Origin of the sequence: Mesorhizobium sp. B2-4-19 (assembly GCF_006441315.1) — a bacterium.
In the GTDB taxonomy this organism is placed as follows: Bacteria; Pseudomonadota; Alphaproteobacteria; order Rhizobiales; family Rhizobiaceae; genus Mesorhizobium.
Map to the genome: position 1 here is coordinate 1 of NZ_VFUV01000013.1, position 111,139 is coordinate 111,139.

The following is a 111,139-nucleotide window of genomic DNA, read 5'->3' on the forward strand; positions in this document are numbered from 1 at the left end:
ACGACGCCACGAGCACGGTCTACTCGGCCTTTCTGATCGAGGAAGAAGGCACAGCGTCGAGCTTTCAGGGACTTCTGGAGACCTTTGTCGCCAAGGGATTGCCGTCGAGCCTCTACACCGATCGCGGCAGCCACTATTTCGTGACGCTCAAGGCCGGCGAGGCGGTCGACAAGAGCCGGCTGACCCAGGTCGGGCGAGCGCTGCGGCAGTTGGGCATCGAGCATATCCCGGCCTATTCGCCTGAAGCCAGGGGGCGCTCCGAGCGGATGTTCTCCACCTTGCAGGACCGGCTGCCCAAGGAGCTGGCACTGGCCGGCATTGCCGATGTCCAGGCCGCCAACCGCTTCATCGCACAGACCTATCTGCCGGCTCACAATGCCCGATTCGCCAAGCCGGCCGCGGTGGAAGACAGCGCCTTTGTCGCCGCCGACCCACGGCAACTGGCCCAGATCCTGTGCATCGAGGAGGAGCGCGTCGTTGCCCGCGACAACACCGTCGCCTTCGCGCGGCTGCGATTGCAGCTGCCGCAAAGTCCGATCCGACATCACTTCGTCAAAGCCACGGTCAAGATCAGGCAATACCCTGATGGCACACTCGCAATCTTCCACGGGCCGCGCCGCATTGCGACATACTGCTCAGATGGCGCCCCCATCCAGGACTGCTGCCCAATCGGCAGAGCTGCGTGAACCGCTTCGACGCAAAACTGAAGCGGACAAATGATGTGCTACCAAACCGGACAACTTGATTAGCTACCGACAGCGGGGCAGCGTTTTACCGCTCAGCGTGCGGCAATCAGCGCTCCGGTGCCGATCATGGCGCTGCCGGCAAACCGGTTCATCAGCCGCATGCGCTTCGGTGTCCTGAACCAGCTAGATGCCCTGCCAGCAAGCGCCGCATAGACCCCCATGGTCAGGACATTGACGCTGATGACGGTGGCCACTACCAGCAGGCCATCGACAAATGTCAGCGTGTCGAGGTTGAGGATCAGCGGCATGATCGAGGCGTGGAACAGGATCGCCTTGGGGTTGCCCAGCGCAATAGACGCGCCAAGGATAAAGGACCGGGACAATCTCGCCTCGGCCGTGCGCGGCCCATTCGATTGCGCGGTCGAGGCGCGCCACATCCTGATGCCGAGAAAGATCAGGTAGGCGGCCCCGGCATATTTCAGCAGGAGAAAGATCCATTCGAAGGTTTGCGCCAGCGCCACCAGGCCGAGCAGCGCCAGGGTGACCAGCACGGCATCGCCGGCGGCGACCCCGACGCCGGCCATGAAGGCACGCAGGAAACCGCGCGACATACCATTGGTGATGACCGTGAACATCGCAGGCCCCGGCGTGGCGGCGGCGAGTGTGACGGCTGCGCAATAGGCGAGAAATGCCGTTGGTGTCATCGCTTGGCCTTTCCATTGGGCACCCGCACCCGCCGGAAGATCGCGACGATCTCCTCGCGGCTGCATTCGATGGCGCCGAGCCGCACCGCGCGGTCGCGCTCGAAGCCGGTTATGTCATAGTGCGGAGCCGATGTCTTGGGCGGCCCCTGGTAGGATGAACGCTTGACGCCAAGCGCGGCGGCGAAACGATGCAGCTCGTCAGTGTCGTCGGCCATCAGGTGGCACCAGCGATGGCCGGCCCATTTCCAGATCGCCGCATCGACGTAGACCGCCATCAAGCCCGCCGCGGCCAGTTCAATTGCGCAACCCTGCTATTTCGAAACCGGGCAAGGCTTTGTCTGGTCGAACAGCGACAGGTTGACCAGCCTACCGGTCATCGAGAAGTCGCCATAGTCCATGGTGAGATCGCGGGTGATGCCGTTCTCGTGCAGCTTGAAGCTGATCCGGTATTCCGGCACTTCTTCGCCGTTCTGGGCACTGTCGTCGAAATAGGCGATGTCGACCGGCCAGTATTTGTCGGTGGCGAGCTTGGCCAGCGCCGGAGCCTCCGGATCGGCCTTGTCGGCTTCGGTCTTCTTGCCGACGACGACGGTGGTCGCCATCACTTTGTTGGCGTCCTCCGACCCGTCGAACAGGTTCGTCTGGTAGAAATTCTCGCCTTTTTCGGCCTTGCCGATCAGTTCGACCAAATGCTGGGTCGGAAACTGGGTGGCGGCGAGTTCCAGACTGTTCTTCTCGGGCTTGTCGATATCGACCTTGAGCCCCTTCTGGTCTTTCGTGGCGATGCCCTTGACCTCCTTGTCGAGGTTCTGGTCGACAAAGGATTTGGTCACGAAGGAGAAGGTCTTGCCTTCGGCATCCTCGAAAGTCGTCGTCTGCTGGTCGGTCAATCGCGTATTGTCGTTGGTGACGATCTGGGTGACGAAACGGAATTTCACCGTATAGCCTTCGCAGGCCGAACCGTTGAATTCGTAGACCATGCGACCGGATATGCCTGTTATGCCGGAGCGGTCTGAGGCCTTTTTGAGGGTAAGGTCATACACGGCGCGATGCGCCTGCAGCGCCGGGACGGCGAAGGCGGGGACTATCGGGAACACCGCCGACAACAGAACGGCATGGAATGCAAGGCGCGCTGCGCGCATGGGGTACTCCGATCGTCGCGGCTGATGGCAGGCCGCAGGGAAAGATGGTCCAGCTTAAAAAAAGTCGTGGCGGAAGCGAGGCAAAAATAGCAATTTCGGCTCCGCCAGCGCGGCGCCTTCCAGCAATAGGGAAAAGCAATGAGTGAAACAATCGAAAAGCGGCTAAGCGATCTCGGCGTGACGCTTCCTGTCGCCGCCGCACCTGCCGCCAACTACGTTCCCTATTGCAGGTCGGGCAATCTGCTGTTCACCGCCGGGCAATTGCCGCTCAAGGACGGCAAGCTGCAGGCGAGCGGCCTGCTCGGCCGCGACGTCGACACGGCAAGCGGCAAGGACGCGGCGAAATACTGCGCGATCAACATTCTGGCGCAGGCCAAGGCCGCGCTCGGCGACCTGGAGAAGATCAGCCGGCTGGTGAAGATCACCGTCTTCGTTGCCTCTGCCCCCGACTTTGTCGAGCAGCATCTGGTTGCCAACGGCGCGTCCGATTTCCTGGTCGCCGCCCTTGGAGAGCGCGGCAAACACGCCCGCTCCGCGGTCGGCACTGCCTCCCTGCCGCTTAATGCCGCAGTGGAAATCGAAGCCATCTTCGAAGTCGAATGAACGAAGGCCGACATGACCGACCTATCCTGGCTGACTGCCCGGCCCGTTGCCCATCGCGGCTTCCACGATATGAACAAGACGCGCTGGGAAAACACGCTGTCCGCCTTCACTGCCGCGGCCGAACGGGGCTACGCCATCGAATGCGACGTGCATCTGTCTTCAGATGGCGTTCCTATCATCATCCATGATGACGACCTGAAAAGGCTGACCGGAGAGGACGGTTTCGTCTGGCAGCGCAGCGCGGCCGAACTGACCGCGCTCAAGGTTGGCGGCACATCCGACCGCGTGCCGACGCTGCAGGAAGCGCTCGACCTCGTCGACGGCCGTGTGCCCATGGTCGTCGAGCTGAAAGGCGTTCCCGGCCGCGATGAAGGCCTGGTGGCGCACGTCGGCAAGATGCTCAAGCGCTACAAGGGCAAGGCGGCGATCATGTCGTTCGATCACTGGCTGATCCGTGATTTCCCGAAACATGCAGCCGGCATTCCCGCTGGCTTGACCGCCTACGGCAAGGACCTCCAGCTGATCGAGGCGCATTTTTCGATGCTGGCGTACGAGCTATCCTTCACGTCCTACGCCGCCGGCGACCTGCCGAACCCGTTCGTCAGCTTCGTGCGTGAAAAGCTCAAAATGCCTGTCATCACCTGGACGGTGCATGATCAGCCCGCGATCGACTTGACCTTCAAATATGCCGATCAGATGACATTCGAAGGATTCGAACCCGAGCTGGTCAAAGTCGCTTGAGCGGGGTGTCTGAAACGTGACTTGCAGCGGCCCGGATGGAGCTTAAATAAGCCTCATGGATCAGGGCGACGATGGCGACGGGCAAACTGCAAATGCGGACTATTCGATCCGCATCGCCGCAGGCATCGGCGCGTTCACCTGCGATGAGTGGAACGGCTTTGCCGGCACCACGCGCGGCGATGCGGAAAATGGTTATAACCCGCTCGTTTCATTCGCTTTTTTAAGCGCGCTGGAAGATTCCGGCTGCGCCGTGCGGCGCACCGGCTGGCAGGGACATCATGTGCGGCTGGAGACTGCGCAAGGCAGGCTGCTGGGCGCCGTCCCCTGCTATCTCAAATCGCACAGCCAGGGCGAATATGTGTTCGACCACGGCTGGTCTGACGCCTTCGAGCGCGCCGGCGGCCGCTATTATCCAAAACTGCAATGCGCCGTGCCGTTCACCCCGGTCACCGGCCCTCGCCTGCTGGTCGGCAAGGGCGAGGATCCAGATGCGGTGAAGGCCGGGCTTGCCGCCGGCCTCAAAATGGTGACCGACAAGCTCGGCGTGTCCTCGGCGCATGTCACCTTCGCGCAGGAGAGCGATGTCGCAACGCTCGAGGCCGCCGGTTTCCTGCACCGCACCGACCAGCAATTCCACTTCTTCAACGAAGGCTTTTCCACTTATGACGACTTTCTCGCCACGCTTGCCTCGCGCAAGCGCAAAGCGATGAAGAAGGAACGGCGCGAGGCGCTCGCCGATGGCATCACCATCGACTGGCTGACCGGCAAGGACCTGACGGAAAAGGCCTGGGACGACTTCTTCGCCTTCTACATGGACACTGGCAGCCGCAAATGGGGCCGTCCCTATCTGAACCGCCAGTTCTTCTCATTGATCGGCGAACGCATGGCCGACGACATCCTGCTGGTGATGGCCAGGCGAAACGGGCGCTACATTGCCGGCGCCATCAATTTCATCGGGTCGGACGCGCTCTACGGCCGTAACTGGGGCTGCATCGAGGATCACCCCTTCCTGCATTTCGAGGTCTGTTATCACCAGGCCATCGATTTCGCCATCGAACGCAAGCTGAAGGTGGTCGAGGCGGGCGCGCAAGGAGAGCACAAGCTGGCGCGCGGCTATCGGCCGGTGACGATGCATTCCGCCCACTACATTTCGCATCCCGGCTTGCGCAATGCGGTTGCCGACTATCTCCAGCGCGAGCGGCGCGAAGTGGAGCGGATGAGCGGCTATCTCGAAGAACACACGCCGTTTCGCAAGGATCTCGAGGAGTAGCAGGCCCTCTGGCATGGTCGATCTCGCCCGATCGCCCGTCCCATCGTCTTGCCGGTCCGGGACGGCTTCGCTACACGGGACGCGAGGCACAATCCGGAGTGTTCGACATGGCTGAAACCGCCTATGAGACCGACAACATCTTCGCCAAGATCCTGCGCGGAGAAATTCCCTCGCACCGCGTCTACGAAGACGACGCCGTCGTCGCCTTCATGGATGTGATGCCGCAAGGACCCGGCCATACGCTGGTGGTGCCAAAAGCCCCGTCGCGCAATCTGCTCGACGCCAACCCGTCGACCTTCGGCCCGCTTTTCAACGTCGTCCAGAAAGTGGCGCGGGCAGTCAAGAAGGCGCACAATGCCGACGGCGTTACCATCCTGCAGTTCAACGAGCCGGCCTCCGGCCAGACCGTCTATCACTTGCACGTCCATGTCATTCCGCGTTTCGACGGCATCCCGTTGAAGCCGCATAGCGGCGTGATGGAGAAACCCGAAGTGCTTGCCGGGAATGCCGAGAAAATACGGGCGGCGCTGGGAAGCTGAGCCGCAACTCGTTTCGCGGGCAGGAGAAAGTCTAGCTGGCGGCTCGAGCCAACCGCTCGATCGCACCCGGCTGGGCGCCATCACGCAGGCGCTGGCGGATCGCTTGGGCGCACTGTTCAGGGCTGAGGACCGAGGTATCGACCTCAAGATCATACACGCCCGGCCGGTGCACCGCTTCCTGCCACAGACGCACGGGCAAAGGGGTGGGATCGTCCGAAGAGCCGGTGACATACCCCCTGCCCGTCCCACCGGCGGCTCGCCTTTCCATGATGATTTCAATCGGACAGCGCACGCCGACAAACAGCACCGGCAGGCCAGCAAGACGGCGCGCGCAATCGGCCAGGCAATCGAGCGGCCCCGAATAGGCATCGTGATGGCCGACATCCGTCACGACGTTCAGCCCCAGCCGGCTATGCGCCGCGATCGATTCGTAGAGGGCGGCATAAAGGCGTGGCACGAAAACTTCGAGGTCGGGACGTTCGCCGCCGGGCCGCAGCCCTATTCCCGGGCGAAGTCGCGGCGGTATGATCTGGGCATAGCTGTCGACGCCCAGATTCATCCATGCGCCATCGAAGCTTTCCTGAATGGCGCGAGCGATGCTTGATTTTCCCGACCGCGGCGCCACGTTGAGGATGACGATCTGGCCTGGCATAGCCACCCCATTGCTCAAAATGAAAAAGCCCCGTTGCCGGGGCTTTTTCGAGTGCGTGCCGATCAGCCCTTGCGGGGCAGTTGCGGGACCAGGCTGCGCTTGCCGCCGTCCTTGCCCTTGGGCTCCGGCTTCTGCGCCACGACCTTCTTGGCGGCTGGCTTCTTGGCCGCGGCCTTGGGCGGCTTCGGCGCGTCTTCCGGCTCTTCCTTCTTCGGCTTCACAGGCGCCTCGTCGGCCAGCGATTCGAGCTTCAGACCGGTCTCGCCGGTTTCCTTCTTCTCGACGGTGACGCGCACCGTGCCGCCCTTCTTGAGCTTGCCGAACAGCACCTCGTCAGCCAGCGGCTTCTTGATGTGCTCCTGGATCACACGGCCGAGCGGCCGCGCGCCCATGCGCTCGTCATAGCCCTTGTCGGCCAGCCAGGCGATCGCATCCGGCGACAGGTCGAAGGTGACGCCACGCTCGGAGAGCTGCGCCTCGAGCTGCATGACGAACTTCTGCACCACCTGATGGATGACCGGCACCGGCAGCGAACCGAACGGAATGATCGCATCGAGACGGTTGCGGAATTCCGGCGTGAACAGCCGGTTGATCGCCTCGACATCGTCGCCTTCGCGCTTGGTCGATCCGAAACCGATCGCCGCGCGCTGCGCATCGGATGCGCCCGCATTGGTGGTCATGATCAGGATGACATTGCGGAAGTCGATCTGCTTGCCGTTATGGTCGGTCAGCTTGCCGTGGTCCATCACCTGCAACAGGATGTTGAACAGGTCCGGATGCGCCTTCTCGACCTCGTCGAGCAGCAGCACGCAGTGCGGATGCTGGTCGACGCCGTCGGTGAGCAGGCCGCCCTGGTCGAAACCGACATAGCCGGGAGGCGCGCCGATCAACCGCGAAACGGTGTGGCGTTCCATGTATTCCGACATGTCGAAGCGGATCAGCTCGACGCCGAGCGAGGCAGCGAGTTGCTTGGCCACTTCCGTCTTGCCGACGCCGGTCGGACCCGAGAACAGATACGAGCCGATCGGCTTTTCCGGTTCGCGGAGGCCGGCGCGGGCCAGCTTGATCGCCGAGGTCAGCGCCGTGATGGCGGTGTCCTGACCATAGACGACGCGCTTCAGCTCGATGTCGAGGCCCTGCAGCACCTTCTCGTCATCGGCCGAAACCGTCTTCGGCGGGATGCGCGCCATGGTGGCGATCGTTGCTTCGATCTCCTTGATGCCGATGGTCTTCTTGCGCTTGGCTTCGGGCACCAGCATCTGCGAAGCACCGGTCTCGTCGATCACGTCGATCGCCTTGTCCGGCAGCTTGCGGTCGTTGATGTAGCGCGCCGACAGCTCGACCGAAGCCTTGATCGCTTCGCTCGTGTAGCGGACCTTGTGGAACTCCTCGAAATAGGGCTTCAGGCCCTTCATGATCTCGATGGCATCCTCGATGGTCGGTTCGTTGACGTCGATCTTCTGGAAGCGCCGCACCAGAGCGCGGTCCTTTTCGAAGAACTGGCGAAATTCCTTGTAGGTGGTCGAGCCGATGCAGCGGATCGCACCCGACGACAGAGCCGGCTTCAACAGGTTCGACGCGTCCATGGCGCCGCCCGAGGTGGCCCCTGCCCCGATCACGGTATGGATCTCGTCGATGAACAGTACGGCGCCCGGATAATCCTCGAGTTCCTTGACGACCTGCTTCAGCCGTTCCTCGAAATCGCCACGGTAGCGCGTGCCGGCCAGCAGCGTGCCCATGTCGAGCGCGAAGATGGTGGCGTTGTGCAGCACTTCGGGAACGTCGCCCTCGACGATGCGCTTGGCCAGGCCTTCGGCGATCGCCGTCTTGCCGACGCCTGGGTCGCCGACATAGAGCGGGTTGTTCTTGGAGCGGCGGCACAGCACCTGGATGGTGCGGTTGATCTCCGACTCGCGGCCGATCAGCGGATCGATCTTGCCGGCCTTGGCCTTGTTGTTGAGGTTGACGCAATAAGCGGTCAGCGCATCCTGCTGCTGCTTTTTCTTGCCGCCTTCCTCCTGCGGCTCGGCGCCGTTCTGGCCGCCCTGCTCGTCATCGGCGCCACGCGGCGAGCGCGTCTCCGATGCGCCCGGACGCTTGGCGATGCCGTGCGAGATGTAGTTGACAGCGTCGTAGCGCGTCATCTGCTGTTCCTGCAGGAAATAGGCGGCGTGGCTTTCGCGCTCGGCGAAGATGGCGACGAGCACGTTGGCGCCCGACACTTCCTCGCGGCCCGACGACTGCACATGGATCACCGCGCGCTGGATGACGCGCTGGAAGCCGGCGGTCGGCTTGGAATCCTCGTCGTAGCCGGTGACCAGATTGTCGAGCTCGGTGTCGATATAGGTCAGAACAGTGTGCTTCAGCTCGTCGAGATCGACGTTGCAGGCGCGCATGACGGCGGCCGCCTCGGTGTCGTCGATCAACGCGAGCAGCAGATGTTCAAGGGTTGCGTATTCATGGTGCCGCTCGTTGGCGAGCGTCAGCGCCTGGTGAAGCGCCTTTTCCAGGCCTTGGGAGAAAGCCGGCATGTTACCTCACTTCTTCTCCATCACGCATTGCAGCGGATGCTGATTCTGTCGGGCGAAATCCATGACCTGAGACACTTTGGTCTCGGCCACCTCGAATGTATAGACCCCGCACTCGCCCACTCCATGATTGTGAACATGAAGCATGATGCGTGTGGCGGCTTCGCGGTCCTTCTGGAAAAAACGCTCCAGCACGTGAACCACGAACTCCATGGGAGTGTAGTCGTCGTTGAGGATGAGGACCCGGTAAAGGCTGGGCTTCTTGGTCTTGGTTTTGGTGCGCGTGATGACGGCCGTCCCGCGGCCGGCCTCATTGCCGTCGCCGCCGCCGTTTTGCATCCGCGCCACTTGTCTCATGGCAGTCAAACCGATCGTCACGTAATCCTGCCTCTTCGAATCCCCATGCGAGTTCAACATGTAGGTGTTCGATGGACGATTTTAAGCCCTTCTGGTTAGCTGACAATATGGCTAGGTGACCAAACTTGGCGGATTTTCGCAATCGTGAAGCGCCACGCCGCCGCAAACCGGAAATTAGCACGAAAAAACCCGGCCGCGTTTCCGCGACCGGGTTTTGCCTCGGGCCCAAAGGGGGCCGGATCTGAAACTATCGGGCGAAATTACTTCGCCTTGGCAACGATCGATTCGAACGGCTTGTAGGCTTCCTTGGCGAGTTCGGCGTAGAGATCGCCGATCTTGGTGGCCTCGGCAACGAACGCCTCGTAGGACTGCTTGGCGTATTCGGACTGGATCTCGATCGCCTTGTCCAGCGACTTGGCCGAAAACAGCTTCTCGAAAGCCGCGCTGCCGGCTTCGAAGCTCTTCTTGGTGTATTCACCGGCCTCGGTGGCGATCGCCTGAGCGCCCTTGGAGAGCGACGCGAAGCTCTTCAAACCGGTGTCGGCGAATTCCTTGCCGTATTTGCTGAAGTCCTCATAGGTCTGGGTCATTTCACGATTCCCTTGACGGTTGAGGCGTCCTTCTTCGGGGCGCCCTTGTGCAATGCACTAGAGTATATTGTGCGCCGCACAAAAGTCAACATTTCGCCGCCGAGCGGCGCCCGCCTGCGCAGGCAATGGCTAAAAATCAAATAAAGTGCGTTTCAAGCCCGAAGAAAATGGTGAACGCGGCGGTTACCATAAACGGATTGGTAACGCTGCCCCGTTAGCTTGGCTGAAAGTGAGGCAGGACCCTTTGCCGCCTCCAACGCAACGAAGAATTCAAGGGAAATATCAGTGCGTAAGGCGTTGTTGGGCATCGTTTCCAAATCCACCTTCCCCCTCAAAGCGATGATGGTCTTCGCCCTGGCGATGACGTTCGTGTGCGCCGACGTTGCCTCCTCGCTGGCAGCGCGGCCGGCGGCCATCGTCGTGGACGCCAAGACGGGCAAGGTGCTCTACTCCGCGGATGCCAACGGCAGGCGCTATCCGGCGTCGCTGACCAAGATGATGACGCTCTATCTGACCTTCGAAGCGATGGCGAAGGGCAAGATCAGCCGGAACACGCCTGTCGTGTTTTCCGCCAAGGCCTCCGCCGAGGCGCCGACGAAACTCGGCGTGAAGCCGGGCGGTTCGGTCTCCGTCGAAACCGCGATCCTGTCGATCGTCACCAAGTCCGCGAACGACTCGGCCACCGCACTTGGTGAAATGATTGGCGGCGATGAAACCACTTTTGCCCGCATGATGACCGCCAAGGCGCGGCAGCTCGGCATGAACGGCACTGTCTTCCGCAACGCCAACGGCCTGCCCGACCCCGGCCAGTTCACCACCGCGCGCGACATGGCGACGCTCGGCATCGCGCTGCGGGAGCATTTTCCCCAGTATTACGGCTACTTCTCGCAGCGTTCCTTTCTCTATGGCCGCCAGCGCATCAACGGCCACAACCGTCTGCTCGGACGCATCAAGGGTGTCGACGGCATCAAGACCGGCTACACCCGTGCCTCCGGCTTCAACCTCGTCTCATCCGTGGCCGACGGCAACCGCCGCCTCGTCGCCGTTGTCATGGGCGGCACGTCGGGCGGCAGCCGCGACAACCAGATGGCATCGTTGATCAACACCTACCTGCCGAGGGCCTCGACCCGCGGTGGCGGCGACCTGGTCGCCAAGGCCGACAGCAGCAACCCGGTCAAGGCCCTTGCCAAGGTTCTCCTGCCCAAGCATGACGCGCCGACCCCGGACGACAAGCCGGTCGCGGTGGCCAGCGCCGATGACGCCGTCGCCGACGACGCAACGGTTGCCGAGGACGACGATGCCGACAGCAATGCCCAGGCCGAAGCACCCACGCTGGTCGCCCCGGCCAAGAAGGTGAAGACGGTCATCGTCTCCGCCCCCAAGGTCGCCACCGCGCAGGTCGTGGCCGCCTATGCCGAGCCGACGCAGGCTGCCGTGCCGACGCCAACCGTCGATCCGGTCAACACCGCTTCGGTGCCGTCGGGCTGGGCCATCCAGGTCGCCTCTTCGCCGAAGCAGTCGGAAGCCCAGGCCGTCCTCGACAAGACCAGCAAGCAGGCGCCGAAGGCGCTCGCGGACGCTTCCGGCTTCACCGTCGCGTTCGACAAGGATGGCGTCACCTACTACCGCGCCCGTTTCGGCGGCTTTGGCTCGAAAGACGCAGCCTGGAAGGCCTGTACCGCTTTGAAGAAGAAGAAAATCGAGTGCTACGCCGTCCAGCAGTAGGGCGGCGTGGAAGCATCTCCCGGAAAATTTCTGCGTCGAAGGAGACTAGTTGTGATTGGAGAGCAAGACGTCCTTGGCTTCGTTGATTCGCGCCGCCAGGAAAGACGTGCCGCCGATATCGGGGTGCAGGCGCTGCATCAGGCGGCGGTGCGCCTTGCGGACATCCGCCGCGGCGGCCCCCGCTTCAAGACCAAGGACCTTGTAGGCCTCCTCCTTAGTCATGGCGCCCGGACCTGGCGCAACACCCAGCCCTTCGCCACCGTTCGTCTCAGTGTTTTTGCGCCAGACGGGAAATCTGCCGTCAAGATACGTCTCTAGCAACTGGCGGCTCTCCGCATCGGCGGAGAGTTCGCTGTAGAGATGCTGCAACTCCGCAAGGCCCATAGCGCCGAGCATCTTGCCGTCGTGGCGGCCGGCCAGAACCAGCCCTTCCAGGCCACCGGTATCGTGATCCAGCTCCATTTCGAGCGCTGCCGTCCGCACCGTTGAGCGTTTTCCCGGCGCCAGCCTGGCATCAGGCCGGTTCGTACGCGTGGCGGCATACCAGCCGATCGCCGCGAACAGCATGACGCCGCCGATTCCGCTTCGGCCGACCAGAAGCACGGCGGCGCCCACCAGCGCCAGCAGGATGGGTCCCAGTGTTCTCATGCCGGTCGCCAGCCGGGCCGGATCGGCCCGCAGGAAGGCCGAGGCTACGCCCAGGAGCACCAGCAGCAATGCGACCAGACCGATAATTGCGCCTAACATTTCCCACCGCCCCGCAGATGCCCTGTCCACCTGGACAGCCGCGTGATGTCATCCAACACTTTTTCTGCGCCGGAATGATGGCTTTCACCGGGACAAGACGAGAACCGCCACGCCGGATGGCTTTCCAGCCCTTTGACCCTTGTCGGCTTCGCCAGCTTTTCATTGCGCATGAATTTCAAGATGTGGCGCTGTCGCGCCGCTTGCAAGTCCAGTGCGAAGCAAGATGGAGGGCCAGAAAAGCCCGCGCCAAAACAGCCGGCGCCTGCGCGCGACGGGCTACAGCAAGCCGAGATCGGCAAGCTCGCGCCTGAGTTTCGGCGGCATCTCGACCAGTCCCGCCTTGCCTTTGCCGAGATCAGGTGGTGCATCCGATGGTTTCAAATAGCGCCAACCCTGGAAGGCCCGGCGCGGCTGCCAGTCGGTGCGCACGACATGCGGATCGAGCATCAGGTGGCAGCGGCCGATGCCCTCGTCGTCAATGAACGGCCGGATCTCGGTGATCAACTGCCGGCATTGCACATTGCCCTTGATCACCCAGTAGAGCGAACCGCCATCGGTGACCTCGGCGCCGCGCGTCGGCACCATGCGGGTGGTGTGCCAGTGTTCGGCCGGCTCGCCGGCCCGGCGCCGTTCGTCGAGACGGAACTCGATCCATTCCTCGAGATCCTCGACGCTGTCGCAGCCGACGCACAGTTTTAGGAGATTGAGAGCCATTCGCCAAGGTTAGTCCGGAGCGCCGGGACGTCAACGGCCTGAGGGGAACTTCTCCACAGTGCCAAGCGTTGCTCAGCACTCAACGACATTGACGGCGAGACCGCCGAGGCTGGTTTCCTTGTACTTCTCGTTCATGTCGAGACCGGTCTGGCGCATGGTCTCGATCGCCGCGTCGAGCGGCACGAAATGGACGCCGTCGCCCTTGATCGCCAGCGACGCTGCCGTCACCGCCTTGACGGCGCCGAGCGCATTGCGCTCGATGCACGGCACCTGGACCAGCCCGCCGACCGGATCGCAAGTCATGCCGAGATGGTGTTCGAGCGCGATTTCGGCGGCATTTTCGACTTGCTCGGGTGTGCCGCCCATGACGGCGCACAGGCCGGCCGCGGCCATCGCCGAAGCGGATCCGACCTCGCCCTGACAGCCGACCTCGGCACCCGAGATCGACGCATTGCTCTTGATGATGCCGCCGACGGCGGCAGCCGTCAGCAGGAAGTCGCGAATGCCGGGCTGGTCGGCCTCGGGGTGGAAATGCAACCAGTAGCGCAGTACTGCCGGCAGCGTGCCGGCCGCACCGTTGGTCGGCGCGGTGACGACGCGGCCGCCGGCGGCATTCTCCTCGTTGACCGCCATGGCGTAGATCGAAAGCCAGTCGTTGGCGAGCAGCGGATTTGGCCGGTTCTGCTGCCACTGTTCCTGCAGTTTGTCGTGCAACTGCCGGGCCCGGCGCCGTACCTTCAACCCGCCCGGCATGATGCCGTCCTGCGACAGGCCACGGTCGATACAGCTCTTCATCGCCCCCCAGATGGCGTCGAGGCCGGCGTCGAGTTCCTCGCGCGACATCTGCGTTTCCTCGTTGACGCGCTTCATCTCGGCGATGGAAAGCCCGCTCTTGGCCGCCATCTTCAGCATCTCGACGGCGTTCTTGAAGGGATAAGGCACTTTCTTGCCTTCGGATGTCACCGACCCTTTGGCCTTCATGCGCTGCAGCTCTTCTTCCGACACCACGAAGCCGCCGCCGATCGAATAGTAGATGCGCTTGAGCAGCAGGCGGCCGCCGGCGTCATAGGCATGGAACGCCATGCCGTTGGCGTGGCCGGTAAGCGGTGTCTTGCGGTCGAGCACCAGATCCGTGGCCGGGTCGAAATGGTAGGACGGGTGACCTGGCGGTGAAATCATCTTGTCGGCGGTGATGCGGCTGATGATGCCGTCGGCCTGGTCCGGATCGACGGTTTGCGGGGTCTGGCCGGCAAGGCCGAGGATGACGGCGCGGTCGCTGCCATGGCCGATGCCCGTATAGGCGAGCGAGCCATGCAGGCTGGCGCCGATTCGGGCGACCTTGGCGCCGGCGGGCCGCGGCCAGTCGTCGCCCGCGACCTCGTCGAGAAACCGACGCGCGGCCGTCATCGGCCCCATCGTGTGCGAGCTCGAGGGGCCGATGCCGATCTTGAACAGGTCGAAAACCGAAAGGAACACGCTGTCTCCTGGAGTGGCGTCTAGGACTCTACATATAGGAAATCCAAGGAATGTTTCCGCTCTTTTGACGGTCGCGGCGCAGCGCCTGCCGACCTTGTTTGCTCCGGCAGCGACATTGCTGCCGATCGCGGGAGCCGGCATCGAAGCAACCACGCTGGATGTGATAAATTCAGCCCATGGGCGATTCCTTCTATCTTTCGATGGCTGACTTCGGGGCGCTGGCCTTCTTCCTGATCGCGTGGCTGCTGCACACGCTCGCCTCGGACGGCAAGCTGGTCAGCCGCATGTCACTGACGACGGCGATGAATGCGCAGCGCGAGGCCTGGATGCGCACCATGGCCGAGCGCGAAATCCGCATCGTCGACACCGCCATCATGAGCGGTCTGCAGCAGGGAACCGCCTTCTTTGCCTCCAGTTCATTGATCGCGCTCGGCGGCTGCTTTGCCTTGCTCGGCGCGTCCGACCGGGTGCTGGAAGTGCTGAGCAACCTGCCGCTCGGCGGCGCGCCATCGCGCCCGGCCTTTCAGATCAAGGTGCTGGGACTGGTGCTGATCCTCGCCTTCTCCTTCTTCAAATTCGGCTGGGCCTACCGGCTGTTCAACTATTGCTCGATCCTGATCGGCGCGGTGCCGATCCCGCATGGCGAAGCCTCGCGCAATCCGGTCACGGAAACCGCGGTTTGGCGCGCGGCGCAGATGAACATGCTGGCCGGCAAGCATTTCAACTCGGGCCTGCGCGGCGTGTTCTTCTCGATCGGCTATCTCGGCTGGTTCGTCGATCCGGTGGTGTTCGTGCTGTCGACGCTTCTGCTGCTGGCCGTGCTGGTGCGGCGCCAGTTCTTCTCGGCGGCGCGGCGCGCCGTCATCGGTCAGCCGCCCGGTCCTGGGAAAGGCTGATCGATGCGGCCGGAAAGCCAATAGGCGAAAAGCCCGATCCATTCGCGGAGCGCTAAGGTGGTGTTCTGCACGGAATCGATCGCATTGTCGCGAAACAAGCCGACACCTTCCTTGCCGGAGGTGTGATAGTCGACCGGCCATGGGACGGTTGGAAAACCAGCCTTGTCGAACAGCGCCTTGGCCCGCGGCATATGGAAGGCGGAGGTCACCAGCAGCCAGGTCTCGCCCGGCTTCGGGTCGACAAGTTTGCGGCTGAAGACCGCATTTTCATAGGTGTTGCGGGACTTGTCCTCCAGGACAAGACGATCGGCCGATACACCGAGCGGAACGAGCAGGCGGGACGCGGTGTCGGCGTCCCCCTCGGCGTCGATGAAAAACGCGCCGTGACCGCCTGATACAACCACCTTGGCCTGTGGGAAACGCCGGGCGAGGATTGCGGTCTCGACCATGCGATCGCCGCTGCTGCTCAGTTCATAGCCGCCGCGCGCGAAGTTGATGGCGCCCTCGAAGCCGCCGCCGAGCACGACGATGCCATCAACCTTTTGAGGCAGCGGCGGGCGCGCAAAGCGCTCCTCGAGCGGGTTGAGCATCATCGCGCCAAGCGACGTCCAGGTTGAGAGCGCCAGGATCAGAAACGCCAGGACACTGCCGGTGACGGCCAGCCGCCGCCGGCCGATCAGCCCGGCAATCAACCCGGCCAGAAGCAGGAAAATCGTCAGGTTGAGCGGCTGGATGAAGAACCAGAAGACCTTGGAAAGATAGAAGAACATCGCTCACCCCTTCAGATGATCGATACCCTTACCACCACTTCTCAGGCTGAAATGTGCCGGCGGCTTGCTCGATGACGGCGGCAGTCTGGAACAGCGTTTCTTCCTCAAACGGCCGGCCGATGAGCTGCAGCCCGAGCGGCAGGCCCTTGGGGTCGAGGCCGGCAGGCACGGCGATGCCCGGCAGGCCGGCCATGTTCACGGTGACCGTGAAAATGTCGTTGAGGTACATTTTCACCGGATCGGCGGCCATGTCCTCATCGGCGATGCCGAAGGCGGCGGACGGCGTCGCCGGGGTCAGGATGACATCGACGCCGGCGGCGAACACATTTTCGAAGTCGCGCTTGATCAAATTGCGCACCTTCTGCGCCTGCAGGTAGTAGGCGTCGTAATAGCCTGCCGACAGCACATAGGTGCCGATCATGATGCGGCGCTTGACCTCGCGGCCGAAACCGGCGGCGCGGGTCTTTTCATACATCTCGACAATGTCCTTGCCCGGCACGCGCAGGCCGTAGCGAACGCCGTCATAGCGCGCCAGGTTGGACGAAGCCTCGGCGGGCGCCACGATGTAGTAGGCCGGCAGCGCGTATTTCGTATGCGGCAGGGAAATGTCGACGATCTCGGCGCCGGCATCCCTGAGCCAGGCAATGCCCTTCTGCCACAGCGCCTCGATCTCTTCCGGCATGCCGTCGACGCGGTATTCCTTGGGAATGCCGACCTTCATGCCCTTGATCGGCTTGCCGATCGCAGCCTCATAGTCCGGCACCGGCCGGTCGACGGAAGTGGTGTCCTTCGGATCGACCGAGGCCATCGATTTGAGCAGGATCGCGGCGTCGCGCACGTCGCGCGCGATCGGGCCGGCCTGGTCGAGCGACGAGGCGAAGGCGACGATGCCCCAGCGCGAGCAGCGGCCATAGGTCGGCTTGATGCCGACCGTGCCGGTGAAGGCGGCCGGCTGGCGGATCGAGCCGCCCGTATCGGTCGCCGTCGCGCCGGCGCACAGGAACGCCGAGACGGCGGTTGCCGAGCCGCCGGAAGAGCCGCCCGGCACCAGCTGCGCATTGTCCAGGGTGCGCTGGGTTTTCGTGCCGCCGGCCGAGACGAAGCCGCCATCGCCCTGATGCGTCGTCGGCATCACCACCGTGTCGAGCCGCGAACGCCGCCACGGGTTGATGACCGGGCCATAATAAGATGTCTCGTTGGACGAGCCCATGGCGAACTCATCCATGTTGAGCTTGCCGAGCATGACCGCGCCATCCGCCCACAGATTGGCGGTGACGGTCGATTCGTAGCGAGGCTTGAAGCCGTCGAGCACATGGCTGCAGGCCTGGGTGTGGACGCCTTCGGTGCCGAACAAATCCTTGATGCCCAGCGGAATGCCTTCCAGCGCACCGCCCTCGCCCTTGACCAGCCTGGCGTCGGACGCCTTGGCCATGTCGCGCGCTCTGTCGCCGGTCACCGCGACATAGGCATTGAGCGCCTGATTGGCGCGATCGATCGCCGAAAGATAAGCCTCGGTGATCTCGGTCGCGGTGATTTCCTTGCCGCGCAGCTTGGCGCGGGCCTGCGAAATCGTCAGTCTGGTCAGGTCGCTCATCAAAGGCTCTTTTCGTAAAACACCGACCACTTGGAATCGGGATAATCCAGCACCGGGCCGCAGCGCGAAAACCCGGCACGTTCGTAGACGGTCCAGGCGGCGGGATGGCGGTCTCCCGTCTCCAGCACCAGCCGCTTCAGTCCTTCCTGCCTCGCCAGTGCCTCGACGCGCTCAACGATGCTGGCGCCGATTTTCTGCCCGCGATGCGAAGGCCGTGTATACATGCGCTTGACCTCGCCAATGGCACCGCCATGGCGCTTCAGCGCGCCACAACCGATGGCGATGCCATTGTCGCGGGCGATGAAAACGGTCGTGTCCTGGCCGGCCATCTGCTCGACGGTCAGATGATAGCAGTGCTCCGGCGGCGTCAATTCGAGCAAGGTTTCGTTGAGTTCCTTGACCAGGCCGCGCACATCGTCCTGCAACGGTGTCTCGATGGCGATCTCGATTGCCATCGGCGCCCTACTCCACGACCTTCGGCACGAGGAAGAAATTCTCTTCGGTCGCCGGGGCGTTGGCGACGATGTCGGCCGCCTTGCTGCCGTCGGTGACGACGTCCCGGCGCTTCTTCATCTCCATCGGCGTCACCGAGGTCATCGGCTCGACGCCGGAAACATCGACCTCGTTCAGCTGCTCGACGAAGCCCAGTATGGCGTTCAGTTCGCCGGTCATGCGCTCGGCATCTTCTTCGCTCACCGCAATGCGGGCGAGACGCGCGACGCGCTTCACAGTCTGAAGATCAACGGACATAGATTTTGCCTCGGGAAAACCAGTCCGGGCTATAGCGGCGCCGCGCGCGCGGCGCAACATGCATCATGCGAGAGGCCAGGCGTGATGGTGGCCTGGCTTCTTGGCCATCGGTCCAACGACAAGTCTATGGCAGGCCGTGCACGGAAAGCACGACGTTGCCGGCATCGATCAGCGTCTGCAGCGTATCATTCCTGGCCTGCGCGCAGAGTTCCTCGGACTGCAGGTAGACGCCTTCGATGAAGTCATCCGCGGCGAGCGCGGGCGATGACAAACATCGAAGTTCCTCGGACTGCAGGTAGACGCCTTCGATGAAGTCATCCGCGGCGAGCGCGGGCGATGACAAACATCGACACACAAAGAGATCGCCCCAACGCCATGGATTTGTTCCGCTTTGACTGTTTCTAGATCGTAATCGTTTCACCGATTTTCGGCAACGCGACCTTCACACCGGACCCTTCGAGGCCGGCCTCGAATTTCTCGGGCGTCGGATCGATCATCGGAAACGTGCCGAAATGGCAAGGGACGACCGTGTCGAACTTGAAGAAGCGCCGGCAGGCAAGTGCCGCCACCGCGCCGCCCATGGTGAAACGATCGCCGATCGGCACGATGCCGATCTTCGGCTCATGCAATTCGTTGATCAGCGCCATGTCGGAAAAGATGTCGGTATCGCCCATATGGTAGAGCGTCGGGTCTTCCGGGAAATGCAGGACCAGCCCGCCCGGATTGCCGAGATAGACGTTCTTGCCGCCGTCTTCGCCAAACGAGGAAGAGTGCAGCGCCTGGACGAAAGTGGTGGTGAAGCCGCCGCAGTCGACCGTGCCGCCGATATTGCCGGGATTGATCTTGCTGCCGTCGGCGCCCTTGCCGACCAGATACATGCAGATCTCGAAATTGGCGACCAGCTGCGCGCCGCTCTTGCCGAGCACTTCCAGCGCGCCGCTGATGTGATCGCTGTGTCCATGCGTCAGCAGGACATGCGTGATCCCTTCCGCCGGCCCTTCCCAGCCGCCCGTCCATGACGGGTTGCCGATCAGATAGGGATCGATAAGGATCTTGGCGTCGCCTGTGTCGATACGGAAGGCCGAATGGCCGTACCAGGTCAGTTTCATGAAATCCATTCCTCGATTATTGCCGGGCCAGAGGATAAAACGCCGATGGCCCCGATATCAAAGGGTATAGTGCCCGTCGCGCATCCGGAAGGATGCACGCTGCTGAAAAAGACAAGGGAAAACCGTTGGCTATCATCACGATTGAGCAATTGCCGGCATGGCTCGCCGATGGCAGGACGCTGGCGGGGCTCGATCTCGGCGACAAGACGATCGGCGTCGCGGTTTCCGACCGGGGATTCGCCTTCGCTCACCCGCGCCCGGTCATCATGCGGAAGAAATTCTCGCTCGATGCCGCCGTGCTTCTGGCCTTGCTGAAGAAGGAGAATGTCGGCGCGGTGGCGATCGGACTGCCGATCAACATGGATGGGTCGGAAGGTCCGCGCGCGCAGAAATCGCGCGCCTTCGTGCGCAACATGGCGCAGCTGAGTGACATGCCCTTCGTGTTCTGGGACGAAAGGCTGTCGACCGTGGCGGCCGAGAGGACGCTGATCGAGATGGATTTCTCGCGCGCCAAACGTGCCGGCAAGATCGATTCGGCGGCCGCGGCCTTTATTCTGCAGGGAGTCTTGGACCGGCTTCAGTCGCTCGGGTCAGGCGATCGAACGGAATTGGGCGGTCAAGCGGAACCGGGCCCGACCGACGCCGATTGACCCAGTCCAGAATTTCGCTGCGACGGCGAAAAGCCCATATCGCCATAAGCAGAAATCCGTCGAAGATGCAGGCCTTCGCCACCATCCCCGGGATGATGGCCGGATCGATGCCGAGCATCTGGCCATAGAGCTGGAACACGAAATCGTGCAGCTGCCGGGTCAGCATCACATAGCCGAAATTCATGTCGTTGAGCGACAAATAGAACCAGCCCCAGAACAGCGCCATCGGGGCCGCCCACAATGCGAAGATATAGCGCATCAGCGGCCTCCCTTCCCGTTCGGTCCGGTCCGGCCCGATATAAGCGAAAGCAGCGAATTATGGGCCGCTGCCTTCGCCATACTGTGCGCCGTGGCGCGAAAATCAGCGTCATCCGAGGCGGCCGCGGAGCGCCGCTCGGCGAGCATCGCGACATAGGAGGCCAGGAGCGCCGCCAATTGCACCGCAACGACCATGAACAGCCCGTTGATGCCTTGCGCGGCGCCACCAATCAGGATCATCGACAGGACGCCGGACGCGGAAATGAAGGCGATGCGAACGACGCTGTCGGCGCCCAGACTGGCCCTATCGTTGATCAGCGTATCGACAAAGGCCCAAAAGAACAGCACTGCCACGACCAGCAAGGCGATCGCCAGCGGCGCGACCACGACGACGTTCTGCAGATCGACGAACCGGGCGCTCTCGACGGTCACTCCAAGCACGCCGAGGGCTGCCGTCACGCCGCGGTCTCCATCGATGCAGATCAGCGCCAGCAGGGCGAAGACAATCGCCCAGTGCACAGACAGAAAGGAGGTCAGTACGTGTCGCATCGTGGTTCCTGCTTCGGCAGGAATGACAGTGGGCTTTGCCGCCCGCCGCCGCAATGGAAACCATTTGTTAAGGTTAACGGCGATACACAGGAGGCACCCACTGTTCTCGGATGCGCTCAACTGATCGAAGAATCGGGCGATGCGGCCGCTCTCGGCTCAGTTCACCGGCGGATAGAGCGTGTCGATGATCATGCGCGCGTCATGGCGCGAATCGATCATGCCGTAGGTGTTGCGCCACTGGCCGGCCAGGCGGGTCTCGACGAAGGCATCGGCAATCCGCCCTGCCCCCAGCCGACGCAGCTCCGCCGCGGCGGCCGACAATGCCAGTTGTTCGGTCAGCAGCCGTGCCGAGCCCTCGTCGGTCGAAGCCACCTGCATCGCCGCCTTCAACACGCCGATCGTGCCGCGCCCACCGGCTCCGAGGTCGCGGTCGATGCCGGCCAGCACCTCTTCGAACAGGCCGGGCGCGCGCCCGAGCACGCGCAGCACGTCGAGCGCCATGACATTGCCCGATCCTTCCCAGATCGCATTGACAGGCGCTTCGCGATAATAGCGGGCGAGCGGCGCCTCCTCGACATAGCCATTGCCGCCGAGACACTCCATCGCCTCGTAGAGCAGCGGCGGCGCGATCTTGCACACCCAGTATTTGACGACCGGCGTCATGGCGCGGGCAAACGCCGCTTCGCCGCGATCGCTCGCCGCCTCGTCGAAGGAGCGCGCCAGCCGGAACGACAGAGCGGTCGCGGCGGCAACATCCAGCGCCATGTCGGCCAGCACGCGCTGCATCAGCGGCTGTTCGATCAAGGTAGAGCCGAACACCTGGCGATGGCGGGCATGATGAACCGCTTCCGCCAGCCCTGCCCGCATGATCGCCGAGGACGCCACGGCGCAATCGAGCCGGGTCAAGGTCACCATGTCCATGATCGTCTTCACGCCGGCGCCGGGCTCGCCGACCATCTCGCCGATGGCGTTGACGAACTCGACCTCGGAAGAGGCGTTGGAGCGGTTGCCGAGCTTGTCCTTCAGCCGCTGGAAGCGGAAACCGTTGCCCGACCCGTCGCCGAGGACCCGCGGCACGAGGAAGCACGACAACCCTTCCGGCGCCTGCGCCAGCACCAGGAAAGCGTCCGACATCGGTGCCGACATGAACCATTTGTGGCCGGTCAGGCGATAGAAGCCGCTGCCGGCGCGCTCGGCCCTCGTCACATTGGCGCGCACATCCGTGCCGCCCTGTTTTTCGGTCATGCCCATGCCGAGCGTCAGCCCGGTCTTCTCGACCGGCGGCTTCTGGCTCTGGTCGTATTTGCGCGTCGTCACGCGCGGCGCCCATTCGCGAAACAGCTTTGGGCTGGCCATCAACGCCGCCAGCGAGGCGCTGGTCATGGTGATGGGGCAGAGATGCCCGGTCTCGAGTTCGGCGGTCAGGTAGAAACGGGCGGCGCGCACCTGGTGGCGGCGGCCGATCTCCGCGTCACCATTTTCCCAAACCGAGGAATGCAACCCGATCGCCACCGAGCGGCGCATCAAGGCGTGGTAGGCGGGGTGGAACTCGACGAGGTCGATGCGCCGTCCCTGGCGGTCATGGGTCCTGAGCTTCGGCGTCTCGACATTGGCCAGGCGCGCCAGCTCCTGCGCCTCCTGCGTCAGGACGAAACGGCCGAGACCGTCGAGGTCCTTGCGCACCGGGTCGGAAAAGCGCTCGGCAAGCTGGATCAGCAACGGATCGCCTCGCCAGGCGTTGCCGCCCGTCAGCGGCGGCGGCTGGTTCGTCACGTCGTCGGTCACAATTCGTCCCTATCGTCGGAAAGCCACGAATCCGGGGCCATCGGCTAGATATAGCCAAGCGTTGCCGCGTGCGCGACGAAAATACCGGGGAGAAAGGCGCCAATCCAAAGCTGGTGCTTGCGGGCGCAAAATCCGCACCCTATAGCAGCGCCTTGAGATGACCGACGCTTCGTCCCTGCCACTCTACCCTCACCGCCATCTTCTGGGCATCAGCGACCTTTCGCCCGCCGACATCGAGCTGTTGCTCGACCGGGCGGACCGGGCCGTCGCGATTTCGCGGCAGTCCGAGAAAAAGACCTCGACGCTGCGCGGCCGCACCCAGATCAATCTTTTCTACGAGGCCTCGACCCGCACGCAGTCCTCGTTCGAGCTGGCTGGAAAGCGGCTCGGCGCCGATGTCATGAACATGTCGGTGGCAAGTTCTTCGGTGAAGAAGGGCGAAACGCTCATCGACACGGCGATGACCCTGAACGCCATGCGGCCCGATATCTTGATCATCCGCCATCAGTCGGCGGGTGCCGCCGCCCTGCTGGCGCAGAAAGTCGGCTGCTCGGTGGTCAATGCCGGCGACGGCGCGCATGAACACCCGACCCAGGCGCTGCTCGATGCGCTGACCATCCGCCGCGCCAAGGGGCCGTTGTCGAAATTGATCGTGGCGATCTGCGGTGACATCCTGCATTCGCGCGTGGCGCGCTCCAACATCATGCTGCTCAACGCGCTTGGCGCGCAGGTGCGCGTGGTGGCGCCTTCGACGCTGCTGCCGTCCGGCATCGAAAAGATGGGCGTCATCGTCACGCGCTCGATGGCCGAAGGCCTCAAGGACGCCGACGTGGTGATGATGCTGCGCCTGCAGCGCGAGCGCATGGAAGGCGCCTTCGTGCCTTCGGTGCGCGAATATTTCCGCTATTTCGGCCTCGACGCCGAAAAGCTGAAGGCCGCCAAGGACGACGCGCTGGTGATGCATCCCGGCCCGATGAACCGCGGCGTCGAAATCGCCTCGGAAATAGCCGACGGCCCGCAAAGCGTGATCCAGGAGCAGGTGGAGATGGGCGTTGCCGTGCGCATGGCGGTGATGGAAGCGCTGCTCGATCCCCGTCGTAATCAAGAGGGCCGCAATCAAGAGGGCCGCGGCGCATGAGCACGACAGTCTTTGAACGCGCCCGCATCGTCGACCCCTCGCGCGGCCTCGACGAAGTCGGCTCCGTCATCGTCGAGGGCCGCAAGATCGTTGCCGCCGGCAAAGCGGCGTTGAACCAGGGCGCGCCCGATGGCGCCACGACAATCGATTGCGCCGGCAAGGCGATCATTCCCGGATTGATCGATGGCCGCGTCTTTATCGGCGAGCCGGGCGGCGAACATCGCGAAACCATCGCTTCGGCAAGCGTCGCCGCGGCCGCCGGCGGCGTCACCTCCGTCGTCATGATGCCTGATACCGATCCGGTGATCGACAATGTAGCGCTGGTCGAGTTCGTACTGCGCACCGCCAAGGACACGGCGATCGTCAACATCTTCCCGGCGGCGGCGATCACCAAGGGGCTCGACGGCCGCGAGATGACCGAGTTCGGCCTGCTGCGCGAGGCCGGCGCCGTCGCCTTCACCGATGGCCGACACACCATCTCCAGTTCACTGGTGATGCGCCGCGCGCTCACCTATGCCCGCGATTTCGGCGCCACCATCGTGCACGAGACGCAGGATGCAGATCTCGGTTCGTCAGGTGTGATGAATGAAGGCCTGTACGCCAGCTGGCTCGGCCTTTCCGGCATTCCGCGTGAGGCCGAATCGATCCCGCTCGAGCGCGATCTGGCTTTGGCGCGACTGACGCGCGGCTCCTATCACGCGGCCAAGATTTCGACGGCGATGGCCGCAAACGCCGTGACGCGCGCCAAAGCCGATGGCGCTGATGTGACATCGGGCGTGTCGATCCACAACCTGTCGCTCAATGAAAACGATGTCGGTGAGTACCGCACCTTCTTCCGCCTGACGCCGCCGTTGCGCGCCGAGGAAGACCGGCTGGCGATGATCGAGGCGGTCAGGGACGGCACGGTCGACATCATCGTCTCCTCGCACGATCCGCAGGATGTCGACACCAAGCGCCTGCCCTTCGCCGATGCCGCGGCCGGCGCCATCGGGGTGGAGACGCTGCTGGGTGCCGCCTTGCGGCTCTACCACAATGGCGACGTGCCCTTGCTGCGGCTGGTCGGAGCGCTGTCCACCGCGCCGGCAAGGCTGTTCGGACTGCCCGGTGGCACGCTGAAGCCGGGCTCAGTCGCCGACCTCGCGCTCGTCGATCTCGACGAACCCTGGATCGTCAGCGAAAGCGGCATCCGCTCGCGCTCGAAAAACACCTGCTTCGAAGGCGCGCGCCTGCAAGGCAAGGTCTTGCAAACGCTGGTCGCGGGCCGCACAGTGTTCTCGGCATAGACCGGCAACGGGCGTCGCGCCTGACCGGGCTGAGCTGGGGGAAATGCGGGGAAACAATGACTTACGGCCTGATCCTGGCGCTGGTATTCGGCTACCTCTTAGGCTCGATTCCGTTCGGGCTGCTGCTGACCCGCGCCGCCGGCCTTGGTGATGTGCGCAAGATCGGCTCCGGCAATATCGGCGCCACCAACGTCCTGCGCACCGGCAACAAGGGCCTGGCCGCCGCGACCTTGCTGCTGGATGCGCTGAAGGGCACAGCCGCTGTTCTGATTGTTGGCCATTTCGCGCCGGAAACGGCTGTCTGGGCCGGCCTCGGCGCCTTTCTCGGTCATCTCTTCCCGGTCTGGCTTGGCTTCAAGGGCGGCAAGGGCGTCGCGACCTATCTCGGGGTGCTGATCGGCCTTGCCTGGCAGGTGGCGCTGATCTTCGCCATCATCTGGCTGGCGATGGCATTCCTGTTCCGCTACTCGTCGCTTGCGGCACTTGCAGCGGCCGTCATCGTGCCGATAGCCCTCTACTTTATGAGCGCACCGCAGATTGCCGTTCTGTTCGTGGTGATGAGCATCATCGTCTTGATCAAGCACAGGGCGAACATTTCGCGGCTGCTTGCCGGCACCGAGGGCAAGATCGGAGCCAAGGGATGAGCGAGCCGGCCGCCGGGCCGCGCCTCAGCGACCGGCAGCGGCTGAGCCGGCTGCGGCTGATCCGCACCCAGAATGTCGGCCCCGCCTCCTTTCGCGACCTGATCAACCGCTTCGGGTCGGCCGAGGTGGCGCTGGAAATCCTGCCGGAACTGATGATTTCGGGCGGCGCCAGCCGGATCGTCCGCATTCCGTCAATCGCCGAGGCCGAGGCCGAACTCGAGGCAGCCCGCCAGGCTGGCGCGCGTTTTGTCGGTATCGGCGAGCCCGACTATCCGCCGCTGCTGAGAAGCATGGACAATCCTCCGCCCCTTCTGGCGGTCAAGGGCAATGCCGCGGTCTTCCGGCTGCCTGGGGTCGCCATCGTCGGCGCCCGCAACGCATCGCTTGCCGGCGTCAAGATGGCGCGCATGTTGGCGGCCGCGCTTGGCGGCGACGGCTATGGCATTATCTCGGGGTTGGCGCGCGGCATCGACACGGCGGCGCATCAGGGCAGCCTGCAAACCGGCACGGTCGGTGTGCTGGCCGGAGGCCTCGATCTGCCCTACCCGCCCGAAAATGCCGGCCTGTGCGCGGAAATCGCCGAGCGTGGCGCCATCATCTCCGAAATGCCATTCGGCTGGCAGCCGCGCGCCCAGGATTTTCCACGCCGCAACCGTCTTGTCGCGGGCGCGGCCCTCGGGCTGGTTGTGGTCGAGGCCGCCCAGCGTTCGGGCTCGCTGATCAGCGCCAGGCTTGCCGGCGAAATGGGCCGGCTGGTTTTTGCCGTGCCGGGCTCCCCGCTCGATCCGCGCGCCGCCGGCACCAACGGCTTGCTCAAGGAAGGCGCCACTCTGGTCACCGAGGCATCGGACATTTCCAGGGCGATCGCGCCGCTGACCGGCATGCGGGCGCCTGCTGTGCCACCATTCGAGGACCCGCCCGACTTTTCGGCCACACCGCCACCCGGCGAGAGCGACCGCGCCAAGGTCAATGAGGCGCTGGGCCCGACACCGGTGCCGGTCGACGAGATCATCCGCCACACCGGCCTTCACCCGGCCCAGGTCTTCATGGTGCTTTTGGAACTCGACCTCGCCGGCCGGCTCGAACGCCATGCCGGGGGCAACGTTTCGCTGATTTTCGGGGATGGCTGAGCGCGGCCGTCAATGACGGTTGGGTTCCTTCGCCCCGGTCTCGGCGTAATCCGGCGTGTTGGCTCCAAACAAATCGTTTTCGACAGCCTGGCGCCAGACTGCGTCCGCATCTTCGGGACGCAACGGCTCAGCTGTCGCCTGGCGATCTCGGCTGTTCGTCTTGGATTGCCGCCGGAGCCATGCGGGCATGATTTCCTGGATGAGGCTGGTCAGTTGGGTCATTGCAACTCCCCTCCATACGCGTTGGGGGCAATCCGGTTCATTTGGACGTTGCGGCAAGCATCGCCGCTTTCGCGGTCTCGCGTCTGCTCATCTCGTCCAGCCAGGCCAGGGCCGCGTCCACCCCTGCCAGCCCAAAAAGCGCCGCTGTCGATCCCTGCGGCTTTATGCGAACCGAAATGCCGTCCCATTCGTTGATGATGTCGAACCCGTTCTCGTCGGATGTATCGTCCCCGAGGAACACCGGGCGCCGTCCCTTGAAGGCCGGAATTTGCAGGAAGCGCCGGATGGCCGCTCCCTTCGCCGCCTCCAGCGGCATCAGCTCCACACCGGCATTTCCGGCCAGGACCCGATAACCCGGAGGCAATCTGTCCAGTGCCTGTTCGACCAACTCGGTCGCCCGCTGCAGCAGATGCGGTGCCGCGCGCGTATGAATGGCCAGGATTGGTCCCTTGCGCTCGATATAGACATCCGCATTGTCCAGTTCCGCAGCGATTTCGTTGGCAAGCGCGGCAATATCAGCCGGTTCGTCGGCCGCCTCGACCGGACCATCGCGCGCCAGCCTGTGCTCGAGGCCATAAAGCCCCGCGGCGCGCAATCTGAGAGGCTGGAAGAGATGGTCGACGGCAGCGATCGACCGTCCCGTGATGAACGCCAGCGCTCCATCCAATTGCGCTTCGAGCCGCACCAGCAGTGTGCGCAATTCGTCACCGACGACCACCGCATCGGGATGCGCGGCATGTTCGAGAAGCGTGCCATCGATATCGAGGAACAGGCTCCATGGCCCTTGCGGAACGACAGGCACGGCGAGGTTTGGCGAGATCGACATCATAGCGCCGCCACGCGTCTGCGATCGAGCAGCGATATCACATTGCCTGGCGCCGTTGGAGAGGCGGCAACGGCGCGATCGACGGCGTCGCGCTTGCGCAAGCGGGCCGCATCGAGAAGCATGCTGCCCGCCCACCGATAGACATTGTTGTCGCGCACGATTTCGCGCATGCGCCGCATGCGCTGGCTTTGCTCTTCCGGCGACATGGTCAAGGCCTGCAGCAAGGCATCGCCCATCATCGCCGCGTCATAGGGATTGACGATCAGTGCGTCCAGCAGCTCCTTGGAGGCGCCGGCGAACATGCTGAGCAGCAGCACCCCCTGTTCGTCCTCGCGCGCCGCGACAAACTCCTTGGCGACCAGATTCATGCCGTCATGCAGGCTGGTGACCATGCAAACGTCGGCGGCACGGTAGATTTCGTAGACCTTCTGCTGCGAGTGATGTTCCGTTATCATCAGGACGGGTGTGTAGCCATCGCGACCATAGCGCCGGTTCAAATCCTCGGCATGGCGCAGGCATTCCTCGTGCAATTGTTGATAGGCAGGCAAGGTGCCACGGCTGGGCGCGGCGATCTGCAGGAACGCCACCTTGCCGATCCATTCGGGATGAAGCGTCAGCAGTTCATCAAGTGCATTGAAGCGATCGAGGATGCCTTTGGTGTAGTCGAGACGTTCAACGCCCACGCACAGTTTGACATCTTCGGCCAGGCCGAATTTCTCCTGAACCTGCCGGCGGCATTGCGCCATGTCAGGCAGTTTGCCCAGTTGCGCCGGCGGCCATTCGATCGAGATCGGATAGGCATGGACCAGGCTGATCTGGCCGCCATAGGAAATGGCCGAATCCTCGCGCTCGATCCGGCTTTCCAGGAAACGGTCGACGCTGTCGATGAAGTTGTTGCAATGGAACTGGGTGTGGAAACCGACGATCGAACTGCCGAGCAGGCCCTCGAGAATCCTCTCGCGCCATGGGCAGATGCTGAACACCTCGGAATTCGGCCACGGAATATGCCAGAAGGTGATGATGATCGCCTCCGGCAGCCGCTCACGGATCATTCGCGGCAGCAGCGCGAAATGATAATCCTGGACCAGCACGATGGGCCGTTCGTTGCGGGCTTCCGCGACGACGGTGTCGGCGAATTTGCGGTTGACCGCCTCGTAGGCCTCCCAATCCGAGGCGCGGAATATCGGCCGGGTGAAGGCGATATGGCACAGCGGCCAGAGTCCTTCATTGGCAAAGCCGAGATAATAGCCTTGCTGTTCTTCCTCGCTCAGCCAGACACGGCGCAACGTGTAGGATGGATTGTCCGGCGGCACCTCGACCCGATCGTTCTTGTCGACCACCAGCTTGTCGGCCGAACCGCCGCCATAGGCGATCCACGTGCCCGCACAGGCGCGCGTGATCGGCTCCAGGGCTGAGACGAGCCCGCTCGCGGGTACGACCAGCTGGATGTCGTCGCCCTCGCGGTTGTGGATATACGGCTCACGGTTTGAGACGACGATCACCTGGGCATCGGGAAGTTCGGTCGCCAGGATGTGACGCAGCGTTTCGGGCGACCACTGCACCAGTGCCGCGGCCGCCGAGTGCCCGTTCTTCTCGAATTCCGGCAATGGGCCGCGAGCGGGGTCAACCTCCGCAGCGGCCAGCCTGCCGCGCTTGCGCGCCCGCAACACCATCGTCACCAGCACAATAACCAGGACGCCGAGGGCTGCAACAACGAAGAGCCACAATGCAAATACGGGAACGACTAGATACGAACTGTTGTCGAGCATTGAAATCGATTACCTTTCAATGGGATACCACAGCGGCTTTATGGGCTGGAGTTTCGGCACCCCATGGCGTGGTGGTCCAACGCTCACGATGCAGGATGGTTCCGATTTTTTCAGCTCCTGACCACGAGCGGCACCAGCCCCTCATGCGGTTCGGCAAGGAAGGCGCCGACGCGATCTCCCACGCGCTGGAACGTCAGATCCACTGCCACCTGCCCCACCGAAAGATGGCGGATGACGAGGTTGTCGATGCCAATCGGTAGTTGCGGCCGAGTCACATGGATTTCGCCTGTCCAGCCGTCGATCTGCAGGCCGAGGCACGATTGCATGAGCATGAAGGCCGAGCCGGCGGACCAGGCTTGCGGCAGGCAAGCCACCGGATAGGCGATCGGCGCTTCGCCGGCCGCGCGCGTGAAACCGCAAAACAGTTCCGGCAACCGCATGTTGAAATGGACGGCGGATTCGAAGGTGCCGCTCATCAGCCGCACGACGCTGTCGCGGCTGCCGTACCGCGCCAGTCCGGCAGCGCAGATCGCTGTATCGTGCGGCCAGATGGAGCCGTTGTGATAGGACATCGGATTGAAGAAGATCGCATCGTCCGCCAGCGTCCGCAGCCCCCAGCCGGAATGAAACGAGGCCGACAGCAGCTGGTCGGCGACCATGCGCGCGCGATCCGGACCGGGAAGGCCGACATAGAGAAGGTGACCGGCATTGGACGTGCGCACCTTGCAAGGTTGATCATCGCCGTCCAGCGCCAGCGCATAGTAGCCGAGGTCTTCCATCCAGAAATGGCGCTCGACTGCTTGGCGAATGGCGTCGGCGCGTATTTCCCAGCTCTCGGCGCGTTCCGCCTCGCCACGCAGCCGTGCCAGCTTCGCCAAACCCTGGAACGCCGCGAAGACGTAGCCCTGCACCTCGACCAGCGCGATCGGCCCCTTCGGGATGCGGCCATCGGCGTGAAAGACGGAATCGAAACTGTCCTTCCATCCCTGGTTGGCAAGGCCCGATTCCGCGGCGCGCTGGTAGGTGAGGAACCCCGTCGAACGGCTCGCCGTTTCGATCCACTCGGCCGCCGCGCACAGTGAGGGCCACAGCGTATCGATGAAGGCTGTGTCGCCCGTGCGGTCAGCATAGACACAGGCAAGATGGATATAGAGCGGCGTCGTGTCGACGCCACCATAATAGCGGCCGAACGGCAGTTCGCTCAGCGCCACCATCTCCCCCTTGCGGGTCTCGTGCATGATCTTGCCAGGCTCGGAATCGCTGAAGGGAGAGGTCTCGGTCGCCTGGTGCTGGGCGAGAAACGCCAGGACGCCGCGCGCCAGGCCGGGATTGAGCCAGAGCATCTGCAAGGCAGAGATCACGCCATCCCGGCCGAAGGCGGTGGAGAACCAGGGAATGCCGGCATAGGGATAGGGCCCGGTCGCCAGTTCCGTGGTGAGCAGCGCGACATCGGCGCGCGCCCGCTCCATCCAGTCGTTGAAGACGCGACCGGAACTGTGCAGCGTCGCGCCATGCCGGCGCTTGGCGCGCATGCCAAAGCGAGCGCGAGCGGCAGCCGCGCGAAACCGGCGGCTTTCGGGGCGATCGTCCGTCGCGTTGCCCACTTCCACATAAAGCGTCTGGCTGCTGCGCTTGGTGACGGCGATGACGAAATCGGCGCGCTCGGAAGTCAGTTGATCGGGCGTCTGTGAAAAGGAAATCGCCGATGTCCGCACGACCTTGTCCAGGCCTTCGTAGCGAAGCACGACCGCGTTCCCCGTGATCTCGGCTGTATGGGCGGTTCCACGCTTCGAGCGGGTCGAGCCGCGGACCTCGAACATGTCGCGGAAATCGGCGGCAAAACGCAGCGACAGCAGGATCGTCGAATGCTCGCGGCTGTAGTTGGACAGCGTTATGCGCTCATACAGCCTTTCCTCCCACAACAGCCGCACGCGCTCGATATGCATGGCGCCTTGCGGAATCTGGCGGCCAGCGGCGCTCTCGATCGGCAGATTGGTAAGGTTGGTGGTGAAGAGCACGTTGTCCTGGCTGAGGGACGCGCCCAGCAACGACGTCGACCGCCCGCCGACGGTGAGACGAAATTCGGAGAGCACGCGCGTATCGTCGCGGAAGAACCCATCGCCGACACCGCGGACGTCGCCATAAGCATCGGCAACGGCAAAGCAATCGCCATGCTTGAGGGCGAACAGCCGATGCGGCTCCCTCGGCGCGGTTTCGTCCAGGGAAGCCAGAGCTATGGCAGGATCAAGCTTGCGCTCGTCGAGTTGGGTGATGGTCAACAGGATTGTCCAGTGCTGGTTTTTCGGAGGGTGAAGGCCTACGAAGCTCTGCTTTGCTCATGGCCGTTGCGGAGCTGGGAATAAGCCTCGACGTAGTCCCTGGCCATTCTGTCGGCTGAAAACCGCCTTTCGAACACCGCCCTTATGCGCCGCCTGTCGAGCTGCAGGAGAGCCGGCATCGTGGCGACCGCATCCTCGATGGTTTCGACGACGAATCCGGTAACCCCATAGTCGACGATTTCGGGCATGGCGCCGCAACTCCAGGCCATGACCGGGGTTCCACAGGCCATGGCTTCGATCACGGCAAGACCAAAGGGTTCGGGCCAATCGATCGGAAACAGCAGGGCGGCAGCATTGCCAAGAAACCTGCTCTTCTGGTCCTCGCCGATCTCGCCGACATAGTCGACCCGGTCGCCATCGATCATCGGTTGCACGACTTCCTCGAAATAGGCGCGGTCGCCATCGCCGATCTTGGCCGCGAGCTTGAGTTTCAGCCCGGTGCGGCGGGCGATCTCGATCGCCCGGTCCGGCCGCTTGTCGCGCGACATCCTGCCGAGAAAGGCAAGGTAGCCGCCATCCGAACCCGCCTCGAAATCGGGTTCGTAGAGATCGACGGGCAGGCCGTGATGGATCGTGGCAAGCCAGTTGGCGGACGCAAACCGCGCCCGCTGGCTGCGCGATATGGAAACCATCGGGAAGCGCGGGAACCGGTCATAGGCCTGCGCGAGATCCGCATAATCCAGCCTGCCATGCGGCGTCGTCACCGTGCGCTGCGGCATGTCGCGGAAAAACGGGAAATGCAGGAAATGGCTGAGGTGGAAATGAATCACGTCAAAATCGTCGGCGCGTTTCCTCACCTCGTCGAGCATCGACAGATGCGCCGCGATCTCGGACTTCAGCGGGCGCGGATCGAGACGAAGCGCCCGCTCGCGGCATGGCACGAGTTTGGCGGAGGTCTTCGTGTCGCCGCTGGCGAACAGCGTCACGTCGTGGCCGAGGTCGACGAGGGCTTCGGTCAGGTAGGAAATGATGCGCTCGGTGCCGCCATAGAGCCTTGGCGGAACAGATTCGTACAGCGGCGCGACATGAGCGATCTTCATGGCCCGGCCTTCCCTCAATGCGCTGGTCATGGAACGAAATGCTTCAGCCGCAGGATCGTTCCGGCCCATTGGCGGCTGCGACGAAATGATCGAAGGACGTTTGATGTCCGATCAAGCCGCCCTATCTCCTTTTGGCCGTGGAATTTGCGCGCACGGCAGGCCAGGGAGGCTCCGGTGGAACCCAAGGATGTGCAGGAACCCAGGGACATTGCAGCCCGCCGCCTGAGCATGATCATCGAACAATATGTCGAGGCCAGAAAACGGAGTTATGACTTCGTATCGACGGATCTGGCCGCCAGGGTGATCCGCAAGATCCTGAAACCCGCGGACCCAGCCCTCTCCGACCGTAAGCTCGACGATATGGTCGCCGCCGTCGCCATCAAGAACGGCCTTGCGGTCGTCTTCGATCGTGGCGTCAGAGCACCGACCGATGGCACCGTGGCCGACCTGAGCAGAAAGGAACCGACCATGCGAGCACCAAGGGAGACCCCCGATGTTGCCGGCGCGGTGGACGCCATTCTGGCCACCCAGACCGCCCCGCTTTCCCAAAACACCCCGCTTTCCCAAATTACGCCGCTTTCGATGAGCGCGGTGATCTCGCTGCTGCGCGAACGGACCGGCACCAAGCGATCGGACGCGGATCTGGAAGGCCTGATCGCCAAGAAGGCCGCCGTCCTGGACGTGCATTTGTCGCGGAACGGCTGAACGGCCGATCGCGACGCGCTGTGGAGGCCTGCGAGCGAGGCTTGCGCTTTGGACGCGGAACCGTGACACGCGGGTTGTCGCCATTCCTCTGATCGAAATTTGCGGTGCATTTCTGGCCACTGCGACGGCCTATAATGGTGGACTGCTTGTCTACGAACTTTGGACCATTTGCCTCCACCGACAGATGATTCAGATCAAGGCGCTTCCTGCATGTGAAATCTAAAGAAGCCGGACGTTGGAAAAACTCCGGAGAGCGAACATGCAAGCCGAAGCCATAATGAGCAAGCCAGTCGTCGGCATAGACCCGTCCGCATCGATCGCCGAGGCTGCCGGGTTGATGCTCTCCAAAAAGCTCAGCGGCCTCCCCGTCATTCGCAACGACGGCAGGCTGGTGGGCATCGTCAGCGAGGGCGATTTCCTGCGACGCGGGGAACTGGGCACGGAGCCCAAGCGCTCGCGCTGGCTGGAATTTCTCGTCAGCCCCGGAAAGGCCGCCGACGAATATGTCCGCGCCAATGGTCGACGGGTTGAAGAGGTGATGTCGCAAGATGTCGTGACGGCATCCCCTGCGGCATCACTCGCGAAAGTCGTCGAGCTCATGACGCGTCACCATGTCAAACGCATTCCCGTCGTCGAAGCTGGAAAAGTCGTTGGCATCATCACCCGCTCTGATCTTCTGCGGGCGTTGCTCGGCGTCCTTCCGGATGGAGCCGCTACGGTCATCGATGACGAACAGATTCGGCGGAACATCGCTACCGAGCTTGCGAGGCAGAAATGGGCTGGCAACGATTTGATCGACGTGATGGTGGACAAGGGTGTGGTGACACTGAGCGGCGCCATCTTCGACGAACGCGAGCGCCAGGCAGCGATAGTCGCCGCCGAAAACGTCGCCGGCGTCAATGCTGTCAAGGACCATCTCTTCTGCGCCGATCCCGTGTCGGTCGTCCTTGTTTCGTAGCGGAGCTGACATTGATCCGCTGCAAGGCACCATTGCCTCTCTGTGTTGCCAGTCCTCGCCCAAGGCTTCGCCGCGCCTAGGGCGCGACCAGGGGTATCAATGGTCGAAGGCGTAACAGGGCAAAGGCAATAAGCGCCGCGCCCGCAACTTTTTCTGCCAGTGTTTTGCCTCCGCAGAAGCGCCGCCCCAGCAAAAACCACACCCGTTGAATGCAACCTATCAACTGCAACACTTGGCTTGCATTGACACTCGTCAAAACACGGACAGCAAGACACCCTCCAGGCTGAGTACTCGGCCGATCACCGTTGGCCGGCCGCATGCCGCAGTCGAGCGATCAGGTCGCTGTTGCGGCAATAGTCTGGCGGGTTATCGGCTTGCTGATGTTCGTCGAGCCAAACCGAGCATTCGTCCTGGTGCCCGCAGGAACGGCAGCGGTCCGCCGCCCGGTTGGTGACGGCGGTATGCTCTGCCACGACCTTCAATTGTCTGTCGACGCCCAGCTTCCGCATCATGCGGTCCATCAAGGTGGTTCTGCCATCAACTGAAATCAGGTAATCGAGAAAGGTCATGGTGATCACTCCTGCCGACTGGCCATCATTGGCATGTTGGCGGCAGGCGGCGTTGATCTCGATCAACAGGCGGCATCGTTGCCGATCCCTGAGCCCCCGACAGGGAGCATGGCGCTAAACCTTGGCCACAAGGCGATCGAGAAAGGACCGCTGACCGGCAAGCAACTTCTTGCGGGCCCGGCTCTCTTGTCCGAAAAACCAGCGCTTGGTCGCCTCCGAGGCGAGCAGATAGAGCGCGGTAATTGCGACAAGTCCGGCAAGTACGGGCAGAGGCAAGGGCACGAAGCCGAACCAGGCCGCAAACGGCAGATAGGGGATCATGATCGCGATAATCCCGACAGCCAATGTAAGCCAGGCAAGCAACGGGCTTGGACGGCTCGCCCAGAAAGCCCTGTGCGTGCGCACAATGAGCACGATGGCAAGCTCCGTCAGTAACGACTCGACAAACCAGGCGGTCTGGAATGCGGCCTCCGTGGCATGCGCGAAGAACAGAAGGAATGCGAAGGTCGCGAAGTCGAACAGCGAACTGACCAGGCCAAAGCTGATCATGAACCGCCGCACAAAACGGATATCCCAGTGGCGAGGCCGGTGCAGTTGGTCGGGATCGACGTTGTCACCTGCAATGGCGAGTGAAGGAACGTCGGAAAGGAAATTGTTGAGCAGGATCTGCTTGGCCAGAAGCGGCAGGAAAGGCAGGAACAGCGAGGCGACAGCCATGCTGATCATGTTGCCGAAATTGGCGCTGGTGGTGATGGAAATGTACTTCATCGTGTTTGCGAAGGTCTTGCGGCCATCGTCGACGCCGCGCACCAGCACGCCGAGATCCTGCTTGAGAAGGATGATATCGGCCGCCTCGCGCGCGACATCGACAGCGCTGTCGACCGAGATGCCTATGTCTGCCTCATGAAGGGCAGGCGCATCGTTGATGCCGTCGCCCAGGTAACCAACGACACGGCCCCTGCTCCGTAAAGCCTGAACGATGCGCTCCTTCTGGTTGGGGTCGATCTCGACGAAGAGGTCGGTGTGCTGCACGGCTGCGAAGAGCGCGCTCTTCGTCAATTTCGAAAGCTCCTCGCCGGTCATGATCCTGTCGGCGCGCAAGCCGATCGCTTGGGCGAGATGCGCGGCAACGTAACGGTTGTCGCCAGAAATGACTTTTACCGCGACGCCACGCCGGGCGAGTTCGGCAAGCGTCTCCTTGACGCCTTTCTTTGGCGGGTCGAGGAAAAGCAGGAAGCCCGCGAAGGCGAGATCGATCTCGTCTTTCCTGCTGAACGTTTTCTGGCTCTCAAACCGACGGATTGCCAGGCCCAGAACGCGGTAGCCGTCCGCGCTCCAGCGTCGGAATTTTTCGTCGATTGCCGCCCGGTCCATTTCATTGAGAGGTTCCAGCCCCTTGGCCGTTCGGACGAAGCTGCAGGTTTCGAGGACATTTTGCACGGCACCTTTGGTAATCAGAAGATCCTGGGCGTCCTTGTTCCGCACCACAACCGATAGTCGCTTGCGAATGAAATCATAGGGGATTTCGTCGACTTTCGTGAAGGCCGCCAATGATGGACCCTCGCCTGGCGCACCGGCGATTGCTTCGTCCAGTGGATTCTTCAGTCCGGTCTGCAGGGTCGCGTTGAGACGTCCCCAGAGCAGGATATCGGTTGACGGATTGCCGTCGACATCGAGCCATCCATCCAGGTGGATAACGCCTTCCGTCAGCGTCCCCGTTTTGTCGGTGCACAACAAATCCATGCTGCCCAGGTTCTCGATGGCATCGAGACGGCGCACGATGACGCCATTGGCTGCCATCGCGCGAGCCCCTCGAGCCAGCGTCACGCTGATGATGGCCGGGAGAAGTTCGGGCGTAAGACCAACCGCCAGCGCCAGCGAAAACAGCAGCGATTCGATGAGCGGCCGATGCAGCATCAGGTTGGCGAAGAACACCAGGATGACAATCGCCAGCATGATCTCAGTCATCAGATAGCCGAACAGCCTGATGCCCCGGGCAAACCCTGTTTCGGGGATTTGTCGCTCCAGGGCCGCGGCGATCGACGCAAATTCCGTGCGGGTGCCGGTTGCTGCTGCAAGCACGGTTGCGGTGCCGCTACGCACGGATGTTCCCATAAAGACCGCGTTGGTGCGCCGTGTGAGCGCGGCATCCGGCGCCGATCGTCCCGTTGTCTTCACGGCGGGAAAGGTTTCGCCGGTCAGCACGGCCTCGCTGACATTGAAATCGCGGGCATCCAGAATGATACCGTCGGCAGGGATGAGGTTTCCGGCCGAAAGCCGGATCACGTCGCCCGGCACAATGTCTTCGGCGGCGACCGAGCACTCGGCGCCGTCGCGCAACACAATAGCCTTGCGCGAAATACGCTGTTTCAGTGCTTCGGTCGCCCGCGACGCGCCGTACTCTTGGGTGAAGCTCAGGACGCAGCTTGCCAGTACGATCGCGCCGATGATCGCAGCCTCCTGTCCATCCCCGACGAAGGCGGATACGCAGGCCGCGAAAATGAGTATCAGGACCAGTGGGCTGCGGAACTGGCGGGCAAACACTGCCAAGGCCGACGCGCTTGACGTCGACGCGGGTGTGTTTCGACCGAATTTTGCGAGCCTCGAAGCCGCCTCGGACGAAGCAAGCCCCGAGACTGAGGTCTCAAGGCGTAGCAGGAGGTCATTGGTCTCGATCGACCAATAGGCACCGTCGTCTGGTGAGACGGATTGCTGGTCAGCCTCGCCTATCATCAATACGACATGAAGCGGTTGATGCCGCTCTCTTCGATCAGCGTGCGCGTAACGCCGCCGAATGCCCATTCCCGCAAGCGGCTATGGCCATAGGCGCCCGAGACGATGAGGTCCGCATGGATCGAGCGTGCGAATGTCAGCAACCGGTCGCCATCAGCCTCACCGGTGATCAACTCGGTTCGCGCCTTGATGCCATGGTGCTCGAGAAAGACCGCGACATCGGCGAGGCTGTCACGAATGCTTTCATCGCGGTCGGTGTCAATCGTGGCAATCACGACTTCGCTGGCTTCGGCCAGGAAAGGCAACGCATCAGCCATCGCCCGCCGCGCCTCCCTGGTGTCCTTCCACGCGACAAGAACGGTTTTTGCAAGGACGTGCTCTACGTTGGTTGCGGCGACCAGGACCGGACGCCCGGTGCCCAGTGTCAGGCTGCCGACATCCACGGCGCGAAACACATTGTCTCCTGCCTGGCCGGTAACGATAAGGTCGGCTGCTCTGGCCGAAACGCTGAGGAACCGGGTCGGGCTGCAAACAGCTTGGCCCCATTCGCTAAAGATCGAAGCAGGAACCAGCCTTTCGAACTCGGCTCGCAGTTCTGCAAGCCGTTTTTCGATTTCCGTTCGCTGGATCTGCATGATCTCGCCTTCGTAGACCATGCCCTGACCCGTCGCGACTAAGGGCGGAACATCCGCTGCCGCCAAGCCGATAAGACGGGCTCCAAACTGTTCCGCCAGTTCGACCCCCACCTTTACAATAGGTGCAGGAGGCGCATCGATGGCGAGGTTGACGATGATTGACTTGTAAGACATCGCGGGGCGCCTTTCGCTGAACGATGGAATGCGTGATGAATTGCATTCGCCAACGTCCAATGCCTTGATGCGCGTCAAAGATCGCCAACTGCGCCTGCGCACGAAAACGTCGGCTCGATCCGTTTTGCGTGTGCGGCGAGAAGTGATAGGTAGCCCGGTAGCGTCTCGAACCCAGGAACTTCAGGTGATCAAAGACGAAGCGCTCAGTTTGTCGCCCGGCGGGACGACACTCAAATCACTGCTGTCGCGAATGTTCGATCAGGCTCCGGGATTTATGGCGCTCTTGCGCGAGCCAGATCACGTTTTCGAGCTGACCAATGCCGCCTACCAGCAATTGATCGGCAACAGGCAAGTGGTTGGAAAGTCCGTGCGGGACGCCTTTCCCGAGCTCGAAGGACATGAGTTTTTCGACCATCTGGACCAAGCGTACACGACCGGCGAGCCCTATAGGGGCCAAGGGGTGAAGGTTGGCCTTCGCAACACAATCGACGGCCCGGTCGAAGAGCGCATCCTTGATTTTGTCTATCAGCCAATCAAGGCTGACGACGGCCGTATCACCGCGATCTTCATTGAAGGCACGGATGTCAGCGAACTCTCCTTTGCAAATGCCGCACTTCGGCTGCGCGAGGACCATTTGCGATCCATCCTGGCAACAGTGCCGGACGCAATGGTCGTCATAGACGAACAGGGCCGGATCCAGTCCTTCAGCACCGCTGCCGAAACGCTGTTCGGCTACAAGTCAAGCGAGGTCATCGGGCAAAACGTCAATAGGCTGATGCCCCCGCCCTACCGCGACGAGCATGATGCCTATCTGCTTCGCTATTTGACGACGGGAGAGCGCCGGATCATCGGGCTCGGCCGCACCGTTACCGGGGCACGCAAGGACGGCACGACTTTCCCGATGGAGCTTTCCGTCGGCGAGATGCACCCGGGAACCGGACGCTTCTTCACAGGCTTCTGCCGCGACCTGACCGAACGCCACCGGGCGGAAGCGAGAATCCAGGAGCAGCAGCAGGAGCTTCTCCATATGGCGCGGTTTACAGCTCTCGGCGAAATGGCTTCGACCTTGGCCCATGAGATCAACCAGCCGCTTACGGCGATCACGAACTATTTGAAAGGCAGCCGGCGACTTCTCGAGAACAGCAAGGAAGAAAATGCGCCAATGCTGCGGGATGCCGTGGATAAAGCCGCCGAGCAGGCCCTGAGGGCGGGAAACGTCATCAGGCATCTGAGGGATTTCGTTGCAAGAGGCGAAAGCGAGCGCCAGGTCGAACGACTGCCGACGCTGATCGAGGAAGCTTCGTCCCTGGCACTGGTCGGAGCACGGGAGATAAATGTCCTCGTCAGCTACAAGCTCGACCCTGCCGCCGAACTGGTGTTGACCGATCGCATCCAGATCCAGCAGGTTCTGCTCAATCTGATGCGCAATGCCGTAGAGGCAATGCAAGGCTCGCCGCGCCGCGAATTGAAGGTCACAACTGTCGCCCGTGATGATGGAATAGCCGAGGTGAGCGTGATCGATACCGGCCCAGGCCTTGCCCCGGAGGTCTCGGCGCAACTCTTCCAGCCATTCGTGACCACCAAGAAGCACGGCATGGGTGTCGGGCTTTCGATTTGCCGCACCATCGTTGAATCGCATGGTGGTCACATATGGGCCGAGGCAATGCCGGCCGGCGGGACGGCTTTCCGGTTCACCTTGCGCATCGTGGAGAAGGAAGAGGTCTCAAATGGCCGATAGTGATCTGGTGCACGTGGTCGACGACGATGTGGACGTTCGCAAGTCGCTCGGTTTTCTCCTGGCGACAGCGGATTTTGCGGTGCGCTTGTACGAATCGGCGACGGCTTTTCTATCGACGGCGACGGGCAAGCTCGAGGGCTGCATCGTCACCGACGTACGCATGCCGGGCATAGACGGTATCGAGTTCCTGCGGCAGATCAGAGCCGGCGGCCATACGCTTCCGGTTATTGTCATGACGGGCCATGCCGATGTGGCGCTCGCCGTCCAGGCGATGAAAGAGGGAGCCGCCGATTTCATCGAGAAGCCGTTCGATGACGAGATGCTGATCGAAGCGATCCGTTCCGCATTGGCCAACCGCAACCAGGCGCATGCGGCGCATCCCCAGTCCGCGGATATCCGCGATCGCCTGTCCACCTTGTCGGAACGCGAGCGGCAGGTGCTGGATGGGCTGGTGTCCGGCCTGCCGAACAAGACGATCGCCTATGATCTGGGCATCAGCCCGCGCACCGTCGAAATCCACCGGGCCAATGTCATGAGCAAGATGGCGGCAGGCAGCCTGTCACACCTCGTGCGCATGGCGCTTATCGTGGAATCCAGATTCTAGGCTTATTGGCCGGGTTGAAGGCTGTCGTCCTCGTCGAGCGTTTTCTCCATCGCCCAGTCGCGCCAATGGGTCGGCCGGATATCGACACGCGCGCCAGTGGCCACGTTCTTCCAACCCTCCTCCACCCTTCGGCAGGGAAATACAAGCGCGTGCACGCCGTCCTCGTCAAGGACGGCAAGTTCGAGATCGCTATCAAACGGAGCGTTTTGGATTGGCTTCCACATCGCATCAAGATGTCCGCAAACGATGGGCCGCGCTTTGATTTGCATCATTTTCTGGAATCGCCCCGATCGCCGCCGGCATGAGGTCGTGCTTGCCGCTCCTGATCGGATCCGCCCCAGTTCTGCCTACTCTGCCGGTGCCTCGATCACGGTTGCTGCAGGCTGCTGATATAGGCGATGATCGCGTCGATCTGGTCAGGGCTCGCAACCCACTCAGGCATGTCCGGATGTCCCGTCGAGATGCCTTCCGCGAGAGCTTCCTCGAGATCCGCGATCGGATAGCGCTTCGACAAGGTGCGAAAGGCGGGCGCATCCGGATGGCTGCTCGTGTCGGTTCTGCCGACCGCGTGGCAACGGGAGCAATTCAACTCAACCAATGCCTTGCCGCGTTCGACCGAGCTATTTGCCAAGGCTGGCGGTGCGCAGCCAAGCCAAACCGCCACCAACACGGAAACCCACGCGCCATATCTGCGGCTGCCATTGTCCATACGGGTGTTCATGGCTGCAAGCCTCCGCATTTCCGATCAAGCGACTGTCTTCACCGCTATGTCTTCAATCGCGGTTCTGGCTTCGTTGCGCACCAGCCCGGCCGCCTCCGATGCAAGCTTGGACGTCAGTGTCGCAACCTTGCCGGCTTCGGTGACATAGTCCGAGGCCGCATTGTGCAGGAAGGTGGCGACGACCTCGAAGGCGTCATTGAATTCAGGACCGCCGATGAGATCGTCCGCCAGCTTGATATCCTGCTCGCAACGATGCCTCAGAAAGGCAAGCGTTTCGATCTGATAGCGCATCATCGCCTTGAAGGCGTGCGCCTGGAGCGACACGGCGGCAAGAACCACCTTCTGGCCATTATCCGCCATTGGCAGCGGCTGCGTGCCCGATCGCTGCGGTCCTGGATAGCTGTGCATGATCGACGGCTCCGTTGCGAGATGCCGCAACGCTAATGCCATTCGCCTCGGGGTCGTTGATCAGGATCAAGCCCTATGACCTTTGCCGGGCAGGCAGCCCTCCCGATTGGTCGAGAGATTTACGGCTGATCTGATCATTGCGGGCGGTTACGGCCACAGCCGTGTCCGTGAAATGGCCTTTGGCGGCGTGACGCATTCTGTGCTGCGCAGTGGATCGGTGCATCGATTCATATCGAACTGAGCAAGAATACCTTCGCCCCTGAAGTTGACCTGAATCAAGGTCGCCCCTTCCCGCAAGGGGTTACGTCTAGCCCCGCCAAATGAGCGAGGAACCGGTGCGGCGACACCTACGATCGTTCCACAGAAAAGGAGTTCGGACATGAACTACCAGCGGTTCTTCGAAGAAGCGATCGACCAGCTCCACGCGGAGCGTCGCTATCGTGTCTTCGCCGACCTCGAGCGCATCGCGGGCAAGTTTCCGCGCGCCATCTGGCGTTCCAATGGCCGCGCCGAGGAAATCACCGTCTGGTGCTCCAACGATTATCTCGGCATGGGCCAGCATCCCGATGTCATCGCCGCGTTCCAGGACGCGGCCGGCAAGATGGGCTCGGGCGCCGGCGGCACCCGCAACATTTCCGGCACCTCCAACCCGCTGGTCGAGCTCGAGCATGAGCTCGCCGACCTGCACGGCAAGGACGCGGCACTGGTCTTCACCTCCGGCTTCGTCTCCAACGAAGCCTCGATCTCGACCATCGCCCGGCTTCTGCCCAACTGCCTGATCATCTCGGACGAGCTGAACCACGCCTCGATGATCGAAGGGGTGCGGCGCTCGGGCGCCGAGAAGAAGATCTTCCGGCACAACGATGTCGCGCATCTGGAAAGCCTGCTGCAGGCGGCGGGGCGCGAACGCGCCAAGCTGATCGTCTTCGAAAGCGTCTATTCGATGGATGGCGACATCGCGCCGATCCGGGAGATCGTCGAGCTCGCCGAGCGCTACAACGCCATGACCTATATCGACGAGGTGCATGCGGTCGGCATGTACGGACCGCGCGGCGGCGGCATCACCGAGCGCGAAGGCCTGGCCGACCGCATCGACATCATCGAAGGCACGCTGGCCAAGGCATTCGGCACGCTGGGCGGCTACATCACCGGCACCAGTGCTGTCATCGACGCGGTGCGCTCCTATGCGCCGGGCTTCATCTTCACCACGGCGCTGCCGCCGGCGATCGCGGCCGCGGCCACCACCTCGATCCGCCATCTCAAGCACTCGCAGGCCGAGCGCGACGCCCAGCAGCGGCAGGCAGCGCGGACCAAGCAGATCCTCTCGGCCGCCGGCCTGCCGGTGATGGGCTCTCCAACCCATATCGTGCCGGTGCTGGTCGGCGATCCCGAACTCTGCAAGATGGCCAGCGACCGCCTGCTCGGCGTGCACGGCATCTACATCCAGCCGATCAACTACCCGACCGTGCCGCGCGGCACCGAACGTCTGCGCATCACGCCGACACCGTTCCATTCGGATGCGCTGATCGCCGAGCTGCAGGACGCGCTGGTCGAGACCTGGGACGCGCTCGGCATTCCCTACGGCTCGACAGGACGGCCCGCTGTCGCCAAGAGCGACCGGATCGTTCCGCTGATCATCGCGAAGGCCGGAGGCTGAAGCCGCCATGTGCTCAATCGTCTTCATCCATTTCGGCTTCCTCTGAATTTTAGGGAGTAGAACCATGAACCACATGTCCCGCACCTCATTTTCCGGCTTCACCCACGCTGCGCAGCAGGCACAGCAGTGGGTAAAAGAACTCGCCGCTGATCTCCGCTGGAGCGAGCCAAGTGCGTGCCGGCTTCTGAGGTCTGTTCTGCACGTGATGCGAGATTGGTTGCCGCCGGCGGAAACGGCCGATTTCTCGGCGCAACTGCCCGTTTTGATTCGCGGCATATACTTCGAGGGCTGGGACCCATCGGCGCCTGAGCATGAGCGCAAGAAGCGTGATTTTGTCCTCAGCGTCAGGAACAGCTTCGGCTACGACGACGACGTCGATTTCGACGTCGCCATCAGCGGGGTGTTCAAGCTGCTCGATCGCCATATATCGCATGGTGAGATCACCCAGATGAGAAATTCGATGAAGAAGTCCCTTCGCGAACTCTGGCCGGCGGATTGAACAATGTTTCGCGACCGTAAGCAGGCAGGAGAAAGACTCGGCACCGAATTGGCCGGGCTCGATCTTTGCCAGCCGGTCGTTCTGGCGCTGCCGCGCGGTGGGGTTCCTGTCGCCGCCGAAGTCGCCAAAGCCCTGGGCGCGCCTCTCGACGTACTCGTCGTCCGCAAAGTCGGTGCTCCGGGCAACGCGGAACTGGCGGTAGCCGCCGTCGTGGACGGCAATCCACCAGACGTCGTCCTCAACCGGGAGATCATTGAGGCTTATGCGCTCGACGATGCCGAACTTGCCTCGCTGGTCGCTCTCGAACGCCCGGAACTCGAACGCCGACGCCTCGCCTACAAGGGCAATCGCAGGTCGTTGTCAGTCGCAGGTAAAACGGCGATCCTCGTCGACGACGGGGCAGCAACCGGAACGACCATGAAGGTCGCCATACGCGCGCTCAGGCACCGGGCGCCCAGGGAGATCATCGTGGCGGTTCCGGTGTCTCCTCAGGATACATTGGCCGATTTGGCGACGGAGGCCGATCGCGTGGTATGTCTTAGCCAGCCAGGGCGGTTCCGTGCATTGGGCTATCACTACCTGCGGTTCCCGCAGCTTTCCGACAGTGAAGTGACCGCCGCGCTGGATGAGGCTGGCCGGCTGCACAAAACCCGCAAGCGCCATATGGTGGGCGACGGGTCGGCGGCAGAGAAGAACAGGAGATCACATTGATGCTGGTCCGCACGCTCCCTGCCTTGGAATGCACGAAAATCCTGACAGCCAATCGTGTTGGCCGCCTGGCATGCGCGAAGGACGGGCAGCCCTACGTCGTGCCCCTCTACTATGCCCATTCGGATGCTCATCTTTATGCTTTTTCCATGCCAGGCAAAAAAATCGAATGGATGCGGGCCAATCCGCTGGTGTCCGTCCAGGTCGACGAGCACGGCCAGGGCCGAGGATGGAGAAGCGTCATTGTCGATGGCCGATATGAAGAGCTGCCGGATCGTATCGGGTACAAGCTTCAGCGGGATCATGCCTGGTCAGTGTTGAGCAAGCACACCGACTGGTGGGAACCCGGCTCACTCAAGCCGGTCGCGTCCCCCACGGCAGACAATGCACCGCATGTTTTCTTTCGGATTCTGATCGAGCAGCTGTCCGGGCGAGAGGCAAGCGAGTAAAGTCGCGACCCTTCAAGAATAAGAGCGGCCGGCACAAACCGCGCCGGCCGGCTTTTTCCTCGTGGGAACCTCCATGGCGCCATCAAGACCGGCAGCGATTGACCCTCAAGCATTGGTCGCGGCATCGGCCCCAGGTTCGGCCCGGTAACCGTAAGCAGTGTCCTGAAAGTCACGCCGGCGACTCCTGATTTCGAGTGAAGGTTCAGTCGTGATGTCAGTCATTAGCGGCGGCGCCCGGTGATTTCATTGCGCTGAGTCAAACACCGTGAGTGGCGGCATTTGATCCGTATCAACGTGCGGAGAAGCCAAGGCTGTAGTTTCGGTCGATCAATCGGGGCAACGCAGATGAAATTCCTGATCGCGGCGATTCTGGCGGGATCGGCCCTCAACGCGGCTGGCGCCCAGGTACTCGGCAACGGCAAGGCGGAATACATGAACTCATGCGCCGTCTGCCATGGCCCAGACGGCAAGGGCGACGGCCCGTTGGGCGACGAGTTGTTGAAGCGGCCGAGCGACCTGACGCGCCTCTCCAGGCGCAACGGCGGCGAATTCCCTTATTGGCGCGTCTTTGCCGTCATCGACGGTCGCGGCATGGTGCCGGCGCATGGCGATCGCGACATGCCGGTCTGGGGCCGGCAATTCCTTCCCGGTGACGTGAAGAAATATGGCCCGAATGCCGGGGAAATCGTCACCAGGGAACGGATCCATGATCTGGCCGGTTATGTCGAGACGTTGCAGCAATGAAAGCAGAAGGCGCAAACAGTCTCCGCACGACGCCAGCATCGAAGAGGCCGGACATGATCGTTGACGAGCAGCAATCCGCTATCGCGTTCCTGCTTGATCCCGCCTCCTATGACATGACCGGACCTGTCGAAGCGATCGAGACCCATATCTCGCGAATTTTCTTGATTGGTGGACGTGCCTTTAAGATGAAACGGGCGGTCAAGCTGCCCTATGTCGATTTCTCGACGCCATCACTAAGGCTGGCCGCTTGCGAGAAAGAGGTGGAACTCAACGCCAAGACCGCACCCGGCCTTTATCTGGGCGTGCGGCGCGTTACCCGCGAAGCCGGCGGCAAACTCGTTTTCGATGGTATCGGCCAAATGGTCGATGCGGTGATCGAGATGGTCCGGTTTGATCAGTCGAGGCTCCTTGATCGGATGGCGACCGCAGGAGAACTGATGCCAGCGCTGATGACCGCCGTCGCACGTATGATCGCGGGATATCACCGTGCCGCGCCGAAGATCCACAAGGGAACCGGCTCGTTCAATTTGATGGGCGTGCTCGACATCAACGAGGCGGGCTTTGGCACCAGTCACGTTTTTACAAAACGGGAGATCGAGACGTTTGCCGCGGCTTTCCGCACCGCACTCACGCGCCATTCCGGATTGCTGGATCGCCGGGAGGCCGCGGGCAAAATCCGCCAGTGTCATGGCGATCTGCACCTGCGCAACATCTGCCTTTTCGATGGCGAGCCTCGCCTCTTCGATTGCATCGAATTCAATGACCAGATCGCCAGCATCGACGTTCTGTACGACCTTGCCTTCTTGCTGATGGACCTTTGGCATCGCGGTTTCCCAGAGCTCGCCAATCTCGTGATGAACCGCTACCTCGACGAGGCCGATGACGAGGATGGCTTTGTGCTGCTGCCTTTTTTCATGGCGGTGCGGGCAGCTGTGCGCGCGCATGTCACCGCCACCCAGGTCGAGGAAGGCAGCGCCGATTCCGGCAAATTGACGGCCGAGGCCCGATCCTATTTCGAACTGGCCCGAACATTTCTGCAGCAAACGCCGCCGAGGCTCGTTGCCATCGGCGGCCTCAGTGGTTCAGGCAAGACGACTATTGCCGAGGCGCTCGCCGCCCACGTCGGTGCGCCGCCCGGAGCGCGCATAGTCGAAAGCGACCGCATCCGCAAAGCGATGCACGGCGTGCCTGCCGAGACCAGGCTGCCGGACAAGGCCTATCGGCCCGATGTGTCCGACCGCGTCTACAACGAAATGGCATGGCGCGCCGGCCTGATTCTCTCCGAGGGCGGCTCGGTTGTAGCTGATGCGGTTTTCGACAGACCGGCCGATCGTGAGCGAATCGAGAAGGCGGCGCGAGACCGGGGTATTCCATTCTTCGGTTTCTGGCTGGAGGCGGATCCACTCGTCCTTTGGCGACGGGTCAGCGAACGCAAGGGCGGCCCCTCGGATGCAACGGTGGATATCCTCTCGCGTCAATTGCAGCGAAAAGCCGGCAAGGCCAGCTGGCGCAGGACCGATTCCGATCGAAAGCCCGTCGACATCGCCGCGGAACTGAGGAAATGTTGGCAGCGCGATGCTTCCGAGACCCTGCGCACGGCCTCCTGACTGTTGCGGATGATCGGCCTCAACCGAGTTCGAGCTTGGCCTCGACAAGCCCCGGCTCGTTCGCAAGATGCATGAGGGAGAAGCCGAATTCACGGCACATTGCCAGCATCTTGCTGTTTTCACTGAGCACGATACCTTCGATGCGGCGGATCCCATCGGCCTTTGCATAATCGACGATCTGGCTGAGCAACTCCCACCCCAGACCATGACCCTGCAAGTCCGTCCGCACCAGCAATGCGTATTCGGCGCTGACGTGGTCGGGATCGCAGGACAAGCGGCTGATGCCTGCCAGCGCGCCAGTGCTCGTGTCCAATGCTACGAAAGCCATGTTGCGGTCGTAGTCGAGCTGGGTGAGCCGCTTCAACATCTGGTCGGAGAAGCTTTTGCGCGGCGACAGAAACCGCATGCGCAGATCGTCGGGCGAAATCCTGCCGAGGAATTCGGGATAGAGCGCAATGTCCGCCGGCCTGATCGGCCGGATATGATAGCGAGCGTCTCCTGCCGAGATTTCCTTCTCCCAGCCTGACGGGTAGGGCCGGATGCACAGCGCGGGATTCGGCCCGGCTTCTTCCACCCGCTCCGGTTCGATCTCGATGCGTGCGTCCAGTGCGATCACGCCGTCGGCGTCGGCGAGCAACGGATTGATGTCCATTGACACGAGGCACGGAAAGTCGACGACCATCTGCGACAGGCCGTTTAGCGCCGCGACGATCGCCTGCCGATCCGCGGGTTTGCGATCGCGGAATCCGGCGAGCAGCCGGCCGATCCGCGTTTGCCCGATCAGGTCACCGGCAAGAACGTCGTCGAGCGGCGGCAACGCGATCGCGGTATCGTCGGTCACTTCAACGGCGACGCCACCCGCTCCGAACAGCAGAACCGGGCCGAAAATCGGATCGCGGCTGACACCAAGGATCAGTTCCTGAGCCTGTTTTCGCACCACCATCGGCTGCACGGCATAACCCTCGATATCGGCCTGGGGGTCGTGCTTACGCAACCGGGCCTTGACCGAGCGGGCGGCCTCCTCGGCTGCCGCCGCGGCCGCAATGCCGAGCACCACCCCGCCAATGTCCGACTTGTGCGAAATCGCCTTTGACAGCAGCTTGACGACGACCTGCTCGGATGTCTTGAGAAGCCGGCTCGCCGCTTTCCCCGCTTCGGCAGGGGATCTGGCGATGATCGTTTCGGGCACCGGGATGCCGTAGGCGGAAATCGCCGCCTTGGCCTCGGGTTCGGTCAGCATGCGCCGGCCTTCCCTGGCGACCCGCCTGAATACGGAAAGCACCGCTTCTCGACCGCTCGTGGCGGCCTCGCAGTGGCCCGACGGCGTACGCAGCAGGGCCCGCTGGGCTCGCGACCAGTCGGCGAGGTAGGATACGGCCGTCGCGGCATCAGCGGGTGTCTCGAGGCTGGCGATCCCCGCGTCCTGAAGAACACGCCGCCCTTCGCGCGCCGTGTGTTCGCCAAGCCAGCAGGTCAGGACCGGTTTGCCGCCGATCTTGCCGTCCTGCGCGAGCGTTGCCACCGCGTTTGCCGCGGCGAGCGGCGAGCCGAGCCCGGTCGGGCAGTTCATGACCAGGACAACGTCGGTCCCGGCATCGGCCGCGATGGCCTCGACCGCGGCCCGGTAGCGCTCAGGCGGAGCGTCGCCGATGATGTCGACCGGATTGGCATGCGACCATGTGGCCGGCAGGACGGCATCCAGGCGGGCAATCGTTCCCGGCGCGAGTTCGGCCAGTTCCCCGTTGCAGTCGATAAGTTGGTCGACGGCGAGCACGCCAGCGCCACCGCCATTGGTGACGATGCCGACGCGGGCTCGCTCCAGCGGAGCGAAGCGGGCGGTCGTTTCAACCGCATCGAACAACTCGGCCAGGCCTTTGACGCGCAGGATGCCTGCGCGCAGCAATGCGGCATCGACGACACGATCGGCTCCGGACAGCGCGCCGGTATGGGTGGCGGCCGCCTTGGCCGCCTGCTCGTGCCGGCCCGATTTGATGACGACCACCGGCTTGAGGCGCGCGGCGGCGCGCGCCGCCGACATGAACTTGCGCGGATTGGGAATGGTTTCGAGATACATCACGATGGCGTGGGTGTGCATGTCGCCCGCCAGCATGTCGAGGCAGTCCCCCACATCGACATCGGCCATGTCGCCGAGCGAGACGATCTGGGAGAAGCCGACATTGTTATCGCCTGCCCAGTCGATCAGCGACGTGGCAATGGCGCCCGATTGCGACAGCAGTGCGATATTGCCGGGCTTGGCGGCCATATGCGCAAATCCCGCGTTAAGTTTGACGGGCGGGATCATCAGTCCGACCGTATTCGGCCCGATGATGCGGAACAGTGTGGGCTTGGCAGCGTCGAGCATGGCCTGACGCAGGCCGTTCTCGCGGGTAAGCCCGGCGGTGATCACGACCGCGGCCCGCGTCCCCTTGTCACCGAGCTCGCGCACGATGCCGGGAACCGTGTCCGGCGGCGTGACGATGACACCGAGGTCTGGAATATCAGGCAGAACGGCAGTATTGGCGTAGCAGGGCCGATTTCCAATTTCGGAATATTTCGGGTTGACCGGCCAAATCTCGCCTTCAAAGCCGCCGTTGACGATGTTGTCGAACACGACACGGCCGACCGAGCCGACGCGCCCTGATGCACCGAAGATGGCGACCGACCTCGGGGCGAACGCATGTTCGAGATTTCGGATCGTCACCCTTATGCCTCCTGTTCGTGGCGATAATCGCCTGTCGATCTTGCCCGTTCGTTGCGTTGGATCAAAGTCTTCACCAGCCTATCGGGACTAGCTGTTTGCTTGAGTTCGACACGCCCGTCAGCGCCAGCGAAAATTGGCGAGCATCGATCAAATCGGAAGGCATCGCATGAACGAGTCCACTCTGCGGCGCGCATTGCTGGTCATCGCGGCCCTGGGTCTCGTTGGCGGCATCGGAGCCTGGCGAACCGGGCTCGGGCCTTTTGATGCCGGCACGATCTGGACGGTGGCCACCTTGCCCGTGGTGGCGGCTCTCGCCATCTCTATTCTGCGTGATTTCTGGATCGGCCGCTTTGGTGTCGATGCAATTGCGTTGGTGTCCATGTCCGCCGCGCTGCTGCTTGGCCAACCGCTGGCCGCGATAGTGGTCGCCATCATGTATGCCGGCGGCACCGTGCTCGAGGATTTTGCCCGCGGCCGTGCCGAGCGGAACCTCAAGGCACTCACCGACCGGTCACCGCGTGTCGCACATCGCGAATCGACACACGGAACGGAAAGGATTTCCGTCGAAAAGGTCGTTGTCGGCGACACCCTTCTGGTACGCGCCGGCGAACTGCTTCCGGTCGACGGTATCCTGCTCGATGCTTCAGCTTCGATCGATGAGTCCGCGGTGACCGGAGAGCCGCTGCCGGAACGACGGACCGCGGGCGACATGCTGCGTAGCGGCACCGTCAATGCGGGCGAGACCTTCAGCATGCGGGCTTCGGCCCTCGCCGAAGAAAGCACTTATGCCGCGATCGTACGCATGGTCGCCGCAGCACAGACCGCGAAATCTCCGTTCATTCGCATGGCGGACCGCTTTGCCCTGTTCCTGTTGCCTGCCACTCTGCTGGTTTCCTGCGCCGCCTGGTATGTTTCCGGCGACCCGATCAGAGCGCTTGCGGTGCTGGTCGTCGCAACGCCCTGCCCGCTCATTCTCGCTGCCCCCGTTGCCTTCATCGGCGGCGTCTCCCGAGCCGCGCGGGCCGGCATCCTGATGAAAGGCGGCACGGCTCTGGAGGCCCTCGCGCAAGTCCGAACCGCGATCTTCGACAAGACGGGAACCTTGACCATTGGCGGCGCCGAGCTCATCGAAATCGAAGCCGCGCCCGGCCGTGACGCGAACCAATTGCTGCAGTTGTTGGCGTCCCTGGAACAAGCCTCGCACCATGTGCTCGCCGACTCGATCGTCCGGACAGCGCGCGGCAGGCAGCTGATGCTTTCGCATCCGCGTGATGTCAGCGAGCATCGCGGTGCGGGCCTGAAGGGTCGAGTTGACAACATATCGATCGCCGCCGGATCGCGGGCTCTCGTGCTCGCCGACAAGCCGCCGCCCGGCTGGGCGAAAGGCGGCGAAGAAAAATACCGGGAGGAGCCGGTGCTCAGGGTTTTTGTCGCACTTGGCGGACGACTTGCCGGCGTGTTTACTTTCGGCGATGCGATGCGTGCCGATGCACACGACACGCTCGTCAACCTGCGCTCGGCCGGCATCACGCGCATGGTCCTGCTGACGGGTGATGACGGTGCCGCCGCAAAGCGTATCTCTTCCATGCTGGATCTGGATGCCGTCGTTGTCGATGCCATTCCCGCGGATAAGGTCGCGATCGTGGAGGCCGAGAAAGCAAGAGCGCCGACAATGATGGTTGGCGATGGCATCAACGATGCCCCCGCCCTTGCCGCGGCGACGGTCGGCGTCGCCATGGGCGCGCGCGGGGCGACAGCCTCTTCCGAAGCGGCCGATGTCATCGTTCTCACAGACCGGTTGGAGCCCGTCGCCGAGGCAGTGCGGATCGCCCGACGGACGCGCGCGATCGCCCTGCAGAGCATCGTTGTCGGGCTGGCGCTCTCGGGTGTCGCAATGGCCGCGGCGGCCATGGGGCAGATCGCGCCGGTGGCAGGTGCATTGCTTCAGGAAGGGATCGACGTCGCGGTCATCCTGAACGCACTGCGCGCCCTTGGCGACGGGCGTCTCCGGCGCGCATAGTGGACAACAACGGATCGGTGAACGGCCATGGCACAGCAGAATCTGGTGGTTTGCGGCAAATGCGGCGGGGTCAATCGCCTGCCGCCGGCGCGCAATGCCCACGAGGCCAAATGCGGAAAGTGCGGGAACAGGCTGTTTTCAGGTCACCCACTGGACGTCGACGCCAAGGCGTTCGACCACGAGATAGCGCGCAGCGGTATTCCCGTTGTCGTCGACATCTGGGCACCATGGTGTGGCCCGTGCAAGATGATGGCTCCGGCCTACGAAGCGGCGGCGCGCGAACTGGAGCCACATGTTCGCCTGCTCAAGCTCAACTCGGACAATGAGCAGGCTGTTGCTGCAAGGCTTGGCATTCGCGGCATCCCGACGATGATCCTCTTCCATGGCGGGCGTGAAATCGCGCGCACATCAGGTGCAATGACGGCAGGCCAGATCGTCAGGTGGGTTCGCGACCGCCTGCCGACGGTCGCCGCCTGAAAGCTGCAGCGGCAATGGATCCGCTCATCGCCCGGCTCGGACTGGCCCTGGCAATTGGCTTGCTCGTTGGACTGGAACGTGGCTGGCGCGAGCGGGAGGCGCCCGATCGCAGCCGCACGGCGGGCATTCGCACCTTTGGCATATCCGGCTTGCTCGGCGGCGTTCTGGCCGCACTCGCCAACGCGCTCGGTGCAGTATCGGTGCTGGTCGGCGGGTTCATCACCTTTGCCGCAATCTTTGCCTGGTACAAGGCGCGCGAAGCTGCCCATGACGAGGATTTCAGTGTCACGAGCGTGATCGCGGGCCTTGGCGTTTTTGCGCTGGGCGCGCTTTCGGTCACCGACGACTATCGGGCGGCTGCCGCCGGTGGTGCGGCATTGGCGGCAATCCTGGCCAGCCGAGAGGTGCTGCACGGCCTGCTGAAGCGACTGACCTGGATCGAACTGCGATCGGCTCTCATCCTGGCGGTGATGACGGCGATCGTCCTGCCCTTGCTGCCGAACCGGACGATGGACCCGTGGGGAGGTTTCAATCCGTGGGAGGTCTGGTTCCTGACGGTGCTGATGGCCTCGATTTCGTTCGCCGGCTATGTGGCTGTTCGTATTCTGGGAAATACGCGCGGCCTGCTCGTCAGTTCGCTCGCCGGCGCGATCGTCTCTTCCACCGCCGTGACCTTGGCGCTTGCCCGCAACGCCGCCTCGGCAAGCAACCCACTACCGCTCGCAGGAGCGGCATCATTGGCTGCAATGGTTTCCGTGCTCCGCGTCTGCGCCGTGGTTCTGATCATCGAGCCGAGCGTCTTCGCTTGGGTTGGCATTCCGGCCACCGCTGCTGCCCTCGTCTTCGCTGCCTGCGGCGCATTGCTGCTGATCCGCGATAGAGGGAATGGCGAAGGGAGCGCCATGGCACGCAATCCCTTCGAACTGGGCCCATTGTTGCTCTTCGCCTTGCTCTTCGCGATCGTCGCGACCGCGAGCGCCGGATTGGCCGCCCAATTCGGCGGGCGCGGATTGCTGGTGAGTTCGGCGCTTGCAGGTACGTTCGATGTCGATGTTGCGGTGCTCGGCGGGTTGCGCCTGGTCAAGCATTCCGTGTCCATCGAGACGGTGGGCCAGGCCGTGCTCGCGGCGCTGGCAGCAAACGCGGTCGGCCGGCTGTCGCTCGCGGTATTTGCCGGTCCGGTCAGATTCTGGTTGCCATTGGCGATCGCAACGTTGATCTCCGCGACCATGGGCATCTGCGCCATCCTGTTGCTTGGCACCTGAGGGAAGCGCGGCGACCGAGCTTTGTTTGATGCGGATCAAGGGCCAGGTCCAGCCACCGCTCTATGAAACTCCGTAAAGGAGTTCGCCATGACCAGCCTGAAGGATCTCACCCCCAAATTCCGCCACGTCCGTCTGCTGCTGGCCCGTGAAAAGGGCCACCCGGAAGGCGACCGCGAAGAGGGTTACGACGTGTTGGCTCCGCTGACCGGCGAAGGCCGGATCGATGCGGAAGAGTGGAGATCGCACAGGGCTTCCTGTCGCGTTCGCCGCTTCCGCACCGGCGAGGAGGACCTGATCGGCAGACTGAGGCGCAAGCCGGGCGGACAATGGTATTTCGACTACGCCGAAGGCGATCGCGACGACGAAATCGGCTTTCATCTCGGCGACGAACGGTTCGTGACCGGCGAATATGTGTCGATCGAGCGCAACGGCGCCATGCACACCTACCAGGTAGCGCGGGTCGAGCGGCCTTGACGCCGCGACGACAGATTCGCTGCGAGTAGATCATTTCGCGACGCATCCTCATCGTGGTCGGCCATCCCGACCCGTCCCCGGACCGGCTCTGCCGCGGCCTTGCCAAGGCCTATGGCGAAGGCGCGGAGAAGGCGGGACACGCCGTGCGCCGGGTCGATCTGGCGGCACTTGATTGTCCAATGCTGCGGACAATGCAGGAGTTCGAGCATGGTGCGGTGCCCGTCGGCCTCAGGGAGGCCGCCGACGCGATCGTCTGGGCCGAGCACATCGTCTTTGTCTTTCCACTGTGGCTCGGAACCATGCCGGCCATGCTCAAGGCATTCCTGGAACAGGTCATGCGGCCGGGAACCGCCTTTGCCCACCCGGACAAGGACGGCGGCTTCACCAAGACACTGCTTCGCGGCCGCTCCGCACGCGTCGTGGTGACGATGGGCATGCCTGCCGTTCTCTACCGCCTATGGTTCCTTGGACATGGCCTGGCCGGCATGCGGCGGAGCATCCTGCATTTCGTCGGCATCAGTCCGGTGCGTGAGACATTGTTCGGCATGGTCGCCGGCGCCGGCGATGCGACCCGTGCGAAGTGGATCCGGCAAATGCGCGGTCTGGGAGAACGGGCCGGATAATTCTCGACTGTCAATCACGGCCGAGCCAGGGCACGCCAACTCGGCGCCCCACCCTGGACCGCGCGACGCCCTTGCCCACAGAATCGACGATGCCGACGATTTCGTGACCCGGAATGAGCGGCAGGTTTGGATGACGCAAATCCCCATCAATGACGTGCAGATCGGTGCGACAGACAGCGCATGCCTCGACCTTCAGCCTTATCTCGCCCGTCCCAGGCATGGGATCGGGCCTGTCGACCAGCTTCAAGGGGGCGCCGACCTTTTCGAGCACCATCGCTTTCATGACGCGCTCCATACGCCGCAGGAAAAAATGCCCAGACCGCCCAATCCGTCTGTTTGGTCGAGCCAACGTTCGGCCCAACCGTTGACCTTGCCTTCGGACGTAACCTTGCCGTCATGCGTCAGCCAAGCCGACAGGACCGGCGATCCCGGCGAGCTTTCAAAAACTGCGACAATCGCAGGGTCGCCAGGTTCAAGGCCTATGGATCGACAGTGAATTCGGCCCACATGCCGGCTCCATAGTGACCCGGTACGTTGCAGACAAGCAGGTATTTTCCAGCCTTCAGTTCGACGGTCAACGTGCCTGATTTGCCGGGATCGAGCTCTGAAACCTCGCCCTTGTCGCCTGCCTTGTCTTCGTCGACCCGGTTCTCGGCATCAAGATAGGGAAGCGGCTTGCCGGGATCGGCAAGATACATGACGATCATTTCGTGAACGGTGTCCTTGGAGTCATTTTTCACGTTGAATGTAACCTCCCCTGCCTTCACCGCTCCGGGGGACGCCTTCATACCCATGGTGGCCTTGGAGAGATCGATCCCGGGCGTCGCATAAGCGAGCCCCATGGGCATTTGCACGCTTGCCCCCTTGTCCCATAAAGAGACCTGGACAATCGAAGCAGCCCGCGTCGCGCCGGCGCTGCCGATCATAAGCATTGCGGCGGCAAGCCCAAGCGTAGCTCTCCTCAATATGGCTTTCATGACTTTTCTCCTCGGGATAGCAGCAGAAGCGCTCTGTATCCGAGCCATCATCCTGCTCGCGGCGCCACCCGCGATCCTTGCGCCAGATCAAACCTACCGGCGGTGAACCCTATCGGCGGGCCTATGTCGCTGTCAGCCAGTTGTCAGGTTGAATTGGCTATCCCGCACCAATGACGGTCATACCGCCGTCTGACCGAACCGGTCGAAATCCCCCCTCAAGGCGCAACATCCGCGCCCAACCTCTCGAATGGAGCCATTATGTATCGCACACTCGTCCTCGCCGCGCTCGCCGGCATGCTTGCAGGACCGGCGCTCGCTGCTGGCGGCAGCTGCAGCCCCGCGCCGAAATCACAGTTCAAGCCCAAGGCAACGCTCGAGGCGCAATTGACCGGCGAAGGTCTCACCGTCCGCCAGATCAAGGTCGAGAAGGGTTGCTATGAAGTCTACGCAGTCGACAAGTCCGGCAAGAAAGTGAATCTCGCCTACAATGCCGAGACCCTTGAAAAGCTCGATAATGCCGAAGCCGGCGAAAACTGATCGGAACGCTTCAATAGCGGCGGACGCGCAACCATCGCTGGAGATGGTGCGCGTCTGGGACCGAGTCGTGCGAGGCTTTCACTGGGCGCTGGTGCTCAGCTTCGTTACGGCCTGGCTCACCTCCCATTCTTCGGAGGACGTCCACTATTGGGCTGGCTACACTGCTGCCGGGCTGGTCGTGACGCGGCTCGTGTGGGGTGTCCTTGGCACACCCTATGCGCGCTTCTCGCAATTCGTGCGTGACCGGGAAACGGTGCTGCGCTACCTCTGGGCGTTGCTGCACGGTCGCGAAGCCCGCTACATCGGCCACAACCCTGCCGGCGGCGCAATGATACTCATGCTGATCACGGCGATGGGTTCAACCGCACTGACCGGTTGGCTGATGACGACGGACGCCTATTTCGGCGTGTCGTGGGTCGAAACGATGCACAGCCTCAGCGCACACGGCCTACTTCTGCTGGTCCTTTTCCATATGGGCGGCGTCGTTATGGCAAGCTTTCGCCATCGCGAAAATCTGGTACGGGCCATGATCACGGGGCGAAAACGCAAGGCCGAGCCGGCGGACATTGCCTGAACCCATCTAACCGACCAGATCCGATTTGCGCCCTGGACGCTTTCGGGGCGCAAGTCGGTCGCTCCCTGTTCGATCGGCTGGGCGATCGCAGCCGTGGGCATGCTGGCACTGGTCTTCGTCTATCAATCGCTAGCCACCCCCAAGCCCGAGCTGGACGCAGGGTCCTACGCCTACGCCAAGGCCGGCTTCGGCCCCTTTATCGGCTTCAAAGCGGCCGCGCTTGCTCCTCGACGACCTTCAATCGGACCACCGAGACCGAGCAAAGAGCCTGTGCGACGACTTTGGTCGAAACGCTGCCCAGGTGGCGGCGGATTGCCGAAGATGCCCGGGCTCCAACGACGATGTGGCCGACGTCATTGTGCTCGGCATAGTCGAGGATCGCATCTGCGGGGCTGACCGCTTCGAGCACATGATAACTGATGCGGTCTTCCGGCAGATGAAGCGGGTGAGCCCAATCCTTCAGCGCCACCAGCCGTTTCAAGTAGACCGGGCGTCCGGATTCGTCGACCGCCCGCGTCTCTCCTATGATCTCGGTCCTCAGGACCGTCACGCAGGCCAGCCGGGAATCCTCGCGCGAAGCAAGTACACGAGCGGTTTCATTGAGGACCTCGCCCGCCAGCGCATCGCTGCCATTGGCCAGATCGACCGCGGCGAGGACAATGGACGGTCCGGCCTGCGTCCTCGACAAGGTCGGCTTGCCGACAAGCGATCTGTCAGCCGTCTTGCGAAACAGCCTGGCGGTCGCGGCCCATATCCCCTTGTCCTGCGGTTTGCGCCTGGCGACCACCACCTGGTCGGGGTTCCTCAAGTCGGACAGAAGGTGCGCCGCCTCGACATATCGTCGAGACCTGTCCACTTCCATGCATCTCAGGATGATGGCTTCCAGCCAGCGCGGAATGGCATCGTTGATATCTCTCGGCGACCTTGGAGCGTGATAGAGTCTGCGCTTCATCCCCGCGAAAGTCGCAGGCCGCCCGAACGGCTCCTCGCCCGTTGCCAGCTGATAGAGGATGCAACCCAGAGCAAACAAGTCACTTGCAGGATCGGACCGCTCTCCGAGCACCTGTTCTGGTGAAATATAGGCGGCCGTGCCCATCGGCACCGAGCTTTCCGCGCCGAGAAGATCGGGAAGCTCCGCGTGCCGAGCGAGCCCGAAGTCGAGGAGCACTGCCCCGCGCTCGGCGAGAATGACATTCTCGGGTTTGAGATCGAGATGGACGACCTTCTGCCGGTGCAGGGCAGCGAGTGCGGTCGCGATCTCGGCGCCGATCCTTGCCACCTCGTCCACGGGGAGCGGCGCGTTGCCGACGAGATCCGCCAGGCCGGTGCCGGCCACGAACTCCATGGCAAGATAGGGCACGCGCGACAAGCTGCCGGCTGCCGCAAAACGCGGCACATGCGGGCCTGACAGGCGTTTGAGGATCAGCTCCTCCGCCTCGAAACCGAGGATGACGGAAACAGCCCCGCCCGGGTCGAGAAACGGTATCTTCAGCACAAGCGGGAATTCATATCGCGGGTTGGTCGCCCGCCAGAGCGAGGCCATGCCGCCGGCAGGCAGCTTTTCCACCAGCTCGAAGCCATCGATGACTGCCCCTGCCTCAAACCGTTGCATGGGAATACGTCTCCTCAGCGGCCGATCTTCAAACGCATGCCAAGCCAACCGGGCAGGCCGGCGGCCTTGATCTTGCGTGCCGTTTCTTCATGATCATAGGGGACACGAACCATCGTGGCCTCGTGGCGTTGTGTGTCGACAAGAACAAAGCATGCGGCCGGGTTGCCATCGCGAGGTTGACCAACTGCGCCGGCAATTATCAGATGCCTCCTCAGCGCGGACAGTGGTGCCGCCACGTTGTCCAGCGGCTGAAAATGCATCGGTCGACGCCCGGATAGCGCATAATAGATGGCCGGCACGTGGGTATGGCCGCAGAAAATGAACTGGGCATCCATTGAAGACAGGCAGCGTTCTGCCGCATCGACGTCGCGTATATACGACCATTTTTCTGGCCTCTCGGCGCTGGCGTGCACATACAGCCGGTTCTCGGATTGCAGTGAAAGCGGCAATCGCGCCAGGAAATCGAGGTGCGTGGAAGTGAGGCGTTCACGGGTCCACTGGGCCGAGAACCGCGCATTCTCAGTCATGTTGCTCAGGTTCCGCGCCACTGCCTCGTCGTGGTTGCCCATGATGCAAAGCGCGCCGCACGCCACCAGATCGACGGCCTTCTCGATCACATAGACGGGATCCGGCCCATAGCCGACCAGATCGCCGAGCAACACCACCTCGTCCGGATCGTGCCTTCGGACGGCCTCCAGGACTGCGTCGAACGCCTCGCGATTGGCATGGATATCAGACAGGATCGCGATGCGCATTCAACCTATCCCGAGCGTAGGCAAACCATAGGCAACCGGCGGCGCGAATGATTTGATCCGGCTCAACACCCATGCGCGAGATAATCGGGAGGAGCAATAACCAAGCTGCCAACCACGACAGTCGCATCCGCGGAGCCGGTATATCGCGGATATCACGGTACCATCTGCAAAGTCGAAGACGCCGGGTCGGATGGCAGCGAGATCGCAGCCGACGCCAAGAGCGGCCGTCTGACGTCCAGGCCTCGCCTAGGTAGTTTCCCGTAGGGACATAACCGAATTTCGGCACCCGCCGATTTGCGCGATTGCTGTGTCACGGATCAACCGGGAAGACAGCCATGCAAGCCTACACCTCCTCCAGGATTTCATTGTCGTCGCGTCTTGCTCAGCCAGGCCTGCCAGCGCCACTCGATTCCGGGCCGGTGCAGCCGGTCAGCTTCTTTCCAGCCGGTTCAGAGATCTATGCCCAGGGCGAGAAGGCGGGAGCGTTCTACCAGGTTGAGTTCGGCGCCGTTCGCATCTACCGACTGCTTGCCGATGGCCGCCGGCAGATAAGTGCCTTCCACCTGGCTGGAGAGACGTTCGGCTTCGAAGCTGGCACGACGCACCATTTCTTCGCCGAAGCGATCAATGCCGCCTGCGTTCGCGTCTTCCACTTCAATGCTGGGGCGGACATGTCGCGTCAGTTGCTGCCCCTGGCGCTCAAGGGGTTGACCAGAGCCCAGGAACACCTCCTCGTCCTGGGTCGCCAAAACGCCATCGAACGCGTGGCCGCCTTCCTGGTGGATATGGTGGAGCGCCAAGGCGGCCTGCGGCAGGTGGAACTTCCGATGTCGCGCATGGACATCGGCGACTATCTGGGACTCACCATCGAAACCGTGTCACGGGTTTTCACCCGGCTGAAGGACAAGGGCGTGATCCGCCTGCTCAACCTGCGCAGCGTCGAAATCCTCAGGCAGGACCTGCTGCGGGCCATGGGCGAATGAGCCCCCCAAGCAGAGAGCATAACGTCAGCCTCAGATCAAGGATCTTATTGTCATGAACGATATACTTACCACCCACACCGGATTTCGCTTCGAAGTGCGTCGCGCGCGCCCTGAAGACGAGGCCAAGCTGGCCGAGTTCTTCACGCATGTGACCGCGGAAGATCTGCGCTTCCGCTTTCTCGGCGCTGTGAAGGAGGTTTCGCATGAACGACTGGTGGCTATGACGCGTTCAGACGACGCCCATACCCATAATTTCGTGGCCTTCTCGACCGACGGGATGTTGATCGCCGTTGCGACGCTGGCAAGCGATCGCGCCGACCGAACCGGCGAGGTCGCGATCTGCATTCGCGCGGATCGCAAGCATCTGGGCGTTGGCTGGGAACTGCTCGCCCATATCTCGAAATATGCCGAAAAACTTGGACTCGAAGCGATCGAAGCGATCGAGAGCCGTGAAAACCGTGCCGCCATCGAGGTCGAGCGCGACATGGGTTTCACCTTGACCACCGATCCCGACGATGCGACACTTGTCCAGGTTCGAAGGGAACTGGGCGCGCGATCAGCCGGTTAGGGACCCGGCCCCTCCTGGTTTGCCGAAGACGCAAAGATCGACATCTCTACCGCGACAGCACGTTCTTCATCTGCTGGAATGACAAGGACATCGACGCGGGAATTGCGATTGCTGACAACTTCCTCGCCTCTTCGGTTTCGCTGTTCATCGATGCCAACTCCAAGCCAGGCCGCGGCGGCGCCGATCCTTTCCCGGACCAACGGCGCGTTTTCGCCAATGCCGGCAGTGAACACCAGCGTGTCCAGTCCTCCCATGGCAGCGGCCAGCGATCCCATCTCGCGTCCGATCCGATAAACGAAGAGATCGACAGCCTGAGCGGCAGCAGGATCCTTCGAGCCGATCAGGGTCCGCATATCGCCAGATATACCAGACACGCCGAGTAGGCCTGATTGCTCGTAGAGAAGCATGACCAGTTCTTCGGCGGACAGCCGCCGTTCCTGCAGCAAGTGGAGGATGACCCCCGGATCGAGCGCACCGCAACGCGTGCTCATGACAAGGCCGTCCAGGGTCGAAAACCCCATCGTCGTGGCGACGCTTCGTCCGGCGTCCATGGCGCACAGGCTGGCGCCGCTGCCGAGATGAGCGACGATCGTGCGGCCGCCGGCGACGGCGCCGTATCGGTCATGCAGCTTCGCGGCGATGTGGCTGTAGGACAGGCCATGAAAGCCGTAGGAAACGATGCCCGCCTCGGTCATCGCGCGCGGCAGACCGTAGGTTTTGGCAAGCTCCGGCCGGGTCGAATGAAACGCCGTGTCGAAGCATCCTATCTGGACGGCCTGCGGCAGGAGTGCAGTGGCCAGCGCCACAATCTCGAGATTGATCCGTTGGTGGATGGGCGCCATTGGCTCGAGCAGGCGCAGTGCCTTGAGCGTGCGTTCGTCGAGCTGCGTTGCTTCGGTGAAGTCGCGCCCGCCGTGAACGATCCTGTGCCCTACCCTGTCGATGCGACGCAAGAGATCGTTTTCGACGAGCACGGCGGCAACCGCCGCGAACGCCTTGTCCATATCGATCGGTTCTTTGCTCAGGCTCCTGTCGACTTTGGACCTGCCGGCCGCGGCCTCGACACGCAGCCGTGGTTGTTGACCCAGAGACGAGACGTTGCCGCGCAGCCGCAGCGGCAGATCACCGCGTCGCCCGAAGACGGCGAACTTCAGGCTCGAAGAACCGCCGTTCAGAACAAGCATCGCATCGGTCATGAAGCCATCCGAAATCTTGCCATTCCCATGCGTTTGCGAACGGGTGTCCGTTCAATCCGGCCGCTTCGGCGCCGCATCAGGATCCCGTCCCCACTTCCAGTCAAGGATTTCCGGCATATCCCGCCCATGGGCGCGAATATAGGCTCGATGTTCAAGCAGCTTGCTTTCCATCTTCTGCTTCAGGCCGACGCGCACGCGCCCCAATTGCGGGACCCAGTCCAGCACGCTCTGGACAATGTGGAAGCGGTCGAGGCCGTTCATCACGGTCATGTCGAAAGGGGTCGTCGTCGTCCCTTCCTCGTTGTAGCCGCGCACATGGATGTTGTCGTGGTTGGTGCGCCGATAAGTCAGGCGGTGAATGGTCCAGGGATAGCCGTGATAGGCAAAGATGACCGGTTTATCCGGGGTGAACAGCGCGTCGAAATCACGATCCGACAGACCGTGCGGATGATATTCCTTCGGCTGAAGCGTCATCAGGTCGACGATATTGACCACCCTGATCCTGAGGTCGGGAGCCTGTTGCCTGAGGATCTGCACGGCGGCCAGCGTTTCGAGGGTCGGGACGTCGCCGGCGCAAGCCATCACCACGTCGGGCTCAGCCCCATCGTCCGTCGACGCCCAGTCCCAGATGCCGATCCCTGCTCGGCAGTGAACGATCGCCTTGTCCATCGGCAGCCACTGCCATGACGGCGGCTTGCCTGCGACGATGACGTTGATGCGGTTCCAGGTCTGCAGCACATGGTCGGTCACGCACAGCAAGGTGTTGGCATCCGGTGGCAGGTAGACCCGTACGATGTCGGCCTTCTTGTTGAGGGCGACGTCGATGAAACCGGGGTCCTGATGGCTGAAGCCGTTATGTTCCTGATGCCAGACATGGCTGGACAACAGATAGTTCAGCGATGCGATCGGCCGGCGCCACGGGATCTCGCGGCAGGCATCCAGCCATTTCGCATGCTGGTTGAACATGGAATCGACGATGTGGATAAACGCCTCGTAACAGGAAAACAGGCCGTGGCGCCCCGTGAGCAGGTAGCCTTCCAGCCAGCCCTGGCAGGTGTGCTCGGAGAGGATTTCGAGAACCCGGCCGTCGCGCCCGAGATGAACGTCTTCGGGCAGGATCTTTTCCATCCAGCCGCGCTCCGTGACTTCAAACACGTCCTGAAGGCGGTTCGAGGCAGTTTCGTCCGGGCCGACGATGCGGAAGTTCTTCGCGGCCTCATTCAACCGCATGACGTCACGCAGGAAGCCGCCCATCACCCGCGTCGACTCGGCCTTGATGGCGCCGGGGCGCTCGACCGCAACGGCGTGGTCATGCAACCCCGGCAGTTCGAGGGACCTGCGCAGCAGGCCGCCATTGGCGTGCGGGTTTGCACTCATTCGTTTCGTTGCCTGGGGTGCCGTGGCGCGGATCGAAGCGACAGGAGCGCCAGCGGCGTCGAACAGTTCCTCGGGCCGGTAGCTTCTCAGCCACTCCTCAAGCAGCTTGAGATGCGCGGGGTTTTCCGCAAGGCCCGACAATGGAACCTGGTGCGAGCGCCAGAAGCCCTCGGTCTTCAGGCCGTCGACCTCTTTCGGCCCGGTCCACCCCTTAGGGCTGCGCAGCACGATCATCGGCCATTTTGGTCTTGGCGCGGTCAGGGCTAGTCCGTTGCGCGCGGCATGCTGGATAACCTTGATGCGATCAAACGCATCGTCGAGCACCCTCGCCATCCGCTCATGCATCAGGACCGGCTCGTGGCCTTCCACGAACAGCGGCTCATAGCCGTAGCCGGTAAACAGCGCGCGCAATTCCTCTTCGGGAATGCGGGCCAGAACAGTTGGATTGGCGATCTTATAGCCGTTGAGATGCAGGATCGGCAGCACGGCCCCGTCGCGCGTCGGGTTGAGGAATTTGTTGGAGTGCCACGCGGCTGCCGACGGTCCGGTTTCTGCTTCACCGTCGCCGACCACGCAGGCAACGATGAGATCAGGATTGTCAAAGGTCGCGCCATAGGCGTGCGAAAGCGAATAGCCCAACTCGCCGCCCTCATGGATCGAGCCAGGCACGTCCGGTGCCGCGTGGCTCGGTATGCCGCCGGGAAACGAGAACTGCCGGAACAGCTTGCGCATGCCCTGCTCGTCCATCGCAATGTCCGGATTGAGCTCGCTGTAGGTGCCTTCCAGATAGGTATTCGCCACCATTGCCGGGCCGCCGTGACCGGGCCCGCAGATATAGATCACATTCGCGCCCCTGAGCCGGATGACGCGATTGAGGTGGGCATAGATGAAGCTCAATCCGGGCGACGTTCCCCAGTGGCCGAGGAGACGCGGCTTGACGTGCTCAAGCCGCAACGGTTCGCGCAGCAGCGGGTTGTCGAGCAGGTAGATCTGGCCGATCGTCAGATAGTTGGCGGCGCGCCAATAGGCATCGATATCATGCAGCTCGCGATCCGACAGAAGGCCGCCGGAAGCTGGTATCGTCCTATGCTCGGTCATGTCTGGCTCCCATCCTGTTGGCGCCCTGTCGCCGGAGCGCGACATGGGCTTGTGTTCGTCGATCCGCGCGAATGGACACCAACGCGTATGCACGCTTTCCGTTCATCGCTTCGCAACCTTACGTACCTCGAGCGTGCTCGCCTCCGGGCATGTCGCCATGCGGAGACATGCTATTGGCTTCATGAGATTTCGCCTCATTCGCAACAGCGCCGAACCACTGGATGCCTGCGCTCGCGACATCTATGGCAGCCGCGGACAGCGCTGCATTGATTCACCGCAAATGCTGCCATCGGTGCGGCCCTTGCGGATGCTCTTTTTCCGGTTGACCGGCCGAGGCACTCTCCCTATGTTCCGCGCAATTTCGAGGGCCGCCCTTTCGCGCCCGCGGGAGCGCGTAGCTCAGCCGGTAGAGCAACTGACTTTTAATCAGTAGGTCATGGGTTCGAATCCCATCGCGCTCACCAATATTTCAATGAAATCAATAGATTACCTCGCAAGCATTTCCACTGTGGCACTCTGCCTGCTTCGATCGACGGCGCAACGCCCCCGGCGAAGCGCTGGCGTCACCTCGCGTCGGCGCTGGTGGGAGGCCGGAGAAACATTACAATTCAGCAACTTGGGATTTAGCGAGGAACCTTACCCAAAACCACCCGTTGTCTCGCCTCAAGGGACGTCAATCACCCTTTCGAAGGAGGAAGACCATGAACAAGATCGTATCGGGTATACTGGCGACCACCCTGTCGGCATCGTTTGCCGCGACTGCTCTGCCTGCCAATGCCGCGCAGATGTTGGTGCCGCAGGCGGCATCGGCTTCGAGCGATGTGCAGACGGTCGACTACAAGCCGTGGATGAAGAACCGCCACTTCAACCGCAATTTCAACGGCAATCGTAACTTCGCGCGTAACGGCGACGCCTATTGGAATGGCCATCGCGGCTATCGCGAATATCATCGCGGCTATCGCCGCCATGGCGACTACTGGTTCCCGCTGGCAGCTTTCGCGACTGGCGCGCTGATTACGGGCGCCATCGTCAACAGCGAGAATAACCGCGTCTCCGAAGGCAATGCGCATGTGCGGTGGTGCTACGACCGCTATCGCAGCTATCGTGCTTCGGACAACACATTCCAGCCGAACTACGGACCGCGCCAGGAGTGCCGTTCGCCTTACTGACCCAGGGATGAGTGACAGTAGCTGGCAAGTCTGAGTACAAGGCCCGCGTTGGAAATGGCGCGGGCCTTTTCGTTGAAACTTTCAGCATCCCGATCAACGGAATTCCTGTCAGCTGGCCCAGCTTGCGCTTTTGAGCATCAGATAAAGGCCTCCACCTTCCCGCGCGGAGAACGATAGGCTCCGAGCGCGTCGCAGACTCGCACCATTGCCGCGGTCAGTTCCCAGCCGAGTGCTTCCAGATCATCTGTCGTGTCGGTCACATAAGCCTGCTGAAGTTCGGCAATATCATTCTCCTCGCCGAAGGAACGAACGCGATTGGCGTCGGCGAGAAGTTCATTGGGCAAGTTGGAATTCGACCATGCCCAAAGCCAGTTACCGGCCTTGGCGCTTGTCGAGCCGGCAATCTGAATCTCGGCAACGACCTTGACGGTACCATTGTCCGAAAACAAAAAGCCTGCCGGTCGTCAGGTCATAGTCATAGCGCGGCCAGTGGCCGAGGCGGAATTCCTTCTCCAAATGGGCATTCTTGGCCGTGAGCTGTTCAAAAGCCTCGTCTCGCCAAGCAGGATACCAGTCTGGCTGCATGTCCCCCACCTCAGGTCCGTTCCTGTGGTGACCGTTATGACACGCTCAGCGTCCTGCGCACAGCATCGCGCCAGCCTGCCAGCTTGGCGGATCGCGTGGCGCTATCCATCTCCGGCTTGAACCGCCGCTCGAGCGCCCAGCTCTTGGCGAATTCCTTCGCCTTGGGCCAGACGCCAGCCTTCGAGCCGGCAAGCCAGGCCGCACCCAGCGCGGTCGTCTCGAGGATGGTCGGGCGATCGACGGGAGCATCGAGAATGTCGGCCAGCCGCTGCATGGTCCAGTCCGACGCGACCATGCCGCCATCGACCCTCAGCACCGTTTTCGCCGAAGTGCCTTTCCAGTCCTTGCGCATGGCATCGAGCAGGTCGCGGGTCTGATAGGCGACGGCCTCCAGTGCCGCGCGCGCAAACTCCGCAGGACCGGAGTTGCGTGTCAGTCCGAAGATCGCGCCGCGCGCCTCGGCGTCCCAATGCGGCGCGCCGAGACCGACAAAGGCCGGCACCAGGTAGACGTTTTGCGTCGGATCGGCTTGATCAGCGAGTTTGCCGCTCTGCTCGGCCTTGCCGATCACCTTGATGCCGTCCCGCAGCCATTGCACGGCAGCGCCGGCGATGAAGATCGAGCCTTCCAGGGCATAGGTGGTCTTGCCGTTCAGCCGATAGGCGATAGTGGTCAAGAGCCGGTTCTTCGAACGCACCAGATCGCCGCCGGTGTTGAGCAGAGCGAAGCAGCCGGTGCCATAGGTGGATTTCAGCATGCCCGGCTCGAAGCAGGCCTGGCCGATGGTCGCCGCATGCTGGTCGCCGGCGACGCCGAGGATCCTTATCTCGGCGCCGAACAGATTTTTCTCGGTCACTCCATAATCATCGGCACAGTCTTTGACCTCCGGCAGTATTTTTGCCGGAATGTTGAGAATGGCCAAAAGCTCGTGGTCCCAGGTGTTTTCCGCGATGTTGTAGACCAGCGTGCGCGAGGCGTTGGTGGCGTCGGTGGCGTGGACCTTGCCGCCGGTCAGCCGCCAGATCAGAAAACTGTCGATGGTGCCGGCCAGCAATTCGCCTTTCTCAGCGCGTTTTCTCGCGCCCTTCACCTTGTCGAGCATCCAAGCGATCTTGGTGCCCGAGAAATAGGGATCGAGCAGCAGGCCGGTCTTGCGCGTGAATTTCTTCTCGAGCCCCTGCTTCCTGAGCTTCTGGCATAGCGGTGCAGTGCGCCGGTCCTGCCAGACGATGGCGTTGTGGATGGGCTTGCCGGTCGCCCTGTCCCAGATGACGACGGTCTCGCGCTGGTTGGTGATGCCTATGGCCGCAACGTCGGACGCTTCGCGGCCACCATTCTTCAGCGCGGCCTTCACGGTCGTCACGACGCTTGCCCAAATCTCTTCCGGGTCATGCTCGACCCAGCCCGACGCCGGATAGTGCTGGGTAAATTCCTTCTGGCCGCTGCCGGCGACTTTCATCTCACCGTCAAACAGGATCGCCCGGGTCGATGTCGTTCCCTGGTCGATGGCCAGTATGAAGCCGGACATGATTTATATCTCCCGGCGCAGCGTGCTCAGCGCTGCTGCGATACGGCCATAGGCAGCGTCGGCAAGTGTTAGCATTGGTGTGGCATCAACGTCTAAGGTTAGGTCGCCGCTGCGAATGAAGGCCCGTATGACCGAGTGATCGGGGCGAAACCAACGACCATCGTCGGTCGAGACACCGTCAGGATCAATTCCATCACCGAAGATCATGGCATAGGCAGCGAGAAAAGCTACGGATCGAGGTTTATCGGCATAGGTATCCTGGGGGCCATTTTGCCATTTTTCCAGCACCTCCGATCGTTCGAAAGGATGATCGGCTATTGTACATGCCGACGCGCCGTCGCGAGCACGACTTTGAGGATTCAACAAGTATCCAAAGGACCGGACAATCCCTTCGATGTGCTGCGAGTGCATTGTTCCTCCCTAAACGCAAATGAGCCGGAGTTGCTACTCCGGCCCACAAAATGCTAGCGCATTTACTTCTGCCAGCTCTTCACCAGTTCGTCGTAGTTGATGGTGATCGGCTTGTCCTTCTCCTTCTCGAGCTTCAGCTGAGGCGCCAGATTGCCGCCCTTGACCGCGTCGGCGTTCCAGTAAGCAAGGTCATGCTCTTCGGCCATCTTCGGTCCGATGTCGCCCTGGACACCGGATTTCTCGATACGTGCCATGACTTTTTCCTGATCGGCACAGAGTGAATCCATGGCCTCCTGCGGTGTCTTGGCACCAGACGATGCGTCACCGATGTTCTGCCACCAGAGCTGCGCCAGCTTCGGATAGTCCGGCACGTTGGTACCGGTCGGCGTCCACTGCACGCGGGCCGGCGAGCGATAGAACTCGATCAGACCGCCGAGCTTCGGCGCACGTTCGGTGAAGCTCTTGTCATGGATGGTGGAGTCGCGAATGAAGGTCAGGCCAACCTGGCTCTTCTTCACATCGACGGTCTTCGAGGTGACGAACTGGGCATAAAGCCAGGCGGCCTTGGCGCGGTCGGTCGGCGTCGACTTCATCAGCGTCCAGGAACCGACGTCCTGATAGCCGAGCTTCATTCCGTCCTTCCAGTAGGAGCCGTGCGGAGACGGCGCCATGCGCCACTTCGGCGTGCCGTCCTCGTTCATGACCGGCAGGCCGGGCTTGACCATGTCGGCGGTGAAGGCGGTGTACCAGAATATCTGCTGGGCAACATTGCCTTGCGACGGCACGGGGCCGGATTCGGAGAAGGTCATGCCCTGGGCTTCCGGCGGCGCATAGGCTTTCAGCCAATCAAGATACTTTTGGATGGCATAGACCGACGCTGGTCCATTGGTGTCGCCGCCGCGCGCGGTGCACGAGCCGACAGGCCGCGACTTCGCATCGACCTTGATGCCCCATTCGTCGACCGGCACACCGTTCGGCAGGCCCTTGTCGCCATTGCCGGCCATCGAAAGCCAGGCGTCCGTGAACCGCCAGCCGAGCGACGGGTCCTTCTTGCCGTAGTCCATGTGGCCATAGACCTTCTTGCCGTTGACGTCGCGGCCAGTGAAGAATTCGGCGATATCCTCATAAGCCGACCAGTTGACCGGCACGCCGAGATCGTAGCCGTACTTGGCCTTGAAGTCGGCCTTGTTCTTCTCATCGTTGAACCAGTCGTAACGGAACCAATAGAGGTTCGCGAACTGCTGGTCGGGCAGTTGGTAGAGTTTCTTGTCCGGCGCGGTGGTGAACTTCGTGCCGATGAAGTCGTCGACGTCGAGCATCGGATCGGTGACGTCCTTGCCTTCGCCCGCCATCCAGTCGGTCAGGTTGCGCACCTGCTGGTAACGCCAGTGGGTGCCGATCAGATCGGAATCGTTGACCCAGCCGTCATAGATGTTCTGGCCGGTCTGCATCTGGGTCTGGATCTTTTCGACGACATCGCCTTCCTGGATGACGTCATGCGTGACCTTGATGCCGGTGATGGCGGTAAAGGCCGGCGCCAGCACCTGAGACTCGTACTGGTGGGTGGTCAAGGTTTCAGACACGACTTTGATTTCCATGCCGGCGAAGGGCTTGGCCGCGTCGATGAACCACTGCATTTGCTTTTCCTGGTCGGCGCGGGAAAGCGTCGACACGCCGCCTATCTCTTTGTCCAAAAAGGCTTTTGCCTCATCCATCCCGGCATAGGCATTGCCTACGCCGAGCAACAGGACAAGGGCCGTTGTTGATGTTAAAAATTGCCGTCGCATGTGTTTCCTCCACTGTTTCAGGTTTCAAGTGCGATCTGGAGCGGTCGCCGGCACGCGGCCGCTCCAACAGTATCCCCCTCTATACGTAGCGGAACACGCCGATGGCGTAGACCACGGAGAGAGCGAGAGCCCACCACAGGTTGGATCCAACGAGACCCAGCCAAGCGAGATGAATAAAGGCGCTGCCAAGCAGCGACAGGAAAAGACGATCGCCGCGCGTCGTCTCGAAGCGCAGGATGCCGACGCGCGGTTTGCCGCCCGGCGAGGCGTATTCCCAGGCCGCCATGCCGCACAGCAACAGCAGAACGGTCGCGAAGAAGGCCGCCGTCGGCCACGTCCACGCCATCCAGGAGAGATCTAGGTTCATGATCACACCCTCCCCAGGGCAAAACCCTTGGCGATATAATTTCGCACGAACCAGATGACGAGCGCGCCGGGGATCAGCGTCAGCACGCCGGCGGCGGCGAGCAGGCCCCAATCCATGCCTGCGGCCGAAACGGTGCGCGTCATGGTGGCGGCGATCGGCTTGGCGTCGGTGGTCGTCAGCGTGCGCGCGATCAGCAATTCGACCCACGAGAACATGAAGCAGAAGAAGCAGGCGACACCAATGCCGCTCGCGATCAGCGGCATGAAGATTTTGACGAAGAAGCGCGGGAAGGAATAGCCGTCAATATAGGCGGTCTCGTCGATTTCCTTCGGCACGCCCGACATGAAGCCCTCGAGAATCCACACCGCCAGCGGAACGTTGAACAGGCAATGCGCCAGCGCCACCGCGATATGCGTGTCGATAAGCCCGAAGGCCGAGTAGAGTTGGAAGAACGGCAGTGCGAACACCGCTGGCGGCGCCATGCGGTTGGTCAGCAGCCAGAAGAACAGATGCTTGTCGCCAAGGAAGCGGTAGCGCGAGAAGGCATAGGCCGCCGGCAGCGCCACCGATACCGAAATCACCATGTTCATGACCACATAGGTGATCGAGTTGATGTAGCCGGAGTACCAGGCCTTCTCGGTGAAGATGGTGACGTAGTTGGCGATTGTCGGCGCGTGCGGGTAGAGCGTCATCGAGTTGACGATCTCGGCATTGGTCTTGAAGCTCATATTGACGAGCCAGTAGATCGGCAGCAAAAGTACGATGATGTAGAGCGTCGGCACGATCCACCACCAGCGCGATTCCTCGCCGCGCCGGCGCATGCGCCTGTCGAGATCGCTCTGCGACAGCGTACCGGCGAGACCTTCCGAAGCAGTCCCGTTCATCGCATTGCGCTCGGTTCGTTCATTGGCGCCAGCCATTTCAGCGCTCCGCGTCGTAATTGGTCATCACGGTGTAGAACACCCACGACAACAACAGGATGATGAGGAAGTAGACCAGCGACATGGCGGCCGCCGGGCCAAGGTCGAACTGGCCGAGCGCCGTCTTGACGAGGTCGATCGACAGGAAGGTCGTCGAGTTGCCCGGCCCGCCGCCGGTGACGACGAAGGGTTCGGTGTAGATCATGAAACTGTCCATGAAGCGCAGCAGCACGGCGATCAAAAGCACGCGCTGCATCTTCGGCAGCTGGATGTAGCGGAACACCGCCCAGCGCGAGGCCCCGTCGATCTTGGCCGCCTGGTAGAAGGCATCGGGGATCGAGACCAGTCCGGCGTAGCAGAGCAGCACGACGAGGCTGGTCCAGTGCCAGACATCCATGACGATGATCGTCACCCAGGCATCGAACGGATCCTGCACGTAATTGTAGTCGATGCCGATCGCGTTGAGGTAATAGCCCAACAGTCCGATGTCGTTGCGTCCGAACACCTGCCAGATGGTGCCGACGACGTTCCACGGGATCAGCAGTGGCAGCGACATCAGCACCAGGCAGACCGGCACGCCCCAGCCCTTCTTCGGCATGTTGAGCGCGATGAAGATGCCGAGCGGCACCTCGATCGCCAGGATGATGAAGGAAAAGATCAGGTTGCGGACCATCGCTTCCCAGAAGCGGCTGGACGACAGCAGTTCCTCGAACCATTCGGTGCCGGCCCAGGTGAAGACATTGTTGCCGAACGTGTCCTGCACCGAATAGTTGACGACCGTCATCAGCGGGATGACGGCGGTGAAGGCGACCAGCACCAGCACCGGCAGCACGAGGAACCAGGCCTTGTTGTTCCAGGTCTTGTCCATCTACGCCCCCATCTCGACACGCCAGGAATCGGCATAGATGTTGATGCCGGCCGGATCGAACCGCACCTTCGGCTCGGCTGGCACGGTCTCGTCCTCACCGATGACGGCGGCGATGTCCCTGCCTTCCAGCTTGGCGCGTACCACCTTGTGGCGGCCGAGATCCTCGACCTTGCTGATCGAGACGGCCATGCCGTCGCGGCCGAGCCGCACATATTCGGGGCGGATGCCGAGTTCGACGGCGCCGCCGGCGGCTTTAGGGGCGCCCGGCAGTTCGATCCGCTGCGAGCCGAGCGTCGCCGTCCTGCCGTCGATCGCCACCGGCATGACGTTCATGCCCGGCGAGCCGATGAAATAACCGACAAAAGTATGGCGCGGCCGCTCGAACAGTTCGGCCGGCGTGCCGATCTGCACGATGCCGCCATCATACATGACGACGACCTGGTCGGCGAAAGTCAGCGCCTCGGTCTGGTCGTGGGTGACGTAGACCATGGTGTAGCCGAAGCGGCGATGCAGCTGCTTCAATTGCGAGCGCAGCACCCACTTCATATGCGGGTCGATGACGGTCAACGGCTCGTCGAACAGGATGGCGTTGACGTCGGAGCGCACCAGGCCGCGGCCGAGCGAGATTTTCTGCTTCTGGTCGGCGGTCAGGCCCCTCGCCTTCTTCTTGGCCCAGGACGCCAGGTCGATCATCTCCAGCGTCTCGCGCACCTTGCGGTCGACATCGGCCTCCGGCACGCCGCGATTGCGCAGCGGGAAGGCCAGATTGTCATAGACGGTCATGGTGTCGTAGATGACCGGAAACTGGAACACCTGCGCGATGTTGCGTTCCTGCGTCGACAGATTGGTCACGTCCCTGCCGTTGAACAGCAACTGGCCGTGCGAGGGATGCAGCAGGCCCGAAATGATGTTGAGCAGCGTGGTCTTGCCGCAGCCGGATGGGCCGAGCAGCGCATAGGCGCCGCCATCCTCGAATGTGTGGTGCACTTCCCTGAGCGCGAAATCGGCATCCTTCTGCGGGTTCGGCAGGTAGGAATGCCTGACATGGTTGACGTCGATGCGCGCCATATCGCCCTCCTCAAGCCGCCAGCTTCGGCGCGGTCACGGCGCGGCCGTGCTCGTCGAAGACCATGATGTGACGAGGATCGATGAACACCTCGACCACTTCGTCGGTCTCGAAATCCCTGATGCCGTGGGTCAGCATGACCCAGCGCACGTCGGCAAAATCGAGATGGATGAAGCTCTCCGACCCGGTGATTTCCGTGATGGTCACCTTTGCCCGCACTGGCACTGCGCTGGCATTGGGCCGTTCGAGCGACAGATGGTGCGGCTGAAAACCGATCGTGTAATTGCCGTCGGCAATGCCGACGAGTTCGGGCGGCACCGGCAGCTTCACCCCGCCTTCGAGCAGGAAGTCGGCGCCCTTCTTGGCCAGCACGATGGTGTTGAGCGGCGGATCGGCGAAGGTCCTCGCCGTCACTAGGTCGACCGGCTTGCGGAAGACGTCGATGGTCGGTCCGAATTGCGTGATGCGGCCTTCCGACAGCGCTGCCGTGTTGCCGCCGAGCAGCAGCGCCTCGTGCGGCTCCGTCGTGGCATAGACGAAGATGGTGCCGGCGGCGGCGAAAATCCTCGGCAGTTCGGCCCGCAACTCCTCGCGCAATTTATAGTCGAGATTGGCGAGCGGCTCGTCGAGCAGCACCAGGCTGGCATTCTTGACGATGGCGCGCGCCAGCGCGGTGCGCTGCTGCTGGCCGCCCGACAGGCTGAGCGGCGTGCGGTCGAGATAGGGCGTCAGCTTCAGCAGCGCCGCGGCCTCGCGCACCTGGCTGTCGATCTTGCCTTGCTCCGCGCCGGCCACCCGGAGCGGCGAGGCGATGTTCTCATAGACGGTCATCGCCGGATAGTTGATAAACTGCTGGTAGACCATGGCGATCTTGCGCTTCTGCACCGGCACGCCGGTGACATCCTGGCCGTCGAACCAGACCGAGCCGGAGGTCGGCACATCGAGGCCGGCCATCAGCCGCATCAGGCTGGTCTTGCCGGAAAGCGTGGGCCCGAGCAGAACGTTGAGCGACCCATGCTGAAGCGTCAGCGACACATCGCGTATGTGCTCGATCGCACCGACATTCTTGGTGACGTTCCTCAGTTCAAGCATGACGCCTCCTCCCAGGCTTTCCGCATCAGCTCAAGACCCTCTTCATTCGGCGGCCGCGACATGCCGCCGGCTTATGCCGCGCATGAATTCATCGAGTGCCGCCACCTGCTCGCGGTTGAGATGCAGGCCGCGCTTGGTGCGACGCCACAGTACATCTTCTGATGTGACGGCCCATTCGTTTTCAACGAGATAGCGCACTTCGGCCTCATAGAGATCGCCGCCGAAACTGCGGCCGAGCTCGGCATTCGACTTGGCAAGACCAAGCAGACGCTGAGCCCGCGTCCCGTAAAGCCGCGTCAACCGCCGGGCGAGGCGCGCATCGAGGAAAGGATAGGCTGTCTTCAGCTTCGCCACCTGTGCGTCGAACCCGGTCGCCGGGAAATCGCCGCCCGGCAACGGCGCGTCCGATGTCCACGGCTTGCCGCGCTTGCCGAGAAAACCTTCGATCTTCTCCAGCATCGATTCCGACAGCCGGCGGTAGGTGGTGATCTTGCCGCCGAAGGCATTGACGATCGGAGCGGCACCCTCACCGCCATCGGCCTTCAGCACATAATCACGCGTCGCCTCCTGCGCCTTGGAGGCGCCGTCGTCATAGAGCGGGCGCACGGCCGAATAGGTCCAGACGATGTCGGAGCGCTTGACGGGCTGCGCGAAATATTCGCTGGCCGCGGCGCAGAGATAGTCGATCTCGGTGTCGCTGATCTTCACATCGTGCGGATCGCCGGGATAATCCTGGTCGGTGGTGCCGATCAGCGTGAACTCGTCCTCGTAGGGAATGGCGAAAATGATGCGGCCATCCTTGTTCTGGAAGAAATAGGCGCGCGGATCGTCGAACTTCTTGGCGATGACGATATGGCTGCCCTGCACCAGGCGGACATTGTGCACGTCGTTCTGGCCGACGACACCGGAAAGCACATGATCGACCCAAGGTCCGGCGGCATTGACCAGCAGCCGCGCCTTGACCTCTTCGGTCTCGCCGCTCCGCAGGTTCTCGATCTTGATTGTCCAAAGGCCGTTTTCGCGGCGCGCGCCGATCACCTTCGTGCGGGTCCGGATCGTTGCACCACGATCGGCGGCATCGCGGGCGTTGAGCGCCACCAACCGCGCATCGTTGACCCAGCCGTCGGAATATTCGAACGCCTTTTTGAACAACGGCTTCAAAGGCTTGCCCGCCGGATCGCTCGCCATGTCGAGCGTCCTGGTCGCCGGCAGCAATTTTCGTCCGCCAATGTGGTCGTACAGGAACAGGCCGAGCCGGATCAGCCAGGCCGGGCGCAGCCCCTTGGCATAAGGCAGCACGAAGCGCATCGGCCAGATGATGTGCGGCGCGTTCTTCCACAGAACCTCGCGCTCCATCAGCGCCTCGCGCACCAGGCGGAACTCGTAGAATTCGAGATAGCGCAGGCCGCCATGGATCAGCTTGGTCGAACCGGAGGAGGTTCCGCTGGCGAGGTCGTTCATCTCGGCGAGAAAAACCGAAAACCCGCGCCCAACGGCATCGCGGGCTATGCCGCAACCGTTGATACCGCCACCTATGACGAAAATGTCCCGGACTGAAGACGTGTCCACTCAACTCCTCCACGATTTCGCATTGCACCATTTTGGTCTTTTGCGAAACCGTGACGGGATTATTTCGAACTCATAACGAATGTCAAACGAAATATAACAAACCCGTGAGACGATCTTGAAAGGGCCTCACCCGAGCGACGTCTCGATCAGCTGGACCTCGGCTTCCTGGCAGATCTTGCGCACCGAGGGGATGTCGCAGCGGTCGGTGATGAAGGTGTTGACCTGCGACAGGTGACCGATGCGCACCGGCGCCGTGCGCTCGAACTTGGTCTGGTCGGAGACCAGAATCACATGCCTGGCATTGGCAATGATCGCCTGCGCCACCTTCACCTCGCGAAAATCGAAGTCGAGCAAGGCGCCGTCATGGTCGATGGCCGAGGCGCCGATAACGGCGTAGTCGACCTTGAACTGCCTGATGAAATCGACCGCTGCCTCGCCGACGACACCGCCATCCGACCCGCGCACCACGCCGCCGGCAATCACCACCTCGATCGAAGGATATATACGCATCCTATTGGCAACATTGATATTATTGGTGATCACCATCAGGCCGTTATGGTCGAGCAACGCCTTGCTGACCGCTTCCGTCGTGGTGCCGATGTTGATGAACAGCGAGGCGTTATCGGGGATCAGCCTTGCCGCCGCGCGGCCGATGGCTTCCTTCTCGTCGGCGGCGATCTTGCGCCTCGCCTCATACTCCATGTTCTCGATACCGGACGGGAACAATGCGCCGCCATGAATGCGGGAAAGCAGACGCTGGTCACAGAGATCATTGAGATCCTTGCGAATGGTCTGCGGCGTCACGTTGAAATGCGTGGCCAGATCGTCGACCAGCACGCGGCCATGGTCCTTGGCCATCTGGATGATCTCGGCATGGCGTGGCGACAGATACATGGGCGGCCTCCCGTTTTCGTTTTTCTTGTCTATAGCCGAAAACGAAAGCAATGAAAAGGCATAAGCCGGCTAAGGGAAGTCACCTGATTGCAAAGGCAAACTCCACCGCAATCCTACATTGGCCTGTCAGACCATGCCGCGCGCGATTTCGGTGATGACGGCAAAAGCCGCATCGACATCGCTAGCGGTCGCCTCGAACTGGCCGACCTGGAAGCGGATTGCCACCTGCCCGTCGACCCTCGTCTGCGTCAGGTAGATGCGGCCATCGTCGTTGATCGCATTGACCAGCCGCAGATTGTGCGCGTCGGCATCGGCGCTTGAGGGCGCCCTGTGCCGGAACGAAAACAGCGACAGCATCGGTTCGCTGACGATTTCGAAATCCGGCTCCTTTGCCAGCCGCGCGGCAAGGCCCTCGCTCCAGGTCACATGGTTGCGGATCATGGCGCGCAGGTTTTCCAGCCCGTGGGCGCGCAGCAGGAACCACAGTTTCAGGGCGCGGAAGCGCCGGCCGAGCGGCACCGACCATTCGGAATAGTTGATGATGCCGTCATGACCGTGGGTTTTCAGATAGTCCGGCTTGATGGCCAGCGTCCTGACATGGCTTTCGGGGTCGCGCAGGAACTGGATTGAGCAATCGAACTGTGCGCCCAGCCACTTGTGCGGATTGAAGACGATCGAATCGGCGCCTTCGACGCCGGTCCAGAAATGCCTGTACTCCGGGCAGATCATTGCCGATCCGGCCCAGGCCGCATCGACATGAAGATACAGTCCATGCCGCTTGGCGACCTCGGCGACCGCCGCAATGTCGTCCGTGCCGCCGGTGCTGGTGCCGCCGACGCAAGCGATGATGCCCGCCGGCAGCAGGCCGGCTTTCCGGTCGGCCACGATGGCCGCCTCCAGGGCGGCGGTATCCATGGCACGAAAGCGGCCGGAGACCGGAATGCGCACCAGATTGTCCTCGCCGATTCCCGATACCCAGATCGCCCTGTCGATCGACGTGTGCACCTGATCCGAGGAATAGATGCGCAACTGGCCCTGCCCGGCCAACCCCTTTTTGTTGCCTTGCCAATCCAGCGCCCGCTCGCGCATGGTCAGCACGGCATTGAGTGTCCCCGACGAAGCCGAATCCTGGATGACGCCGGAAAATCCCTCGGGAAGGCCAAGTGCCTGGCGCGTCCAGTCGACGGTACGGGTCTCGAGTTCGGTCGCCGCCGGCGAGGTCTGCCAAAGCATGCACTGCGCGGCCATTGCGGAGACGAGATACTCAGCCACCACCGAAACCGGCGCCGCATTGGCCGGGAAATAGGCGAAGAAGCGCGGGTGCTGCCAATGCGTCATCCCCGGCACGATCTTCTCTTCGAAGTCGGCGAAGATCCTGTCCATCGGTTCGGCGTCTTCCGGCGGCGAGGCCTCAACGCTCCTGAAAATGTCACCCGGTTCGACCAGCGGCCGCACCGGCCGCTCGCGCAGTGAATTGCGATAGTCGGCGCCCCAGTCGGCGGCACGCCGCGACCACTGCCGAAACTCGTCGTTGTTCATCCTGTCCTCCCGACACGAATGCAATGCCGGCACTCTTCGCCCGGCTCTCAAATCCCATCAATAATTAACATGTGAAATAGATGCAAGCGCTGGCAGCTACGGCAAGCGCCTTAAAGCGCATCGCTTGATCGGATCCAAGCGATGCGCTTTAGATCCTTGTTCTTGTGCATGTCGTTCCCCCAAAACCGGGGCCACTTTTGGGCGGCATGCATCACCCCGGAAAATCCGGCAGGCTGGCAAAGGCGCTCTTCAGCGCATTCGACCAGCCATCGGAGATGGTGCGGTAATACTGGTCGTCCTGAGCGATCCGCTTCTTCAGGCCGACCTTGAAGGCGTCCTTCTCCAGGAACAGCAGGTCGAGCGGCAAGCCGACCGACAGGTTCGACTTGAGTGTCGAATCGAACGAGACCAGAAGCAGCTTCACCGTCTCGGCCAGGCTCATCGTGCGCTCGTAGGCGCGGATGATGATCGGCTTGCCGTATTTGGTCTCGCCGATCTGGAAGAACGGCGTGTCGTCGGTCGATTCGATGAAATTGCCCTCGGGATAGATCATGAACAGCCGCGGCGGACTGCCCATGATCTGCCCGCCGAGGATGAAGGAGGCGTTGAAATAGGAATCGGCCTTCTCGCCGGCGGGAGACGATTGCGCGATCACCTCTTTCACCGTGTCGCCCACCAATCGCACCGTCTGGTACATGGATGGCGTCTCGAGCAATTTCTCGTGGCGGTCGGTCACTGCCTTGGTGCGTTCGTCGAGCAGGCTGACGACGGCCTGCGTCGTCGCCAGATTGCCGGCCGACATCAAGACGATCACGCGCTCACCCGGCTGTTCCCAGACATGCATCTTCTTGAAGGTCGAGATCGAATCCATGCCAGCATTGGTGCGCGTGTCCGACATGAACACGAGCCCGCGATCGATCTTCAGGCCGACGCAATAGGTCATGGAATCTCTTCTGGCACTAATCCTTGCCGGATTACTGCTCTACCGTGACGGTGACCGCAAGCCGTTCTTCCGCCTGTCCCAGTCGAATTCCCGACACCGGCGAGGCGTCGCGGTAGTCGCGGCCGGTCGCCACCTTCACATAACGCTCGTCGGGAGAAATACCGTTGGCGGGATCGAAGGCAACCCAACCGAGACCCGGAACATGCGCTTCGGCCCAGGCATGGCTTGCCGCCTGCTCGACAGCATCCATCATCAGATAGCCGGAGACGTAGCGCGACGGAAATCCCATGGCGCGCGCGGCGGCGGCAAAGATATGGCTGTGGTCCTGGCAAACCCCGGTCTTCAGCGCCAGCGCCTCTTCGGCCGGTGTGGTCGCCTTGGTTGTGCCTGGCGTGTAGGCGACGCGCTCGCCGATCATGGCCATCAGCCGGTGCAGCCTTTCGATGTCGGCGCCCGTGCCGACCGCTTCGGCCAGCTTGCGGACGCCGTCGCCAATGGTGGTCAAGGGCGTTTCCTGCGCGAACAGCCACAACGGCGCAAAGCCCTGATGCGCCCCGCAAACGCCTGACGTATCGCGCGTCACCACCTCGCCGGACGCCTCGACCGTGATGAAGTCGTGGTCACCCTCGACGCTCAGCAGTCGTGTGTCGTTGCCGTAGTGATCGGTAAATCGCACTTCCTCGCGCGCGCCTTCGACCTTCAGCGCCCAGGACAGCACCGTCTGTGTCTGTCCGCTGACCGGAAGCAAACGCAGCCGCTGCAGCAGATATTGCACCGGCGCGTCGTAGCGGTATTCGGTCCGGTGGGTGATCTTGAGCCGCATGAAGTCCTCAATAAAACCGGTAATCCTGCGCGATCTCGTCACCAAGCCGGGTGTTGTCGCGAATGAACCCGGCAAGGAACTCGTGCAGACCCGCGTCGAATATATCCTTGATCGACCCCGCCCTCAGCATGGCTTGCGTTTTCTCCGCCGTCGCGTGGCAGGCGTGGCGTTCGCCGTAATCGTCGCTCAGGAATTTCAGATGTTCGGACAGGAAGCGATAGCAGAAGGTCAATGAACGCGGCATGCGCACGTTGAGGATCAGGTAGTCGGCGATGTTGGTCGGCTTGTAGTCCGCATCATAGACCCAACGGTAGGAGCGGTGCGCCGACACCGAGCGCAGGATCGATTCCCATTGATAGTTGTCGAGCGTCGAACCAACCCAGGAGATCGACGGCAGCAGCACGTAATATTTCACGTCGAGGATGCGCGCCGTGTTGTCGGCGCGCTCGACATAGGTGCCGAGCTGCGAGAAGTCGAAAATCTCGTTGCGCAGCATGGTGCCGTAGAACGAGCCGCGGATCAGCGCCGTCTCGCGCTTGATGGCGTCGAGGACGCTTGGCAGGTCGCGCTCGTCGATTGGCCTCGCCAGCATCCGCTTCAGCGACATCCAGGCTTCGTTGATGCTTTCCCAGGTCTCGCGCGTCAGCGCGGTGCGCACCATGCGGGCGTTGTTGCGGGCCGTCTCGATCGACGACATGGTGCTCGACGGGTTCGAGGTGTCGCGCAAAAGGAAATCAGCGACGGCGGCGGCCGTATAGTCCGAATACTTCTGCTTGAAGGCGACGTCGGAGCCGGCGCTGAGCAGCACCGAATTCCATTCCTCCGACGCGCTTTGCGTGCGGGTCAGCGCCATGCGCAGGCCGGCATCGACCAGCCGCGCCATGTTTTCGGCCCGCTCGATATAGCGGTTCATCCAGTAGAGCCCGTTGGCGGTGCGGCCGAGAAGCATAGGAGGCCCTTTGGGCTAGTGAGTAGGGAATAGTGAGTAGTCAGTAGTAAATAGTTGAATTTCAATGGAATATGGCATGCGCTTCCCCTCTACAGCTGACTACTCACGACCGACTATTCCCTACTCACTCATCTCATTTCAATCATCCAACACCCAGGTATCTTTCGTTCCGCCGCCCTGCGACGAGTTCACGACCAGAGAGCCTTCCTTCAACGCCACGCGCGTCAGGCCGCCGGGCACGATCTGGATGCGGTCGGAAACCAGCACGTAGGGCCTGAGGTCGACGTGGCGCGGCGCCAGTCCCTTGTCGGTCAGGATCGGGCAGGTCGACAGCGCCAGTGTCGGTTGGGCGATATAGTTGGAAGGCTTCGCCGCCAGTTTCTTGGCGAAGGCTTCGCACTCTTTCTTGGTCGCCGCCGGTCCGACCAGCATGCCGTAGCCGCCGGAGCCGTGCACTTCCTTGATCACCAGTTCGTGGATGTGCTCGAGCACATATTTCAGGCTGTCCGGCTCCGAACAGCGCCAGGTCGGGATGTTGCCGAGGATTGCCTTGCGGCCGGTGTAGAATTCGACAATCTCGGGCATGTAGGAATAGATCGCCTTGTCGTCGGCGATACCGGTTCCCGGCGCGTTGGCGATGGTGATGTTGCCGGCGCGATAGACATCCATGATGCCGGGTATGCCGAGGGCCGAATCCGGCCGGAAGGTCAGCGGGTCCAGGAAGGAATCGTCGACGCGGCGGTAGAGCACGTCGATCTGCTTGTAGCCTTCGGTCGTGCGCATCGCGACATGGCCGTCGACGACGCGCAGATCCTGGCCCTCGACCAGTTGCACGCCCATCTGGTCGGCAAGGAAGGCGTGTTCGAAATAGGCGGAGTTGAAGCTGCCGGGCGTCAGCACGGCGATGGTCGGCGCGCCCTTGGTGCTTTGCGGACGAACCGCCGCCAGCGACTGGCGCAGCAGCTGCGGGTAGTTCTCCACCGGCCGTACCTTGATCTTCTGGAACAGCTCCGGGAACAGCTGCATCATTGTCTCGCGGTTCTCCAGCATGTAGGAGACGCCGGACGGGGTGCGCGCATTGTCCTCCAGCACGTAGAACTCGTCCTCGCTGATGCGCACGATATCGACGCCGATGATGTGGGTGTAGACGCCGGCCGGCGGCCGCACCCCGATCATCTCCGGCAGGAATGCCTCGTTCTTGGCGATCAGGTCCCTGGGAACGCGGCCTGCGCGCAGGATCTCCTGGCGATGGTAAATGTCGTCGAGGAAGGCGTTCAGCGCCTGCACGCGCTGCTCGATGCCTTGCGTCAGGCGCCGCCACTCATTGCCTGAAATGATGCGCGGAACGATGTCGAAGGGGATCAGCCGCTCGGACGCTTCCTGCTCGCCATAGACGGCGAAGGTGATGCCGGTCTTGCGGAAGACGCGTTCGGCGTCCTGCATCTTCTCGGTAAGTCTGGCCGGATCCTGTTCCTTCAGCCAGCGATCATAAGCCGAATACGGTCTTCTCAATCCGGAAACTTCCGGAAGCATTTCATCGAACGCTGCCAATCGCATACTCCCCTGTGACGCCATTTCACTGGCGTCGCCGAAGAAAATCAAGCGCAATCGGTGATTTGGGAGATGCGGACGATCAGTATGTTGCGGCTGCCTAAAATTGAGGCAGTCGAAATACGACCTTGATCAGGCTTTGCCTCGTGCCCGGGCAAATGCCTTCCCGGCTAGAAGGCGCGGAAGGTGACGACCGTGAACGTGTCCTTGATGCCGGGGAGAATCTGCACCTTCTCGTTGACGAAATGGCCGACATCTTCCTCGTCATCGACATAGAATTTGGCGAGCAGGTCGTAATTGCCGGCGGTGGAATAGATTTCCGAAGCGATCTCGGCATCGGCAAGCGCGCTTGCAACCTCATAGGATTTGCCCAACTCGCATTTGATCTGCACGAAAAACGCCTTCATGGCTTCGTCCCGCTAAACGTCCAAGTCCAAGCGGCCCTTCTGGCAGACTGGAGGCGGCCTTTCAAGCACTGGAATCCACACTTAGCCGGCGCGCCCCCCTGGCCACGGCCTCGCGCAGCTCGGCAACCGGCAGGACATTCCGGTGGCGAATATTCGCAATCGGTGAAACCGGGATGCACCGCCGAGCGTATGTTATCGTGCGTCATCGGACATTATTTTTGAGGGACCATTCCGAGGGACAACGGAGACAGGCCATGCGCCGCGCTTTTTTGGCATTCGCAGTCATTCCATTCCTCTTCATATCCTCGGCCTTTGCCGGCGATGCAGAAATCAAGGCAGGCCAGGCCGTCATCGACGGTCAGTTGAAGGCGCTGCTGGCCGATGACGGCGCCAAGGCCTACAGTTTTGCCGCCCCGAATGTGAAGCAGGTGTTCCCGACCGTCGACGCCTTCATGAACATGGTGACCAATGGCTACCCGCCGGTGCGCAGGCCACAGTCCTATGCCTTCGGCAAGGTCGAGCAGACGGGTCCGGGCTCGATTATCCAGCAGGTGCTGATCGTCGGCCCCGACGGCAAGGATTATGAGGCGGTCTATACGCTGCAGCAGCAACCCGACGGCACGTTCCAGATCACCGGCTGCAGCCTGCGCGCATCCAACTCGCTGAGCACCTGAGGACGTTCTTGTTCGAGCATTAGCTTTCCGAAAACCGGTCTCCACTTTTCGGGATCATGCTCTACAGGACGGGGATATCGCCCCTCGCCCAACCCTCTGTGATCTCGGCCCCACGCGCTTCGAAGCTGCCGGTCTCGATCGCGGCGCGAATGTCCTGCATCAGCTTCTGATAGTAGGACAGGTTGTTCCAGGTCAGCAGCATGGCGCCCAGTGCCTCCTGCGAGCGCACCAGATGATGCAGATAGGCGCGCGAATAATCGCGCGCCGCGGGACAATCGCTTTCCTCGTCCAGCGGGCGCGGATCGTCGGCATGGCGGGCGTTGCGCAGATTGACCTTGCCGCGCCTGGTGTAGGCCAGGCCGTGCCGGCCGGCCCGCGTCGGCATCACGCAGTCGAACATATCGATGCCGCGCGCTACCGATTTCAGGATATCGTCAGGCGTCCCGACGCCCATGAGATAGCGTGGCTTGTCCGCGGGCAGTTCGGGACAGGTGATGTCGAGCATTTCCAGCATCACCGCTTGCGGCTCGCCAACCGCCAGGCCGCCAACCGCATAGCCCTTCAGCTCCATTGCGCTCAGCGCCTGCGCCGAGCGTACCCGAAGCGCCGCATTGTCGCCGCCCTGCACGATGCCGAACATCGCCTTGCCCGGTTGGTCGCCGAACGCCGTCTTGCAGCGCTCGGCCCAGCGCAGCGACAGTTCCATGGCGCGCTCGATCTCGTTCAGTTCGGCCGGCAGCGCCGTGCATTCGTCGAGCTGCATCTGGATGTCGGAATCGAGCAGGCCCTGGATCTCGATCGAACGCTCCGGCGACATTTCATAGGGCGCGCCATCGATATGCGAGCGGAACGTGACGCCCTTTTCGGTCAGTTTTCGCAGTTTCGACAGCGACATCACCTGAAAGCCGCCGCTGTCGGTCAGGATCGGATGCGGCCAGCGGGCGAATTCATGCAATCCGCCAAGCCGCGCGACACGCTCGGCGCCGGGCCGCAGCATCAGGTGATAGGTGTTGCCCAGGATGATGTCGGCGCCGACGCCGCGCACTTGGTCCATATACATGGTCTTGACGGTGCCGCCGGTGCCGACCGGCATGAAGGCAGGCGTGCGGATTTCGCCGCGCGGCATCTCGATGACACCGCGCCGCGCCTTGCCATCGGTGGCAAGGACCTTGAAGCTGAACGGCTTAGCCATTGAATTCCTTGTCGTGGATCGGCGCGTCTGGCGCCTGTCTGTCGAGCGACTGGCGGTATTCGATGCAGCCGCGCATGAATTTGGGCCAGGGCGGCACGGCGATCGACGGCTCGGTCCTTTCCGGCAGCAGATCCCATAGATCGGGGTGATGCCAGCAGAGATCGTGGCCTGACGTGTCGCGATGAGCGCGAATGCCGGCGCGCAGTTTCTTCACCTCGGCGATCAGGGCATCGCGATCAAGGGTTTCCAGGTCATCATCCATCGCTCATCTCCGCTCGGTACAGCAGGCTTGCGTCTCCATAGGAGTAGAACCTGTAGCGGTTCGCAACCGCATGCGCATAGGCGGCGCGCATCGTGTCGAGGCCACTGAAGGCCGAAACCAGCATGAACAGCGTCGAGCGCGGCAGATGGAAATTGGTCATCAGCATGTCGACGGTGCGAAAGCGATAGCCGGGCGTGATGAAGATGTCCGTGGGGCCAGACCAAGGGGGCACCATACCGTCTTCACGCGCCGCGCTCTCCAGCAGCCGCAGCGAGGTCGTGCCGACGGCGATGATGCGCCCGCCTCTCGCCTTGGCCGCGTTCAGCGCATCGGCGGTTGCCGAGCTGACTGAACCGATCTCGGCATGCATCTTGTGGTCGGCGGTGTCGTCCGCCTTGACCGGCAGGAACGTGCCTGCACCAACGTGGAGAGTGACGAAGTGGCGCTCAACCCCTTTGGCGTCGAGAGCTGCAAAAAGCTCCGGCGTGAAATGCAGGCCCGCCGTGGGCGCCGCAACAGCGCCTTCCTCCCGAGCATAGATCGTCTGGTAGTCGGCCCGGTCGCGCTCGTCGTCGTCGCGTTTGGAAGCGATGTAGGGCGGCAGCGGAATGTGGCCGACGGCGTGCAGCGCCTCGTCGAGGAACGGCCCCGACAGGTCGAAGCCGAGCAAGGCTTCGCCGCCCTCGCCCTTCTCTATCACCGTGGCATCGAGTTGGCCGAGGAAGCACGAATTGCCGTCATGGCCGAAATGGATGCGGTCGCCGGCGGCAATGCGCTTGCCTGGCCGCATGAAAGCGAGCCAGCGATCCGGCGCCACGCGCATATGCAGCGTGGCCTCGACCTGCGCCTGTGCTTCGCCGCGCCGCCTTATGCCTTTGAGCTGCGCCGGAATGACCTTGGTATCGTTGAACACCAGCACGTCGCCGGCCCTGAGCAGGGATGGCAGGTCGCCGACCGTGCGGTCGCCGAGCGCCTCGCCCGGTTTGACCACCAGCATCCTGGCGCTGTCGCGCGGCTCCGCCGGGCGAAGTGCGATCCGCTCCTCCGGCAGGTCGAAGTCGAAGACATCGACGCGCATCAGTAGAGCCGGACGAGCAGCGCTCCGACCAGCAGCAGCACCGCGCCGGCGACGCGGCCGAGCGAGATTTCACGCACCGCGACACCGAGAAAGCCGATGCGATCGATGAGCATGCCGGCGAGAAGCTGGCCGGCCACCAGGAACGCCATCAGGGCGGCGGCGCCGATGCGCGGCGTCAGGATCGTGGAGAGCGTGACATAGAAGCCGCCGAGCATGCCGCCGGCGACGAAAAGCCAGGGGGCCGGCGCCTTCCATTCGAGCGAAATGCCTTGCAGCTTCACCACCGTGACCGCGATGATGCCGAGCACGATGGCGCCCGACAGGAATGAAAACGCAGCCGCCGCGACCGGGAGACCCAGGCCGCGCGCCAGCTGCGAATTGATCGGTGCCTGAATGGCAATGAAGGCACCGGACAGGATGCCAAGAAGCGACCAGACGACGCCCATCATTGTCGTTTCGCCTTACTTGACGTCGGCCGCGACCTTCAGCGTCACGATCTTGTCGGGATCGACCACCGGTTCGCCGCGCTTGATCTTGTCGACATTGTCCATGCCTTCGATGACCTGACCCCAGACCGTGTACTGGCGGTTGAGGAAGGCGGCATCGTCGAAGCAGATGAAGAACTGCGAATTGGCCGAGTTCGGATTTTGCGAACGGGCCATCGAGCAGGTGCCGCGGCCATGGTTGGCGTTGGAGAACTCAGCCTTAAGGTCCGGCTTGTCCGAGCCGCCCATGCCCGCGCGCGACGGCGCGAAGGTGGGTTTCGAGGAATTGCCGAACTTCACGTCGCCGGTCTGCGCCATGAAGCCGTCGATGACGCGATGGAAGACCACGCCGTCATAGGCGCCTTCCCTGGCCAGTTCCTTGATGCGAGCGACATGGCCGGGGGCCAGATCGGGGAAAAGTTCGATGACGACCTTACCCTTGGTCGTTTCCATGATGAGCGCGTTCTCGCGGTCCTTGATTTCGGCCATGTCAGATATCCTTTTGAGAAAACAGAAATTACTTGTCGGCGGCGATGCGCACCTTGATCATCCGGTCGGGGTCGGAGACCGTACCATTGTCGGCCTCGTCACCCTTCTTGATGTGGTCCACCAACTCCATGCCGCTGACGACATTGCCGACGATGGTATACTGGCCGTCGAGCGGCGGTGCGGGCGCGAACATGATGAAGAATTGCGAATTGGCGGAGTTCGGATCTTGCGAGCGGGCCATGCCGACCACGCCGCGCTTATAGTGCTCGGTCTGCGAGAATTCGGCCGGCAGGTCAGGCAGGTCCGAACCGCCGGTGCCGACGGCCTGGGAATTGAACCCCTTCTTCATGTTGCCGAACTTGACGTCGCCGGTCTGCGCCATGAAGCCGTCGATGACGCGGTGGAACGCGACATTGTCATAGGCATGGTCACGCACGAGCTTCTTGATCTGCGCGACATGCTTGGGCGCCAGATCGGGCCGCAACGCGATGGTCACGTCGCCGTCCTTCAGCGTGATGATCATGGTGTTTTCCGGATCGGCGGCATAGGCCGAGACCGAGGCGGTCACAAGACCGGCAAGCACGACGAGGAACGAGGCGAGCCTTTTGAGCTGCATGAGGATTTTCTCCGGGCTTATTTCGCGAATTTTGCGGTGAGCGCACCAGCAACGGCCGCCGGCACGAAGGCGCGGATGTCGCCGCCCATCGAGGCTATCTGGCGCACAAGTGTGGCGGTAATGGTGCGCACGGACGGGCTGGCGGGCAGAAAAACCGTCTGCAGCTCGGGCGCCATGGTTTCGTTCATGCCGGCCATCTGCATTTCGTAATCGAGATCGGTACCGTCGCGCAGGCCGCGGATCATGATCGAGGCGCCCTGCTTCCTGGCGGCATCGATCACCAGCCCGTCGAAGGCAACGACCTTGATGCGAGCGCCATCGCGGCCGAATTCGGCCTTCGTGGCGGCTTCGATGAGTTGCACCCGCTCCTCGAAGGAAAACAACGGCTTCTTGCCCGGATGAATGCCGATCGCGGCATAGACGATGTCGGCTACCGCCAGCGACGCTTTCAGCACATCGAGATGGCCGTTGGTCAGCGGGTCGAAGGAGCCGGCGTAAAGGGCGATGCGTTCAGTCATGGCAGGTGCTTCTAGCGAGCCTCTCTCGCAAAGGCAAATCCGATCGGCGCGCGAGCCCATGAACCTTTTCCGGCACATGAACGACAGATGAACACGCTGATCACGAAGCCTTCACGCAGCGTTCACTAGGTTGCACCTTAATAAGATGAAACCAAAATCCCATCTATCCGTTGTAAGGCGCAGGAGAACACGCAAATGCTGATCTACATGCTCGCCACCGCAATGACAGTCGCCATGCTGATCGCCACCGTATTCGGGCTGCATCAGGAGGCGCAACGCATCCGCGTCAAGGCAACCACCAAGCGCTTCGAAGGCTTCGGCCCCCGCAAGCCGTATCGTCACTACTAAGTCGTCTGGGCTTGCTGCCGCGCCGGCCGTTGGGCCGGCGTTGCTATGTCAAAAGCAGCCCCAGGACTTACTCGCCGCTGTCCGGACCGGCATCAGCCTCTGGAGCAGACTCAGCGCCGATGATCTCTTCGCTTTCCTCGTCCGATTGCGGCTCGGAAATCCGCTCGACCGAAACCACCTTCTCGCCTTCGGCGGTGTTGAAGATGGTGACGCCCTTGGTGGCGCGGCTGGCGAAACGGATGCCGTTGACCGGCACCCGGATGACGGTGCCGCCATCCGACACCAGCATGATCTGGTCGTCATTGCCGACCGGGAAGGTCGCCACCAGCCGGCCGATTTCAGCCGTCTTCGACACGTCGGTGGCGCGAATGCCCTTGCCGCCGCGGCCGGTCAGGCGGAAATCGTAGGAAGACGAACGCTTGCCGTAGCCATATTCGGTAACTGTCAAAACGAACTGTTCATGCGCCTTGAGGGTCTCGTAGGTTTCGTCGGAAAGCTCCGTCTCCTCGCCGACCTCTTCATTGGTCAGCGCGATCTCTTCCTCTTCGCCGGCCGCGATGCCGGCGGCAAGCCGCCGCTCGGCCGCCGCGCGCTTGAGATAGGCAGCGCGCTCGGCTGGCGAAGCGTCGACATGCTCGATCACCGACATCGAGATGATGCGGTCGGTCTCGGCCATGGCAATGCCGCGCACGCCGACCGAGTTGCGGCTCTGGAAGACGCGCACATCGCTGACCCGGAAGCGGATGCACTGGCCGGAACTGGCGGTCAAAAGCACGTCGTCATTGTCGGTGCAGGTTTCGACGCCGAGGATCTCGTCGCCTTCTTCCTCCAGCTTCATGGCGATCTTGCCGTTGCGGTTGACCTGGACGAAATCGGACAGCTTGTTGCGGCGCACTGTGCCGCGCGTGGTGGCGAACATCACGTCGAGCTCGCCCCAGCTGGTCTCGTCCTCGGGCAGCGGCATGATGGTGGTGATGCGCTCGCCCTGCTCGAGCGGCAGCATGTTGATCAGCGCCTTGCCGCGTGACTGCGGGTTGCCGATCGGCAGCCGCCAGACCTTTTCCTTGTAGACGATGCCGCGCGAGGAGAAGAACAGCACCGGCGTATGGGTGTTGGCCACGAACAGCCGGGTGACGAAATCCTCTTCCTTGGTCGACATGCCGGAGCGGCCCTTGCCGCCGCGGCGCTGCGCCCGGTAGAGCGAAAGCGGCACGCGCTTGATGTAGCCGGAATGGCTCACCGTCACGACCATGTCCTCGCGCTGGATCAGGTCCTCGTCTTCCATGTCGGCGCCGCCGTCGGTGAGTTCAGTTCGGCGTGGCGTGCCGAACTCGTCCCGCACGGCCGCAAGCTCGTCCTTGACGATCTGCTGGACACGCGCCCGGGACGACAAAATGTCCAGATAATCAACGATTTCGGCGCCGATCGTGTTCAACTCGTCGGCGATCTCGTCGCGGCCAAGCGCGGTCAGCCGCTGCAGGCGCAATTCGAGGATGGCGCGGGCCTGTTCCTCGGACAGATTGTAGGTGCCGTCCTCGTTGATGCGATGGCGCGGATCGTCGATCAAAAGGATCAGCGACTCGACATCACCCGCGGGCCAGCGCCGCTCCATCAACTGCTCGCGCGCCGTCTGCGGATCCGGCGCGGTGCGGATCAGCTTGATGACCTCGTCGATATTGGCGACAGCGATGGCAAGACCGACCAACACATGGGCGCGGTCGCGCGCCTTGCGCAGCAGGAATTTCGTCCGCCTTGTGATGACCTCTTCGCGGAAGGAGACGAACGCCTTCAGCATGTCGGTCAGCGTCAGCAGTTCCGGCTTGCCGCCATTCAGCGCCACCATATTGGCGCCGAAAGAGGTCTGCAGCGGCGTGAAGCGGTAAAGCTGGTTGAGGATGACGTCGGCGACGGCGTCGCGCTTCAGCTCGATGACGACGCGATAACCCTGGCGGTCGCTTTCATCGCGGATGTCGGAAATGCCTTCGATGCGCTTGTCGCGCACCAGCTCGGCCATCTTCTCGATCATCGAGGCCTTGTTCACTTGGTAGGGAACCTCGGTGATGATGATCGATTCACGGTCATTACCGCGCTGTTCGATGTTGACCTTGCCGCGCATGACGATCGAGCCACGGCCCGTCGAATAGGCGCTGTAGATGCCGGAGCGGCCAAGCACGATGCCGCCGGTCGGGAAATCGGGCCCAGGAATGATCTCCATCAGCGCCGGCAGGTCGATCGCCGGATTGTCGATGATGGCGATGGCGCCGTTGCAGACTTCGCCCAGATTGTGCGGCGGGATGTTGGTGGCCATGCCGACGGCGATGCCGCCGGAGCCGTTGACCAGCAGATTGGGAAAGCGCGCCGGCAGAACCTTCGGTTCGGTGTCCGAGGCATCATAAGTCTCCTGGAAATCGACCGTGTCCTTGTCGATGTCCTCCAGCAGCTCATGCGCGACCTTGGTCAGCCGCGATTCGGTGTAGCGCATCGCCGCCGGCGGGTCGCCGTCGATCGAGCCGAAATTGCCCTGCCCGTCGATCAGCGGCACGCGCAGCGACCAGTCCTGCGCCATGCGCACCAAGGCGTCATAGATCGAGGCGTCGCCATGCGGATGGTATTTACCCATCACGTCGGCGACCGGGCGGGCCGACTTCACGTATTTGCGGTTCCAGTGGTAGCCGCTCTCATGCGCCGCATAGAGAATGCGGCGATGCACGGGCTTCAGGCCGTCGCGCACATCAGGCAGCGCACGGCTGACGATCACGCTCATGGCGTAGGAAAGATAGGAGCTCTGCATCTCCTCGATGATGGAGATCGGCTCGATGCCGGTGGGGCCGCCGTCGGCGCCGCGCGGTGTCTTTTGGTCGGTCAAATCGGATCACAATCTAATCAGGAATCACTGACCGCTTATATAGGAAGCAAGGCCGAAACTCCAATGTTCGCGGCACTTTTCCAGTGTCATTTTTGGTGGTAATTTCAAAAGGATACCGCTGATTGCGACGATATGGCCATGACGCTTTTCGCCGCCACAAGGCAAAAGCCGGCAATGGACCAACTTTCCCAAGCGAAAGCCGCAAGCGCCATGAATTGGCGCCGGTGGCTGCCTTTGCAGGCGCTGAGCGGCTGGCGGTTCGGGGATCTCAATGGTGATCTGATCGCCGGCCTGACATTGGCCGCGATCGCCATTCCCGAGCAGATGGCAACGGCCCGGCTCGGAGGTTTCGCTCCCGAGATTGGTTTTTTCGCTTTTGTCGCCGGTTCGGTGGCGTTTGCCCTGTTCGGCGCCAATCGTCACCTCTCGGTTGGCGCGGATTCGACCATCACGCCGCTGTTCGCCGGCAGCCTGGCGCTGCTCGCCACATCCGGCTCGCCGCATTATCTGGCACTGGCGGCCATGCTGGCGTTGATGGTCGGGCTGATCGTAACCTTGAGCGGCGTCTTTCGCCTCGGCTGGATCGCCGATCTCCTGTCGGTGCCGGTCACCACAGGGTTTCTGGCGGGCATCGCCGTCCATATCATCGTCTCGCAGATGCCCGGGCTGCTTGGCCTGCCAGCCGAAAGTGGAGAAACCTTGCAGCGTGTCGGCGAGATCGGCGGCAATCTCCATCTCACCAATCCCTGGAGCCTAGGGCTCGGCCTCGGCGTGTTCGCGATCGTGTTCTGTTCGGAACGGATCAGCGCCCGCATCCCCGGCGCCTTGATCGGCATGGTGCTTGCCACGCTCGCGGTCGTCGTCTTCGGCCTCGGGGATCGCGGCGTCGAGGTGCTAGGCGCCTTGCCAAACGGCCTGCCGCGCGCCGACCTGCCGAAGGCCAGCCTCGACGATATCCAGGCGCTGGTGCCACTGGCGCTGCTGATCGCCATTGTCGTCATGGTGCAGACGGCCGCCACCTCGCGGTCCTTCGCCTCGCAACCGGACGACGCACCCGACGTCAACCGCGATTTCATCGGCGTCGGCGCCGGCGGCATTTTGTCGGGCCTGTTCGGCGCCTTTGCCGTCAACGCCAGCCCGCCGCGCACGGCCATCGTCTCCCAGTCGGGTGGCCGCTCGCAACTGTCCGGCCTCATTGCCGCGGCCATCGTGCTGGCGCTCGGTGCCTTTGGCGGCGGCCTGCTCGCCAATGTTCCGCAGGCCGCCCTTGCCGGCGTCCTGATGTTCGTCGCCCAGCACATATTGCGCTGGAAGGTGTTCGCCGGCGTCTATCGGCAGGCGCCTGTCGAATTCGTGTTGATCCTGGTCACCATGGCGGCAATCGTGGTGTTGCCGATCGCAACCGGCGTGGCGGTGGGGATCGGCCTGTCGCTGCTGCATGGCATATGGAGCGCGACGCGCACGGAGCCGATCGAACTCGAACAGGTGCCGGGCACGTCCGTCTGGTGGCCTCCGGCCAAGCCCAGCGCTGGCGAACAACTTCCGGGCGTGCTGGTCGCGGCCTTCCAGGCGCCACTGTCCTTCGTCAATGCCGATCGCTTCAAGCGCGGCGTTTGCGACCTTGTCGATGCCAGGGACGAAACCGTGAAACTGGTCGTGCTGGAGGCCAGCAACATCGTCGAAATCGACTACACCGCCGCGCAGGCCCTGATCGACACCATCCTTCATTGCCGCAAGGCGGGCGCGGTCTTTGCCATAGCGCGGCTGGAATCGCTGCGCGCCCTGGCGGCGCTGGCGCGGTTCGGCATTGCTGAAATGGTCGGCCCGCGGCACATATTCCACAGCGTCGACGCGGCGATCAAATCACTTGGTCCGGGAAAACAGCAGCAGCAAGGACAGGATGGAGTGCCATGATCGACCCGCGAGAACCAATTGTTACACCAGTTCCCGTCGAGGAACTGAGACCGACGCAGATAACGGTCGGCATGAGAGAAGTTGCGTTGAAGCGCCAGATGATCCGGGAGCAGGACGCCAAGAAGAGGACCGGCGCTTTTCTCGGCAAACACATGGTGCCGGTCGTATTGGGTCCCAAAAATCGCAACTACGTCACCGATCACCATCACCTCGCCCGCGCCCTGCTCGAGGAAGGCGTCAAGGACGTGCTTGTGACCGTGATCAGCGACCTGTCAGCGCTCGACAAGGACACGTTTCTTTTCATGCTCGATAACAGAGGCTGGATGCATCCGTTCGACGAGAGCGGCCGGCGCCGCGATTACTCGGCAATTCCGAAGACAATCGGCGAGCTGATCGACGATCCTTACCGGAGCATGGCGGGCGAACTGCGCCGGATGGGTGGCTTTGCCAAGGACACGACGCCGTTCAGCGAATTCATCTGGGCGGATTTCCTTCGTCGGCGCATCGACCGCAACGCGGTTGCGAAGAACTTCGACAAGGCGATGAAAGAGGCACTCAGCCTGGCCAAGGGCAAGGACGCGGACTATCTGCCGGGCTGGTGCGGCCCGACCTCGGATTGAGCCTGCTTCGGCCGAGGCGCGACGCCGTTTGACTGGCGGACTCGATAATCGCTTGGCGTTTCGCCCATGATGCGTCGAAACCGACGATTGAACGTCGACAGGTCGTTGAAGCCGGCGTCGAAGGCGATCGCCGAGATCGCATCATCGGACAGGCGCAGCCGCACCGCTGCCCGGTGCAGACGGATCTTGAGCAGGAACTGGTAGGGCGTCATGCCGGCAACCTGCCGGAAAATACGCAGGAAATGATACGGGCTGGTCGCCGTCTCATCCGCCAGCGCTGACAGGCAAACCGGCCCGTCGGCATCCAGTTCGATCCGCCGCACGGCTTCGGCCACCCGTTTCTGATCGCGACGGCTTGGTCCGCGCCTGATGGACGTCGCGCCGGAAATCGTGGCCACAGCCGCGACGACAATGCGCACACCGAGTTCCTCGAAGGCCTCGCCGTCGCCCGTCTCCCGCGCGGCTTCCGCCTCGGCCAGCAGCGGCGCCAAGGCTGGCAAAGGCGGCAGGCGCGGCGCATCGAAAGTAAGCGTGCTCGCGCCCGGCACACCGGCGACGATCCGTTCCATGTAGGCAGGCTTGAAATGGAACGAGAGACAGCGGTCGCCGCTGCCATGTTCGTGTCCGCATTCATAGCATGTGCCGGAATTGCCGAGCAGCAGCGCTCCCGGCGCCAGCATGGCGGTGCCTTGCTGCGCGCGGTAGCGGAACGTGCCGCCGGTGACCGCTGCAACACAGAAATCCTGATGGGCCTCCTCGAACGGGCGGTCGCCCGCACCGGCCGTGCAGATCACATCCGCCACATGCCAGCCGGGTCCGGATGCGAGAGTGCGGGTCATCGCTGTCATGGCCGAAATATAGCAATTTTTCCCAAGCCCAGAACCCCGTCAGCGCCTATTCCTCCCGGTCTCCTGACAGAAAGAGGCCGCAGCCATGTTCGACCCCTTTGCCGAAGCCCTGCACAGTCCCGGACCGATCGACGGGCTTGCCGAAAAACTGAACCTTTACGGCCGCTTCGTCGGCGCCTGGACGTTTGAGGCCTCGCGTCACCTCGATGATGGCACCGTGCTGGCCGGACGTGGCGAGGTGCATTTCGGCTGGGTGCTCGAAGGCCGCGCCATCCAGGACGTCTGGATCCTGCCCGCGCGGAACACCGGTTCCCAGCCTTCCCTGGGCAAGTGGACGTTCTACGGCACGACGCTGCGGGTCTACGATCCCGGCGCGGACGCCTGGCACATTTTCTGGAGCGATCCGCGCAATCAGTATTTCAGCCGCCAGCTCGGCCGAGCCGAGGGCGACACGATCGTGCAGGTGGGCGCCGACGGCACCGGTTCCTCGGTGCGCTGGAGCTTTTCGCGGATCACCGAAAATTCCTTCCGCTGGCTCGGCGAGCGCTCGCACGACAATGGCGCGACATGGCGGCTGGAGGTCGAGTTCCTGGCGCGGCGCGTTGCAACAGCCTGAATCAGCAACCTCTTGTAACGATAGAGAGAACCATGTTCGATCATATCTCGATCGGTGTCCGCGACGCCATTTCCTGATCATGCGCATGAGAAGCCTCTTCCGCCCGGCCTGCGCGAGCAGATCTCCAGGTCGAACTTTTCAGACGTGGCGCGCTGGCTTGGCCGGCCCAATTGTGAAAAAGAAACTACCGAGCCGACGCGCGTATTGAATCGGCGACGGGCGAGGATATAGGGTCGCCCAAGGCGGGGTTTTTCCAATGGCCAAGAACGCAGAGATCGAAATTCTGCGTGCAATCTCCATCCTCATGGTGATTGCCGCGCACATTCCCTTCATAATGTCTTGGGAATCGGCGTATTGGTGGCCTGTATTCAGGGTGGCTCATTTTTGGGCGGGCGTGGATATCTTCTTCGCGATATCGGGATTTGTGGTCACTGCCACGCTGCTGCGCCATATCCGGTCTGAAACGCCCTTCATCGCCTTGAAGTCGTTTTGGATCCGGCGTTTCTTTCGCCTCGTCCCGCTGTCCTGGATGACCTTGGCTCTCTCGATAGTATTGGCCGCCACCTGGAACGGGTTCGGCTTTTTCGGCACCCCGCAGAACAATTTCTACGACGCCGTGGCGGTTTTGATCTACGGCCAGAACTGGCACTTTTTCCAATGCCTGTCAGCCGGCTGGACGACATGCGGTATCAACCGTCATTTTTGGTCGTTGTCCTTGGAAGAACAGTTCTATATCGCCCTTCCGCTGGTGTTCATCTTCTCGCGTAAATGGCTTGCAGCGATCTGCGCTCTCCTGATCGTCATCCAGTTTCCACTTTACCGGCCCAACACCTCATGGCTTTGGATCACGCGGACTGATGCCATCTCGTGGGGCGTCCTGATCGCGCTGTTTTCGCAGCATGCAGACTATTGGCGACTGGCTCCTGCCATGTTTCGCCACCGCCACATCGGCCCTCTCTTCGCGGCGCTCGCCATCACCGCCATTTGCTTCCTGTCGGGCGGACTGATCGTTTCGTTCTACGTCGGGTTGATAGCTCTGCTGGCTGGCGTTCTGGTCTGGATCGCCTCGTATGATCGAGGCTACCTGTTCCGGAACGCGGAAAACCAACGTCTGCTGCTTTGGATCGGCAAGCGCTCCTACGCCATCTACCTTTTCCACTCCATGGCGTTCAGGCTGGTCAAAGAGGGCTGCGCCCGCTACGCCGGCAGTGCGGACGCCATCCAGAACTCGGCGCATTCCGTTGTTATTCTGGCGGGCGGGCTCATCCTCACTGCCGCCATCGCCGAAATCGCGTGCCGCCTCATCGAAGCGCCATTCCAGACAAAGGGACGAGCCATGGCGCAGCGGATGGTTGCGCCAGCGGCTGTTGCCGTCTCGACTTAATTCCAGGGCCTAACGGCCGCAACGGTGTTGTCGCCGATTGGCCGGCGTCGGAAGAAGCTGTTTGCCTTGGCGAGAACCGTGACGCTGCCTTTGTCATCGACCCGGACGGCTATCGCCTCGAGGCCTATTTCGGAGCTGCCGGCTAACCCGGCCAAGCTCCGCAGTTTCGCAGTCAAGACGGTTCCCACTGACCGGGCTTTGCTCTACCAATGCGAAGCGGGCTCGGCCCGGCGGGAGGGTCAGCGATGCCGAGTTTCGACAGCCTGTTCAATGCCTTCGTCACCATTCTCGTGACCATCGATCCGCCCGGCCTGGCGCCATTGTTCCTCGCCGTGACGCGCGGCATGAACCGCGAGGAGCGCCAGCAGGTGTCGGTCCGCGCCTCGGTCATCGGCTTCCTGGTGATGGCGCTGTTCGCGGTGGCCGGCGCCTCGATCCTGTCGGTGTTCGGCATCACGCTGCCGGCCTTCCGCGTCGCCGGCGGTTTCCTGCTGTTCTTCATCGCCTTCGAGATGGTCTTCGAGCGGCGACAGGACCGCAAGGAGAAGATCGGCGACGTCGCCATCACCAAGGACATGATCCACAACATCGCCGCCTTCCCGCTGGCGATCCCGCTGATCGCCGGCCCCGGCGCGATTTCGGCGACGGTGCTGCTCTCCGGCTCGTTTCAGGGCTTTGCCGCGCAGGCAGCACTTGTCGGCATCATCCTCGTCTGCCTCGCCATCACCTATCTGGTGTTCGTGCTGTCGGAGCGCATCGACCGCATCCTCGGCCAGACCGGCCGCTCGATCCTGACCCGCCTGCTCGGCGTCATCCTCGCCGCACTGGCCGTGCAATTCGTGGCCGACGGCATCAAGGCGCTGATGGCGGGGTGAACGGCAGTCCCTACTGCCCTACTGCCCTACTGCCCTACTGCCCTACTGCCCTACTGCCCTACCTTGCGGTCGTATCGATCACTTCGAAATCATGCGTTATCGTGGCCGTCTTGGCCATCATGGCGGAGGCCGAGCAGTATTTTTCGATCGAAAGATTGATCGCCCGCTGAACCTTGTCGGGCGACAGCGCGCGGCCCTTGACGATGAAATGCATGTGGATGCGGGTGAACACCTTTGGGTCGGTCTCGGCGCGATCGGCGTCGAGTTCGACGACGCAGTCCTCGACCGCCTCGCGACCCTTTTCCAGTATATGCACGACATCATAGGCCGAGCAGCCGCCGGTGCCGATCAGCACCAGTTCCATCGGGCTCGGGCCCGGCGTCTTGCCTTCGGGGCCGGGTGCCGTTCCCAGCACCAGCTTGTGGCCGCTGCCGGACTCGCCGACGAAGGTGCGCTCTTCGACCCATTTTATCCGTGCCTTCACCGCTTTGTCCTTTCACTCCTTTGGCCGCGCCTGCTGTCGGGCCAAATCAACAATGCAAAACCCCGAAAGTCCATGCAGGACCCTCGGGGTATCGATCACGCGACGTCAGCCGTCTGGTGTTGCTTTCGGTCAGAACGGGATCTCGTCGTCCAGTTCGCGCGACGAACCGCCGCCACCGCCGCCCCTGGGGGCGCCGCCGCCACGGTTGAAGCTTTCGTTCGGGCTGGACTGGCCGAAATCGGAACCGCGGCTGCTGCCGCCGCCGGAATAACCACCGACCTGGCCGCCCTCACCCTGACGCCCGTCGAGCATCTGCAGTTCGCCGCGGAACCGCTGCAGCACGACTTCCGTCGTGTACTTGTCGGCGCCGGTCTGGTCCTGCCATTTGCGCGTCTGCAGCTGGCCCTCGACATAGACCTTCATGCCCTTCTTCAGATACTGCTCGGCCACCTTGGCGATGCCCTCATTGAAGATGACGACATTGTGCCACTCGGTCTTTTCCTTGCGCTCGCCGGAATTCTTGTCGCGCCAGCTTTCCGACGTGGCGATACGGATGTTGACGACCGGCTCGCCCGAGTTCAGGCGGCGGATTTCAGGGTCCGCGCCGAGATTGCCGACCAGAATGACCTTATTGACGCTACCCGCCATGATTTTTCTCCGCGCTCATCCGAAACAAATTTTTGTCGCAGCACCTTACAGGCTACGGACGTCAGCCGCCTGCTAAGGCTGGCTTTTCCCACAAGGTTTTTGTTCCCTTTTCGTTCCTATATGCATTGCCGCTGAATGTCAAGGAATGGCAACAGTGCCTGCGCCTGACATATGGGTTTCAAAACAGCGCTTGCCAAATCAATAAGTATCGACTTATGCTTTTGTCATGATCGAAGCAGAGATTTTCCGCGCTTTGGCTGACCCGACGCGCCGCGCCGTCTTCGAGCGCCTGGCGGCAGCTGAAATGAGCGTGTCGGAATTGCGCAGCGGCCTGACGGTGTCGCAGCCGGCAGTGTCGCAACATCTGGCGGTGCTGCGCGGCGCCGGCCTCGTGGTCGAGCGGCGGGCCGGACGCAACGCCTACTACCGCGCCGATCCGCAGGGGCTCGCCCCCTTGCTCTTCTGGATCGAACGCTACCGGACCTTCTGGCCGGAGCGCATCGAAAGGCTCAAGACGGTTTTGAAGGACATGGATCAATGAAGGATTTGGGATCGATGAACGCCAAGACCCAGGGCGAAGCCTCCCCGGATGTGCTCGAGTTCGAATACGACCTTGCCGAACCGCCGGAAAAAGTGTGGCGGGCGCTGACCATGCCGGAATTGCTCGCCGCATGGATGATGCCGAACGACATCAGGCCGGAAATCGGCAGTCGTTTTGCCTTCGCCGGGACCGAAGCTGCCATCGAATGCGAAATCCTCGACGCCGAGCCGGAGCGCCTGCTGCGCTATTCCTGGCGCGAGCAGCCGGGCGACGCCGGGGATCCGCTCGACAGTGTCGTCACCTTCACACTCGCCCGCACCGTTTCCGGCGGCACGCATCTGCGCATCGTCCATGACGGCTTTGCAGGGAAAGCGATGCCCGCCGTCGCCATGGCGGGCGCCGGCTGCCGGCTCTCGCTTGGATTGCGCGGGCGCGCAAAGCCTGTCGCCGCGAACATACCGAACACCCTGCTGCTCGCAGCCTGAACACGGAAATCGGAGACGAAAAATGAGCGATCTTGCCAGTCTAGTGCCGATGGTGATCGAGCAATCGAGCCGCGGCGAACGCGCCTTCGACATTTTCTCGCGGCTGCTGCGCGAGCGCATCATCTTCATCAATGGCGAGATCAACGACGACGTCTCGGCGCTGGTCTGCGCGCAGCTTTTGTCATTGGAGTCAGACAATCCCGACAAGGAGATATCGCTCTACATCAACTCGCCGGGCGGCGTGGTGACCAGCGGTTTCGCCATCTACGACACGATGCAGTATGTCAGTTGCCCGGTATCGACCGTGTGCATGGGGTTTGCCGCGTCGATGGGCTCGTTCCTGCTGATGGCGGGCACGCCGGGGCGCCGCATCGCGCTGCCCAACGCCACCATTCTGCTGCATCAGCCGCTGGGCGGCTTCCAGGGCCAGGCTTCCGACATCCAGCGCCATGCCGAGCGGATAGGCAAGACCAAACGCCATATGGCCGAACTCTACGCGCAGCATTGCGGCCGCAGCTATGAGGAGGTCGAACGCACGCTCGACCGCGACCATTTCATGACCGCCCGCGAGGCCCAGGCATGGGGCATTGTCGACCATGTCTTCGACACGCGCAAAAAGGCGGCGTGAGCCCAAGCCAGATCGGATTTCTGCCCGCTGTCGAAGATTTGACGACACCGCTCTGGTTCCGGGAGCGGCTCGTCCCTATAATCCTGGGATGATCGACACTCATTCGCCCAGGACGTCGCATCGCCTCATCGTCGCAGCGGTGCTCACTTTTGCCGGCCTTGCGAGCGGTATGGCCCTCGCCGACGACAGCGCACCGCCGGCGCAGAAAGGCGCCCTGCCCGGCGTGAGCGGTGATTATCGCATCGCCAAGCCGGCTCCCCAGCCGGAACCCGACGACGCATTCCCCAGCAACGGCAACGGCACGTTCAAAATCGGCGATACCGATGTCAGGATTTCCGGCACCATCACGGTCGATATGGCCACGGGCGGGTTTAAGCCCCCGAGGTGAGCAGCCCTCCGCTGGGGCCGGTGCAGCCATTTCGTCAAAAGAACAGCCCCGCCGTGCCTTAGGCAAACGGACGGGGCTTTTCTGGATCTTTAATCCATATTTTGCCGGGAGTGTACTGCCGGCGTTAGATTTCGGATGCTACGCGGCGTTCAGCCGACGATCCGACTAGCAGTCTCTGATTTTGGGGATACGGCAAGTCACGGTTTGTCGGGTGGCGCAAACGCTAAACCCTGACACTTATGCCTGCCGCAGCTCCAACGAGAGGTGGAGCCCTTGGGAACTGTCCGGTGGCGTCATGCTCCGCTCCTGTGTCCGTTGCGACATTGTCGTAGCGAAGCGCAAATCGCAAATGCCTGCGGCGTCTCGCAGGCCGCCTTGGGGCGGCGAGGCCATCGAAAGACGGCCGGCTTCGCTGACCTCCGGAGACTGCCCCCGTGAGCCGGCCACGTCAACCTTCAATAGCCGGTTACGGAAAATTGTGATCGCCGGGAGGTTACGTACAGGTCAGGTTTCTACACAGCTTTGTCAGGAGCGTGTTCGGCCTTTGTTCTTTCTGCTTGCCCCTTCGCGCGAAAGGCGGTTAAACGACTTCTGTCGGGAATTGTGGCGTCTCTCGACGTGGCGGCAAAAACACCTACATAGGGGATGGCCGGGACAATCCCGCCAATCCCACGAATTCCAGATCTGAGGCGGCGACCGGCGATGGCCGACCATAAATTCCTTTCCATTCGCGGGGCGCGCGAACACAATCTGAAGAATGTCGATCTCGACCTGCCGCGTGACAGCCTGATCGTCATGACCGGCCTGTCTGGTTCCGGCAAATCGTCGCTGGCCTTCGACACCATCTATGCTGAAGGCCAGCGCCGCTATGTCGAGAGCCTGTCGGCCTATGCCCGGCAATTCCTCGAAATGATGCAAAAGCCCGACGTCGACCAGATCGACGGCCTGTCGCCTGCCATCTCGATCGAGCAGAAGACCACCTCGAAGAACCCGCGCTCGACGGTCGGCACCGTCACCGAGATCTACGACTATATGCGCCTGCTGTTCGCGCGTGTCGGTGTACCTTATTCGCCGGCCACCGGCCTGCCGATCGAGAGCCAGACGGTCAGCCAGATGGTCGACCGGGTGCTGGCGCTGGAGGAAGGCACGCGCCTGTTCCTGCTGGCGCCGATCGTGCGCGGCCGCAAGGGCGAGTACCGCAAGGAACTGCTGGAACTGCAGAAGAAGGGTTTTCAGCGCGTCAAGGTCGACGGTGTCTTCTATGAGATATCAGATGTTCCGGCGCTCGATAAAAAATACAAGCACGACATCGACGTCGTCGTCGACCGTATCGTCGTGCGTGGCGATCTGGCCACGCGTCTTGCCGACTCCATCGAGACGGCGCTGAAGCTCGCCGAGGGGCTGGCGGTGGCCGAGTTCGCAGACAGACCGCTCGACTCCAGCCAGACCGGCGAGGATTCGGTCAACAAGTCGAAGAACGAGACGCATGAGCGCATCCTGTTCTCGGAAAAATTCGCCTGCCCGGTCTCCGGCTTCACCATTCCCGAGATCGAGCCGCGGCTGTTCTCGTTCAACAACCCATTCGGCGCCTGCCCGACCTGCGACGGTCTCGGCAGCCAGCGCGCCATCGACCCCAATCTCGTCGTGCCCGACGAAAACGTCTCGCTGCGCGACGGCGCCGTCAGCCCATGGGCGAAGTCGACCTCGCCCTATTACGTGCAGACGCTCGAGGCCTTGGGCAAGGCCTACAGCTTCAAGCTCGGCGACAAGTTCAAGGATTTGAGCGCCGAGGCCCAAGACGCGATCCTGCGCGGCACCGGCGAGCGCGAAGTCACCTTCCAGTATGATGACGGCCTGCGCTCCTACAAGACGACCAAGACCTTCGAAGGCGTCATCCCCAATCTCGAACGGCGCTGGAAAGAAACCGAATCCGCCTGGATGCGCGAGGAGATCGAGCGCTTCATGTCGGCGACGCCCTGCCCCGTCTGCAAAGGCTATCGGCTGAAGCCGGAAGCGCTGGCGGTTAAGATCGGCGGCAAGCACATCGGCGAAGTCACGGAACAGTCGATCCGCAACGCCGACAAATGGTTCACCGACCTGCCTGCGCAGCTCAACGACAAGCAGAACGAGATCGCGGTGCGCGTGCTGAAGGAAATCCGCGAGCGGCTGCGCTTCCTCAACGATGTCGGGCTCGACTATCTGACATTGTCGCGCAATTCGGGCACGCTGTCGGGCGGCGAGAGCCAGCGCATCCGCCTGGCGTCGCAGATCGGCTCGGGGCTTACCGGTGTGCTTTACGTGCTGGACGAGCCGTCCATCGGCCTGCATCAGCGCGACAACACGCGCCTGCTCGATACGCTCAAGCACCTTCGCGACATCGGCAACACCGTCATCGTCGTCGAACATGACGAGGATGCCATCCTGCATGCCGACTATGTCGTCGACATGGGTCCGGCCGCCGGCATCCATGGCGGCGAGATCATCGCCCAGGGCACGCCGCAGCAGGTGATGGCCAATCCCAACTCGATCACCGGCAAATACCTGTCGGGCGCGCTTGAAGTGGCCACCCCCGGGGTGCGGCGTGAGGCGAAAAAGAACCGGCGCCTGAAAATCGTCGGCGCGCGCGGCAACAATCTGAAGAACGTCACTGCCGAAATCCCGCTCGGCACCTTCACCGCCGTCACCGGCGTATCGGGCGGCGGCAAGTCGACCTTCCTGATCGAGACGCTGTTCAAGGCGGCCTCGCGCCGTATCATGGGCTCGCGCGAGCATCCGGCCGAGCATGACCGCATCGAGGGCCTGGAATTCCTCGACAAGGTCATCGACATCGACCAGTCGCCCATTGGACGGACCCCGCGTTCGAACCCCGCCACCTATACCGGCGCCTTCACGCCGATCCGCGACTGGTTCGCCGGCCTGCCCGAGGCCAAGGCGCGCGGCTACCAGCCGGGACGCTTCTCGTTCAACGTCAAGGGTGGCCGCTGCGAGGCCTGCCAGGGCGACGGCGTCATCAAGATCGAGATGCACTTTTTGCCTGACGTCTACGTCACCTGCGACGTCTGCCACGGCAAGCGCTACAACAGGGAGACGCTCGACGTCCTGTTCAAGGGCAAGTCGATCGCCGACGTGCTCGACATGACCGTCGAGGAAGGCGTCGACTTCTTCGCCGCCGTGCCGGGCGTGCGCGACAAGCTCGATACGCTGAAGCAGGTCGGCCTCGGCTACATCCATATCGGCCAGCAGGCGACGACGCTGTCCGGCGGCGAGGCGCAGCGCATCAAACTCGCCAAGGAACTGTCGCGCAAGGCGACAGGCAAGACGCTCTACATCCTCGACGAGCCGACCACCGGCCTGCATTTCCACGACGTCGCCAAACTCCTGGAAGTGCTGCACGAACTGGTTGACCAGGGCAACACGGTGGTCGTCATCGAGCACAATCTCGAAGTGATCAAAACCGCTGACTGGGTGCTCGACCTCGGCCCCGAAGGCGGCGACGGCGGCGGCGAACTGGTTGCCCAGGGCACACCGGAAGCGATCGTGCGCGAGAAGCGCAGCTACACCGGGCAGTTCCTCAAGGAACTGCTGGAGCGGCGCCCCGGAGGCAAGCGCGAAGCGGCGGAGTGATCAACGGACCGGTTGGCGCCTGGAGAGTGTTTGGATGACAATCAGAAGAGCGCTCGCCGGTGATATCCAAACGGTCGTTTCGCTGACGCAAGCCGCCTACGCTCCCTACAACCCCATGCTCGACGCGCCGCCGATCCCGGTGACCGAAGACTACGCGCCGCGCATCGCGAACGCCGAGGTCTGGCTGCTAGAGAGCGGCGGCGAACCTGCCGGAGTGCTCACACTGGAGCGGCATGAGGATCACGCGATGATCTTCTCCGTCGCGGTGTCGCCCGCCTTCCAGGGCAAGGGGTTCGGTATCGCATTGTTAAAACACGCCGACGAGCAGACGCGCCAGTGGGGCCTGCCGGAGATACGGCTCTACACCAATGCGAAAATGGAGCGGAACATCGCGCTCTATCTCGCTTACGGCTATCGCGAAACGGGTCGCCGGCCCAACCCCTACCGGCCAGGGTGGGTGCTTGTCGACATGGCAAAGCCGGTCGACGAGACCACGACGGCCTGATTTTCTGAACGCGGCCAGACTTCTGAATTTGGCCAGACACCGCACTCGGGAGGACGACAATGAGCAAATCGGGAACAATCCGCTCCGGCATGGGCGGCTGGACCTTCGAGCCCTGGGATAAGTCCTTCTATCCGGACAAATTGTCGAAGGCCAAACAACTGCACTATGCCAGCCGGCAGGTGCCGAGCATCGAGGTCAACGGCACCTACTACTCCAGCTTCAAGGAGCCGACCTTCGTCAAATGGGCAAGCGAGGCGCCGGACGGTTTCGTCTATTCGCTGAAGGGCAACCGCTTCGTCACCAACCGCCGCGTGCTGGGCGAGGCCGGTGAATCGATGATGCGCTTCCTCGGCTCCGGCGTTGCCGCGCTCGGCGACAAGCTCGGCCCGATCCTGTGGCAGTTCGCGCCGACGAAAAAGTTCGATCCGGACGATTTCGAAGCTTTTTTGAAACTGCTGCCGGAGAAACAGGACGGTGTCGCGCTGCGCCATGCGCTGGAAGTCCGCAACGACAGTTTCATCGTGCCGGAATTCGCGGCACTTGCCCGCAAATACAAGGCGGCGATCGTCTATGCCGACCATGCCAAATATCCTGATATCGCCGACGTCACCGGCGACTTCGTCTACGCACGGCTGCAGACCGGCTCGGACGACAATCCCGATTGCTACACGCCGAAGGGCCTCGACGAATGGGCGGCGCGGGCAAAGACATGGGCGGAAGGCAAGCAGCCGGCCGATTTGCGGCGCGCCGATCCCGCCACTGACGCGCCTGTACAGCCGCGCGACGTGTTCGTCTACTTCATCACCGAGGGCAAAGTGCGCGCACCGTTCGGGGCGATGGCGCTGATGAAGCGCATAGCCGGCTGACCAGCATTCGTTGTTGTTCGGCTACATGCTGTAAGTGCATCATCTATGCGTTTTGCGCGTAGCAAAGCGCCTATTCCTGGGCATCTTCGCCACGATCGTAACCTTATCGACACTTCCTTGCTGCATGTATGCGACGACGGCAAGCTGCAGAGCTGGAGCCGCCGCCGGCAGGGAAAGAGGGGCATGTCGCTCGACTACACTTCACTTCTGCTGGCTGTCGGTTTCTCCGCTGCTTGCCTGAGCCTGACATTGTTCGGCATGTGGCTGACCGCCCGCACGGAACGGTTCCTGCTGACATGGGCGATCAGCCTGGTATTCGTGGTCGGCGATATCTTTGTCTATGACGCCTATATCGATATGCCCGGGCGCTTGCTCGGCATCGCCACCCTTGCCCTGTTGCTGCTCGGTTTCTCGACAATGCTGGGTGCGGCCTACCAGTTCAGAACCGGCGGCTCGCCGCTGCCGCGAGCACTGTTGGGATGTATCTCACTGGCGGTGACGCTGCCTCCCATGGCTCTGGGTTATGATGGCCTTGGCTTCATGTTCGAGAACCTGTTCGCCGCCTTGCTCCTGTTCACGACGGCATTCGAATACTGGCGCGGTCGCGACGAAGCCCCTGCCCTGACGGTCGGCATCACGACGCTCTACTCGGCCACCGCCGTTTCCTTCATGCTGTGCGCGGCGGTCCTGGCATGGGACGGCAAGCTGGTTCTCGGCCATGCACCAAGCAACTGGGCCGAGGAACTGAGCCTCATTGTCGTCATCGCCAGTATGACGGGCATTGGCGCCCTGTCACTTGCCCTCAACCAGGGGCGTCTGGCGAGGCATCACCGCCGCAACGCTCTCACCGATCCCTTGACCGGCCTGCTCAACCGGCGTGCGCTGTTCGACATGCATGGCCATCTCCCGGTCGGTGCCTTTACCGCCGTGGTCGTCTTCGATCTCGACAATTTCAAAGCCATCAACGACGAGTTCGGGCACGCGGCCGGCGACGAGGTGCTGAGGGTGTTTGCGAGCGAACTCGCCGGCAATCTTCGCCAGACCGACGTTGCCGCGCGCATGGGCGGCGAGGAATTCGCGCTGGTGTTGAAGCGCACCTTGCCGGAAACGGTCGAGGACGCGGCGGAGCGCATCCGGACAGCCTTCGCGACGCGCCTGATAGAGACCGAAACCGGCTCCCTGAGATGCACGGTCAGTGCCGGTTTTGCATTCGGCAGCAAAGAGGGGCTCAGCTTCGACAAGGTGCTCAGCGCCGCCGACAAGGCGCTCTACGACGCCAAGCGCGGCGGCCGCAACCGCGTCACCGCCTCACCGTTCCGGCGCGCGGGCTGACCGCGCGCATCAATGCGGAGCCGTTATTGCCGGATGGGGCGAAAGCGGCTCTATGCCGCCATCACGATTTCATTGAAAGTATCGAGGTCGACGTAGAACACCTTGGTGATCTCCTCGATCAGGTCGTCATATTCGCAGCCCTGTGACCTCAAAATGTTGATGGCCGCGATGATGTCGACCCGTTCGGTAAGCCGCCGCTTCTGGTAGTCCTCGACGAAACGTTCCATGGCTGTCCCTTAGCCTGTGTGCCCAAACGCGTTTTGAACGACAGAGATCGCAGGAGAGAAGCTAGGAAGCCTTGCTTGCGTGGAACTTGCCGGCCTTCGCCGCGCCCTCGATCTGCGATAACCAGACTGATACGGAAGCGGCCGACTCACAAAGCCAACAAAAGACTAGCATGCCGCCTCTGGCGCGCCAGAGATGAGGATCGCTGGATGAAAGAAATATTGGACTTGCCAAGGACTTTGGATCGTCAGCTGAAGTCCAGCACCGATTCTAGACGGTAAGGAACTTTCGCACATCAGCCCGGTCTAAATCTTCCGCCGGGCCAGTATGGACGATCTGGCCCCGGTCCATGATGTTGACCTCGTCGGCAAGCTCGCGGCAGAAGTCGAGATATTGTTCTACCAGCAGCACCGCGATACCAGCCTGGTCGCGCAAATAGCGGATGGCGCGGCCGATGTCCTTGATGATCGACGGCTGGATGCCCTCGGTGGGCTCATCCAGCACCAGCAGCTTCGGCCGCATCACCAGCGCCCTGCCGATGGCGAGCTGCTGCTGCTGACCGCCGGAAAGGTCGCCGCCACGGCGGCCAAGCATCTGCTTCAGCACTGGAAACAGCTCGAAGACATGCGCCGGCACGTTGCGATCGGCACGCTTCAACGGCGCAAAACCCGATTCCAGGTTTTCGCGCACCGTGAGCAGGGGAAAAATCTCCCTGCCCTGCGGCACGAATGCGATGCCCGACCGGGCGCGGTCATACGCCGCGCTCCGGTCGAGCGCCTTCCCCTCGAAGGCAACGCTTCCGCTCGTCAGCCGGTGGTGGCCGACGATCGATCTCATCAAACTGGTCTTGCCGACGCCGTTGCGGCCGAGCACGCAAGTGATCTTGCCGGCGCCCGCCTTCAGCGAAACGCCGCGCAGCGCCTGGGCGGCGCCGTAGTGGAGCGTGGCGTTGGAAACTTCGAGCATGTCAGCGCCTTCTCCAGAACCGGAGAAACGACAGATCGAAGCGATGAAACTGCACCCGCCAGACCATGGTCATCTCCCCAGGTAGACTTCGACGACACGCTCGTCGGCCGACACGAAATCGAGTGTGCCTTCCGACAGCACCGAGCCTTCGTGTAGGCAGGTGACCTTGACGCCGAGTTCGCGCACGAAATGCATGTCGTGCTCGACGACGATGACCGAATGGTCGCGCGCAATGTCCTTGAGCAGCCGCGCCGTCTCTTCGGTTTCCGCATCGGTCATGCCCGCGACCGGCTCGTCGACCAAAAGCAGCTTCGGGTCCTGCGCCAGAAGCATGCCGATCTCCAGCCACTGTTTCTGGCCGTGGCTGAGATTGGCGGCCAGCTCGTGGCGCTTGTCGCCCAGCCGGATGACGCCGAGAATGTCGTCGATCTGCCGCGCCTCGGCCGCAGAGCGGCGATGGAACAGCGCCGGGAAGATCGAACGCGGCCCTTTCAGCGCCAGCATCAGATTGTCCTCGATCGTGTGGCTTTCGAAGACCGTCGGCTTCTGGAACTTGCGGCCTATGCCCATCATGGCGATCTCGGCCTCGTCATGCCTGGTGAGATCCACCTGGCCATCGAAGAACACTTCGCCCTCGTCGGGCCGCGTCTTGCCGGTGACGATGTCCATCATCGTCGTCTTGCCGGCGCCGTTGGGGCCGATGATGGCGCGCATCTCGCCTTTGTCGAGCACCAGCGACAAATTGTTGATGGCGCGAAAACCGTCGAACGAGACCGAGACGCCGTCGAGATAGAGGATGGTGTTCGACTTGCTCATGGTCGCTACTCCGCCGCCTGCGGTTCAGGGTCGGACCAGGACCACTCGCCTGGATTCCTCGCCGGCGAGCGAGCGGGCTTCGAGGTCGCGGACGGCACTGCAACCTTGGTGGCGGCCTCTTCAGCGACGGTGGCCGCGCGCAACGCCTTCGCATTGCCGCGCCAGCTGTCCCACATGCCGATGACGCCCTTCGGCAAGAGCAAGGTGACGGCGACGAATAGGCCGCCCAGCGCAAACAGCCACAACTCCGGCAGCACGCCGGTGAACCAGGATTTGCCGGCATTGACCAGCAGCGCGCCGATGATCGGCCCGACAATGGTGCCGCGTCCGCCGACGGCGGCCCAGATAACCACCTCGATCGAATTGGACGGTTCGAACTCGCCGGGATTGATGATTCCGACTTGCGGCACATAGAGCGCCCCGGCAATGCCGGCCATGACGGCCGAGACGGTGAAGGCGAACAGCTTCACATTCTCCGCCCGCCAGCCAAGGAAGCGCGTGCGGCTTTCGGCATCGCGCACCGCCATCAAGAGCTTGCCGTATTTGGAGCCGACGATCGCCCAGGTGATGAACACGGCGAGCGCCAGCGTCACCGCGCTGGCCGCGAACAGCGCCGAACGCGTTGCGTCGGCTTGCACGTTGAAGCCCAGAATATCCTTGAAATCGGTCAGGCCGTTATTGCCGCCGAAACCCATATCGTTGCGGAAGAAGGCGAGCAGCAGCGCATAGGTCATCGCCTGGGTGATGATGGAGAGATAGACGCCGGTGACGCGGCTGCGGAAGGCGAACCAGCCGAAGACGAAGGCGAGCAGGCCCGGCACCGCCAGCACCATGATCGCCGCAAACCAGAAATGATCGAAGCCATACCAGAACCACGGCAATTCCTTGTAGTTCAGGAACACCATGAAATCGGGCAGGATCGGGTTGCCATAGACGCCGCGCGAACCGATCTGGCGCATCAGATACATGCCCATCGCATAGCCGCCGAGCGCGAAGAAGGCGCCGT

Annotated in this window: 114 protein-coding genes, 1 tRNA gene and 3 pseudogenes (1 of these 118 cut by a window edge); 49 read left to right on the forward strand and 69 right to left on the reverse strand. The window is 62.4% G+C overall.

Translation table 11 applies throughout. The annotated features are described in order from the left end of the window. Positions 1-686 (forward strand): annotated as a pseudogene (locus FJ546_RS31285) (hypothetical protein); the annotation flags it as partial. A 92-nt stretch (positions 687-778) separates the two neighbouring features. On the opposite strand, the gene FJ546_RS20785 reads toward FJ546_RS31285, so the two are convergent. From FJ546_RS20785 to FJ546_RS20795, 3 genes are read right to left on the reverse strand one after another with little or no spacing between them, the layout of a single operon-like run. Beyond that, on the reverse strand, positions 779-1,390 hold the full coding sequence (locus tag FJ546_RS20785; RefSeq protein WP_140891039.1) for a LysE family translocator: 612 nt from the start codon (positions 1,388-1,390) through the stop codon (positions 779-781). After that, positions 1,387-1,665 carry a DUF4031 domain-containing protein gene (locus tag FJ546_RS20790; RefSeq protein ID WP_027044556.1) on the reverse strand — a complete coding sequence of 93 codons (279 nt, stop codon included), beginning with the start codon at positions 1,663-1,665 and terminating at the stop codon, positions 1,387-1,389. Before FJ546_RS20790 ends, FJ546_RS20785 begins: the two co-directional genes overlap by 4 nt. Positions 1,666-1,701: 36 nt before the next feature. Next, positions 1,702-2,532 carry a cell envelope integrity EipB family protein gene (locus FJ546_RS20795; RefSeq protein WP_140891040.1) on the reverse strand — a complete coding sequence of 277 codons (831 nt, stop codon included), beginning with the start codon at positions 2,530-2,532 and terminating at the stop codon, positions 1,702-1,704. Positions 2,533-2,670: 138 nt separating this feature from the next. Here FJ546_RS20795 and FJ546_RS20800 point away from each other — a divergent pair, with 138 nt between their 5' ends. The 4 genes from FJ546_RS20800 (at position 2,671) to FJ546_RS20815 (ending at position 5,685) form a co-directional block, all read left to right on the forward strand. Next, positions 2,671-3,135, forward strand: coding sequence for a RidA family protein (locus FJ546_RS20800; protein ID WP_140891041.1), 465 nt, complete (start codon positions 2,671-2,673; stop codon positions 3,133-3,135). Positions 3,136-3,147: 12 nt separating this feature from the next. Beyond that, positions 3,148-3,876 carry a glycerophosphodiester phosphodiesterase gene (locus tag FJ546_RS20805; protein ID WP_140891042.1) on the forward strand — a complete coding sequence of 243 codons (729 nt, stop codon included), beginning with the start codon at positions 3,148-3,150 and terminating at the stop codon, positions 3,874-3,876. Between the two features lie 55 nt (positions 3,877-3,931). Beyond that, positions 3,932-5,146: a GNAT family N-acetyltransferase gene (locus FJ546_RS20810; protein WP_140891043.1), complete on the forward strand. Its 1,215-nt coding sequence runs from the start codon at positions 3,932-3,934 to the stop codon at positions 5,144-5,146. A gap of 107 nt (positions 5,147-5,253) precedes the next feature. Continuing rightward, positions 5,254-5,685 (forward strand): HIT family protein, encoded by a 432-nt coding sequence (locus FJ546_RS20815; RefSeq protein WP_095774469.1) that lies wholly within the window; start codon positions 5,254-5,256, stop codon positions 5,683-5,685. 31 nt (positions 5,686-5,716) lie between these two features. Here the strand turns inward: FJ546_RS20815 and FJ546_RS20820 are convergent, their stop codons facing one another. The 4 genes from FJ546_RS20820 to FJ546_RS20835 form a co-directional block, all read right to left on the reverse strand. Then, positions 5,717-6,337, reverse strand: a complete 621-nt coding sequence (locus tag FJ546_RS20820; protein WP_140891044.1) for a chloramphenicol phosphotransferase — start codon at positions 6,335-6,337, stop codon at positions 5,717-5,719. Positions 6,338-6,399: 62 nt separating this feature from the next. Continuing rightward, positions 6,400-8,868: an ATP-dependent Clp protease ATP-binding subunit ClpA gene (gene clpA, locus FJ546_RS20825; protein ID WP_140891045.1), complete on the reverse strand. Its 2,469-nt coding sequence runs from the start codon at positions 8,866-8,868 to the stop codon at positions 6,400-6,402. Between the two features lie 6 nt (positions 8,869-8,874). Next, on the reverse strand, positions 8,875-9,204 hold the full coding sequence (gene clpS, locus FJ546_RS20830) for an ATP-dependent Clp protease adapter ClpS (protein ID WP_010909565.1): 330 nt from the start codon (positions 9,202-9,204) through the stop codon (positions 8,875-8,877). Positions 9,205-9,482: 278 nt separating this feature from the next. Beyond that, entirely contained in the window at positions 9,483-9,812 is a 330-nt protein-coding gene (locus FJ546_RS20835) for a phasin family protein (protein ID WP_140891046.1), read from the reverse strand. A 285-nt stretch (positions 9,813-10,097) separates the two neighbouring features. Between FJ546_RS20835 and FJ546_RS20840 the strand changes: the two genes are divergently transcribed. Further along, positions 10,098-11,537 (forward strand): D-alanyl-D-alanine carboxypeptidase, encoded by a 1,440-nt coding sequence (locus FJ546_RS20840; protein WP_140891047.1) that lies wholly within the window; start codon positions 10,098-10,100, stop codon positions 11,535-11,537. A 45-nt stretch (positions 11,538-11,582) separates the two neighbouring features. On the opposite strand, the gene FJ546_RS20845 is transcribed toward FJ546_RS20840, so the two are convergent. The 3 genes from FJ546_RS20845 to FJ546_RS20855 all read right to left on the reverse strand — a co-directional run bounded on the left by FJ546_RS20845 (position 11,583) and on the right by FJ546_RS20855 (position 14,474). After that, positions 11,583-12,284 (reverse strand): DnaJ domain-containing protein, encoded by a 702-nt coding sequence (locus FJ546_RS20845; RefSeq protein WP_140891187.1) that lies wholly within the window; start codon positions 12,282-12,284, stop codon positions 11,583-11,585. 276 nt (positions 12,285-12,560) lie between these two features. Then, positions 12,561-12,998 (reverse strand): DUF1489 family protein, encoded by a 438-nt coding sequence (locus tag FJ546_RS20850; protein WP_140891048.1) that lies wholly within the window; start codon positions 12,996-12,998, stop codon positions 12,561-12,563. Between the two features lie 72 nt (positions 12,999-13,070). Then, positions 13,071-14,474, reverse strand: coding sequence for an L-serine ammonia-lyase (locus tag FJ546_RS20855; protein ID WP_140891049.1), 1,404 nt, complete (start codon positions 14,472-14,474; stop codon positions 13,071-13,073). A gap of 176 nt (positions 14,475-14,650) precedes the next feature. Here FJ546_RS20855 and FJ546_RS20860 point away from each other — a divergent pair, with 176 nt between their 5' ends. Next, positions 14,651-15,370 (forward strand): DUF599 domain-containing protein, encoded by a 720-nt coding sequence (locus FJ546_RS20860; protein WP_095774319.1) that lies wholly within the window; start codon positions 14,651-14,653, stop codon positions 15,368-15,370. On the opposite strand, the gene FJ546_RS20865 is transcribed toward FJ546_RS20860, so the two are convergent. The 6 genes from FJ546_RS20865 to FJ546_RS20890 all read right to left on the reverse strand — a co-directional run bounded on the left by FJ546_RS20865 (position 15,343) and on the right by FJ546_RS20890 (position 19,593). After that, on the reverse strand, positions 15,343-16,140 hold the full coding sequence (locus tag FJ546_RS20865) for a YdcF family protein (RefSeq protein ID WP_140891050.1): 798 nt from the start codon (positions 16,138-16,140) through the stop codon (positions 15,343-15,345). The two genes, FJ546_RS20860 and FJ546_RS20865, sit on opposite strands and share 28 nt — an antisense overlap. 28 nt (positions 16,141-16,168) lie before the next feature. Next, complete coding sequence (locus tag FJ546_RS20870; RefSeq protein ID WP_140891051.1) at positions 16,169-17,734, reverse strand: amidase family protein; 1,566 nt, start codon at positions 17,732-17,734, stop codon at positions 16,169-16,171. After that, entirely contained in the window at positions 17,734-18,189 is a 456-nt protein-coding gene (locus tag FJ546_RS20875) for a GNAT family N-acetyltransferase (RefSeq protein ID WP_095788830.1), read from the reverse strand. Before FJ546_RS20875 ends, FJ546_RS20870 begins: the two co-directional genes overlap by 1 nt. A 7-nt stretch (positions 18,190-18,196) precedes the next feature. After that, complete coding sequence (gatC, locus tag FJ546_RS20880) at positions 18,197-18,484, reverse strand: Asp-tRNA(Asn)/Glu-tRNA(Gln) amidotransferase subunit GatC (protein ID WP_140891052.1); 288 nt, start codon at positions 18,482-18,484, stop codon at positions 18,197-18,199. 124 nt (positions 18,485-18,608) lie between these two features. Further along, a complete protein-coding gene (locus FJ546_RS20885; protein ID WP_181168030.1) occupies positions 18,609-18,755 on the reverse strand; it encodes a hypothetical protein in 147 nt (48 codons plus the stop codon). Between the two features lie 130 nt (positions 18,756-18,885). Then, the gene (locus FJ546_RS20890) at positions 18,886-19,593 is read right to left on the reverse strand and encodes a metal-dependent hydrolase (RefSeq protein ID WP_140891054.1); all 708 of its coding nucleotides are present in this window, start codon (positions 19,591-19,593) and stop codon (positions 18,886-18,888) included. Positions 19,594-19,718: 125 nt separating this feature from the next. On the opposite strand from FJ546_RS20890, the gene ruvX reads away from it, so the two are divergent. Continuing rightward, the gene (ruvX, locus tag FJ546_RS20895; RefSeq protein WP_140891055.1) at positions 19,719-20,243 is read left to right on the forward strand and encodes a Holliday junction resolvase RuvX; all 525 of its coding nucleotides are present in this window, start codon (positions 19,719-19,721) and stop codon (positions 20,241-20,243) included. Here the strand turns inward: ruvX and FJ546_RS20900 are convergent. The 3 genes from FJ546_RS20900 to FJ546_RS20910 form a co-directional block, all read right to left on the reverse strand. Next, positions 20,143-20,502, reverse strand: coding sequence for a DUF6105 family protein (locus tag FJ546_RS20900; RefSeq protein ID WP_140891057.1), 360 nt, complete (start codon positions 20,500-20,502; stop codon positions 20,143-20,145). The genes ruvX and FJ546_RS20900 overlap by 101 nt on opposite strands. Further along, the gene (locus FJ546_RS20905) at positions 20,502-21,050 is read right to left on the reverse strand and encodes a hypothetical protein (protein ID WP_140891188.1); all 549 of its coding nucleotides are present in this window, start codon (positions 21,048-21,050) and stop codon (positions 20,502-20,504) included. Before FJ546_RS20905 ends, FJ546_RS20900 begins: the two co-directional genes overlap by 1 nt. 156 nt (positions 21,051-21,206) lie before the next feature. Then, positions 21,207-22,835, reverse strand: a complete 1,629-nt coding sequence (locus FJ546_RS20910) for a DNA alkylation response protein (RefSeq protein WP_140891058.1) — start codon at positions 22,833-22,835, stop codon at positions 21,207-21,209. Between the two features lie 157 nt (positions 22,836-22,992). Here FJ546_RS20910 and FJ546_RS20915 point away from each other — a divergent pair, with 157 nt between their 5' ends. Genes FJ546_RS20915 through dprA form a run of 4 tightly spaced genes read left to right on the forward strand, consistent with a single transcriptional unit; the run spans position 22,993 to position 27,030 of the window. Beyond that, entirely contained in the window at positions 22,993-23,973 is a 981-nt protein-coding gene (locus FJ546_RS20915) for an aspartate carbamoyltransferase catalytic subunit (protein WP_019858236.1), read from the forward strand. Next, positions 23,970-25,256 carry a dihydroorotase gene (locus FJ546_RS20920; RefSeq protein WP_140891059.1) on the forward strand — a complete coding sequence of 429 codons (1,287 nt, stop codon included), beginning with the start codon at positions 23,970-23,972 and terminating at the stop codon, positions 25,254-25,256. The genes FJ546_RS20915 and FJ546_RS20920 overlap by 4 nt, the downstream gene beginning before the upstream one ends. A 56-nt stretch (positions 25,257-25,312) precedes the next feature. Further along, positions 25,313-25,900, forward strand: coding sequence for a glycerol-3-phosphate 1-O-acyltransferase PlsY (gene plsY, locus FJ546_RS20925; RefSeq protein ID WP_140891061.1), 588 nt, complete (start codon positions 25,313-25,315; stop codon positions 25,898-25,900). Next, the gene (gene dprA / locus FJ546_RS20930) at positions 25,897-27,030 is read left to right on the forward strand and encodes a DNA-processing protein DprA (protein ID WP_140891062.1); all 1,134 of its coding nucleotides are present in this window, start codon (positions 25,897-25,899) and stop codon (positions 27,028-27,030) included. The genes plsY and dprA overlap by 4 nt, the downstream gene beginning before the upstream one ends. Before the next feature lie 9 nt (positions 27,031-27,039). Here dprA and FJ546_RS20935 read toward each other — a convergent pair whose 3' ends face one another. The 5 genes from FJ546_RS20935 to FJ546_RS20955 all read right to left on the reverse strand — a co-directional run bounded on the left by FJ546_RS20935 (position 27,040) and on the right by FJ546_RS20955 (position 33,226). Then, a complete protein-coding gene (locus tag FJ546_RS20935) occupies positions 27,040-27,252 on the reverse strand; it encodes a hypothetical protein (RefSeq protein ID WP_140891063.1) in 213 nt (70 codons plus the stop codon). Between the two features lie 37 nt (positions 27,253-27,289). After that, positions 27,290-28,081 carry a trehalose-phosphatase gene (otsB, locus tag FJ546_RS20940; RefSeq protein WP_140891064.1) on the reverse strand — a complete coding sequence of 264 codons (792 nt, stop codon included), beginning with the start codon at positions 28,079-28,081 and terminating at the stop codon, positions 27,290-27,292. Next, on the reverse strand, positions 28,078-29,847 hold the full coding sequence (locus FJ546_RS20945) for a trehalose-6-phosphate synthase (RefSeq protein ID WP_140891065.1): 1,770 nt from the start codon (positions 29,845-29,847) through the stop codon (positions 28,078-28,080). The genes otsB and FJ546_RS20945 overlap by 4 nt, the downstream gene beginning before the upstream one ends. Before the next feature lie 110 nt (positions 29,848-29,957). Continuing rightward, positions 29,958-32,120 (reverse strand): amylo-alpha-1,6-glucosidase, encoded by a 2,163-nt coding sequence (locus FJ546_RS20950; protein WP_140891189.1) that lies wholly within the window; start codon positions 32,118-32,120, stop codon positions 29,958-29,960. Positions 32,121-32,164: 44 nt separating this feature from the next. Continuing rightward, positions 32,165-33,226, reverse strand: coding sequence for a glycosyltransferase family 4 protein (locus FJ546_RS20955; RefSeq protein ID WP_140891067.1), 1,062 nt, complete (start codon positions 33,224-33,226; stop codon positions 32,165-32,167). A gap of 174 nt (positions 33,227-33,400) precedes the next feature. On the opposite strand from FJ546_RS20955, the gene FJ546_RS20960 reads away from it, so the two are divergent. Together FJ546_RS20960 and FJ546_RS20965 are read left to right on the forward strand one after the other, a co-directional pair. Beyond that, entirely contained in the window at positions 33,401-33,931 is a 531-nt protein-coding gene (locus tag FJ546_RS20960; protein ID WP_246686903.1) for a hypothetical protein, read from the forward strand. A gap of 259 nt (positions 33,932-34,190) precedes the next feature. Beyond that, on the forward strand, positions 34,191-34,889 hold the full coding sequence (locus FJ546_RS20965) for a CBS domain-containing protein (RefSeq protein WP_140891069.1): 699 nt from the start codon (positions 34,191-34,193) through the stop codon (positions 34,887-34,889). A gap of 299 nt (positions 34,890-35,188) precedes the next feature. On the opposite strand, the gene FJ546_RS20970 is transcribed toward FJ546_RS20965, so the two are convergent. From FJ546_RS20970 to FJ546_RS20980, 3 genes are read right to left on the reverse strand one after another with little or no spacing between them, the layout of a single operon-like run. Continuing rightward, a complete protein-coding gene (locus tag FJ546_RS20970) occupies positions 35,189-35,524 on the reverse strand; it encodes a DUF6455 family protein (protein WP_246686904.1) in 336 nt (111 codons plus the stop codon). A gap of 48 nt (positions 35,525-35,572) precedes the next feature. Beyond that, positions 35,573-38,260, reverse strand: coding sequence for a magnesium-translocating P-type ATPase (gene mgtA / locus FJ546_RS20975; RefSeq protein ID WP_140891070.1), 2,688 nt, complete (start codon positions 38,258-38,260; stop codon positions 35,573-35,575). Continuing rightward, positions 38,191-39,000 carry a universal stress protein gene (locus tag FJ546_RS20980; RefSeq protein WP_140891071.1) on the reverse strand — a complete coding sequence of 270 codons (810 nt, stop codon included), beginning with the start codon at positions 38,998-39,000 and terminating at the stop codon, positions 38,191-38,193. Before FJ546_RS20980 ends, mgtA begins: the two co-directional genes overlap by 70 nt. 184 nt (positions 39,001-39,184) lie before the next feature. On the opposite strand from FJ546_RS20980, the gene FJ546_RS20985 reads away from it, so the two are divergent. Next, positions 39,185-40,738: a PAS domain S-box protein gene (locus tag FJ546_RS20985; RefSeq protein WP_140891192.1), complete on the forward strand. Its 1,554-nt coding sequence runs from the start codon at positions 39,185-39,187 to the stop codon at positions 40,736-40,738. Continuing rightward, positions 40,728-41,342 (forward strand): response regulator FixJ, encoded by a 615-nt coding sequence (fixJ, locus tag FJ546_RS20990; RefSeq protein ID WP_140891072.1) that lies wholly within the window; start codon positions 40,728-40,730, stop codon positions 41,340-41,342. Before FJ546_RS20985 ends, fixJ begins: the two co-directional genes overlap by 11 nt. A 2-nt stretch (positions 41,343-41,344) precedes the next feature. Here the strand turns inward: fixJ and FJ546_RS20995 are convergent, their stop codons facing one another. The 3 genes from FJ546_RS20995 to FJ546_RS21005 form a co-directional block, all read right to left on the reverse strand. Then, positions 41,345-41,614 (reverse strand): hypothetical protein, encoded by a 270-nt coding sequence (locus FJ546_RS20995; RefSeq protein ID WP_140891073.1) that lies wholly within the window; start codon positions 41,612-41,614, stop codon positions 41,345-41,347. Between the two features lie 95 nt (positions 41,615-41,709). Then, on the reverse strand, positions 41,710-42,063 hold the full coding sequence (locus FJ546_RS21000; protein WP_246686905.1) for a cytochrome c: 354 nt from the start codon (positions 42,061-42,063) through the stop codon (positions 41,710-41,712). A 24-nt stretch (positions 42,064-42,087) separates the two neighbouring features. Then, positions 42,088-42,471 (reverse strand): phasin family protein, encoded by a 384-nt coding sequence (locus FJ546_RS21005; protein ID WP_246686906.1) that lies wholly within the window; start codon positions 42,469-42,471, stop codon positions 42,088-42,090. A 379-nt stretch (positions 42,472-42,850) separates the two neighbouring features. On the opposite strand from FJ546_RS21005, the gene hemA reads away from it, so the two are divergent. The 6 genes from hemA (at position 42,851) to FJ546_RS21035 (ending at position 48,135) form a co-directional block, all read left to right on the forward strand. Beyond that, positions 42,851-44,128, forward strand: coding sequence for a 5-aminolevulinate synthase (gene hemA, locus FJ546_RS21010; protein ID WP_140891076.1), 1,278 nt, complete (start codon positions 42,851-42,853; stop codon positions 44,126-44,128). Positions 44,129-44,192: 64 nt separating this feature from the next. After that, positions 44,193-44,627 carry a DUF2267 domain-containing protein gene (locus FJ546_RS21015; RefSeq protein WP_140891077.1) on the forward strand — a complete coding sequence of 145 codons (435 nt, stop codon included), beginning with the start codon at positions 44,193-44,195 and terminating at the stop codon, positions 44,625-44,627. Positions 44,628-44,630: 3 nt separating this feature from the next. Further along, complete coding sequence (locus FJ546_RS21020) at positions 44,631-45,338, forward strand: phosphoribosyltransferase (protein ID WP_140891078.1); 708 nt, start codon at positions 44,631-44,633, stop codon at positions 45,336-45,338. Beyond that, a complete protein-coding gene (locus FJ546_RS21025; protein ID WP_140891194.1) occupies positions 45,338-45,784 on the forward strand; it encodes a pyridoxamine 5'-phosphate oxidase family protein in 447 nt (148 codons plus the stop codon). Before FJ546_RS21020 ends, FJ546_RS21025 begins: the two co-directional genes overlap by 1 nt. 345 nt (positions 45,785-46,129) lie before the next feature. Further along, on the forward strand, positions 46,130-46,528 hold the full coding sequence (locus tag FJ546_RS21030; protein WP_140891080.1) for a cytochrome c: 399 nt from the start codon (positions 46,130-46,132) through the stop codon (positions 46,526-46,528). Between the two features lie 53 nt (positions 46,529-46,581). Then, positions 46,582-48,135 (forward strand): bifunctional aminoglycoside phosphotransferase/ATP-binding protein, encoded by a 1,554-nt coding sequence (locus FJ546_RS21035; RefSeq protein WP_140891081.1) that lies wholly within the window; start codon positions 46,582-46,584, stop codon positions 48,133-48,135. Between the two features lie 19 nt (positions 48,136-48,154). Here FJ546_RS21035 and FJ546_RS21040 read toward each other — a convergent pair whose 3' ends face one another. After that, positions 48,155-50,836: a bifunctional acetate--CoA ligase family protein/GNAT family N-acetyltransferase gene (locus tag FJ546_RS21040; RefSeq protein ID WP_140891083.1), complete on the reverse strand. Its 2,682-nt coding sequence runs from the start codon at positions 50,834-50,836 to the stop codon at positions 48,155-48,157. Positions 50,837-51,002: 166 nt separating this feature from the next. Here FJ546_RS21040 and FJ546_RS21045 point away from each other — a divergent pair, with 166 nt between their 5' ends. The 5 genes from FJ546_RS21045 (at position 51,003) to FJ546_RS21065 (ending at position 55,695) form a co-directional block, all read left to right on the forward strand. Then, entirely contained in the window at positions 51,003-52,856 is a 1,854-nt protein-coding gene (locus FJ546_RS21045; RefSeq protein ID WP_140891195.1) for a heavy metal translocating P-type ATPase, read from the forward strand. Between the two features lie 27 nt (positions 52,857-52,883). Then, on the forward strand, positions 52,884-53,333 hold the full coding sequence (gene trxC, locus FJ546_RS21050; protein ID WP_140891084.1) for a thioredoxin TrxC: 450 nt from the start codon (positions 52,884-52,886) through the stop codon (positions 53,331-53,333). 14 nt (positions 53,334-53,347) lie between these two features. Then, positions 53,348-54,598 (forward strand): MgtC/SapB family protein, encoded by a 1,251-nt coding sequence (locus FJ546_RS21055; protein ID WP_140891086.1) that lies wholly within the window; start codon positions 53,348-53,350, stop codon positions 54,596-54,598. Between the two features lie 87 nt (positions 54,599-54,685). Then, entirely contained in the window at positions 54,686-55,072 is a 387-nt protein-coding gene (locus tag FJ546_RS21060; protein WP_140891087.1) for a hypothetical protein, read from the forward strand. A gap of 32 nt (positions 55,073-55,104) precedes the next feature. Next, positions 55,105-55,695, forward strand: coding sequence for an NAD(P)H-dependent oxidoreductase (locus FJ546_RS21065; protein ID WP_140891088.1), 591 nt, complete (start codon positions 55,105-55,107; stop codon positions 55,693-55,695). A gap of 19 nt (positions 55,696-55,714) precedes the next feature. On the opposite strand, the pseudogene FJ546_RS21070 reads toward FJ546_RS21065, so the two are convergent. Next, a pseudogene (locus FJ546_RS21070) lies at positions 55,715-55,978 on the reverse strand (alcohol dehydrogenase catalytic domain-containing protein); the annotation flags it as partial. A 196-nt stretch (positions 55,979-56,174) separates the two neighbouring features. Then, positions 56,175-56,672 carry a sulfocyanin-like copper-binding protein gene (locus tag FJ546_RS21075; protein ID WP_246686907.1) on the reverse strand — a complete coding sequence of 166 codons (498 nt, stop codon included), beginning with the start codon at positions 56,670-56,672 and terminating at the stop codon, positions 56,175-56,177. A 258-nt stretch (positions 56,673-56,930) separates the two neighbouring features. On the opposite strand from FJ546_RS21075, the gene FJ546_RS21080 reads away from it, so the two are divergent. The 3 genes and pseudogenes from FJ546_RS21080 to FJ546_RS31665 form a co-directional block, all read left to right on the forward strand. Beyond that, positions 56,931-57,209: a PepSY domain-containing protein gene (locus FJ546_RS21080; protein ID WP_140891091.1), complete on the forward strand. Its 279-nt coding sequence runs from the start codon at positions 56,931-56,933 to the stop codon at positions 57,207-57,209. Then, positions 57,187-57,783: a cytochrome b/b6 domain-containing protein gene (locus FJ546_RS21085; RefSeq protein ID WP_348641991.1), complete on the forward strand. Its 597-nt coding sequence runs from the start codon at positions 57,187-57,189 to the stop codon at positions 57,781-57,783. Before FJ546_RS21080 ends, FJ546_RS21085 begins: the two co-directional genes overlap by 23 nt. Before the next feature lie 72 nt (positions 57,784-57,855). Beyond that, positions 57,856-57,999, forward strand: a pseudogene (locus tag FJ546_RS31665) (arginine-ornithine antiporter); the annotation flags it as partial. On the opposite strand, the gene FJ546_RS21095 reads toward FJ546_RS31665, so the two are convergent. Together FJ546_RS21095 and FJ546_RS21100 are read right to left on the reverse strand one after the other, a co-directional pair. Beyond that, on the reverse strand, positions 57,989-59,395 hold the full coding sequence (locus FJ546_RS21095; RefSeq protein ID WP_140891092.1) for a bifunctional serine/threonine-protein kinase/universal stress protein: 1,407 nt from the start codon (positions 59,393-59,395) through the stop codon (positions 57,989-57,991). The pseudogene FJ546_RS31665 and the gene FJ546_RS21095 sit on opposite strands and share 11 nt — an antisense overlap. Positions 59,396-59,409: 14 nt before the next feature. Further along, complete coding sequence (locus FJ546_RS21100) at positions 59,410-60,150, reverse strand: metallophosphoesterase family protein (RefSeq protein ID WP_140891094.1); 741 nt, start codon at positions 60,148-60,150, stop codon at positions 59,410-59,412. A 335-nt stretch (positions 60,151-60,485) separates the two neighbouring features. Between FJ546_RS21100 and FJ546_RS21105 the strand changes: the two genes are divergently transcribed. Beyond that, positions 60,486-61,133 carry a helix-turn-helix domain-containing protein gene (locus tag FJ546_RS21105; protein WP_140891095.1) on the forward strand — a complete coding sequence of 216 codons (648 nt, stop codon included), beginning with the start codon at positions 60,486-60,488 and terminating at the stop codon, positions 61,131-61,133. Positions 61,134-61,185: 52 nt separating this feature from the next. Further along, the gene (locus FJ546_RS21110; protein WP_140891096.1) at positions 61,186-61,701 is read left to right on the forward strand and encodes a GNAT family N-acetyltransferase; all 516 of its coding nucleotides are present in this window, start codon (positions 61,186-61,188) and stop codon (positions 61,699-61,701) included. On the opposite strand, the gene FJ546_RS21115 is transcribed toward FJ546_RS21110, so the two are convergent. Further along, a complete protein-coding gene (locus tag FJ546_RS21115) occupies positions 61,698-62,897 on the reverse strand; it encodes an acetate/propionate family kinase (protein WP_140891097.1) in 1,200 nt (399 codons plus the stop codon). The genes FJ546_RS21110 and FJ546_RS21115 overlap by 4 nt on opposite strands. Before the next feature lie 51 nt (positions 62,898-62,948). Next, positions 62,949-65,372 carry a phosphoketolase family protein gene (locus FJ546_RS21120; protein ID WP_140891099.1) on the reverse strand — a complete coding sequence of 808 codons (2,424 nt, stop codon included), beginning with the start codon at positions 65,370-65,372 and terminating at the stop codon, positions 62,949-62,951. Between the two features lie 388 nt (positions 65,373-65,760). On the opposite strand from FJ546_RS21120, the gene FJ546_RS21125 reads away from it, so the two are divergent. Then, positions 65,761-65,836, forward strand: a tRNA-Lys gene (locus FJ546_RS21125). A 237-nt stretch (positions 65,837-66,073) separates the two neighbouring features. After that, entirely contained in the window at positions 66,074-66,541 is a 468-nt protein-coding gene (locus FJ546_RS21130) for a BA14K family protein (RefSeq protein ID WP_140891100.1), read from the forward strand. Between the two features lie 137 nt (positions 66,542-66,678). On the opposite strand, the gene FJ546_RS21135 is transcribed toward FJ546_RS21130, so the two are convergent. From FJ546_RS21135 to FJ546_RS21215, 17 genes are all read right to left on the reverse strand, one after another. Continuing rightward, a complete protein-coding gene (locus FJ546_RS21135; protein WP_246686908.1) occupies positions 66,679-66,990 on the reverse strand; it encodes a DUF6882 domain-containing protein in 312 nt (103 codons plus the stop codon). 170 nt (positions 66,991-67,160) lie between these two features. After that, positions 67,161-68,654 carry a glycerol kinase GlpK gene (gene glpK, locus FJ546_RS21140; RefSeq protein ID WP_140891101.1) on the reverse strand — a complete coding sequence of 498 codons (1,494 nt, stop codon included), beginning with the start codon at positions 68,652-68,654 and terminating at the stop codon, positions 67,161-67,163. A gap of 3 nt (positions 68,655-68,657) precedes the next feature. Continuing rightward, the gene (locus tag FJ546_RS21145) at positions 68,658-69,065 is read right to left on the reverse strand and encodes a hypothetical protein (RefSeq protein ID WP_140891102.1); all 408 of its coding nucleotides are present in this window, start codon (positions 69,063-69,065) and stop codon (positions 68,658-68,660) included. Between the two features lie 62 nt (positions 69,066-69,127). After that, on the reverse strand, positions 69,128-70,852 hold the full coding sequence (locus FJ546_RS21150; protein ID WP_140891103.1) for an ABC transporter substrate-binding protein: 1,725 nt from the start codon (positions 70,850-70,852) through the stop codon (positions 69,128-69,130). Positions 70,853-70,931: 79 nt separating this feature from the next. Then, entirely contained in the window at positions 70,932-71,219 is a 288-nt protein-coding gene (locus FJ546_RS21155; protein ID WP_140891105.1) for a DUF2160 domain-containing protein, read from the reverse strand. 2 nt (positions 71,220-71,221) lie between these two features. Next, positions 71,222-72,139: a carbohydrate ABC transporter permease gene (locus FJ546_RS21160; RefSeq protein ID WP_140891106.1), complete on the reverse strand. Its 918-nt coding sequence runs from the start codon at positions 72,137-72,139 to the stop codon at positions 71,222-71,224. A gap of 1 nt (position 72,140) precedes the next feature. Next, positions 72,141-73,007: a sugar ABC transporter permease gene (locus FJ546_RS21165; RefSeq protein ID WP_027044598.1), complete on the reverse strand. Its 867-nt coding sequence runs from the start codon at positions 73,005-73,007 to the stop codon at positions 72,141-72,143. After that, the gene (locus tag FJ546_RS21170; RefSeq protein ID WP_140891108.1) at positions 73,008-74,075 is read right to left on the reverse strand and encodes an ABC transporter ATP-binding protein; all 1,068 of its coding nucleotides are present in this window, start codon (positions 74,073-74,075) and stop codon (positions 73,008-73,010) included. It abuts the gene before it with no gap. A 10-nt stretch (positions 74,076-74,085) separates the two neighbouring features. Continuing rightward, positions 74,086-75,165, reverse strand: a complete 1,080-nt coding sequence (locus FJ546_RS21175) for an ABC transporter ATP-binding protein (protein ID WP_140891109.1) — start codon at positions 75,163-75,165, stop codon at positions 74,086-74,088. A gap of 42 nt (positions 75,166-75,207) precedes the next feature. After that, a complete protein-coding gene (gene glpD, locus FJ546_RS21180) occupies positions 75,208-76,734 on the reverse strand; it encodes a glycerol-3-phosphate dehydrogenase (RefSeq protein ID WP_140891110.1) in 1,527 nt (508 codons plus the stop codon). A gap of 126 nt (positions 76,735-76,860) precedes the next feature. After that, positions 76,861-77,628, reverse strand: a complete 768-nt coding sequence (locus FJ546_RS21185) for a DeoR/GlpR family DNA-binding transcription regulator (RefSeq protein WP_010909603.1) — start codon at positions 77,626-77,628, stop codon at positions 76,861-76,863. 126 nt (positions 77,629-77,754) lie between these two features. Then, complete coding sequence (locus tag FJ546_RS21190; protein WP_140891111.1) at positions 77,755-79,167, reverse strand: aspartate aminotransferase family protein; 1,413 nt, start codon at positions 79,165-79,167, stop codon at positions 77,755-77,757. Positions 79,168-79,378: 211 nt separating this feature from the next. Further along, complete coding sequence (locus tag FJ546_RS21195) at positions 79,379-80,110, reverse strand: peptidase (protein ID WP_140891113.1); 732 nt, start codon at positions 80,108-80,110, stop codon at positions 79,379-79,381. Positions 80,111-80,141: 31 nt separating this feature from the next. Further along, a complete protein-coding gene (locus FJ546_RS21200) occupies positions 80,142-80,933 on the reverse strand; it encodes a transglutaminase family protein (protein WP_140891114.1) in 792 nt (263 codons plus the stop codon). Positions 80,934-80,940: 7 nt separating this feature from the next. Further along, positions 80,941-81,882 (reverse strand): alpha-E domain-containing protein, encoded by a 942-nt coding sequence (locus FJ546_RS21205; protein WP_140891116.1) that lies wholly within the window; start codon positions 81,880-81,882, stop codon positions 80,941-80,943. A gap of 138 nt (positions 81,883-82,020) precedes the next feature. After that, the gene (locus tag FJ546_RS21210) at positions 82,021-83,433 is read right to left on the reverse strand and encodes a circularly permuted type 2 ATP-grasp protein (protein WP_032933458.1); all 1,413 of its coding nucleotides are present in this window, start codon (positions 83,431-83,433) and stop codon (positions 82,021-82,023) included. 170 nt (positions 83,434-83,603) lie between these two features. After that, entirely contained in the window at positions 83,604-83,840 is a 237-nt protein-coding gene (locus tag FJ546_RS21215; RefSeq protein ID WP_010909609.1) for an Lrp/AsnC family transcriptional regulator, read from the reverse strand. A gap of 254 nt (positions 83,841-84,094) precedes the next feature. Between FJ546_RS21215 and FJ546_RS21220 the strand changes: the two genes are divergently transcribed. Further along, the gene (locus tag FJ546_RS21220) at positions 84,095-84,514 is read left to right on the forward strand and encodes a DUF4864 domain-containing protein (protein WP_140891117.1); all 420 of its coding nucleotides are present in this window, start codon (positions 84,095-84,097) and stop codon (positions 84,512-84,514) included. Positions 84,515-84,575: 61 nt separating this feature from the next. Here FJ546_RS21220 and tgt read toward each other — a convergent pair whose 3' ends face one another. The 7 genes from tgt to coaD are packed head-to-tail and all read right to left on the reverse strand — an operon-like array spanning position 84,576 to position 89,154. Continuing rightward, positions 84,576-85,706 carry a tRNA guanosine(34) transglycosylase Tgt gene (tgt, locus tag FJ546_RS21225; protein ID WP_140891119.1) on the reverse strand — a complete coding sequence of 377 codons (1,131 nt, stop codon included), beginning with the start codon at positions 85,704-85,706 and terminating at the stop codon, positions 84,576-84,578. After that, on the reverse strand, positions 85,699-85,968 hold the full coding sequence (locus FJ546_RS21230) for a hypothetical protein (RefSeq protein ID WP_140891120.1): 270 nt from the start codon (positions 85,966-85,968) through the stop codon (positions 85,699-85,701). Before FJ546_RS21230 ends, tgt begins: the two co-directional genes overlap by 8 nt. Then, a complete protein-coding gene (gene queA / locus FJ546_RS21235; RefSeq protein WP_140891121.1) occupies positions 85,961-87,046 on the reverse strand; it encodes a tRNA preQ1(34) S-adenosylmethionine ribosyltransferase-isomerase QueA in 1,086 nt (361 codons plus the stop codon). Before queA ends, FJ546_RS21230 begins: the two co-directional genes overlap by 8 nt. Next, on the reverse strand, positions 87,046-87,495 hold the full coding sequence (locus tag FJ546_RS21240; protein ID WP_140891122.1) for a DMT family transporter: 450 nt from the start codon (positions 87,493-87,495) through the stop codon (positions 87,046-87,048). The genes queA and FJ546_RS21240 overlap by 1 nt, the downstream gene beginning before the upstream one ends. A 12-nt stretch (positions 87,496-87,507) precedes the next feature. Continuing rightward, on the reverse strand, positions 87,508-88,020 hold the full coding sequence (locus FJ546_RS21245) for a peptidylprolyl isomerase (RefSeq protein WP_095775391.1): 513 nt from the start codon (positions 88,018-88,020) through the stop codon (positions 87,508-87,510). Between the two features lie 28 nt (positions 88,021-88,048). Continuing rightward, positions 88,049-88,636, reverse strand: a complete 588-nt coding sequence (locus FJ546_RS21250) for a peptidylprolyl isomerase (protein ID WP_019858282.1) — start codon at positions 88,634-88,636, stop codon at positions 88,049-88,051. Between the two features lie 17 nt (positions 88,637-88,653). After that, entirely contained in the window at positions 88,654-89,154 is a 501-nt protein-coding gene (gene coaD / locus FJ546_RS21255) for a pantetheine-phosphate adenylyltransferase (protein ID WP_095775389.1), read from the reverse strand. 195 nt (positions 89,155-89,349) lie between these two features. Between coaD and FJ546_RS21260 the strand changes: the two genes are divergently transcribed. Next, on the forward strand, positions 89,350-89,502 hold the full coding sequence (locus tag FJ546_RS21260; RefSeq protein ID WP_019858284.1) for a hypothetical protein: 153 nt from the start codon (positions 89,350-89,352) through the stop codon (positions 89,500-89,502). Positions 89,503-89,569: 67 nt separating this feature from the next. Here FJ546_RS21260 and gyrA read toward each other — a convergent pair whose 3' ends face one another. Beyond that, a complete protein-coding gene (gene gyrA, locus FJ546_RS21265) occupies positions 89,570-92,368 on the reverse strand; it encodes a DNA gyrase subunit A (RefSeq protein WP_140891124.1) in 2,799 nt (932 codons plus the stop codon). A gap of 210 nt (positions 92,369-92,578) precedes the next feature. Between gyrA and FJ546_RS21270 the strand changes: the two genes are divergently transcribed. Continuing rightward, the gene (locus tag FJ546_RS21270) at positions 92,579-94,282 is read left to right on the forward strand and encodes a SulP family inorganic anion transporter (protein ID WP_140891198.1); all 1,704 of its coding nucleotides are present in this window, start codon (positions 92,579-92,581) and stop codon (positions 94,280-94,282) included. Next, positions 94,279-94,902, forward strand: a complete 624-nt coding sequence (locus tag FJ546_RS21275; protein WP_140891125.1) for a ParB-like protein — start codon at positions 94,279-94,281, stop codon at positions 94,900-94,902. The genes FJ546_RS21270 and FJ546_RS21275 overlap by 4 nt, the downstream gene beginning before the upstream one ends. Here FJ546_RS21275 and FJ546_RS21280 read toward each other — a convergent pair. Further along, positions 94,866-95,750: an AraC family transcriptional regulator gene (locus tag FJ546_RS21280; protein WP_246686909.1), complete on the reverse strand. Its 885-nt coding sequence runs from the start codon at positions 95,748-95,750 to the stop codon at positions 94,866-94,868. The genes FJ546_RS21275 and FJ546_RS21280 overlap by 37 nt on opposite strands. Before the next feature lie 85 nt (positions 95,751-95,835). Here FJ546_RS21280 and FJ546_RS21285 point away from each other — a divergent pair, with 85 nt between their 5' ends. From FJ546_RS21285 to FJ546_RS21300, 3 genes are all read left to right on the forward strand, one after another. Further along, positions 95,836-96,366 carry a hypothetical protein gene (locus tag FJ546_RS21285; protein ID WP_140891126.1) on the forward strand — a complete coding sequence of 177 codons (531 nt, stop codon included), beginning with the start codon at positions 95,836-95,838 and terminating at the stop codon, positions 96,364-96,366. Between the two features lie 256 nt (positions 96,367-96,622). Continuing rightward, on the forward strand, positions 96,623-97,750 hold the full coding sequence (locus FJ546_RS21290; protein WP_140891127.1) for an acyltransferase: 1,128 nt from the start codon (positions 96,623-96,625) through the stop codon (positions 97,748-97,750). Between the two features lie 245 nt (positions 97,751-97,995). After that, positions 97,996-98,625: a MarC family protein gene (locus FJ546_RS21300; protein ID WP_095775385.1), complete on the forward strand. Its 630-nt coding sequence runs from the start codon at positions 97,996-97,998 to the stop codon at positions 98,623-98,625. A 58-nt stretch (positions 98,626-98,683) separates the two neighbouring features. On the opposite strand, the gene FJ546_RS21305 is transcribed toward FJ546_RS21300, so the two are convergent. After that, positions 98,684-99,109: an OsmC family protein gene (locus FJ546_RS21305; RefSeq protein WP_140891128.1), complete on the reverse strand. Its 426-nt coding sequence runs from the start codon at positions 99,107-99,109 to the stop codon at positions 98,684-98,686. A 129-nt stretch (positions 99,110-99,238) separates the two neighbouring features. Beyond that, complete coding sequence (locus FJ546_RS21310) at positions 99,239-99,757, reverse strand: single-stranded DNA-binding protein (RefSeq protein ID WP_064985641.1); 519 nt, start codon at positions 99,755-99,757, stop codon at positions 99,239-99,241. 226 nt (positions 99,758-99,983) lie between these two features. Between FJ546_RS21310 and FJ546_RS21315 the strand changes: the two genes are divergently transcribed. The 8 genes from FJ546_RS21315 to FJ546_RS21350 all read left to right on the forward strand — a co-directional run bounded on the left by FJ546_RS21315 (position 99,984) and on the right by FJ546_RS21350 (position 108,126). Next, positions 99,984-100,298, forward strand: coding sequence for a metalloregulator ArsR/SmtB family transcription factor (locus FJ546_RS21315; RefSeq protein WP_140891129.1), 315 nt, complete (start codon positions 99,984-99,986; stop codon positions 100,296-100,298). A gap of 14 nt (positions 100,299-100,312) precedes the next feature. Next, positions 100,313-100,783, forward strand: a complete 471-nt coding sequence (locus tag FJ546_RS21320; RefSeq protein WP_246686910.1) for an SRPBCC domain-containing protein — start codon at positions 100,313-100,315, stop codon at positions 100,781-100,783. Positions 100,784-100,805: 22 nt separating this feature from the next. Continuing rightward, the gene (locus FJ546_RS21325) at positions 100,806-101,411 is read left to right on the forward strand and encodes an ATP-dependent Clp protease proteolytic subunit (protein WP_140891131.1); all 606 of its coding nucleotides are present in this window, start codon (positions 100,806-100,808) and stop codon (positions 101,409-101,411) included. An 88-nt stretch (positions 101,412-101,499) separates the two neighbouring features. Continuing rightward, positions 101,500-101,799 (forward strand): hypothetical protein, encoded by a 300-nt coding sequence (locus tag FJ546_RS21330; protein ID WP_140891132.1) that lies wholly within the window; start codon positions 101,500-101,502, stop codon positions 101,797-101,799. 702 nt (positions 101,800-102,501) lie between these two features. Beyond that, positions 102,502-105,423 carry an excinuclease ABC subunit UvrA gene (gene uvrA, locus FJ546_RS21335; RefSeq protein WP_140891133.1) on the forward strand — a complete coding sequence of 974 codons (2,922 nt, stop codon included), beginning with the start codon at positions 102,502-102,504 and terminating at the stop codon, positions 105,421-105,423. Positions 105,424-105,457: 34 nt separating this feature from the next. Next, positions 105,458-105,928 (forward strand): GNAT family N-acetyltransferase, encoded by a 471-nt coding sequence (locus tag FJ546_RS21340; protein ID WP_140891134.1) that lies wholly within the window; start codon positions 105,458-105,460, stop codon positions 105,926-105,928. A gap of 59 nt (positions 105,929-105,987) precedes the next feature. Beyond that, a complete protein-coding gene (locus tag FJ546_RS21345; RefSeq protein WP_140891135.1) occupies positions 105,988-106,794 on the forward strand; it encodes a DUF72 domain-containing protein in 807 nt (268 codons plus the stop codon). A 183-nt stretch (positions 106,795-106,977) separates the two neighbouring features. Then, positions 106,978-108,126 carry a GGDEF domain-containing protein gene (locus FJ546_RS21350; protein WP_140891136.1) on the forward strand — a complete coding sequence of 383 codons (1,149 nt, stop codon included), beginning with the start codon at positions 106,978-106,980 and terminating at the stop codon, positions 108,124-108,126. 50 nt (positions 108,127-108,176) lie between these two features. On the opposite strand, the gene FJ546_RS21355 is transcribed toward FJ546_RS21350, so the two are convergent. The 4 genes from FJ546_RS21355 to urtC all read right to left on the reverse strand — a co-directional run. Further along, the gene (locus FJ546_RS21355; RefSeq protein WP_019858306.1) at positions 108,177-108,353 is read right to left on the reverse strand and encodes a hypothetical protein; all 177 of its coding nucleotides are present in this window, start codon (positions 108,351-108,353) and stop codon (positions 108,177-108,179) included. Between the two features lie 268 nt (positions 108,354-108,621). Continuing rightward, positions 108,622-109,317: an urea ABC transporter ATP-binding subunit UrtE gene (gene urtE / locus FJ546_RS21360; RefSeq protein ID WP_013895283.1), complete on the reverse strand. Its 696-nt coding sequence runs from the start codon at positions 109,315-109,317 to the stop codon at positions 108,622-108,624. A 69-nt stretch (positions 109,318-109,386) separates the two neighbouring features. Further along, positions 109,387-110,133, reverse strand: coding sequence for an urea ABC transporter ATP-binding protein UrtD (gene urtD / locus FJ546_RS21365; RefSeq protein ID WP_019858307.1), 747 nt, complete (start codon positions 110,131-110,133; stop codon positions 109,387-109,389). Positions 110,134-110,138: 5 nt separating this feature from the next. Further along, positions 110,139-111,139 carry the 3' portion of an urea ABC transporter permease subunit UrtC gene (gene urtC, locus FJ546_RS21370; protein ID WP_140891137.1) on the reverse strand. The gene runs 235 nt beyond the window's last position, so the window shows 1,001 of its 1,236 coding nt (coding positions 236-1,236); its start codon lies off the right edge, out of view; it ends in the stop codon at positions 110,139-110,141.

What these genes read in the sequence shown, in the direction of transcription:
- FJ546_RS20815 (WP_095774469.1), top strand. Translation starts at nt 5,254, where the DNA reads ATGGCTGAAACCGCCTATGAGACCGACAACATCTTCGCCAAGATCCTG.
- FJ546_RS21075 (WP_246686907.1), bottom strand. Translation starts at nt 56,672, where the DNA reads ATGAAAGCCATATTGAGGAGAGCTACGCTTGGGCTTGCCGCCGCAATG.
- FJ546_RS21080 (WP_140891091.1), top strand. Translation starts at nt 56,931, where the DNA reads ATGTATCGCACACTCGTCCTCGCCGCGCTCGCCGGCATGCTTGCAGGA.
- otsB (WP_140891064.1), bottom strand. Translation starts at nt 28,081, where the DNA reads ATGATGTCGATCTCGCCAAACCTCGCCGTGCCTGTCGTTCCGCAAGGG.
- FJ546_RS21200 (WP_140891114.1), bottom strand. Translation starts at nt 80,933, where the DNA reads ATGCGGCTCAAGATCACCCACCGGACCGAATACCGCTACGACGCGCCG.
- FJ546_RS21120 (WP_140891099.1), bottom strand. Translation starts at nt 65,372, where the DNA reads ATGACCGAGCATAGGACGATACCAGCTTCCGGCGGCCTTCTGTCGGAT.
- fixJ (WP_140891072.1), top strand. Translation starts at nt 40,728, where the DNA reads ATGGCCGATAGTGATCTGGTGCACGTGGTCGACGACGATGTGGACGTT.
- FJ546_RS21035 (WP_140891081.1), top strand. Translation starts at nt 46,582, where the DNA reads ATGATCGTTGACGAGCAGCAATCCGCTATCGCGTTCCTGCTTGATCCC.
- FJ546_RS20785 (WP_140891039.1), bottom strand. Translation starts at nt 1,390, where the DNA reads ATGACACCAACGGCATTTCTCGCCTATTGCGCAGCCGTCACACTCGCC.
- FJ546_RS21195 (WP_140891113.1), bottom strand. Translation starts at nt 80,110, where the DNA reads ATGACCTATTGCGTCGGCCTGAAGATCGATCGCGGGCTCGTGTTCATG.
- FJ546_RS21320 (WP_246686910.1), top strand. Translation starts at nt 100,313, where the DNA reads ATGAACGCCAAGACCCAGGGCGAAGCCTCCCCGGATGTGCTCGAGTTC.
- FJ546_RS21350 (WP_140891136.1), top strand. Translation starts at nt 106,978, where the DNA reads ATGTCGCTCGACTACACTTCACTTCTGCTGGCTGTCGGTTTCTCCGCT.
- FJ546_RS21245 (WP_095775391.1), bottom strand. Translation starts at nt 88,020, where the DNA reads ATGGCCGAAATCAAGGACCGCGAGAACGCGCTCATCATGGAAACGACC.
- FJ546_RS21300 (WP_095775385.1), top strand. Translation starts at nt 97,996, where the DNA reads ATGCCGAGTTTCGACAGCCTGTTCAATGCCTTCGTCACCATTCTCGTG.
- mgtA (WP_140891070.1), bottom strand. Translation starts at nt 38,260, where the DNA reads ATGGGCATTCGGCGGCGTTACGCGCACGCTGATCGAAGAGAGCGGCAT.
- FJ546_RS21220 (WP_140891117.1), top strand. Translation starts at nt 84,095, where the DNA reads ATGCGCCGCGCTTTTTTGGCATTCGCAGTCATTCCATTCCTCTTCATA.
- FJ546_RS21100 (WP_140891094.1), bottom strand. Translation starts at nt 60,150, where the DNA reads ATGCGCATCGCGATCCTGTCTGATATCCATGCCAATCGCGAGGCGTTC.
- FJ546_RS21240 (WP_140891122.1), bottom strand. Translation starts at nt 87,495, where the DNA reads ATGATGGGCGTCGTCTGGTCGCTTCTTGGCATCCTGTCCGGTGCCTTC.
- FJ546_RS21025 (WP_140891194.1), top strand. Translation starts at nt 45,338, where the DNA reads ATGCTGGTCCGCACGCTCCCTGCCTTGGAATGCACGAAAATCCTGACA.
- FJ546_RS21230 (WP_140891120.1), bottom strand. Translation starts at nt 85,968, where the DNA reads ATGGATGATGACCTGGAAACCCTTGATCGCGATGCCCTGATCGCCGAG.
- FJ546_RS21190 (WP_140891111.1), bottom strand. Translation starts at nt 79,167, where the DNA reads ATGAACAACGACGAGTTTCGGCAGTGGTCGCGGCGTGCCGCCGACTGG.
- FJ546_RS21130 (WP_140891100.1), top strand. Translation starts at nt 66,074, where the DNA reads ATGAACAAGATCGTATCGGGTATACTGGCGACCACCCTGTCGGCATCG.
- FJ546_RS20870 (WP_140891051.1), bottom strand. Translation starts at nt 17,734, where the DNA reads ATGAGCGACCTGACCAGACTGACGATTTCGCAGGCCCGCGCCAAGCTG.
- urtD (WP_019858307.1), bottom strand. Translation starts at nt 110,133, where the DNA reads ATGAGCAAGTCGAACACCATCCTCTATCTCGACGGCGTCTCGGTCTCG.
- FJ546_RS20890 (WP_140891054.1), bottom strand. Translation starts at nt 19,593, where the DNA reads ATGAAACTGACCTGGTACGGCCATTCGGCCTTCCGTATCGACACAGGC.
- FJ546_RS20905 (WP_140891188.1), bottom strand. Translation starts at nt 21,050, where the DNA reads ATGCGACACGTACTGACCTCCTTTCTGTCTGTGCACTGGGCGATTGTC.
- FJ546_RS21215 (WP_010909609.1), bottom strand. Translation starts at nt 83,840, where the DNA reads ATGAAGGCGTTTTTCGTGCAGATCAAATGCGAGTTGGGCAAATCCTAT.
- FJ546_RS20800 (WP_140891041.1), top strand. Translation starts at nt 2,671, where the DNA reads ATGAGTGAAACAATCGAAAAGCGGCTAAGCGATCTCGGCGTGACGCTT.
- FJ546_RS21260 (WP_019858284.1), top strand. Translation starts at nt 89,350, where the DNA reads ATGCTGATCTACATGCTCGCCACCGCAATGACAGTCGCCATGCTGATC.
- FJ546_RS21345 (WP_140891135.1), top strand. Translation starts at nt 105,988, where the DNA reads ATGAGCAAATCGGGAACAATCCGCTCCGGCATGGGCGGCTGGACCTTC.
- FJ546_RS21045 (WP_140891195.1), top strand. Translation starts at nt 51,003, where the DNA reads ATGAACGAGTCCACTCTGCGGCGCGCATTGCTGGTCATCGCGGCCCTG.
- tgt (WP_140891119.1), bottom strand. Translation starts at nt 85,706, where the DNA reads ATGGCTAAGCCGTTCAGCTTCAAGGTCCTTGCCACCGATGGCAAGGCG.
- FJ546_RS21060 (WP_140891087.1), top strand. Translation starts at nt 54,686, where the DNA reads ATGACCAGCCTGAAGGATCTCACCCCCAAATTCCGCCACGTCCGTCTG.
- FJ546_RS21155 (WP_140891105.1), bottom strand. Translation starts at nt 71,219, where the DNA reads ATGAACCTAGATCTCTCCTGGATGGCGTGGACGTGGCCGACGGCGGCC.
- FJ546_RS21145 (WP_140891102.1), bottom strand. Translation starts at nt 69,065, where the DNA reads ATGCACTCGCAGCACATCGAAGGGATTGTCCGGTCCTTTGGATACTTG.
- FJ546_RS21310 (WP_064985641.1), bottom strand. Translation starts at nt 99,757, where the DNA reads ATGGCGGGTAGCGTCAATAAGGTCATTCTGGTCGGCAATCTCGGCGCG.
- FJ546_RS21325 (WP_140891131.1), top strand. Translation starts at nt 100,806, where the DNA reads ATGAGCGATCTTGCCAGTCTAGTGCCGATGGTGATCGAGCAATCGAGC.
- FJ546_RS21285 (WP_140891126.1), top strand. Translation starts at nt 95,836, where the DNA reads ATGTTCGACCCCTTTGCCGAAGCCCTGCACAGTCCCGGACCGATCGAC.
- plsY (WP_140891061.1), top strand. Translation starts at nt 25,313, where the DNA reads ATGACTTACGGCCTGATCCTGGCGCTGGTATTCGGCTACCTCTTAGGC.
- FJ546_RS20965 (WP_140891069.1), top strand. Translation starts at nt 34,191, where the DNA reads ATGCAAGCCGAAGCCATAATGAGCAAGCCAGTCGTCGGCATAGACCCG.
- FJ546_RS21150 (WP_140891103.1), bottom strand. Translation starts at nt 70,852, where the DNA reads ATGCGACGGCAATTTTTAACATCAACAACGGCCCTTGTCCTGTTGCTC.
- FJ546_RS21270 (WP_140891198.1), top strand. Translation starts at nt 92,579, where the DNA reads ATGAATTGGCGCCGGTGGCTGCCTTTGCAGGCGCTGAGCGGCTGGCGG.
- FJ546_RS21030 (WP_140891080.1), top strand. Translation starts at nt 46,130, where the DNA reads ATGAAATTCCTGATCGCGGCGATTCTGGCGGGATCGGCCCTCAACGCG.
- FJ546_RS21165 (WP_027044598.1), bottom strand. Translation starts at nt 73,007, where the DNA reads ATGGACAAGACCTGGAACAACAAGGCCTGGTTCCTCGTGCTGCCGGTG.
- FJ546_RS21085 (WP_348641991.1), top strand. Translation starts at nt 57,187, where the DNA reads ATGCCGAAGCCGGCGAAAACTGATCGGAACGCTTCAATAGCGGCGGAC.
- FJ546_RS21175 (WP_140891109.1), bottom strand. Translation starts at nt 75,165, where the DNA reads ATGCTTGAACTGAGGAACGTCACCAAGAATGTCGGTGCGATCGAGCAC.
- FJ546_RS20865 (WP_140891050.1), bottom strand. Translation starts at nt 16,140, where the DNA reads ATGTTCTTCTATCTTTCCAAGGTCTTCTGGTTCTTCATCCAGCCGCTC.
- uvrA (WP_140891133.1), top strand. Translation starts at nt 102,502, where the DNA reads ATGGCCGACCATAAATTCCTTTCCATTCGCGGGGCGCGCGAACACAAT.
- FJ546_RS20795 (WP_140891040.1), bottom strand. Translation starts at nt 2,532, where the DNA reads ATGCGCGCAGCGCGCCTTGCATTCCATGCCGTTCTGTTGTCGGCGGTG.
- FJ546_RS21355 (WP_019858306.1), bottom strand. Translation starts at nt 108,353, where the DNA reads ATGGAACGTTTCGTCGAGGACTACCAGAAGCGGCGGCTTACCGAACGG.
- FJ546_RS20980 (WP_140891071.1), bottom strand. Translation starts at nt 39,000, where the DNA reads ATGTCTTACAAGTCAATCATCGTCAACCTCGCCATCGATGCGCCTCCT.
- FJ546_RS21055 (WP_140891086.1), top strand. Translation starts at nt 53,348, where the DNA reads ATGGATCCGCTCATCGCCCGGCTCGGACTGGCCCTGGCAATTGGCTTG.
- FJ546_RS20945 (WP_140891065.1), bottom strand. Translation starts at nt 29,847, where the DNA reads ATGCTCGACAACAGTTCGTATCTAGTCGTTCCCGTATTTGCATTGTGG.
- FJ546_RS20935 (WP_140891063.1), bottom strand. Translation starts at nt 27,252, where the DNA reads ATGACCCAACTGACCAGCCTCATCCAGGAAATCATGCCCGCATGGCTC.
- FJ546_RS21330 (WP_140891132.1), top strand. Translation starts at nt 101,500, where the DNA reads ATGATCGACACTCATTCGCCCAGGACGTCGCATCGCCTCATCGTCGCA.
- FJ546_RS21315 (WP_140891129.1), top strand. Translation starts at nt 99,984, where the DNA reads ATGATCGAAGCAGAGATTTTCCGCGCTTTGGCTGACCCGACGCGCCGC.
- FJ546_RS21160 (WP_140891106.1), bottom strand. Translation starts at nt 72,139, where the DNA reads ATGGCTGGCGCCAATGAACGAACCGAGCGCAATGCGATGAACGGGACT.
- clpS (WP_010909565.1), bottom strand. Translation starts at nt 9,204, where the DNA reads ATGCAAAACGGCGGCGGCGACGGCAATGAGGCCGGCCGCGGGACGGCC.
- clpA (WP_140891045.1), bottom strand. Translation starts at nt 8,868, where the DNA reads ATGCCGGCTTTCTCCCAAGGCCTGGAAAAGGCGCTTCACCAGGCGCTG.
- FJ546_RS20820 (WP_140891044.1), bottom strand. Translation starts at nt 6,337, where the DNA reads ATGCCAGGCCAGATCGTCATCCTCAACGTGGCGCCGCGGTCGGGAAAA.
- coaD (WP_095775389.1), bottom strand. Translation starts at nt 89,154, where the DNA reads ATGACTGAACGCATCGCCCTTTACGCCGGCTCCTTCGACCCGCTGACC.
- FJ546_RS20790 (WP_027044556.1), bottom strand. Translation starts at nt 1,665, where the DNA reads ATGGCGGTCTACGTCGATGCGGCGATCTGGAAATGGGCCGGCCATCGC.
- FJ546_RS20915 (WP_019858236.1), top strand. Translation starts at nt 22,993, where the DNA reads ATGACCGACGCTTCGTCCCTGCCACTCTACCCTCACCGCCATCTTCTG.
- FJ546_RS21280 (WP_246686909.1), bottom strand. Translation starts at nt 95,750, where the DNA reads ATGACAGCGATGACCCGCACTCTCGCATCCGGACCCGGCTGGCATGTG.
- FJ546_RS21005 (WP_246686906.1), bottom strand. Translation starts at nt 42,471, where the DNA reads ATGCACAGCTATCCAGGACCGCAGCGATCGGGCACGCAGCCGCTGCCA.
- FJ546_RS21015 (WP_140891077.1), top strand. Translation starts at nt 44,193, where the DNA reads ATGAACCACATGTCCCGCACCTCATTTTCCGGCTTCACCCACGCTGCG.
- FJ546_RS20835 (WP_140891046.1), bottom strand. Translation starts at nt 9,812, where the DNA reads ATGACCCAGACCTATGAGGACTTCAGCAAATACGGCAAGGAATTCGCC.
- FJ546_RS21340 (WP_140891134.1), top strand. Translation starts at nt 105,458, where the DNA reads ATGACAATCAGAAGAGCGCTCGCCGGTGATATCCAAACGGTCGTTTCG.
- trxC (WP_140891084.1), top strand. Translation starts at nt 52,884, where the DNA reads ATGGCACAGCAGAATCTGGTGGTTTGCGGCAAATGCGGCGGGGTCAAT.
- FJ546_RS20955 (WP_140891067.1), bottom strand. Translation starts at nt 33,226, where the DNA reads ATGAAGATCGCTCATGTCGCGCCGCTGTACGAATCTGTTCCGCCAAGG.
- urtE (WP_013895283.1), bottom strand. Translation starts at nt 109,317, where the DNA reads ATGCTCGAAGTTTCCAACGCCACGCTCCACTACGGCGCCGCCCAGGCG.
- gatC (WP_140891052.1), bottom strand. Translation starts at nt 18,484, where the DNA reads ATGTCCGTTGATCTTCAGACTGTGAAGCGCGTCGCGCGTCTCGCCCGC.
- FJ546_RS21115 (WP_140891097.1), bottom strand. Translation starts at nt 62,897, where the DNA reads ATGACCGATGCGATGCTTGTTCTGAACGGCGGTTCTTCGAGCCTGAAG.
- FJ546_RS21110 (WP_140891096.1), top strand. Translation starts at nt 61,186, where the DNA reads ATGAACGATATACTTACCACCCACACCGGATTTCGCTTCGAAGTGCGT.
- FJ546_RS21105 (WP_140891095.1), top strand. Translation starts at nt 60,486, where the DNA reads ATGCAAGCCTACACCTCCTCCAGGATTTCATTGTCGTCGCGTCTTGCT.
- hemA (WP_140891076.1), top strand. Translation starts at nt 42,851, where the DNA reads ATGAACTACCAGCGGTTCTTCGAAGAAGCGATCGACCAGCTCCACGCG.
- FJ546_RS21170 (WP_140891108.1), bottom strand. Translation starts at nt 74,075, where the DNA reads ATGGCGCGCATCGACGTCAACCATGTCAGGCATTCCTACCTGCCGAAC.
- FJ546_RS21095 (WP_140891092.1), bottom strand. Translation starts at nt 59,395, where the DNA reads ATGCAACGGTTTGAGGCAGGGGCAGTCATCGATGGCTTCGAGCTGGTG.
- FJ546_RS21205 (WP_140891116.1), bottom strand. Translation starts at nt 81,882, where the DNA reads ATGCTTCTCGGCCGCACCGCCAACGGGCTCTACTGGATGAACCGCTAT.
- FJ546_RS21000 (WP_246686905.1), bottom strand. Translation starts at nt 42,063, where the DNA reads ATGAACACCCGTATGGACAATGGCAGCCGCAGATATGGCGCGTGGGTT.
- FJ546_RS20845 (WP_140891187.1), bottom strand. Translation starts at nt 12,284, where the DNA reads ATGTTAGGCGCAATTATCGGTCTGGTCGCATTGCTGCTGGTGCTCCTG.
- glpK (WP_140891101.1), bottom strand. Translation starts at nt 68,654, where the DNA reads ATGTCCGGCTTCATACTGGCCATCGACCAGGGAACGACATCGACCCGG.
- FJ546_RS21275 (WP_140891125.1), top strand. Translation starts at nt 94,279, where the DNA reads ATGATCGACCCGCGAGAACCAATTGTTACACCAGTTCCCGTCGAGGAA.
- FJ546_RS20920 (WP_140891059.1), top strand. Translation starts at nt 23,970, where the DNA reads ATGAGCACGACAGTCTTTGAACGCGCCCGCATCGTCGACCCCTCGCGC.
- FJ546_RS20900 (WP_140891057.1), bottom strand. Translation starts at nt 20,502, where the DNA reads ATGCGCTATATCTTCGCATTGTGGGCGGCCCCGATGGCGCTGTTCTGG.
- queA (WP_140891121.1), bottom strand. Translation starts at nt 87,046, where the DNA reads ATGCGCGTCGATGTCTTCGACTTCGACCTGCCGGAGGAGCGGATCGCA.
- FJ546_RS21250 (WP_019858282.1), bottom strand. Translation starts at nt 88,636, where the DNA reads ATGCAGCTCAAAAGGCTCGCCTCGTTCCTCGTCGTGCTTGCCGGTCTT.
- FJ546_RS20805 (WP_140891042.1), top strand. Translation starts at nt 3,148, where the DNA reads ATGACCGACCTATCCTGGCTGACTGCCCGGCCCGTTGCCCATCGCGGC.
- FJ546_RS20860 (WP_095774319.1), top strand. Translation starts at nt 14,651, where the DNA reads ATGGGCGATTCCTTCTATCTTTCGATGGCTGACTTCGGGGCGCTGGCC.
- FJ546_RS20875 (WP_095788830.1), bottom strand. Translation starts at nt 18,189, where the DNA reads ATGGCAATCGAGATCGCCATCGAGACACCGTTGCAGGACGATGTGCGC.
- FJ546_RS20850 (WP_140891048.1), bottom strand. Translation starts at nt 12,998, where the DNA reads ATGGCTCTCAATCTCCTAAAACTGTGCGTCGGCTGCGACAGCGTCGAG.
- FJ546_RS21020 (WP_140891078.1), top strand. Translation starts at nt 44,631, where the DNA reads ATGTTTCGCGACCGTAAGCAGGCAGGAGAAAGACTCGGCACCGAATTG.
- dprA (WP_140891062.1), top strand. Translation starts at nt 25,897, where the DNA reads ATGAGCGAGCCGGCCGCCGGGCCGCGCCTCAGCGACCGGCAGCGGCTG.
- FJ546_RS20810 (WP_140891043.1), top strand. Translation starts at nt 3,932, where the DNA reads ATGGATCAGGGCGACGATGGCGACGGGCAAACTGCAAATGCGGACTAT.
- FJ546_RS21185 (WP_010909603.1), bottom strand. Translation starts at nt 77,628, where the DNA reads ATGTATCTGTCGCCACGCCATGCCGAGATCATCCAGATGGCCAAGGAC.
- FJ546_RS20995 (WP_140891073.1), bottom strand. Translation starts at nt 41,614, where the DNA reads ATGATGCAAATCAAAGCGCGGCCCATCGTTTGCGGACATCTTGATGCG.
- FJ546_RS21290 (WP_140891127.1), top strand. Translation starts at nt 96,623, where the DNA reads ATGGCCAAGAACGCAGAGATCGAAATTCTGCGTGCAATCTCCATCCTC.